This window comes from Nocardioides acrostichi (genome assembly GCF_015319165.1).
Taxonomy (GTDB): domain Bacteria; phylum Actinomycetota; class Actinomycetes; order Propionibacteriales; family Nocardioidaceae; genus Nocardioides; species Nocardioides acrostichi.
Map to the genome: position 1 here is coordinate 284,131 of NZ_JADIVZ010000001.1, position 114,064 is coordinate 398,194.

General features: G+C 71.7%; 107 protein-coding genes and 2 tRNA genes (2 of these 109 running past the window's edge). 71 read left to right on the forward strand and 38 right to left on the reverse strand.

From position 1 onward, the window contains the following. The 7 genes from ISG29_RS01345 to rodA all read left to right on the forward strand — a co-directional run. Positions 1-283 carry the 3' portion of a pyridoxamine 5'-phosphate oxidase family protein gene (locus ISG29_RS01345; protein WP_194501560.1) on the forward strand. It extends 446 nt beyond the left edge of the window, so only the last 283 of its 729 coding nucleotides appear in the window; its start codon lies beyond the left edge, outside the window; the stop codon is at positions 281-283. A 75-nt stretch (positions 284-358) separates the two neighbouring features. Further along, complete coding sequence (ndk, locus tag ISG29_RS01350; protein WP_194501561.1) at positions 359-775, forward strand: nucleoside-diphosphate kinase; 417 nt, start codon at positions 359-361, stop codon at positions 773-775. A 264-nt stretch (positions 776-1,039) separates the two neighbouring features. Then, positions 1,040-2,068 (forward strand): rod shape-determining protein, encoded by a 1,029-nt coding sequence (locus ISG29_RS01355; RefSeq protein ID WP_194501562.1) that lies wholly within the window; start codon positions 1,040-1,042, stop codon positions 2,066-2,068. After that, positions 2,068-3,117 (forward strand): rod shape-determining protein MreC, encoded by a 1,050-nt coding sequence (gene mreC / locus ISG29_RS01360; RefSeq protein ID WP_194501563.1) that lies wholly within the window; start codon positions 2,068-2,070, stop codon positions 3,115-3,117. The genes ISG29_RS01355 and mreC overlap by 1 nt, the downstream gene beginning before the upstream one ends. Then, entirely contained in the window at positions 3,114-3,623 is a 510-nt protein-coding gene (gene mreD, locus ISG29_RS01365) for a rod shape-determining protein MreD (RefSeq protein WP_194501564.1), read from the forward strand. Before mreC ends, mreD begins: the two co-directional genes overlap by 4 nt. A 4-nt stretch (positions 3,624-3,627) precedes the next feature. After that, positions 3,628-5,799, forward strand: coding sequence for a penicillin-binding protein 2 (gene mrdA / locus ISG29_RS01370; protein WP_194501565.1), 2,172 nt, complete (start codon positions 3,628-3,630; stop codon positions 5,797-5,799). Continuing rightward, positions 5,799-7,031 (forward strand): rod shape-determining protein RodA, encoded by a 1,233-nt coding sequence (gene rodA, locus ISG29_RS01375; RefSeq protein ID WP_194501566.1) that lies wholly within the window; start codon positions 5,799-5,801, stop codon positions 7,029-7,031. The genes mrdA and rodA overlap by 1 nt, the downstream gene beginning before the upstream one ends. Here the strand turns inward: rodA and ISG29_RS01380 are convergent. After that, positions 7,021-8,121, reverse strand: coding sequence for a calcium:proton antiporter (locus tag ISG29_RS01380; RefSeq protein ID WP_194501567.1), 1,101 nt, complete (start codon positions 8,119-8,121; stop codon positions 7,021-7,023). The two genes, rodA and ISG29_RS01380, sit on opposite strands and share 11 nt — an antisense overlap. Before the next feature lie 80 nt (positions 8,122-8,201). On the opposite strand from ISG29_RS01380, the gene ISG29_RS01385 reads away from it, so the two are divergent. The 3 genes from ISG29_RS01385 (at position 8,202) to ISG29_RS01395 (ending at position 12,455) form a co-directional block, all read left to right on the forward strand. Continuing rightward, complete coding sequence (locus ISG29_RS01385) at positions 8,202-9,860, forward strand: MDR family MFS transporter (protein WP_194501568.1); 1,659 nt, start codon at positions 8,202-8,204, stop codon at positions 9,858-9,860. Positions 9,861-10,005: 145 nt separating this feature from the next. After that, positions 10,006-11,979 carry a TIGR03960 family B12-binding radical SAM protein gene (locus ISG29_RS01390; RefSeq protein WP_194501569.1) on the forward strand — a complete coding sequence of 658 codons (1,974 nt, stop codon included), beginning with the start codon at positions 10,006-10,008 and terminating at the stop codon, positions 11,977-11,979. Further along, positions 11,976-12,455: a GNAT family N-acetyltransferase gene (locus ISG29_RS01395; protein ID WP_194501570.1), complete on the forward strand. Its 480-nt coding sequence runs from the start codon at positions 11,976-11,978 to the stop codon at positions 12,453-12,455. Before ISG29_RS01390 ends, ISG29_RS01395 begins: the two co-directional genes overlap by 4 nt. Positions 12,456-12,548: 93 nt before the next feature. Here the strand turns inward: ISG29_RS01395 and ISG29_RS01400 are convergent, their stop codons facing one another. Genes ISG29_RS01400 through ISG29_RS01410 form a run of 3 tightly spaced genes read right to left on the reverse strand, consistent with a single transcriptional unit; the run spans position 12,549 to position 15,223 of the window. Then, positions 12,549-13,169, reverse strand: a complete 621-nt coding sequence (locus ISG29_RS01400; protein ID WP_194501571.1) for a LysE family translocator — start codon at positions 13,167-13,169, stop codon at positions 12,549-12,551. A gap of 45 nt (positions 13,170-13,214) precedes the next feature. Then, positions 13,215-13,982 carry a hypothetical protein gene (locus ISG29_RS01405; RefSeq protein ID WP_194501572.1) on the reverse strand — a complete coding sequence of 256 codons (768 nt, stop codon included), beginning with the start codon at positions 13,980-13,982 and terminating at the stop codon, positions 13,215-13,217. After that, on the reverse strand, positions 13,979-15,223 hold the full coding sequence (locus ISG29_RS01410) for an MFS transporter (RefSeq protein ID WP_194501573.1): 1,245 nt from the start codon (positions 15,221-15,223) through the stop codon (positions 13,979-13,981). Before ISG29_RS01410 ends, ISG29_RS01405 begins: the two co-directional genes overlap by 4 nt. A gap of 76 nt (positions 15,224-15,299) precedes the next feature. On the opposite strand from ISG29_RS01410, the gene ISG29_RS01415 reads away from it, so the two are divergent. The 3 genes from ISG29_RS01415 to ISG29_RS01425 all read left to right on the forward strand — a co-directional run bounded on the left by ISG29_RS01415 (position 15,300) and on the right by ISG29_RS01425 (position 20,848). After that, positions 15,300-16,499: a winged helix DNA-binding domain-containing protein gene (locus ISG29_RS01415; RefSeq protein ID WP_194501574.1), complete on the forward strand. Its 1,200-nt coding sequence runs from the start codon at positions 15,300-15,302 to the stop codon at positions 16,497-16,499. Next, positions 16,492-17,199 carry a TIGR03936 family radical SAM-associated protein gene (locus ISG29_RS01420; RefSeq protein ID WP_194501575.1) on the forward strand — a complete coding sequence of 236 codons (708 nt, stop codon included), beginning with the start codon at positions 16,492-16,494 and terminating at the stop codon, positions 17,197-17,199. The genes ISG29_RS01415 and ISG29_RS01420 overlap by 8 nt, the downstream gene beginning before the upstream one ends. Before the next feature lie 400 nt (positions 17,200-17,599). Further along, positions 17,600-20,848, forward strand: a complete 3,249-nt coding sequence (locus ISG29_RS01425; RefSeq protein WP_194501576.1) for a ribonuclease E/G — start codon at positions 17,600-17,602, stop codon at positions 20,846-20,848. 11 nt (positions 20,849-20,859) lie between these two features. Here the strand turns inward: ISG29_RS01425 and ISG29_RS01430 are convergent, their stop codons facing one another. Then, on the reverse strand, positions 20,860-21,720 hold the full coding sequence (locus ISG29_RS01430) for a lysozyme (RefSeq protein ID WP_207792632.1): 861 nt from the start codon (positions 21,718-21,720) through the stop codon (positions 20,860-20,862). Positions 21,721-22,027: 307 nt separating this feature from the next. Between ISG29_RS01430 and rplU the strand changes: the two genes are divergently transcribed. The 4 genes from rplU to proB all read left to right on the forward strand — a co-directional run bounded on the left by rplU (position 22,028) and on the right by proB (position 25,449). Further along, positions 22,028-22,330, forward strand: coding sequence for a 50S ribosomal protein L21 (gene rplU, locus ISG29_RS01435; protein WP_194502209.1), 303 nt, complete (start codon positions 22,028-22,030; stop codon positions 22,328-22,330). Positions 22,331-22,399: 69 nt separating this feature from the next. Beyond that, positions 22,400-22,654, forward strand: a complete 255-nt coding sequence (gene rpmA, locus ISG29_RS01440; RefSeq protein WP_194501578.1) for a 50S ribosomal protein L27 — start codon at positions 22,400-22,402, stop codon at positions 22,652-22,654. A 99-nt stretch (positions 22,655-22,753) separates the two neighbouring features. Further along, entirely contained in the window at positions 22,754-24,331 is a 1,578-nt protein-coding gene (gene obgE / locus ISG29_RS01445) for a GTPase ObgE (RefSeq protein WP_194501579.1), read from the forward strand. Next, complete coding sequence (proB, locus tag ISG29_RS01450) at positions 24,328-25,449, forward strand: glutamate 5-kinase (RefSeq protein ID WP_194501580.1); 1,122 nt, start codon at positions 24,328-24,330, stop codon at positions 25,447-25,449. Before obgE ends, proB begins: the two co-directional genes overlap by 4 nt. Positions 25,450-25,896: 447 nt before the next feature. On the opposite strand, the gene ISG29_RS01455 is transcribed toward proB, so the two are convergent. Further along, positions 25,897-26,451 carry an iron chaperone gene (locus ISG29_RS01455; protein ID WP_194501581.1) on the reverse strand — a complete coding sequence of 185 codons (555 nt, stop codon included), beginning with the start codon at positions 26,449-26,451 and terminating at the stop codon, positions 25,897-25,899. A gap of 177 nt (positions 26,452-26,628) precedes the next feature. Between ISG29_RS01455 and ISG29_RS01460 the strand changes: the two genes are divergently transcribed. From ISG29_RS01460 to ISG29_RS01480, 5 genes are all read left to right on the forward strand, one after another. Further along, on the forward strand, positions 26,629-27,582 hold the full coding sequence (locus ISG29_RS01460) for an endonuclease/exonuclease/phosphatase family protein (RefSeq protein ID WP_194501582.1): 954 nt from the start codon (positions 26,629-26,631) through the stop codon (positions 27,580-27,582). A gap of 76 nt (positions 27,583-27,658) precedes the next feature. Then, positions 27,659-28,120 carry an SRPBCC family protein gene (locus tag ISG29_RS01465; protein ID WP_194501583.1) on the forward strand — a complete coding sequence of 154 codons (462 nt, stop codon included), beginning with the start codon at positions 27,659-27,661 and terminating at the stop codon, positions 28,118-28,120. Positions 28,121-28,205: 85 nt separating this feature from the next. Then, positions 28,206-29,396 carry a cysteine desulfurase family protein gene (locus tag ISG29_RS01470; RefSeq protein WP_194501584.1) on the forward strand — a complete coding sequence of 397 codons (1,191 nt, stop codon included), beginning with the start codon at positions 28,206-28,208 and terminating at the stop codon, positions 29,394-29,396. 60 nt (positions 29,397-29,456) lie between these two features. Further along, a complete protein-coding gene (gene mnmA, locus ISG29_RS01475) occupies positions 29,457-30,560 on the forward strand; it encodes a tRNA 2-thiouridine(34) synthase MnmA (protein WP_194501585.1) in 1,104 nt (367 codons plus the stop codon). After that, complete coding sequence (locus ISG29_RS01480) at positions 30,557-31,594, forward strand: uroporphyrinogen decarboxylase/cobalamine-independent methonine synthase family protein (protein WP_328827507.1); 1,038 nt, start codon at positions 30,557-30,559, stop codon at positions 31,592-31,594. The genes mnmA and ISG29_RS01480 overlap by 4 nt, the downstream gene beginning before the upstream one ends. A gap of 12 nt (positions 31,595-31,606) precedes the next feature. Here ISG29_RS01480 and ISG29_RS01485 read toward each other — a convergent pair whose 3' ends face one another. The 3 genes from ISG29_RS01485 to ISG29_RS01495 all read right to left on the reverse strand — a co-directional run bounded on the left by ISG29_RS01485 (position 31,607) and on the right by ISG29_RS01495 (position 34,557). Beyond that, positions 31,607-33,184 (reverse strand): MFS transporter, encoded by a 1,578-nt coding sequence (locus ISG29_RS01485; RefSeq protein ID WP_194501586.1) that lies wholly within the window; start codon positions 33,182-33,184, stop codon positions 31,607-31,609. Positions 33,185-33,213: 29 nt separating this feature from the next. Continuing rightward, positions 33,214-33,798, reverse strand: a complete 585-nt coding sequence (locus tag ISG29_RS01490) for a TetR/AcrR family transcriptional regulator (RefSeq protein ID WP_194501587.1) — start codon at positions 33,796-33,798, stop codon at positions 33,214-33,216. Between the two features lie 102 nt (positions 33,799-33,900). Further along, positions 33,901-34,557, reverse strand: a complete 657-nt coding sequence (locus ISG29_RS01495; protein WP_328827511.1) for an alpha/beta hydrolase — start codon at positions 34,555-34,557, stop codon at positions 33,901-33,903. A 96-nt stretch (positions 34,558-34,653) separates the two neighbouring features. Here ISG29_RS01495 and ligA point away from each other — a divergent pair, with 96 nt between their 5' ends. From ligA to ISG29_RS01545, 11 genes are all read left to right on the forward strand, one after another. Next, positions 34,654-36,807, forward strand: coding sequence for an NAD-dependent DNA ligase LigA (ligA, locus tag ISG29_RS01500; RefSeq protein WP_207792700.1), 2,154 nt, complete (start codon positions 34,654-34,656; stop codon positions 36,805-36,807). A gap of 63 nt (positions 36,808-36,870) precedes the next feature. After that, positions 36,871-37,809 (forward strand): hypothetical protein, encoded by a 939-nt coding sequence (locus ISG29_RS01505; protein ID WP_194501589.1) that lies wholly within the window; start codon positions 36,871-36,873, stop codon positions 37,807-37,809. A gap of 45 nt (positions 37,810-37,854) precedes the next feature. Beyond that, a complete protein-coding gene (locus ISG29_RS01510; RefSeq protein ID WP_194501590.1) occupies positions 37,855-38,115 on the forward strand; it encodes a hypothetical protein in 261 nt (86 codons plus the stop codon). A gap of 71 nt (positions 38,116-38,186) precedes the next feature. Continuing rightward, positions 38,187-38,498: an Asp-tRNA(Asn)/Glu-tRNA(Gln) amidotransferase subunit GatC gene (gene gatC, locus ISG29_RS01515; protein ID WP_194501591.1), complete on the forward strand. Its 312-nt coding sequence runs from the start codon at positions 38,187-38,189 to the stop codon at positions 38,496-38,498. Then, positions 38,495-40,030, forward strand: coding sequence for an Asp-tRNA(Asn)/Glu-tRNA(Gln) amidotransferase subunit GatA (gene gatA / locus ISG29_RS01520; RefSeq protein ID WP_194501592.1), 1,536 nt, complete (start codon positions 38,495-38,497; stop codon positions 40,028-40,030). Before gatC ends, gatA begins: the two co-directional genes overlap by 4 nt. Then, the gene (gene gatB / locus ISG29_RS01525; protein ID WP_194501593.1) at positions 40,027-41,529 is read left to right on the forward strand and encodes an Asp-tRNA(Asn)/Glu-tRNA(Gln) amidotransferase subunit GatB; all 1,503 of its coding nucleotides are present in this window, start codon (positions 40,027-40,029) and stop codon (positions 41,527-41,529) included. The genes gatA and gatB overlap by 4 nt, the downstream gene beginning before the upstream one ends. 350 nt (positions 41,530-41,879) lie before the next feature. Next, positions 41,880-42,983 (forward strand): terpene cyclase/mutase family protein, encoded by a 1,104-nt coding sequence (locus ISG29_RS01530; protein WP_194501594.1) that lies wholly within the window; start codon positions 41,880-41,882, stop codon positions 42,981-42,983. Position 42,984: 1 nt separating this feature from the next. Next, positions 42,985-43,950 (forward strand): hypothetical protein, encoded by a 966-nt coding sequence (locus tag ISG29_RS20615; RefSeq protein ID WP_235958411.1) that lies wholly within the window; start codon positions 42,985-42,987, stop codon positions 43,948-43,950. A gap of 4 nt (positions 43,951-43,954) precedes the next feature. Next, positions 43,955-45,100, forward strand: coding sequence for an energy-coupling factor transporter transmembrane component T (locus ISG29_RS01535; RefSeq protein WP_328827517.1), 1,146 nt, complete (start codon positions 43,955-43,957; stop codon positions 45,098-45,100). Beyond that, complete coding sequence (locus tag ISG29_RS01540) at positions 45,097-46,752, forward strand: ABC transporter ATP-binding protein (RefSeq protein WP_328827519.1); 1,656 nt, start codon at positions 45,097-45,099, stop codon at positions 46,750-46,752. The genes ISG29_RS01535 and ISG29_RS01540 overlap by 4 nt, the downstream gene beginning before the upstream one ends. After that, positions 46,749-47,591 (forward strand): ECF transporter S component, encoded by an 843-nt coding sequence (locus ISG29_RS01545; protein WP_328827521.1) that lies wholly within the window; start codon positions 46,749-46,751, stop codon positions 47,589-47,591. Before ISG29_RS01540 ends, ISG29_RS01545 begins: the two co-directional genes overlap by 4 nt. Positions 47,592-47,724: 133 nt before the next feature. Here the strand turns inward: ISG29_RS01545 and ISG29_RS01550 are convergent, their stop codons facing one another. From ISG29_RS01550 to ISG29_RS01565, 4 genes are all read right to left on the reverse strand, one after another. Continuing rightward, positions 47,725-47,898, reverse strand: a complete 174-nt coding sequence (locus tag ISG29_RS01550; protein WP_194501596.1) for a hypothetical protein — start codon at positions 47,896-47,898, stop codon at positions 47,725-47,727. Beyond that, the gene (locus tag ISG29_RS01555; RefSeq protein ID WP_194501597.1) at positions 47,895-48,809 is read right to left on the reverse strand and encodes an alpha/beta fold hydrolase; all 915 of its coding nucleotides are present in this window, start codon (positions 48,807-48,809) and stop codon (positions 47,895-47,897) included. Before ISG29_RS01555 ends, ISG29_RS01550 begins: the two co-directional genes overlap by 4 nt. Positions 48,810-48,849: 40 nt before the next feature. Further along, a complete protein-coding gene (locus ISG29_RS01560; protein ID WP_194501598.1) occupies positions 48,850-49,125 on the reverse strand; it encodes a hypothetical protein in 276 nt (91 codons plus the stop codon). A 143-nt stretch (positions 49,126-49,268) separates the two neighbouring features. Next, positions 49,269-50,153 (reverse strand): EamA family transporter, encoded by an 885-nt coding sequence (locus ISG29_RS01565; protein WP_328827525.1) that lies wholly within the window; start codon positions 50,151-50,153, stop codon positions 49,269-49,271. Positions 50,154-50,219: 66 nt separating this feature from the next. Between ISG29_RS01565 and ISG29_RS01570 the strand changes: the two genes are divergently transcribed. Then, complete coding sequence (locus ISG29_RS01570; protein WP_328827527.1) at positions 50,220-51,311, forward strand: WD40/YVTN/BNR-like repeat-containing protein; 1,092 nt, start codon at positions 50,220-50,222, stop codon at positions 51,309-51,311. A 37-nt stretch (positions 51,312-51,348) separates the two neighbouring features. Here the strand turns inward: ISG29_RS01570 and ISG29_RS01575 are convergent, their stop codons facing one another. Both ISG29_RS01575 and ISG29_RS01580 read right to left on the reverse strand, forming a co-directional pair. After that, positions 51,349-53,961, reverse strand: coding sequence for a glycoside hydrolase family 65 protein (locus tag ISG29_RS01575; RefSeq protein ID WP_194501600.1), 2,613 nt, complete (start codon positions 53,959-53,961; stop codon positions 51,349-51,351). Then, positions 53,958-54,743, reverse strand: coding sequence for an HAD family hydrolase (locus ISG29_RS01580; RefSeq protein ID WP_194501601.1), 786 nt, complete (start codon positions 54,741-54,743; stop codon positions 53,958-53,960). Before ISG29_RS01580 ends, ISG29_RS01575 begins: the two co-directional genes overlap by 4 nt. A gap of 93 nt (positions 54,744-54,836) precedes the next feature. Here ISG29_RS01580 and ilvD point away from each other — a divergent pair, with 93 nt between their 5' ends. Further along, positions 54,837-56,525 carry a dihydroxy-acid dehydratase gene (gene ilvD / locus ISG29_RS01585; RefSeq protein WP_194501602.1) on the forward strand — a complete coding sequence of 563 codons (1,689 nt, stop codon included), beginning with the start codon at positions 54,837-54,839 and terminating at the stop codon, positions 56,523-56,525. Between the two features lie 271 nt (positions 56,526-56,796). Here the strand turns inward: ilvD and ISG29_RS01590 are convergent, their stop codons facing one another. Both ISG29_RS01590 and ISG29_RS01595 read right to left on the reverse strand, forming a co-directional pair. Then, complete coding sequence (locus ISG29_RS01590; protein ID WP_194501603.1) at positions 56,797-57,261, reverse strand: hypothetical protein; 465 nt, start codon at positions 57,259-57,261, stop codon at positions 56,797-56,799. A gap of 105 nt (positions 57,262-57,366) precedes the next feature. Then, the gene (locus ISG29_RS01595; protein ID WP_194501604.1) at positions 57,367-57,933 is read right to left on the reverse strand and encodes a dihydrofolate reductase family protein; all 567 of its coding nucleotides are present in this window, start codon (positions 57,931-57,933) and stop codon (positions 57,367-57,369) included. Between the two features lie 108 nt (positions 57,934-58,041). Between ISG29_RS01595 and ISG29_RS01600 the strand changes: the two genes are divergently transcribed. The 7 genes from ISG29_RS01600 (at position 58,042) to ilvC (ending at position 65,639) form a co-directional block, all read left to right on the forward strand. Continuing rightward, complete coding sequence (locus ISG29_RS01600; RefSeq protein ID WP_194501605.1) at positions 58,042-59,262, forward strand: kynureninase; 1,221 nt, start codon at positions 58,042-58,044, stop codon at positions 59,260-59,262. Positions 59,263-59,267: 5 nt separating this feature from the next. Beyond that, positions 59,268-60,287 (forward strand): S66 family peptidase, encoded by a 1,020-nt coding sequence (locus tag ISG29_RS20425; protein ID WP_207792634.1) that lies wholly within the window; start codon positions 59,268-59,270, stop codon positions 60,285-60,287. Beyond that, positions 60,284-61,015: a GNAT family N-acetyltransferase gene (locus ISG29_RS20430; protein ID WP_328827532.1), complete on the forward strand. Its 732-nt coding sequence runs from the start codon at positions 60,284-60,286 to the stop codon at positions 61,013-61,015. The genes ISG29_RS20425 and ISG29_RS20430 overlap by 4 nt, the downstream gene beginning before the upstream one ends. A gap of 234 nt (positions 61,016-61,249) precedes the next feature. Further along, positions 61,250-61,987, forward strand: a complete 738-nt coding sequence (locus ISG29_RS01610) for a 4a-hydroxytetrahydrobiopterin dehydratase (RefSeq protein ID WP_235958412.1) — start codon at positions 61,250-61,252, stop codon at positions 61,985-61,987. Between the two features lie 260 nt (positions 61,988-62,247). Beyond that, a complete protein-coding gene (locus tag ISG29_RS01615) occupies positions 62,248-64,020 on the forward strand; it encodes an acetolactate synthase large subunit (RefSeq protein WP_194501606.1) in 1,773 nt (590 codons plus the stop codon). Beyond that, complete coding sequence (gene ilvN, locus ISG29_RS01620; protein ID WP_194501607.1) at positions 64,020-64,568, forward strand: acetolactate synthase small subunit; 549 nt, start codon at positions 64,020-64,022, stop codon at positions 64,566-64,568. Before ISG29_RS01615 ends, ilvN begins: the two co-directional genes overlap by 1 nt. Before the next feature lie 42 nt (positions 64,569-64,610). Further along, entirely contained in the window at positions 64,611-65,639 is a 1,029-nt protein-coding gene (gene ilvC / locus ISG29_RS01625) for a ketol-acid reductoisomerase (protein WP_328827536.1), read from the forward strand. Positions 65,640-65,705: 66 nt separating this feature from the next. Here ilvC and ISG29_RS01630 read toward each other — a convergent pair whose 3' ends face one another. The 3 genes from ISG29_RS01630 to ISG29_RS01640 are packed head-to-tail and all read right to left on the reverse strand — an operon-like array spanning position 65,706 to position 68,695. Continuing rightward, positions 65,706-66,905, reverse strand: coding sequence for a low temperature requirement protein A (locus ISG29_RS01630; RefSeq protein ID WP_328827538.1), 1,200 nt, complete (start codon positions 66,903-66,905; stop codon positions 65,706-65,708). Positions 66,906-66,938: 33 nt separating this feature from the next. Further along, positions 66,939-67,766, reverse strand: coding sequence for an ABC transporter permease (locus ISG29_RS01635; RefSeq protein WP_194501608.1), 828 nt, complete (start codon positions 67,764-67,766; stop codon positions 66,939-66,941). Then, the gene (locus ISG29_RS01640; RefSeq protein WP_194501609.1) at positions 67,763-68,695 is read right to left on the reverse strand and encodes an ABC transporter ATP-binding protein; all 933 of its coding nucleotides are present in this window, start codon (positions 68,693-68,695) and stop codon (positions 67,763-67,765) included. Before ISG29_RS01640 ends, ISG29_RS01635 begins: the two co-directional genes overlap by 4 nt. 163 nt (positions 68,696-68,858) lie before the next feature. Between ISG29_RS01640 and efeU the strand changes: the two genes are divergently transcribed. From efeU to efeB, 3 genes are read left to right on the forward strand one after another with little or no spacing between them, the layout of a single operon-like run. Further along, on the forward strand, positions 68,859-69,707 hold the full coding sequence (efeU, locus tag ISG29_RS01645) for an iron uptake transporter permease EfeU (RefSeq protein WP_194501610.1): 849 nt from the start codon (positions 68,859-68,861) through the stop codon (positions 69,705-69,707). Positions 69,708-69,737: 30 nt separating this feature from the next. Then, a complete protein-coding gene (efeO, locus tag ISG29_RS01650) occupies positions 69,738-70,928 on the forward strand; it encodes an iron uptake system protein EfeO (RefSeq protein WP_194501611.1) in 1,191 nt (396 codons plus the stop codon). Beyond that, positions 70,928-72,196 (forward strand): iron uptake transporter deferrochelatase/peroxidase subunit, encoded by a 1,269-nt coding sequence (efeB, locus tag ISG29_RS01655; protein ID WP_194501612.1) that lies wholly within the window; start codon positions 70,928-70,930, stop codon positions 72,194-72,196. The genes efeO and efeB overlap by 1 nt, the downstream gene beginning before the upstream one ends. Here efeB and ISG29_RS01660 read toward each other — a convergent pair whose 3' ends face one another. From ISG29_RS01660 to ISG29_RS01670, 3 genes are all read right to left on the reverse strand, one after another. Beyond that, entirely contained in the window at positions 72,197-72,622 is a 426-nt protein-coding gene (locus ISG29_RS01660) for a PPOX class F420-dependent oxidoreductase (RefSeq protein WP_194501613.1), read from the reverse strand. A 32-nt stretch (positions 72,623-72,654) separates the two neighbouring features. Next, positions 72,655-74,256 (reverse strand): ABC-F family ATP-binding cassette domain-containing protein, encoded by a 1,602-nt coding sequence (locus ISG29_RS01665; protein WP_194501614.1) that lies wholly within the window; start codon positions 74,254-74,256, stop codon positions 72,655-72,657. A 174-nt stretch (positions 74,257-74,430) separates the two neighbouring features. After that, the gene (locus ISG29_RS01670) at positions 74,431-75,000 is read right to left on the reverse strand and encodes an O-methyltransferase (RefSeq protein ID WP_194501615.1); all 570 of its coding nucleotides are present in this window, start codon (positions 74,998-75,000) and stop codon (positions 74,431-74,433) included. 489 nt (positions 75,001-75,489) lie between these two features. Here ISG29_RS01670 and ISG29_RS21220 point away from each other — a divergent pair, with 489 nt between their 5' ends. The 6 genes from ISG29_RS21220 (at position 75,490) to cimA (ending at position 82,940) form a co-directional block, all read left to right on the forward strand. Further along, positions 75,490-75,615 (forward strand): hypothetical protein, encoded by a 126-nt coding sequence (locus ISG29_RS21220; protein ID WP_268927544.1) that lies wholly within the window; start codon positions 75,490-75,492, stop codon positions 75,613-75,615. Positions 75,616-75,625: 10 nt separating this feature from the next. After that, the gene (locus ISG29_RS01675) at positions 75,626-76,717 is read left to right on the forward strand and encodes a 3-isopropylmalate dehydrogenase (RefSeq protein WP_194501616.1); all 1,092 of its coding nucleotides are present in this window, start codon (positions 75,626-75,628) and stop codon (positions 76,715-76,717) included. 153 nt (positions 76,718-76,870) lie between these two features. Next, positions 76,871-77,950: a branched-chain amino acid aminotransferase gene (locus tag ISG29_RS01680; protein WP_194501617.1), complete on the forward strand. Its 1,080-nt coding sequence runs from the start codon at positions 76,871-76,873 to the stop codon at positions 77,948-77,950. 111 nt (positions 77,951-78,061) lie between these two features. Further along, the gene (locus tag ISG29_RS01685) at positions 78,062-79,399 is read left to right on the forward strand and encodes a metallophosphoesterase (RefSeq protein WP_194501618.1); all 1,338 of its coding nucleotides are present in this window, start codon (positions 78,062-78,064) and stop codon (positions 79,397-79,399) included. A gap of 56 nt (positions 79,400-79,455) precedes the next feature. Continuing rightward, positions 79,456-81,150, forward strand: a complete 1,695-nt coding sequence (locus ISG29_RS21225; RefSeq protein WP_207792636.1) for a serine/threonine-protein kinase — start codon at positions 79,456-79,458, stop codon at positions 81,148-81,150. 182 nt (positions 81,151-81,332) lie between these two features. Continuing rightward, positions 81,333-82,940: a citramalate synthase gene (gene cimA / locus ISG29_RS01695; RefSeq protein WP_194501619.1), complete on the forward strand. Its 1,608-nt coding sequence runs from the start codon at positions 81,333-81,335 to the stop codon at positions 82,938-82,940. Between the two features lie 102 nt (positions 82,941-83,042). On the opposite strand, the gene ISG29_RS01700 is transcribed toward cimA, so the two are convergent. Next, the gene (locus tag ISG29_RS01700; protein WP_194501620.1) at positions 83,043-83,669 is read right to left on the reverse strand and encodes a TetR/AcrR family transcriptional regulator; all 627 of its coding nucleotides are present in this window, start codon (positions 83,667-83,669) and stop codon (positions 83,043-83,045) included. 100 nt (positions 83,670-83,769) lie between these two features. Here ISG29_RS01700 and ISG29_RS01705 point away from each other — a divergent pair, with 100 nt between their 5' ends. Genes ISG29_RS01705 through ISG29_RS01720 form a run of 4 tightly spaced genes read left to right on the forward strand, consistent with a single transcriptional unit; the run spans position 83,770 to position 87,100 of the window. Then, positions 83,770-84,327 (forward strand): NAD(P)H-dependent oxidoreductase, encoded by a 558-nt coding sequence (locus ISG29_RS01705; protein ID WP_194501621.1) that lies wholly within the window; start codon positions 83,770-83,772, stop codon positions 84,325-84,327. Between the two features lie 26 nt (positions 84,328-84,353). Beyond that, positions 84,354-84,722: a hypothetical protein gene (locus ISG29_RS01710; RefSeq protein WP_194501622.1), complete on the forward strand. Its 369-nt coding sequence runs from the start codon at positions 84,354-84,356 to the stop codon at positions 84,720-84,722. A gap of 16 nt (positions 84,723-84,738) precedes the next feature. Beyond that, positions 84,739-86,136, forward strand: coding sequence for an amidase (locus tag ISG29_RS01715; protein ID WP_194501623.1), 1,398 nt, complete (start codon positions 84,739-84,741; stop codon positions 86,134-86,136). Positions 86,137-86,170: 34 nt separating this feature from the next. Beyond that, positions 86,171-87,100 carry an SDR family NAD(P)-dependent oxidoreductase gene (locus ISG29_RS01720; protein WP_194501624.1) on the forward strand — a complete coding sequence of 310 codons (930 nt, stop codon included), beginning with the start codon at positions 86,171-86,173 and terminating at the stop codon, positions 87,098-87,100. 18 nt (positions 87,101-87,118) lie between these two features. Here the strand turns inward: ISG29_RS01720 and ISG29_RS01725 are convergent, their stop codons facing one another. The 4 genes from ISG29_RS01725 to ISG29_RS01740 all read right to left on the reverse strand — a co-directional run bounded on the left by ISG29_RS01725 (position 87,119) and on the right by ISG29_RS01740 (position 89,469). Next, complete coding sequence (locus tag ISG29_RS01725; protein ID WP_194501625.1) at positions 87,119-87,424, reverse strand: hypothetical protein; 306 nt, start codon at positions 87,422-87,424, stop codon at positions 87,119-87,121. 102 nt (positions 87,425-87,526) lie between these two features. Beyond that, the gene (locus ISG29_RS01730) at positions 87,527-88,156 is read right to left on the reverse strand and encodes an energy-coupling factor transporter transmembrane protein EcfT (RefSeq protein WP_194501626.1); all 630 of its coding nucleotides are present in this window, start codon (positions 88,154-88,156) and stop codon (positions 87,527-87,529) included. Positions 88,157-88,160: 4 nt separating this feature from the next. Further along, complete coding sequence (locus ISG29_RS01735; protein WP_235958413.1) at positions 88,161-88,868, reverse strand: energy-coupling factor ABC transporter ATP-binding protein; 708 nt, start codon at positions 88,866-88,868, stop codon at positions 88,161-88,163. Between the two features lie 4 nt (positions 88,869-88,872). Continuing rightward, entirely contained in the window at positions 88,873-89,469 is a 597-nt protein-coding gene (locus ISG29_RS01740; RefSeq protein ID WP_194501628.1) for a biotin transporter BioY, read from the reverse strand. A 73-nt stretch (positions 89,470-89,542) separates the two neighbouring features. Here ISG29_RS01740 and ISG29_RS01745 point away from each other — a divergent pair, with 73 nt between their 5' ends. Next, positions 89,543-90,115 (forward strand): TetR/AcrR family transcriptional regulator C-terminal domain-containing protein, encoded by a 573-nt coding sequence (locus ISG29_RS01745; RefSeq protein ID WP_194501629.1) that lies wholly within the window; start codon positions 89,543-89,545, stop codon positions 90,113-90,115. On the opposite strand, the gene ISG29_RS01750 is transcribed toward ISG29_RS01745, so the two are convergent. The 6 genes from ISG29_RS01750 to ISG29_RS01775 all read right to left on the reverse strand — a co-directional run bounded on the left by ISG29_RS01750 (position 90,096) and on the right by ISG29_RS01775 (position 97,311). Next, complete coding sequence (locus tag ISG29_RS01750; protein ID WP_194501630.1) at positions 90,096-92,390, reverse strand: GNAT family N-acetyltransferase; 2,295 nt, start codon at positions 92,388-92,390, stop codon at positions 90,096-90,098. The genes ISG29_RS01745 and ISG29_RS01750 overlap by 20 nt on opposite strands. Continuing rightward, complete coding sequence (locus ISG29_RS01755) at positions 92,387-93,703, reverse strand: lysine N(6)-hydroxylase/L-ornithine N(5)-oxygenase family protein (protein WP_194501631.1); 1,317 nt, start codon at positions 93,701-93,703, stop codon at positions 92,387-92,389. Before ISG29_RS01755 ends, ISG29_RS01750 begins: the two co-directional genes overlap by 4 nt. Beyond that, positions 93,700-95,193, reverse strand: a complete 1,494-nt coding sequence (locus ISG29_RS01760; protein ID WP_328827558.1) for a pyridoxal phosphate-dependent decarboxylase family protein — start codon at positions 95,191-95,193, stop codon at positions 93,700-93,702. The genes ISG29_RS01755 and ISG29_RS01760 overlap by 4 nt, the downstream gene beginning before the upstream one ends. A 93-nt stretch (positions 95,194-95,286) precedes the next feature. Further along, on the reverse strand, positions 95,287-95,889 hold the full coding sequence (locus ISG29_RS01765; RefSeq protein ID WP_194501632.1) for a pentapeptide repeat-containing protein: 603 nt from the start codon (positions 95,887-95,889) through the stop codon (positions 95,287-95,289). A gap of 177 nt (positions 95,890-96,066) precedes the next feature. After that, the gene (locus tag ISG29_RS01770; protein WP_194501633.1) at positions 96,067-96,441 is read right to left on the reverse strand and encodes a hypothetical protein; all 375 of its coding nucleotides are present in this window, start codon (positions 96,439-96,441) and stop codon (positions 96,067-96,069) included. A 48-nt stretch (positions 96,442-96,489) separates the two neighbouring features. Continuing rightward, positions 96,490-97,311, reverse strand: coding sequence for a 3-methyladenine DNA glycosylase (locus ISG29_RS01775; RefSeq protein ID WP_194501634.1), 822 nt, complete (start codon positions 97,309-97,311; stop codon positions 96,490-96,492). A gap of 65 nt (positions 97,312-97,376) precedes the next feature. Here ISG29_RS01775 and ISG29_RS01780 point away from each other — a divergent pair, with 65 nt between their 5' ends. The 7 genes from ISG29_RS01780 to ISG29_RS01810 all read left to right on the forward strand — a co-directional run bounded on the left by ISG29_RS01780 (position 97,377) and on the right by ISG29_RS01810 (position 102,151). Further along, on the forward strand, positions 97,377-97,988 hold the full coding sequence (locus ISG29_RS01780; RefSeq protein WP_328827563.1) for a MarC family protein: 612 nt from the start codon (positions 97,377-97,379) through the stop codon (positions 97,986-97,988). Between the two features lie 38 nt (positions 97,989-98,026). After that, on the forward strand, positions 98,027-98,836 hold the full coding sequence (locus tag ISG29_RS01785) for a fumarylacetoacetate hydrolase family protein (RefSeq protein ID WP_194501635.1): 810 nt from the start codon (positions 98,027-98,029) through the stop codon (positions 98,834-98,836). Positions 98,837-98,869: 33 nt separating this feature from the next. After that, entirely contained in the window at positions 98,870-100,330 is a 1,461-nt protein-coding gene (gene gltX / locus ISG29_RS01790; RefSeq protein ID WP_194501636.1) for a glutamate--tRNA ligase, read from the forward strand. 7 nt (positions 100,331-100,337) lie between these two features. Continuing rightward, a complete protein-coding gene (locus ISG29_RS21480; protein ID WP_194501637.1) occupies positions 100,338-101,315 on the forward strand; it encodes a CPBP family intramembrane glutamic endopeptidase in 978 nt (325 codons plus the stop codon). A 51-nt stretch (positions 101,316-101,366) separates the two neighbouring features. Next, a tRNA-Gln gene (locus tag ISG29_RS01800) sits at positions 101,367-101,441 on the forward strand. A 127-nt stretch (positions 101,442-101,568) separates the two neighbouring features. Then, positions 101,569-101,641: transfer RNA gene (locus tag ISG29_RS01805), tRNA-Glu, on the forward strand. A gap of 90 nt (positions 101,642-101,731) precedes the next feature. After that, positions 101,732-102,151 carry a hypothetical protein gene (locus ISG29_RS01810; RefSeq protein ID WP_194501638.1) on the forward strand — a complete coding sequence of 140 codons (420 nt, stop codon included), beginning with the start codon at positions 101,732-101,734 and terminating at the stop codon, positions 102,149-102,151. A gap of 302 nt (positions 102,152-102,453) precedes the next feature. Here ISG29_RS01810 and ISG29_RS01815 read toward each other — a convergent pair whose 3' ends face one another. After that, complete coding sequence (locus ISG29_RS01815) at positions 102,454-103,635, reverse strand: LCP family protein (protein ID WP_194501639.1); 1,182 nt, start codon at positions 103,633-103,635, stop codon at positions 102,454-102,456. A gap of 105 nt (positions 103,636-103,740) precedes the next feature. Here ISG29_RS01815 and ISG29_RS01820 point away from each other — a divergent pair, with 105 nt between their 5' ends. Continuing rightward, positions 103,741-105,282, forward strand: a complete 1,542-nt coding sequence (locus ISG29_RS01820; RefSeq protein ID WP_194501640.1) for an Ada metal-binding domain-containing protein — start codon at positions 103,741-103,743, stop codon at positions 105,280-105,282. Between the two features lie 3 nt (positions 105,283-105,285). Then, the gene (locus tag ISG29_RS01825; RefSeq protein WP_194501641.1) at positions 105,286-105,765 is read left to right on the forward strand and encodes a methylated-DNA--[protein]-cysteine S-methyltransferase; all 480 of its coding nucleotides are present in this window, start codon (positions 105,286-105,288) and stop codon (positions 105,763-105,765) included. Positions 105,766-105,919: 154 nt separating this feature from the next. Here ISG29_RS01825 and ISG29_RS01830 read toward each other — a convergent pair whose 3' ends face one another. Next, positions 105,920-106,669: an IclR family transcriptional regulator gene (locus tag ISG29_RS01830; RefSeq protein ID WP_194501642.1), complete on the reverse strand. Its 750-nt coding sequence runs from the start codon at positions 106,667-106,669 to the stop codon at positions 105,920-105,922. Positions 106,670-106,849: 180 nt separating this feature from the next. Here ISG29_RS01830 and leuC point away from each other — a divergent pair, with 180 nt between their 5' ends. From leuC to ISG29_RS01845, 3 genes are all read left to right on the forward strand, one after another. Beyond that, entirely contained in the window at positions 106,850-108,250 is a 1,401-nt protein-coding gene (gene leuC, locus ISG29_RS01835; RefSeq protein ID WP_194501643.1) for a 3-isopropylmalate dehydratase large subunit, read from the forward strand. Between the two features lie 26 nt (positions 108,251-108,276). Continuing rightward, positions 108,277-108,882, forward strand: coding sequence for a 3-isopropylmalate dehydratase small subunit (gene leuD, locus ISG29_RS01840; protein WP_194501644.1), 606 nt, complete (start codon positions 108,277-108,279; stop codon positions 108,880-108,882). Positions 108,883-109,019: 137 nt separating this feature from the next. Beyond that, on the forward strand, positions 109,020-109,754 hold the full coding sequence (locus ISG29_RS01845) for an HU family DNA-binding protein (RefSeq protein ID WP_194501645.1): 735 nt from the start codon (positions 109,020-109,022) through the stop codon (positions 109,752-109,754). Between the two features lie 78 nt (positions 109,755-109,832). On the opposite strand, the gene cofC is transcribed toward ISG29_RS01845, so the two are convergent. Continuing rightward, entirely contained in the window at positions 109,833-110,477 is a 645-nt protein-coding gene (gene cofC, locus ISG29_RS01850) for a 2-phospho-L-lactate guanylyltransferase (RefSeq protein WP_194501646.1), read from the reverse strand. 51 nt (positions 110,478-110,528) lie between these two features. Here cofC and ISG29_RS01855 point away from each other — a divergent pair, with 51 nt between their 5' ends. Together ISG29_RS01855 and ISG29_RS01860 are read left to right on the forward strand one after the other, a co-directional pair. Further along, the gene (locus tag ISG29_RS01855; protein ID WP_194501647.1) at positions 110,529-111,266 is read left to right on the forward strand and encodes a lysophospholipid acyltransferase family protein; all 738 of its coding nucleotides are present in this window, start codon (positions 110,529-110,531) and stop codon (positions 111,264-111,266) included. Between the two features lie 4 nt (positions 111,267-111,270). Further along, positions 111,271-112,293: an NAD(P)H-dependent glycerol-3-phosphate dehydrogenase gene (locus ISG29_RS01860; protein ID WP_328827570.1), complete on the forward strand. Its 1,023-nt coding sequence runs from the start codon at positions 111,271-111,273 to the stop codon at positions 112,291-112,293. Positions 112,294-112,303: 10 nt separating this feature from the next. On the opposite strand, the gene ISG29_RS01865 is transcribed toward ISG29_RS01860, so the two are convergent. Next, the gene (locus tag ISG29_RS01865) at positions 112,304-113,386 is read right to left on the reverse strand and encodes a trans-sulfuration enzyme family protein (protein ID WP_194501648.1); all 1,083 of its coding nucleotides are present in this window, start codon (positions 113,384-113,386) and stop codon (positions 112,304-112,306) included. Between the two features lie 23 nt (positions 113,387-113,409). Here ISG29_RS01865 and ISG29_RS01870 point away from each other — a divergent pair, with 23 nt between their 5' ends. Beyond that, positions 113,410-114,064 carry the 5' end (the start) of a UDP-N-acetylmuramoyl-tripeptide--D-alanyl-D-alanine ligase gene (locus ISG29_RS01870; protein WP_194501649.1) on the forward strand. The gene runs 722 nt beyond the window's last position, so only the first 655 of its 1,377 coding nucleotides appear in the window; its start codon is at positions 113,410-113,412; the stop codon falls past the right edge of the window.

Here is a 114,064-nt window from a genome sequence, read left to right on the forward strand (position 1 = left end):
ACTCGCCGCGGTGGTCGACCACATGGTGCCCGGCCGCTCCGCCACCCTGCGCCCGGTGAGCCGCAAGGAACTCGCGGCGACGCTGGTGCTCGCCGTCCCGCTCGCGGAGGCCTCGCTCAAGGTGCGCGCGGGAGGCCCGGTCGACGACGAGGCCGACGTCGCCTCCGGGGTGTGGGGAGGTCACGTGCCGATCCGGCTGGTCGCGGGTGAGGCGGTGCCGGCCGCCGACGCCGACGGCCCGGTACCCGATGACGTCGCCGCCCGGATCGCCGCGCTGCGCTGACCGGCCCACGCCGCGGTGCCCTCGGCCCGCCGACCGGCGAGCGGTCGATGCCCGGGCCTCGATAGGGTCGCCCCCATGACGCAGCAGAGCCTTGTCCTGGTGAAGCCCGATGGAGTGAAGCGGGGTCTGACCGGAGAGATCGTGCGCCGCATCGAGGCGAAGGGCTACACACTGGCCCGGCTCGAGCTGCGCACCGCCACTCGCGACCTGCTCGCGCAGCACTACGCCGAGCACGAGGGCAAGCCGTTCTACGAGCCGCTCGTGGAGTTCATGCTCTCGGGTCCGGTGGTGGCCATGGTCGTCGAGGGCCATCAGTGCATCCCCGGCTTCCGCTCGCTGGCCGGAGCCACCGACCCCACGGCTGCCGCCCCGGGCACCATCCGCGGCGACCTCGGCCGCGACTGGGGGCTCGCCGTGCAGCAGAACCTCGTGCACGGCTCGGACTCCGAGGAGTCCGCCGCCCGCGAGATCGGGATCTGGTTCCCCGCCTGATCCACCCTCGACGTCTCATCCGAGCCTCACGTTTGGTCGAGAACTGCACCCCAAAGCGCGTTTTTACCCTCGTTTGGGACCAAACGACGCCCCGGCCCTGCGCGACCGCGGCTCCGGGTGACTCCCTCGGCGTGCCTCCCGGCTCCGGGGGACGTCGCTCCCTACCCTGACCAGCAGGGTCGCTCGAGTGTGCGCGCGGGGTGACCCACCTTCCCCAAGGCCCCAAGGTCAGCCGCGCACAGAGACCCTGCGGAGCGACCCGGCATGGCGAACAGCATCTTCGGCCGCGACATGGCCGTCGACCTCGGCACCGCCAACACCCTCGTCTACGCCCGCGGCAAGGGCGTGCTGCTCGACGAGCCGAGCGTGGTGGCGTTGAACGCGACCACGGGCGAGATCCTCGCCGTCGGCCACGAGGCGAAGCGCATGATCGGCCGCACGCCCGAGGGCATCACCGCCATCCGCCCGTTGAAGGACGGCGTGATCGCCGACTTCGAGGCGACCGAGCAGATGCTGCGCTGGTTCATCACCCAGGTGCACCGTCGGCGCGCCTACGCCAAGCCGCGCATGGTGATCTGCGTGCCGAGCGGCATCACGGCCGTCGAGCAGCGAGCGGTCAAGGAGGCCGGCTACCAGGCCGGCGCTCGCCGCGTCTACATCGTCGAGGAGCCGATGGCCGCCGCGATCGGTGCCGGCCTGCCGGTGCACCAGGCCACCGGCAACATGGTCGTCGACGTCGGCGGCGGCACCACCGAGGTGGCCGTCATCAGCCTCGGGGGCATCGTCACCAGTCTCTCCATCCGTACCGCGGGCGACGACCTCGACGCCGCGATCATCGCGTGGATGAAGAAGGAGTACTCCCTCATGCTCGGCGAGCGCACCGCCGAGGAGGTCAAGATGACCCTCGGCTCGGCGTTCCCCCTGCCCGACGAGCCGGAGGCCGAGATCCGCGGCCGCGACATGATCTCGGGCCTGCCGCGCACCGTGCTGGTCTCGAGCGCCGAGGTGCGCCAGGCCCTCGAGGAACCACTGCACGCGATCGTCGACGCGGTGCGCAGCACCCTCGACCAGACTCCGCCCGAGCTCGCGGGCGACATCATGGACCGCGGCATCGTGCTCACCGGCGGCGGCGCCCTGCTGCGCGGCCTCGACGAGCGGCTGCGCCACGAGACCGGCATGCCGGTGCACGTCGCCGAGGATCCGCTCACCTCGGTGGCCCTCGGCGCCGGTAAGTGCGTCGAGGAGTTCGAGGCCCTCCAGCAGGTGCTCGTCACCGGCCCGCGGCGGTTCTGATGACCGACCTGCTCGAGCGTCCGTCGTCGGCCACCCCGCCCTCCCGCCCTCCGCGCGGATCGGGCCGAGGACGCCGCTCCCGTCTCGCGCGCGCCGAGCGTCGTGAGCGGCGCTGGCACCTGGGCGGTCTGGGATCCTCCGGTGAACGGCCGCAGCCCAGCCGTTCACTGCTGGTCGCGCTGGTCCTGGCCAGCGCGACGCTGGCCACGCTCGACCTCTCCACCGGTTCGCACAGTCCGCTGGAGCCGGTGCGTGGTGCGGTCGCCGACGTCGTCGGGCCGTTCGAGTCGGGCACCTCGACGATCGTCCGGCCGCTCGCGGGGGTGCCGGACTGGTTCCGCTCCCGCTCGACGCTGTCCGACCAGGTCGACGCGCTCACGCAGGAGAACCAGCAGCTGCGCTCCGAGCTCAACGCGGCGCCCTACGACGCCAACCGGCTTGCGGAGTACGACAAGCTCACCGCTGCGGCCTCCGACCTGGGCACCTCGTTGCTGCCGGCGCGCGTGATCGGCTACGGGCCGGCCCAGTCGTTCTCGAGCACCGTCACCCTCGACGCCGGTTCGGATGCCGGCCTGCGCCCCGACATGACCGTCGTCAACGGCGATGGCCTGGTCGGCCGGATCCTGCGCACGAGCCGCTCGACCAGCACGGTGCTGCTCATCACCGACCCCGACTCCACCGTGGGTGCCCGGGTCGGCGACACCCTCGCCATGGGCTTCCTGCGCGGTCGCGGGGTGCTCGGCGACGACGGTCGCCTCGACCTCGAGCTCGTCGACGACTCCGCGGTGCCTGCCCGCGCCGACACGGTCGTGACCTGGGGCAGCACCGGGGGAGCCCCCTATGTCGCCGGAGTGCCGATCGGCCGGGTCACGCACGTGTACTCCTCGGTGCGCGAGACCTCCCAGCGCATCGTGGTCGACCCGTACGTCGACTTCGGCGCCCTCGACGTCGTCGGGGTCGTCGTACCGACAGGCACCCAGAGTGATCGTGCGCTCATCGGTGCCGACGGCGAGCTCGGCGGCCAGTCCGCTGCTGGAGAGGCACGATGACGGCGCTGCGAGCCGCGGCGGCCGCGGGCGCCGTCGTCCTGGCGATGGTGCTCCAGGTCTCGCTCTTCCCGCACCTGGCCTGGCAGGGTGTGGTGCCCAACCTCGTGCTGCTGGTGGTCGTCGCGGTGGCGCTCACCCGCGACCCGCAGCTGGCGCTCGTCACGGGCTTCCTCGCCGGGGCGCTGCTCGACCTGGCCCCACCCGCCGATCACGTCGCCGGGCGCTGGGCGCTGGCGCTGACCGTGGTCGCCTACGTCGCCTGCCGCGTGCGCCCCGAGACCCGTGCCTCGGCGCTGACGGTCGTCTCGACGGTCGCTGCGTGCTCGTTCGTCGGCACGTCGCTCTACGCGCTCACCGGGCTGGTGCTCGGCGACGGTGTCGGCAGTGCCGGGGAACTGTTGCAGGTGGTCGCGCTGTCGCTGGTCTGGGACGTCGTGCTCACGCCGTTCGTGCTGCCGCCGCTGCTGGCGCTGTTCACGCGGCTCGAGCCCGCGCGGATGGGCTGAGCACATGGGCAACCCGCTCGCGCGCGACTCCGAGGCGGCCGCCAGTCGCACCTCGCGGCTGCGCATCGTCGTCATCCAGGCGCTCGTCTTCAGCCTGTTCGCCACGCTGCTGGTGCGGCTGTACTACCTCCAGGTCGTCTCCGGGGAGGCCTACCACGCCCAGGCGGCCTCGCAGTCGGTGCGCGACATCGTGGAGCAGCCGCAGCGCGGCCTCGTCGTCGACGACCAGGGAAGGCCGCTGGTCGCGAATCGGCTGGCGTGGGTGATCTCGGTCGACCGCACCCTGCTGGGCAAGCTGGGCGGTCGCGACCGCCGCGAGGTGCTCGACCGCGTCGCGGCACTCACCCACTCCACGCGCGCAGCGATCGAGAAGAAGCTCATCACGTGCGGCGAGTCCGGCGCGGTCACGGGCACCTGCTGGAACGGCTCGCCGTTCCAGCCCGTTCCGGTGGCCTCCGACGTCGCCCGCGGGGTCGCGCTCAAGGTGCTCGAGCAGCCCGAGCAGTACCCCTCGGTGCTCGCCGAGCAGCAGAGCGTGCGCGCCTATCCGCAGCCGTACGGCGTCAACCTGGCCCACGTGCTCGGCTACCTCAGCCCCATCACCGGCGACGAGCTGACCGCGGCGGAGAAGGACGGCGACGACTCGGTCAACGGAGCCAGCGTCGTGGGCCGCGCCGGTGTCGAGAAGGAGTACGACTCCTGGCTGCGCGGTGTGCCCGGATCCCGCTCGGTCACCGTCGACTCGATGGGCCGCGTGCTCGGTGACTCCGGTGAGATCGCCGCCCGCCCGGGAGACACCCTGGTCACCTCCATCGACGCCAAGGTGCAGTCGGTGGTCGAGAAGCAGCTGGCCGAGACCATCAAGACCGCCCGCGCCACGTACGACCCCGTCACGCACAAGAACTACGTGGCCGACTCCGGCGCCGCGGTGGTGCTCGAGGCGAAGACCGGCCGCGTCGTCGCGATGGCCAGCCAGCCCACCTACGACCCCTCGGTGTGGGTCGGCGGCATCACCGACAGCCAGCTCGCCCGCCTCTACTCCGAGGCCGCGGGGACGCCGCTGCTGGCCCGCGCCACCCAGGGGCAGTTCGCGCCCGGCTCGACCTGGAAGCCGTTCATGACCGCGGGGGCGCTGACCCACGGGTTCTCGGAGAACACCCTGCTGAACTGCTCGAACTCGTTTCGCGTGGGCAACCGGGACTTCAAGAACTATGAGTCCGAGGCGTTCGGCATGATCACGTTCGCCCGTGCCCTCGAGGTCTCGTGCAACACCTTCTTCTACCGGGTGGGCTACCACTTCTGGCAGCAGTCCGGTGGCAACGCCGACGACGTGAACGCCGAGGATCCACTGGTCGACGAGGCCAAGACCTTCGGGTTCGGCCAGCGCACCGGCATCGACCTGCCGGGCGAGGCCTCGGGCCGCATCGCCGACCGCAAGTGGAAGCTGGCCTACTACAAGTCGATGAAGAGCTACTACTGCGGCATCGCCCACAAGCCGCAGACCGACGACACCTCCGACTTCGTCTACCAGTTCGCCCGGGAGTTCTGCGTCGACGGCTACGCCTATCGCGCCGGTGACGCCGCCAACTTCGCCATCGGCCAGGGCGACACCCTCGTCACCCCGCTCCAGTTGGCGCGCGCGTACGCCGCATTGTCCAACGGCGGCACCCTGTATGCCCCGCGTGTCGGCAAGGCTATCGTCGGCTCCGACGGCAAGGTCATCGAGCGGATCCCACCCAAGAAGGTGGGCTCGGTCGACCTGCCCGCCGACACCCTCGCCTACATCGACAACGCCCTGCAGGGCGTGACCCGCGAGGGCACGATGTCCTGGCGCATGATCGGCTTCCCGCTCGACCAGGTGGCGATCCGCTCGAAGACCGGCTCGGCGGAGGTCTACGGCAAGCAGTCGACCTCGTGGGTCGCCTCGTACTCCAAGGACTACGTCGTGGTGATGATGGTCAGCCAGGGCGGTACCGGCTCGGGGACGTCGGGCCCCGCCGTCCGCAAGATCTGGGAGTCGCTCTACGGCATCGACGGCGAGAGCGTCGACCCGAAGCGCTCGGCGATCCCCGGAACGCTCGAGCCGGAACGGCTGCCCACCTTCGCCGCCGACGGGACGATCCTGCCGCCGTCCACCGAGCCGCGTGACCAGAGCACCCGGAAGGGCGACAACTGATGGCCGTGCTCGCACCCGAGACGCGCGCACGCACCGCAGGCGTGCGCCCGACATCGGCGCTGGGAACGCGCCCGCAGCTGCGCTGGGCCGCCCTCGACTGGTGGCTGATGGGCGCCGTGCTCGGTCTGCTCGTGCTCGGCACGCTGCTGGTGTGGTCGGCCACGGCGGGTCGCGCCGACCTCACCGGGGGTGACCCGCGCGCCTACCTGGGCAAGCAGTTGACCAACATCGCCATCGGCGGCGTGCTCATGCTGGGCGTGCTCGTGGCCGATCACCGCTGGGTGCGGATCGCGGCCCCGGTGGCCTACCTCGCCTCGATCGTCGGCTTGGTCCTGGTGCTGGTGGCGGGCTCGACCATCAACGGCTCGCGTTCGTGGCTGATGCTGGGCGGTCTGTCGATCCAGCCGGCCGAGTTCGCCAAGCTGGCGGTGGTCATCGGGATGGCGCTCGTGCTCGCGCAGCGGGCCGCGGGGCGCTGGCGCGCACGGGTGGGTCTGGTCGACGTCGTCCTCATGCTCGCGATCGCGGGCGTGCCGGCGCTGCTGATCCTGCTCCAGCCCGACCTCGGCACCATGTTGGTGCTCACCGCCACCGTGCTGGGCGTGCTGGCCGTCTCAGGAGCGCCGCGCCGCTGGCTCGCGCTGCTCGGCCTCGGCGGCATCACCGCGGCCGTCGTCGCCGTCGTCGGCGGGGTGCTCAAGCCCTACCAGATCGACCGGTTCATGGCGTTCACGAATCCCGACCTCGACCCACGCGGCGCCGGCTACAACGTCGAGCAGGCGCGTATCGCGGTCGGTAACGGGGGCCTCTTCGGCGAGGGGCTCTTCCACGGTTCCCAGACCAACTCCGGCTTCGTGCCCGAACAGCACACCGACTTCGTCTTCACCGTGGCCGGTGAGGAACTGGGTCTGGTGGGGGCCGGACTCCTCATCGCCTTGCTCGGGGTGGTGCTGTGGCGCGCCTTGCACATCGCCACGCACACCGACGACGTCTTCGGTCGTGTCGCGGCCGCCGGCATCGCCTGCTGGTTCGGCTTCCAGGCCTTCCAGAACATCGGCATGTGTCTGGGCATCATGCCGGTCACCGGCGTGCCACTGCCGTTCGTCTCCTACGGAGGCTCCTCGATGTTCGCCGGGCTGCTAGCGGTCGGGCTGCTCCAGAACATCCACCTCCGAGCGACGGCGGCCGTGCCGAACCGCTACCGCGCGCCGGCGGCGCGCGTCAGGGGCTGACGGAGAAGAACACGAACGTGGCCAGCAGCACCAGGTGCACCAGGCCCTGGAGCGCCTTAGCGCGACCCTGCACGACCGTCAGCGTGGAGACGACCACGGTGATGACCAGCAGCGTGATCTGCATCGGCTCCAGGCCCAGCACCAACGGGCCGTCGAGCCAGACCGTGGCCAGGGCGATGGTCGGGATGGTGAGGCCGATGGAGGCCATCGCCGAGCCGTAGGCCAGGTTGAGTGAGATCTGCACCCGGTCGCCCCGCGCGTTGCGCACCGCGGCGATCGACTCCGGGGCCAACACCAGCAGCGCGATCACGACACCCACGACGGCGTAGGGGAACCCCAAGGCGTCGACGCCGCTCTCGATGGTGGGGGAGAGCAGCTTGGCCAGCCCGACCACGGCCACGAGTGAGACGACCAGCAGGCCCAGGCTCGTCCAGGCCGCCGACGTGGACGGCGCGGGCGCGTGCACGCTCTCGTCGTCCGCCCCCGGCCCGACGGGCACGAAGAAGTCGCGGTGCTGCACGGTCTGGGTGAAGAGGAACGATCCGTAGAGCACGAGCGAGGCGATCGCGGCGAAGGCGAGCTGGGAGCCCGAGTACTCCAGGCCTGCGGCCGACACCGTGAAGCCCGGCAGCACCAGGCACACCGAGGCCAGGGCGACGACGGTGGAGAGGGCGGAGCCGGTGCCGGCGGCGTTGAAGCTCACCAGGTGGTGTCGCCAGGCGCCGATGAGCAGGGAGAGGCCCGCGATGCCGTTGAGGGTGATCATCAGGGCCGCGAACACCGTGTCGCGGGCGTAGGTCGAGGCGCCGTCGCCGCCTCCGGCCATGAGCATCACGATGAGGCCGACCTCGATGGCGGTCACCGCGACCGCGAGCACCAGCGAGCCGAAGGGCTCGCCGACCTTGTGAGCCACCACCTCCGCGTGGTGCACGGCCGCCAGCACCGAGCCGCCCACGCCGAGCGCGATCAGCACGAGCACGATCGGATGCTCGTGGTGTGCCCAGGTGGCGATCAGGAGAACCAGCGAAGCGAGGGGGACGAGCGTGGTCGGATGCTTGAGGAGGTCGACTCCGGAGGGTGCACTCGCCATGGTGCGCAGAGTAGGGGGGTGAGCATCATGACCCGGCAGGGGACTGCCCTTGGCGGCGCCAGCGCCTAGCATCGTTGCTGATGACAACCGCGAACCCCGCGCCAGCGACGTCTGGCGAGTACACCCACCGCCAGATCCTCACGATCTTGTCGGGCCTGATGCTCGGCATGTTCCTGGCTGCGCTCGACCAGACGATCGTCAGCACCTCGATCCGCACCATCGCCGACGACCTGCAAGGGCTCTCGATCCAGGCGTGGGTGACGACGGCCTACCTGATCACCTCGACGATCACGACGCCGATCTACGGCAAGCTGGGTGACAACTACGGTCGCAAGAAGCTCTTCATGTTCGCGATCTCGTTGTTCATCGTGGGCTCGGCGCTGTGCTCGTTCGCCGGCTCGATGTACCAGCTCGCAGCCTTCCGAGCCGTGCAGGGCCTGGGCGCCGGTGGCGTCATGTCGCTGGTGCTCGCGATCATCGGCGACATCGTCAGTCCGCGCGAGCGGGCCAAGTACACCGGCTACTTCATGGCGGTCTTCGGCACCTCCTCGGTGGTGGGGCCGGTCATCGGTGGCTTCCTGGCCGGCCGCGACACGCTGCTGTTCATGTCGGGGTGGCGCTGGGTGTTCCTGGTGAACGTGCCCATCGGCATAGCCGCCCTGGCTGTGGTGTTCAAGACCCTGCACGTCTCCTCAGAGCGCCGCAACCTGCGCGTGGACTGGTGGGGCGCGCTGACCCTCACCGTCGGCCTGGTGCCGTTGCTGCTGGTGGCCGAGCAGGGTCGCGATTGGGGCTGGCTCTCCGGGCGCTCACTGGCCTGCTACGTGATCGGCGCGGTCGGCATCGTGGCGTTCGTGTTCGCCGAGAGGGTGATGGGCGAGGCCGCTTTGATCCCGCTGCGCATCTTCCGCAGCAGGGCCGTCTCCGTCACGATCGCGGCCAGCGTGATCGTGGGCATGGCGATGTTCGGCGGCATCATGATCCTGCCGCTCTACATGCAGATCGTGCACGGGGCGACGCCCACCGAGTCCGGCTTCCTCATGTTGCCGATGGTCACCGGCATGATGCTCACCTCGATCGTCTCGGGGCGCATGATCTCCAGGACCGGCCACGTGCGCACGTTCCCGATCGTCGGCACGGCCATCGTGGCCGTCTCGCTCTTCGCGCTCTCGTTCTCGTCGGCCGACTCCGCGCTCTGGCTGGTCGGTCTCGGCATGTTCGTGTTGGGCATCGGGCTCGGCAACTGCATGCAGCCGCTCATGCTCGTGGTGCAGAGTGCGGTCGCGCCCACCGAGATCGGTGTGGCCACCAGTTCCGCCACCTTCTTCCGCCAGACCGGCGGCACCCTGGGCGTGGCGATCTTCCTCTCGATCCTGTTCTCCACGGTCGGCGGCAACATCTCCACCGAGGTGCAGCAGTCCAGTCAGGATCCCGCCTTCCAGCAGGCGGTGCAGCGCTCGGTCGGCACCGACCCCTCGGCCCTGGCCGGGCTCGGCGCCAAGGTCCAAGACGACTCCTCGGTGCTCACGACGCTGCCCGATGTCGTCGCGCACCCCTTCAAGGCGGGCTTCGCCGAGTCGATGGACGTCGTGTTCCTGACCGCCTCGCTCGTCGCGCTGCTCGGATTCCTCATCCTGCTGCTCCTCCCAGCCGTGGAACTGCGCTCCACCTCGGCCATGGCCGAACGCGCCGCCGCGGCCGGAACTGCCGCCACCCAGCCCGCCTCCGAACGACCCTGACCCGTCGCCAGTTTTCCGCTGACCCGTCGCCAGTTTTCGACTGACCTGCCACGAGTTTTCTCCGCCGAGGGTTCGGGGAGGAGGGAACGCGCCACGTAGGCTGGGCCGCTGACCTGCCTGCCCCCATCACCGTGAGGTACCCCGCATGCCTGCGTCCGCCGTCCGTGCTCGCGGCGAGTCCGTCTTCGAGCGGCTCGAGCCGCACCTGCCGTCCGTCTCCAAGCCGATCCAGTACGTCGGCGGCGAGCTGAACTCGACGGTCAAGGAGTGGCGCGCGGCTCCCGAGGGCCCCACGGTGCGCTGGGCGCTGATGTACCCCGACGCCTACGAGGTCGGCCTGCCCAACCAGGGCGTGCAGATCCTCTACGAGGTGCTCAACGAGCGCGACTGGATCGTCGCCGAGCGCACCTACGCCGTGTGGCCCGACATGGAGCAGGTGCTGCGCACCCACGGCATCCCGCAGTTCACCGTCGACGCGCACCGACCGGTCGGTGACTTCGACGTGTTCGGGCTCAGCTTCTCCACCGAGCTCGGCTACACGAACATGATCAACGCGATCGACCTCGCCGGCTTCCCGCTGCACGCGGTCGACCGCGACGAGTCGCATCCCGTCGTGCTCGCAGGCGGGCACGCGGCGTTCAATCCCGAGCCGATCTCCGACTTCATCGACGCCGCCGTGCTCGGCGACGGCGAGGAGGTCGTGCTCGCCATCTCCGAGGTCGTGCGCGAGTGGAAGGCCGAGGACCGCCCCGGCGGCCGCGACGAGCTGCTGCGTCGCCTCGCGGTGACCGGCAACGTCTACGTGCCGCGCTTCTACGACGTGACCTACGCCCACGACGGCCAGATCGAGGCCGTGGTGCCGAATCGCCCCGGCATCCCGTTCTCGGTGCGCAAGCACACGCTGATGGACCTCGACGCCTGGCCCTACCCGGCCAAGCCGCTGGTGCCGCTGGCCGAGACCGTGCACGAGCGGTTCAGCGTCGAGATCTTCCGCGGCTGCACCCGCGGCTGCCGGTTCTGCCAGGCCGGCATGATCACCCGCCCCGTGCGCGAGCGCTCGATCAACACCATCGGCGACATGGTCGAGAACGGCATCCGCAGGTCCGGCTTCGAGGAGGTCGGCCTGCTCTCGCTCTCCAGCGCCGACCACACCGAGATCGGCGACATCGCCACCGGCCTGGCCGACCGCTACGAGGGCTCCAACGTGTCGCTCTCGCTGCCCTCGACCCGCGTCGACGCCTTCAACATCACCCTGGCCAACGAGTTCTCCCGCAACGGACGCCGCTCCGGGCTCACCTTCGCCCCCGAGGGCGGCAGCGAGCGGATGCGCAAGGTCATCAACAAGATGGTGACCGAGGAGGACCTCATCCGCACCGTGGCCGCCGCCTACAGCCACGGCTGGCGCCAGGTGAAGCTCTACTTCATGTGCGGTCTGCCCACCGAGACCGACGACGACGTGCTGCAGATCGCCGACCTCGCCAAGAAGGTCATCGCCAAGGGCCGCGAGGTGTCGGGGCGCAACGACGTGCGCTGCACCGTCTCGATCGGCGGGTTCGTGCCCAAGCCGCACACGCCGTTCCAGTGGGCCGCCCAGCTCGACCCCGAGACCACCGACGCCCGACTCGCCAAGCTGCGCGACGCCGTCCGCTCGGACAAGAAGTACGGGCGTGCCATCGGTTTCCGGTACCACGACGGCCAGCCCGGCATGATCGAGGGACTCCTCTCCCGCGGCGACCGCCGCGTCGGGCGCGTCATCGAGCAGGTCTGGCGCGACGGCGGCCGCTTCGACGGCTGGAGCGAGCACTTCAGCTTCGAGCGCTGGGTCGCCGCCGCCGAGCAGGCGCTCGCCGGCACCGACGTCGATCTGGAGTGGTTCACCACCCGCGAGCGCGACTACGACGAGGTACTGCCCTGGGACCACCTCGACTCCGGCCTCGACAAGGACTGGCTGTGGGGTGACTGGGAGGACGCCCTCGCGGTCGCCGACGGCTCGGCCGACATCGAGATCGAGGACTGCCGTTGGACGCCGTGCTACGACTGCGGCGTGTGCCCCGAGATGGGCACCGAGATCCAGGTCGGCCCCACCGGGCAGAAGCTGCTGCCGCTCAGCGTGGTGTGAGCGGCAGCCAGGCCGTCCGTCGTGCCGGGCCCGGGGACGACGCCGCACTGGCCGCCCTGCGGCGAACCTGGGTGGAGGAGATCCGACACCAGCCGGTCGACGACCCCACCTTCCCCGAGCGGTTCGCCGCCTGGCTCGAGGCGGAGCGGCACCAGCGGCTGACCTGGGTCGTCGAGCATGCGGGCGAGGTGGTCGGCATGCTCAACGTGCTGGTGTTCACCCGGATGCCCAAGCCGGGAGCACCGACCAGCCGGTGGGGCTACCTGGCGAACTTCTACGTGCTCTCAGACCATCGCAACGGCGGACTGGGAGCGCTGATGCTCACCCAAGCGCTGGCGGAGTGCGACGCCGAGGGCTTCGTACGGGTCGTGCTCAGCCCGAGCTCCCGGTCGCGCTCGCTCTACACCCGCGCCGGGTTCGGCCCAGCCGACGGTCTGCTCGTGCGTCCCGGGGGCAAGACCGAGGAGTTGGCCTGACGGCACGCCTCTTCTAGACGGACGTAGTGAAGAGACGTCGTACGGCGCGGTGGCCCAGGTGGGTGGAGAGAAAGACTCGTTGGCTACGTTCGGTTACGAGACGTCGAGCGCCAAGGCGCCGGCGAAGCCGAGCATCACCACGCCGGTCACGCCGTCGACCCCTCGGCGGAAGCCGGACCGGTCGAACACCGCCGCCGCACGCCGGGCCAGCCACACGATCGCCAGCTGCACCACCGCGCCGATGGCGGTGAGGGTCAGCGCGTAGGCGAGCAGCGTGGGCACCCCGGCGTCGGAGCCGACGAACTGTGGCAGCACCGCGAGGTTGAACGCCAGCACCTTCGGGTTGGTGATGTTGCAGACGAAACCCTGCCGGAAGGCCCGCACGGCGCCGACGCGTGCGCCGGGTGTGCCGAGCGTCCACCCCTCGCCGCCGCGCCACGCACCGAGGAGCGCCGAGACACCGAGCCACGCCAGGTACGCCACGCCGATCCAGCGCACCACCGCGAACACGTGCTCGGACGACGCCAGCAGCGCTCCCAGACCCGTCGCGGCGAGCGTGCCCTGCACGGCACCGGCGACCGAGACCCCGAAGGTCGTGGCCAGCCCGCGCCGGTGCCCACCGACGACCGAGGCGCGCAGCACCAAGAACGTGTCCGGGCCGGGCGCCACCGCGAGCAGCGTGCAGAACGCCACGAACGAGAGGTAGGTCTCCACGGGCGCGAGGTTACTGCCGGTGCCGGGTCACGACGTACACGCCGGTCACACGCCGGTGGTCGGTCCGCTGGAGTCGCCGTCGCGCACCGAGCCGGTGCTCGGGTGTGCGGGGTCGCCCACGACGCAGAGGGCGGTGCGGTCCTCGAACCGGGTCCAGGAGTCGGCCGTGGGGGCGATGGTCCAGAGCATGTCCAGGGTCAGGCTGCGCGAGCTGTCGAGACGCCGCAAGTGCGGTACGCACTTGCGTGTCGCCATCCGCTGCACCCGGTTGGTGCCGGGGAAGTCCTTCGTGCCGATCCGCACCACCGCTGCCACCTCGAACTGGTGCAGGTCGGAGCAGGGCTTGGCGTCGACCTGCACGATCTGCGGTGATTCGGCGGCGAGTTCGGCGCTGTCGAAGCAGTCGTGCTCGCGCAGGTCGAGGGTGGAGAGCCGGCCCTCCGCCTCGATCTGGCCGTCGGATCCGCGACCGGGGCCGGCGCCGGTGGTGCTCAGGGCGTCGAGGAACGCCGCGGGTGGGGCGATGGCGAGCCAGGCGGTCACGCCGACGACCCAGACCAGGCAGACGCCGAGCGCCGTCCAGGCCAGGCCGACGCCGCGGCGATCCCTGGCGGAACTGCCGGCGAGCACGATCAGGGCCAGGACCACGGCGCCGACCCAGGTCAGCACCAGGAAACCGAGTACCGCGAGCACCAGCGCCGCGACGGCCAGACCACGAGCCGCGCCTCGCCCGGGCGGCGGTGCCCCGCGCCAATCCTCGCCCGGAGCTCGCGGAGCCGGCTGCGCCGGGTACGAAGGCAACGGGCTGCTCATGGGCCCACTGTGTCACTGGCTGCGTCTTCGGTTGCGTCACCCGCGGTCGCACACCGTGTGGCGACCTGCTCCTCGATCGTCGCCGGCCGCACGACGTACGGCACGAGCACGAGCAGGGGCACGCACAGAGCCAGGAGGAACACGAGCGGCAGGCTCCACCCGTCGGAGGCGCCGTGCAGCACGCCCACGACGAACGGGCCGGCTGCCGCTATGAGGTAGCCCGTCGACTGCACGAACGCCGAGAGGGAGGCCGTGCCCTCGGCCGTGTCGGCGCGCAGGCCGATGAGGGTGAGCACGAGCGGGAAGCTCGTGGTGCCGATGCCGGCCAGCACGGCCCACAGCACGGCCAGCGATGCCGGCGCCACCAGCAGACCCGTGAAGGCGAACGGGAAGCACAGACACACGGCGCCGAGCACCAGTCCTGGACGACGACTACGCGCCAGGACGCCCGGTAGCCAGGCCGAGAGCGGGATGCTGGTGCCGGTGACCACGCCGACCAGCACCCCGGCCGTCGCCGCGGAGAAGCCGCTGTCGCGCCACAGCGTCGCGAACCAGCCGAAGATGACGTAGGCCTGCACCGACTGGAGACCGAAGAACCCGGCGAGGCCCAGCGCAAGGGGCGTGCGCGCCACGTCGCCGAGAGGCAGCGAGCCCCGGGCGCGGACGGCGGGCCGGTCGTGACGGGCGAGCACGCCCCAGGCGGCGACTCCCATCAGGGCGGGTGCGGCCCAGAAGCCGAGGCCCCAGCGCCACCCCTCGTCCCCGGGGGAGAGGGCCGCCCCCAGCGGCACCGTGGACACGAGGGCGAGCGTGAGTCCGACGGCGAGCAGTGTCGAGTAGAGCGCGGTCATGGCGCCCACGCGGTCGGGGGCGTGCCGCTTCACCAGTGACGGCAGCAGCACGTTGGCCAATGCGGTGCCTGCGAGCGCGAGCCCGCTGAGCAGCAGGAACGAGGGGGCGGAGCCGACCAGGGCGCGGCCCGCCAGCCCGGCCGTGACGGCGACCAGGGCGAGCAGCATCGCTCGGTGGAGTCCGAGTCGGGCGGCCACCCACGACGCTGCGGCACCCACGCACGCGAAGCACAGCACCGGCAGCGAGGTCAGGAGTCCCGCCTCCGGCCCCGAGAGGCCGACGCCGCGCTGCACCTCGTCGAGCACCGGCCCGATGCTCACCACGCCGGGGCGCAGGTTGACAGCGGTCAGCACCAGACCGATCAGGAACCACCAGCCCGAGCGCCTCACGCGGGTGATGGTGGCACCGGTCGTCGAGAGGCCCCGAATCGTCGAAGCCGTCGGCGGGTTGTGGCAGGTTGACCTCATGCGCTCGGTGACCGACGACGAACGCCGCGCGCGCCTGGCCCGGCGGCACGCGGTCGCACCGGTCCACCGGGTCGCCGATGCCGTGGCCGCGACCCGCGCGATGACGGTCCTGCACGCCACCGAGCCGGCCACCGTGCACCTCTCGGTGCACGCACGGGTCGACGACTTCCTCCGCGAGGATCTCGACACCGCGCTGGAGACAGAGCGCTCCCTGGTGCGCCAGCTGGCGATGCGCCGCACCATGTTCGTGTTCCCGCGCGACCTGCTGCCCGCCACGTGGGCCAGCGCCGCCGCCCGCACCGGCTCCGCCGAGCGGGCTCGGCTCGCCAAAGACGTCGAGCGCGCCGGCGTGGCCGACGACGGCCTCGCCTGGCTCGCGGCGGCCGAGCGCGGCGTCCTCGAGGCTCTCAACGCCGCGCCCGAGGGCCTCACCATGGTCGAGCTGCGCGCCGCCGTACCGTTGATCGACGTACGCGTCACTCTGCCGTCGTCGCAGGTCCAGCCCGGCCGGGTGCTCACGGTGCTGGGCGCCGAGGGCACGGTGGTACGCGGTGCGAACACGCAGCACTGGCGGGTGTTCCGCCCCCGCTGGACCACGATGTCCTCCTGGTTGGGCGAGGCGCCCGCACGACCCGGCGCTGCCGAGGGCTACGCCGAGCTGGTGCGTCGCTGGTTGGCCACGTTCGGCCCGGGCACCGAGACCGACCTGGTGTGGTGGCTGGGGGCCACCAAGGGCGCCGTACGGGCGGCCCTGGCGCAGGTCGGCGCCGTGCAGGTGCGTCTCGACGGCGGCGAGGCCGGGTATGTGCTGCCCGGCGACCCGATCGTGGCCGATCCCGAGCCGGCTGGGGAACCGTGGGCGGCCCTGCTGCCCGTGCTCGACCCCACGGTCATGGGCTGGAAGGAGCGCGGCTTCTACCTCAGCGAGCACGCCGCTCGCCTCTTCGATCGCAACGGCAACGCGGGCACCACCGCCTGGTGGTGCGGCCGGGTCGTCGGCTGCTGGGTGCAGAGCGACGACGGCGCGGTCGAGGTGCGACTGCTCGACGATGTCGGTGCGGCGGCCCGTGCTGCCCTCTCGGTCGAGGCGGCTCGTCTGGAGCGCTGGCTCGCCGGGGAGCGGGTGGGCACCGTCTACCCCTCGTCGGCGATGAGGGACGCCCCCGGTGACCTCCCGTACCCTGCCGTGCGTGCCTGAGCAGCCCGAGCAGCAAGCCCCACCCGTGCAGCGGCTGCGCGTGCGCTACGCCAAGCGCGGCCGACTCCGGTTCACCAGCCACCGCGACTTCTCGCGCGCGTTCGAGCGGGCGCTGTTCCGGGCCCGGGTGCCGATGGCCTACTCCTCGGGCTTCAACCCGCACCCGCGCATCTCCTATGCGGGGGCGGCGCCCACCGGGTCGGCGAGCGAAGCCGAGTACCTCGAGATCGCGCTGGCGCAGGTGTGCGAGCCGACCGCCATCCACGCGCTTCTCGACGAGGCCCTGCCCCCCGGCCTCGACGTGATCGAGGTCGTCGAATCGCCCGGCGGCTCGCTGGCCGATCGGCTCGAGGTGAGCCGGTGGCGCCTCGACCTCGCCGTGAGCCGAGACGCCGCCGCGGCCGCCGTCGAGCGCTTCCTCGCCGAGGAGCAGGTGCTGGTGGAGCGGATGACCAAGAAGGGCCTGCGAGAGTTCGACTGCCGTGCCGCCGTCCTGACGCTCTGCGTCGACGCGAGTGAGCGGGGAGCGGCGCTCGACCTGCTCCTGCGCCACGGCACCCCCGCCGTGCGCCCCGACGACGTGCTCCGCGGACTCGCCGAGGTGTCCGATCTCGATGCCGGCCCCGCGCCCTTGCTGACACGGCTCGCCCAAGGTTCGCTCGACGGAATCTCCCAGGAGCTGACCGACCCGTTGCGGTGAGGTTCGCAGACGCGCTGAGCGTGATCGGACCGCTGTCGGAAGAGGTGTGCGATACTCGCCACGGTGCCGGCCCGCGGCTCGTCCGGGGGCAGGCACCCGACGAGGTTCTCGCCGGCTCGCATGGGTCGGCACGCCGAGGACAGCTCGTCACCAGACCGCGACGCGGCTACCGGCTTCGTGAGAGGAAGTCGAGCGGGCTCTGTGACAGAGAGCCTGCGGCTCAGTGAGAGTGAGCCGCCCGAGCCAAGCGACCGCGGTAGGTGACGCAGGTGGCCGAGGTGACGCAGCGGCGGAGGACATCGCCGCCATCCACCCACAGACTTGGCGCGGCCTCGGTTCGAGTGTCGCGGACGACAAGCCCGGAGTATCCGCATGGTGCCGCCCGGGCCAGGAGCATTACATGCCCGACCAGGACGACCAGCAGCCCACGCTCCCCGAGGTTCCCGTCGCCGACGCGACTGCGACGGCAGACCCCGAGACCGCGCCGGCCGAGCAGAGCGCTGCGAAGAAGGCGGCGGCCAAGAAGGCGCCGGCGAAGAAGACCGCTGCGAAGAAGACGGCGGCGAAGAAGACGGCGGCGAAGAAGACGGCGGCGAAGAAGGCGCCGGCGAAGAAGAGTGCCACCGAGCAGACCACCGAGCAGACCACCGAGCAGGCCACCGAGCAGGCCACCGAGCAGACCACCGAGCAGGCCACCGAGCAGACCACCGAGCAGACCACCGAGCAGACCACCGAGCAGGCCACCGAGCAGGCCACGGCGAAGAAGGCCACGGCGAAGAAGGCCACCGCCAAGAGGGCCACCGCGAAGAAGGCCACCGCCAAGAGGGCCACCGCGAAGAAGGCCACCGCGGAGACGCCGGTCGAGCCCGAGGCCACACCCGTGGCGGTGCCCGACGTCGCTCCGGAGACGGCCGAGCAGCCGCCGGTCGAGACGGCCAGCGAGGCCCCGGCGGCCGCGGTGCTCTTCCAGGCTCCGGACACCTCGAAGGCGACCAGGGCAGCCTCGACCGCGAAGAAGGCTGCGAAGAGGTCGACGGCCAAGAAGGCCACCCCGGCGGAGGACGCGGCCGCCCCGGCGCAGGACGCGGATACCGGGGCCGAGGACGTCACGACCGACCAGCAGTCCGACGAGCCGAACCGGGCGTCCCAGGACGCCGACGCGGCCGGGTCGGAGGGCCCGGAGGAGTCGTCTGCTCCGCGTCGTCGCCGTCGACGCGGGGGGCGTCGCCGTCGCAAGGGTGGCGGCTCTGGTCAGGACCAGAGCGACGACAACGGCTCCGACGAGGACTCCGACGACGACTCGTCGTCCCAGAACGACGCCGGAGGCCAGGACGAGTCGTCGCAGAAGGGCGACCAGAACGGCGACCAGAACGGCGAGAGCCAGTCCGGCGACCAGGGCAACGGCGACTCCGAGGGAGGCTCGCGCTCCTCGCGGCGTCGGCGTCGCCGGCGCCGTGCGGGCGAGGACGGCGGCGACAACTCCGACGACCCGGCCAACACCGTGACCCGGGTCCGGTCAGCGAAGTCGGCCGAGGACCAGATCACCGCCTTGTCGGGCTCGACTCGCCTGGAGGCCAAGAAGCAGCGCCGTCGCGAGGGGCGTGAGGCCGGACGCCGGCGCGCGCCGATCGTCTCGGAGGCCGAGTTCCTGGCCCGCCGTGAGGCCGTCGAGCGCACGATGGTGATCCGCGAGCGTGCGGACCTGACCCAGATCGCGGTGCTCGAGGACAAGGTGCTCGTGGAGCACTACGTGGCGCGGGAGTCCCAGACCTCCCTCATCGGCAACATCTACCTCGGCCGTGTGCAGAACGTGCTGCCGTCGATGGAGGCCGCCTTCATCGACATCGGCAAGGGCCGCAACGCGGTGCTCTACGCGGGCGAGGTCAACTGGTCGGCGCTGGGCCATAAGGAGGGAGCGCCGCGCAAGATCGAGTCGGTGCTCTCCTCGGGCCAGTCGGTGCTGGTGCAGGTGACCAAGGATCCCATCGGCCACAAGGGCGCCCGCCTGACCAGCCAGATCAGCCTGGCCGGCCGGTTCCTGGTCTACGTGCCCGACGGCAACAACTCCGGGATCTCTCGCAAGCTGCCCGACACCGAGCGCAGCCGCCTCAAGGCGCTGCTCAAGGAGATCGTGCCCGACACTGCCGGCGTCATCGTGCGCACGGCCGCGGAAGGTGCCAGCGAGGAGGAGCTGACCCGCGACGTCGAGCGGCTCAAGGCCCGCTGGGAGGACGTCGAGAAGAAGGCCAAGGGCAGCTCGCCGCAGCTGCTGTACGGCGAGCCCGACCTCACGCTCAAGGTGGTGCGCGACCTCTTCACCGAGGACTTCGCCAGCCTGGTCATCGAGGGCGACGACGCCTGGGACACCGTCAAGGGCTACGTCGACCACGTGGCGCCCGACCTGGTCGAGCGCGTGCAGCGCTTCGAGCCGGCCGAGGACGGCAAGAACGCCGGCAAGGACGTCTTCGGCGTCCACCGCATCGACGAGCAGATCGCCAAGGGCACCGACCGCAAGGTGTGGCTGCCCTCGGGCGGCTCGCTCGTCATCGACCGCACCGAGGCCATGACGGTCGTCGACGTCAACACCGGCAAGTTCACCGGCTCCGGCGGCAACCTCGAGGAGACCGTCACCAAGAACAACCTCGAGGCGGCCGAGGAGATCGTGCGCCAGCTGCGGCTGCGCGACATCGGCGGGATCATCGTCGTCGACTTCATCGACATGGTGCTCGAGAGCAACCGCGACCTCGTGCTGCGCCGTCTGGTCGAGTGCCTCGGGCGCGACCGCACCCGCCACCAGGTCGCCGAGGTCACCTCGCTCGGCCTCGTGCAGATGACCCGCAAGCGCATCGGCACCGGCCTGCTCGAGGCGTTCAGCGAGAACTGCGAGCACTGTCAGGGCCGCGGCGTCGTCGTGCACGACATGCCCGTCGAGCAGAAGAGCGACGACGAATCCAAGCGCGGACGCCGCTCGCGCGGCGGCCGGGGGCGCGGTGACTCCGAGGGCGGCAGCAACAACGGCGGAAACGGGGGCGGCAACGGGAGGCCGTCGAAGAAGGACGCCGAGAAGCAGTCCGGCGTGGCCAAGGACGAGCACCACCGACCCAGTCCGCAGGAGTTCGCGGCGATGGCGCGCAAGGACGCCGACGACGCCAAGCCGGCCGATCAGCCCGCAGCCGATCGGCCCCCGGTCGAGGCGCCCGCTGCCGAGGCCTCGGTCCTGGAGGCGCCGACGGTCGAGTCGCCGTCCAGTGTGGTGGAGCCCGAGCCGGCGCCTCAGACGGCCCGTCAGCCGGCGCCCGAACCTGCGCCCGAGCCGGAACCCACACCGGAACCCGCACCGGAGCCGGTGAGGCCGACCACCTCGGTCGTGTCGACCTCGCGTCGCCGCTCGTCGAGTCGCACCGGCACGGTGCGCACCGGCGAGGCCGCGGCCGTGGTGGTGTCGGCCCCCGCCGCGACGGAGGCCGTCCAGGCGCCGTCGACTCCGGCGCCCAAGGTGATGACCCGCACGCGTGGCCGCAGGGCCGCGACCCCGGCCGCCGAACTGCCCGAGGCGGGCGACGTGCCGCCGATGGGCGGGGTGGGCCAGCCGCCGTCCGACGGACTGGTCGAGCCTGGCACGGCCGACACCGAGCCGGGCTCGATCTGAACCAGCCGACGTCAGCCGGTGGCCAGGGCCTGGAGGCGGCTGTAGGAGCCGTTGAAGGAGTCCTGGTCCACCGGCGTGTCGGTGTACTGCCAGAACGTGCGGTAGCTCCAGCCCGCCGGCATGGTCCCCGGTGTGGAGGCCCAGCGGGCGATCCACAGCGGGTTGGTGGAGCCGAACGCGGTGCTGCTGCCCGTGCACTGGTTCCACCAGCTCGTGGTGGTGTAGATGACCGCGTCGCGGCCCGTCAGCGACTCGTACGTGGTGGTGAAGTCCCGGATCCACGCCACCATCGCCGCGGTCGAGAGGCCGTAGCAGGTGCCGCCCGAGTACGGGTTGTACTCGATGTCGAGCGCACCCGGCAGGGTCTTGCCGTCGCCTGACCAGCCGCCGCCGTGCTGCACGAAGTACTCCGCCTGGCTCGCGCCGCTGGAGTCGCTGGGGTTCGCGAAGTGGTAACTGCCCCGGATGAACCCGGTGTCGTAGGAGCCGTTGTACTGCGAGGCGAAGGTGTCGCTGGTGTAGTAGGTGCCCTCGGTCGCCTTCACGTAGGCGAACCGCTTGCCCTGGCCGTAGTAGCCGGCCCAGTCGACGCTCCCCTGGTAGTGGGACACGTCGAGGCCGTCGACACCGCCGTCCGGCGTGGCGTCGGACGTCGCGGTGCTGCGCGCGGACGTCGGAGCGGCGTCGTCCGGCCCGACGCCGGAGCGCCACCCCATCGTGCCGCCACCCCCACGGGTGACGCCGGCCTGGTGGGCGCGGGGGTTGATGTGCTCCGAGGACGGCACGCTGTGCGGACCCTCGCCCGGTGGGGCTGCAGTCGCGGCACCGGTGAGCGTCGCCGTGAGCGCCAAGGCTGCGAGAGCGCCGATCATCGGCAGGCGGGTAGGGGTACGAGGGCGTGTGAGAACCATGGGCGAGCCTTCCCGAGATGGAGGTTCCTGTCCGCTGACGACGCTAGACCCAGGGCGGGGCGGCGTCGACCTCTGTGGAGGAGAAGTTCACGCGTCCGTCGCGCGGGCCGCTGCAGTTTTGGCGGCTGCGTGGCCCGTGCGTACTATTGACCCTCGGCGTGTTCGGCACGCCCACTCTGCTGGCACCCCGGCCCCGGGGTCCCGGGACCGAGCGCGTGAGCGCTGGAGTGCCGCAGCAACGGACGTGACAATCATGGAGGAGACCGCGGTGTACGCGATCGTGCGCACTGGCGCCAAGCAGGAGAAGGTCGCCGTCGGCGACGTCATCGAGATCGACAAGGTGGCCACGCCTGTCGGTGAGACCCTCACGCTGCCGGTCCTCATGGCCGTCGACGGTGAGAGCGTCACCTCCAGCGGCCTGGACAAGGCCGCAGTGACCGTCGAGGTTCTCGGCGCCACCAAGGGCCCCAAGATCATCATCCAGAAGTACAAGAACAAGACCGGCTACAAGAAGCGCCAGGGTCACCGCCAGAAGTACACCCAGGTCAAGGTCACCGACATCTCGATCTGAGCCTCGGCCCCCGCGGGGCGCATCCGGCTCGACCAGCGACAACCAGCGACAGAACTCGAAGGATTCCTCATGGCACACAAGAAGGGCGCGGCGTCCACCAAGAACGGCCGCGACTCCAACGCTCAGCGCCTCGGTGTCAAGCGCTACGGCGGTCAGCTGGTCAACGCCGGCGAGATCATCGTGCGCCAGCGCGGCACCCACTTCCACCCCGGTAGCGGCGTCGGCCGCGGCGGCGACGACACCCTGTTCGCTCTCCAGGCCGGTGCGGTCGAGTTCGGTACCCGTCGTGGTCGCCGGGTCGTCAACATCGTCCCGTCGGAGTGACCTGACGCTTCGCGTTCCAGTACTTCTCAGGCGAAGGGCGTCCCGCTGACGGGGCGCCCTTCGTGCTGTTCCAGCCCGCACGCACCCCCAGGAGATCCCATGGCCGTCCCGAGCTTCGTCGACCGGGTCTCGCTACACGTCAGCGCCGGTCGCGGCGGGCACGGCGTGGCCTCGGTGCACCGCGAGAAGTTCAAGCCGCTGGGTGGGCCGGATGGCGGTAACGGCGGCCCCGGAGGGTCGGTGATCCTGCGGGTCGACTCCGACGTCACGACCCTCATCGACTACCACCACAGCCCCAAGCGCAGCGCCGAGAACGGCGGCCAGGGCGCGGGTGGTCTGCGCAGCGGCGCCCATGGCGCCGACCTGGTGCTTCCCGTGCCCGAGGGCACGGTCGTCACCGACATGGACGGCACGGTGTTGGCCGACCTCACCGGTGCAGGCACCGAGATGGTGTTGGCCGAGGGCGGCCGCGGCGGGCTCGGCAACGCCGCGCTGGCGTCGTCCAAGCGCAAGGCGCCGGGCTTTGCCCTGCTCGGTGAGCCGGGCGAGGAGATCCAGGTGCGCCTGGAACTCAAGATCGTCGCCGACATCGGGCTCGTGGGCTTCCCGAGTGCGGGCAAGTCCAGCCTGATCGCCGCGATCTCCCGGGCGCGGCCCAAGGTGGCCGACTACCCGTTCACGACCCTGGTGCCGAACCTCGGCGTGGTGACCGCGGGCGAGACCGTGTTCACGGTCGCCGACGTACCCGGGCTCATCGAGGGCGCCAGCGAGGGACGCGGACTGGGGCACGACTTCCTCCGGCACGTCGAGCGGTGCGCGGCCATCGTGCACGTCATCGACACCGCCACCCTCGAACCGGGGCGCAACCCGCTCGACGACCTCGACGTCATCGAGAACGAACTGGCCCGCTACGGCGGCCTCGAGGGGCGGCCGCGGTTGGTCGCGCTGAACAAGGTCGACGTGCCCGACGGCCGCGGCATCGCCGAGATCGTCCTCGACGACCTGCGCGAGCGCGGGCTGCGGGTCTTCACGGTCTCGGCCGCCTCGACCGAGGGGCTGCGCGAGCTCACGTTCGCCATGGCCGAGATCGTGCTGGCGGCGCGCGCCGAGAAGCCGGCGGCCGCCGCCGAACGCATCGTGCTGCGCCCGCCGAGTGCCGACGGGGCCGCAGACTTCACCATCAAGCAGACCAGGGATCCCGCCGGTGAGGTCGCCTGGCGGGTGCGGGGCACCAAGCCCGAGCGCTGGGTGCGCCAGACCGACTTCAGCAACGAGGAGGCCGTCGGCTTCCTCGCCGACCGCCTCAACCGCCTCGGCATCGAGGACCGTCTCGTGCAGCTGGGCGCGGTCGAGGGCGACGCCGTGCTCATCGGGCACCCCGACAACGCGGTGGTCTTCGACTTCCGGCCCAGCATCGAGGCCGGCGCCGAGATGCTCGGACGCCGCGGCGAGGACCAGCGCTTCGACGAACGGCGTCCGGCCCGCGACCGCCGTCGCGCCATCGACGCCGCCATGGGCGACCGTGGCGAGGGGGAGACCCGCGCCGATGTCGCCCGCCGGTTCGACGACGAGCGCCGAGGTGGCTCGCAGCAGCAGGGCCCCTCGGCGTACGAGATCGGTGGCGACGACGACCCCGACGCCGTTGCGGCGTCGTCCTGGCAGGACGACGACGAGTGAGCCTGCGCGCGGAGGTCACCGGCGCGCGACGCGTCGTCGTCAAAGTCGGCTCCTCCTCGCTGACCACCGCCGCGGGCGGCATCGATCCCGACCGCGTGCGGAACCTGGTCGACGCCGTCGCCATGCTGCGAGAGCGGGGTGCCGAGGTCGTGCTCGTGAGCTCGGGTGCCATCGCGGCCGGATTGGCGCCGTTGGGCCTGAAGCGTCGTCCGAGTGCCCTGGCCGCGCAACAGGCCGCCGCCTCGGTGGGCCAGGGACTCCTCGTGCACCGCTACACCGAGGAGCTCGCCCGGCACGGGCTCACGGCCGGCCAGGTGCTGCTCACCGTCGACGACGTGACCCGCCGCTCGCACTACCGCAACGCCTACCAGACCTTCGCCACGCTGCTCGAGCTCGGCGTGCTGCCCATCGTCAACGAGAACGACACGGTGGCGACCTCCGAGATCCGGTTCGGCGACAACGACCGGCTGGCCGCGCTGGTGGCACACCTGGTGCACGCCGACCTGCTGGTGCTGCTCTCCGACGTCGACGCGCTCTACGACGGACCGCCCGGCGCGCCCGGTGTGCGGCGGCTCGCGGACGTTCGCGGAGAAGCCGACCTCGCCGGCGTGCGGATCGGGTCGACCGGCGCCGCCGGCATCGGCACCGGCGGCATGGTCACCAAGGTGGAGGCCGCGCGCATCGCCACGGGCGCCGGCATCCCGGTCGTGCTCGCCGCGGCGCCGTCGGCCGCCGACGCTCTCGCCGGAGCGCCTCTCGGCACCCTCTTCCACGCCACGGGACGCCGCCGCTCCACCCGGCTGCTCTGGCTCGAACACGCCACCGAGCCGCTCGGCCACCTCGAGCTGGATGCCGGCGCCGTACGCGCGGTCGTCGAGCGCGGCGCCTCCCTGCTCGCGGCCGGCGTCACCGGGGTGCGCGGCAGCTTCCACGCCGGCGATCCGGTCGAGCTGGTCAGCCCCGACGGCGCGGTCGTCGCCCGCGGACTCGTCGGCTACGACGCCGACGAGCTGCCCGATCTGCTCGGCCGCTCCAGCGGCGAGCTCCAACGCGAGCTCGGTGCCGGCTACGGCCGCGAGGTCGTGCACCGAGACGCGATGGTCGTCCTCCCGCGCTGACCTGCCGCGAGTTTTCGGGTGACCTGCCGCGAGTTTTCGTGAGCCCCGATGCTGCATCAGGACCGCATGACGGGCGGACTCGGCCGGGCGGGCCTGATGGGCCGACGGGTGGTGCTCGGATCCTCGGGTGGGGAGCTCTGGTCGGCTGCGCGGCGCGCCAGGCAAGGCCATCGGCCCCAGACTCGCCGGGCGCTTCCGGCCGGCGCGCCGCGAGGGCCCGAGGCCGTCAGCCCAGCCGACTGAGACCCCCAGTGCGTCCGCCCGCTCGCGCAGCCGTCAAGGCCCAGGCGACCCGCCATCGACTGCGGGCCCCTTCCGGTCGGACCCGGGTGGCCTGCTGGATCTGCCCGCAGGGTTCTCCCGCACCGTGCTCGCCGTGTCCGGTGGTGCGGCCGCCCCACGTCGTCGGATCGTTCTCGACGACGGCGGGGAGTCCAGCCCGGCGTGTTACGACGAAGCAGCGTGCGCCGAGAAGCCGGACGGCGGGTACGTGCTGGCGACCAACCACGAGATGAATGACGCCGCGAGCGCTCCCGTGCCGCATCGCCCGTGGGTCGGCCGGCCACGGGTACGTGTTCGAGGCCGCACGCTCACGCTGAGCATGCCTGGGGTCGCCCTTCTGGGCGTGCTGGGCGGTGGCGCCGGCTCAGTCGGTTTCGGTGCCTCGGAAGGCGACGACCCGCTGGACGAGGTCGAGTGGGGAGGAGGTTCCGCGTGGGGGAGTTGCACCGACCCCCGACCTTGCTCGTACGACGCGACGTCAGCCGCGAAGGCCTTGCGGGCGACCGGCAGCGCGTAGAGCCCAGTGTGTGCGGCGAACCCGCCCACGTACACCAGCGGTCGGCCGTGCAGCTGGTACCCGACCATCTGGTAGGTGAACGACTCCACGGAGTCCGGCGCCAACCGGTGCACCACGTCGCGCACCGACTGCACCCGCTCGCGTGCGGTGTCGTCGAGGGCCGCCAGGCAGGCGGCCACCTCGGGTGACGTGGCGTCGTCCATGGTGGGGAGCGTAAGAACGTCCAGGGACATTGAAAATGGTGGCAGGTCACCTGAAAACTGGCGCCGGGTCACGTGAAAACTGGCGCCGGGTCACGTGAAAACTGGTGACGGGTCAGCGGTCAGTAGGCTCGGCGCGTGCAGCGGTGGGGTGGGGCGATCCGAGGGTTGCTGCTGGGCATGGCAACCGTGCTGACCCTGGTCGCGGGCACGCTGACCGCGGTGCGGATCGCGGGCTCCGAGGATGGGCCGTGGGTGCAGGCGGTGGCGCTGGTGCCGTGGGCGATCCCGGCCTGCGCGGCGGCGCTGGGGCTGCTGCTCCTCGCGATCGCCCTGCCCGGACGACGGCACGTGCGCTCGCTGTCCTTCTGGGCCGCCGCCGTGGTCGGCGTCCTCGCGCTGCACCTGGTCTGGTGGGGTCCGATGCTGGTCGACGACGCGCCCGAGGCCGACGGGTCCGGCCTGAGCGTCATGACCGTGAACCTCTTCCAGGGCGAGGGCGACAGTGTGCAGGCGTTCGCCGCGGCCCGCGCCCACGACGTCGACGTGCTGGTGCTGGAGGAGGTGACGGTCGGCGACGTCGTCCGGATGGATCTCGACGGACTCGCCGACACCTACCCCTACAGCATCGGCACCGCCCGACCGGACGGCCTCACCGACGGCACCGTCGTCTTCTCGCGCATCCCGCTCGGACCCGCCACCCGAGTGCCGACGATCATGCAGAGCTGGCTCGTCGACGTCGGCACCGGCGACGACGCCGTCACTCTGCTGGCCGTGCACCCGGCGGCGCCGGTCGACCCGCCCACGTGGCGGCGCGAGCACGCGCTGATCCGCGCCGTGGTGGCCGATCGGCACCCCGATCTCGTGGTCGGCGACTTCAACGCGACCCTGGACCACCTGCCGATGCGCCGCCTGCTCGCCCTCGGCTACGCCGACGCCACCGAGCAGTCGGGTGGCGGGTGGCAGCCCACCTGGCCCTCGAACGGCCTCGGGCCGGCGTCGTGGCTGCCGCCGTTCGCCCAGATCGACCACGTGCTCGTGGCGAGTTCGCTGGCTGCACGGCACACGCAGGCGGTCGAGATCACCGGCACCGACCACCGGGGTCTCGTCGCGTACCTGACGCACACGTCGTGAGCGCGCCGTCCACACCCGTCGGGGCATCACCCGAAAGGCCCCTGGAAAGCAGCGCGCGACGCGACACAGTGGGGGGATGAGCGATCAGAGCATCACTGTCAGCCGCACGATCGACGCCTCCACGCAGGCCATCTTCGACGTGTTGTCGAACCCCGAGAAGCACACTCAGCTCGATGGGTCCGGCTTCGTCGTCAGCGACGAGAAGACCGACCGCATCACCGGTACCGGCCAGGTGTTCCGGATGAACATGACCGGCGACCACATGGGTGGCGACTACCAGACCGACAACACAGTCACCGGCTTCGACCCCAACCACCTCATCTCGTGGCAGACCGCGCCAGCCGACACCGAGCCTCCGGGCTGGGAGTGGGTCTGGGAGCTCGCGGCCCAAGGCTCCGAATCCACCGAGGTGACCCTCACCTACGACTGGAGCAAGGTGACCGATCAGGATCTGCTCTCCAAGATCTCCTTCCCGCTCGTCGAGCAGCGTCAGCTCGAGGACAGCCTGGGCAACCTGGCGGCCGCGGTCTCGAGCTGAGGCCGACCCTGGCCGGCGCCGTTCGACCCCGCCCCGCGACGGGCATGGCCGGGTCGGTCGGACGGCGCCGTAGGCTGGGCGCGTCATGTCCGAGAAGCGCATCGTCTACCTCGACCACGCGGCCACGACCCCCATGGTCGACGCCGCGATCGAGGCCGTGACCGCGCACCTGCGCGACGGCGCCAACGCCTCCTCGCTGCACGCGTCCGGACGACGGGCCCGACGCGTCGTCGAGGAGTCGCGCGAGCGCGTGGCGCAGGCGTTGGACTGCCGCCCCGGTGAGGTGGTGTTCACCTCGGGTGGCACCGAGGCCGACAACCTCGCGATGAAGGGCATCTACTGCGCTCGGCACGCCGCCGACCCGCGTCGCGCCCGCATCCTCACCACCGCGGTCGAGCACCACGCCGTGCTCGACCCGCTCGAGTGTCTCGCCGAGAAGCACGGTGCGAACGTCGAACTGCTGCCGGTCGACGCCGACGGCCGGCTCGACCTCGCGGTCCTGCGGGCCTCGGTCGAGCGCGATCCGTCGTCGATAGCCCTGGTCAGCGTTATGTGGGCCAACAACGAGGTGGGTACGCTCCAGCCGGTCGACGAGGTGGTGGCCGTCGCGGCCGAGCACGGCATCCCCGTGCACAGCGATGCCGTGCAAGCGGTGGGCGCCGTGCCGGTGTCGTTCGCCCGCTCGGGAGTCGACGCCCTCACCGTCTCCGCGCACAAGGTCGGTGGCCCCCTCGGGGTGGGGGCGCTGGTGGTGCGCCGTGAAACCGATCTCCAGCCGCTCCTGCACGGCGGCGGCCAGGAGCGCGACCTGCGCAGCGGCACGCTCGACGTGCCCGGAGTGGCGGGCTTCGCCGCGGCCCTCGAGCTGGCCGTCAAGCAGCGCAGCGAGGCGGCCGAGCAGCGGGCCTCCCTGCGTCAGCGCCTCGTCGCCGGCGTGCAGGCGGCCGTGCCCGACGCCGTCCTCAACGGGCCGGGTCCGGACTCCTGGCACGAGCAGCGGCTGCCGGGCAACGTGCACCTCTCCTTCCCCGGCTGCGAGGGCGACTCGCTGCTCATGCTCCTCGACGCCCGGGGCATCGAGTGCTCCACGGGCTCGGCATGCTCCGCGGGCGTGCCTCAGGCCTCGCACGTGCTGCTGGCGATGGGCCGCGACGACGACGCCGCGCGCAGTTCGCTGCGGTTCACGCTCGGCCACACCAGCACCGAGGCCGACGTCGACGCGCTGTCGGCCGCGATCGCCGGCTGCGTGGAGCGAGCGCGGGCGGCCAAGCTGTGACCATCGTGTTCCTCGTTCTGGCGCTCCTCGGAGCCCTGCTCGCGCTGTGAGGATCCACTCATGAGAGTCCTGGCTGCCATGTCCGGCGGTGTCGACTCCGCGGTCGCCGCAGCGCGTGCCGTCGATGCCGGCCACGACGTCACCGGGGTGCACCTCGCGCTCTCGCGCAACCCGGCGTCCTACCGCTCCGGCGCGCGCGGCTGCTGCACGATCGAGGACAGCAACGACGCGCGGCGGGCGGCCGACGTGATCGGCATCCCGTTCTACGTGTGGGATCTCTCCGAGCGGTTCCACGAGGACGTCGTGGAGAACTTCCTCGACACCTACGCCGCCGGCCAGACGCCCAACCCGTGCCTGCGCTGCAACGAGAAGATCAAGTTCGCCGCGGTGCTCGAGCGCGGCCTCGCGCTGGGCTTCGACGCTGTGGCCACCGGGCACTACGCGGTGCTGCGTGAGGGCGCGGACGGCGTCGAGATGCACCGCTCGGTCGATGCCGCCAAGGACCAGTCCTACGTGCTCGGTGTGCTCGACCAGCACCAACTGCGGCACTCGCTGTTCCCCCTCGGCGGCTCGGAGAAGACAGACGTGCGGGCCGAGGCCGCCGAGCGCGGACTGCTCGTGGCCGACAAGCCGGACTCCCACGACATCTGCTTCATCGCCGACGGTGACACCGGCGGCTGGCTGCGCGAGAAGCTGGGGGAGCGGGCCACCCACGAGCGCGGCGAGATCGTCGACGACGCCACCGGCGAGGTGCTCGGTCAGCACGCGGGCAGCTACGGGTTCACGATCGGGCAGCGCAAGGGCCTGCGCCTCGGCACCCCCGCGCCCGACGGCAAGCCCCGCTTCGTGCTCGACATCGAGCCGGTCAGCGGCACGGTGCGCGTGGGCCCACGCGAGCGGCTCGCGGTGCAGCGGCTGACCGCTGACAAGCCGCGCTGGTGCGGTGCCGCGCCGTCCGGGCCGTTGGAGTGCACCGTGCAGTTGCGTGCGCATGGGGAGGAGCACCGGGCCGTCGTACGCGTCGAGGGCGAGCGGGTCGACGTCGAGCTTCTCGACCACGCCTCCGGCATCGCGCCGGGTCAGGCCGTCGTGGTCTACGACGCCACGCGCGTCGTCGGCTCCGCCACGATCACGGCTACCGAGCGCGTGGAGGCGAGCGCGTGAGCGTGCTCGCCACGGGCGTCGGGTCGATGCCCGGCGGAGGTGGCTCCCAGGCCGACGACGCCCGCGCCTTCCGCGAGGCCGTGCGTGTGGTGCTCGGTGAGCTCGGACCCTCCGACCGAGCCGGCCAGGGCCTCCCGTTCCTGCCCGAGCTGCCCGGGCGCGGTGCCACCGCCTCGATGACCGGCCGCTCGCTCGCCGTGCTCGAGGGCCTGGACGTCGACCTCCAGCCCGCCGGCTGGCGACTCACCGGCACCTCGGGCACCCCCGGGCTCGACCACCGTCGCACCCGGTCGCTGCTCGCCCAGGATCTCGACACCCTCGAGGAGCTCGCCGACGGCTACGAGGGTGCGTTCAAGATCCAGGTGGCCGGGCCGTGGACCCTGGCCGCCACGGTCGAGAAGCCGCGCGGGGAGAAGGTGCTCTCCGACCACGGTGCCCGTCGCGAGCTGGCCGAGTCGCTCGCGGAGGGGTTGGCCGACCATGTGGCCGACGTGCGCCGCCGGCTGCCGAACCTCGACCGGCTCGTGGTGCAGGTCGACGAGCCGGCGCTGGCCGCCGTGCTGGGCGGCGCGGTGCCGAACGCCAGCGGGTTCCACCGGCTGCGCTCGGTCGACCGGTCGGAGGCGTCGGCGCTGCTCGGGCAGGTGCTGGATGTCGTGAGCGGTGCCGGCGCGGAACCGTGGGTGCACGCCTGCGCCGCGGGTACGCCGTGGGCGCTGGTGCGTGGCGCCGGCGCACGTGGCCTCGTGGTCGACCTCGGAGTGCTCGGGGCTGCCGACCACGACGTGCTCGCCGAGGCCTTCGAGGCGGAGGAGACCGTGGTGCTCGGCGTCGTGCCGGGCACCGATCCGGGCGTCTTGCCGACCGAGGCCGGCGTCGTCGCGCGGGTCGAACGGTGGCTGGACATGCTCGGCCTCGACCCGGCGTCGGGTCACCTCGGCCTGGCGCCCGCCTGCGGCCTCGCGGGTGCGTCGGCCCACGACGCGCGCGAGGCGCTGACCCTGCTGCGGGCCAGCGCCTCCCGGTTGAGCTGAGCCTGCGGCCGGTCAGACGCCGGCGGTGACCGGCTCGGGTCCGTCGGTGGCGAGCTCGGAGTGCTTGACGCCGAGCAGAGCCCAGATGATCACCGAGACACCCCAGATCATGAAGGCGCCGGTGAGGAACGCGGTGGTCGCGCCGTGGGCGAACCCGAGGGCCGCCGCCTGCTGCGGGTCGGTGCCGCCCGCGACGAGCTCGCCGGCTCGCTGTGTCGCGTAGTGGGAGGCCACCGTCGAGAGGATGGCCAGACCCAGGGCGCCGCCGACCTGCTGCATGGTGGTCAGCACGCCGGACCCGATGCCGGCGTCCTGCGCCGGGATGCCGTGCACCGCGGTGAGCGTCATCGGGATGAAGGTCAGACCCATGCCCAACGACATCGTGACGATGAAAGGCATGACGTCGGTCCAGTAGTGGACGGAGCCGACCTCGAGCCGGCTGAACATGAAGAGGCTGAACCCGGAGAGGAGGGTGCCGCTGCCGGAGATGAAGCGCGGGTCGATCCGTGCGATGAGCTTCGAGGCCGAGGTGGCGCCGAAGATCATGCCGAACGCGAACGGCAGGAAGGCGAAGCCGGCGCGTAGCGGCGAGTAGCCCATCACGTTCTGGATGTAGAGCGAGAGGAAGTAGAACATCGCGAACATCGCCGCCGGGGTGAGGAGCATCGAGAAGAACGCCACCGAGCGGTAGCGGCTGGCGAAGATGCGCAGCGGCAGCAGCGGGTGCTGGACCCGTCGCTCGAGCAGCACGAAGCCGACCAGCAGCACGACGCCCACGATCATGGTGACGATCGCGACGGGGTCGCCCCAGCCGTACGGCGTGCCGGCCTGCGGGTTGCCCGCCGGCACCGTGGAGGGGTCGATGTTGCCGGTGCGGGTGATGCCGAAGACGACCGCGAGCAGGCCCACGGTGGCGAGGATCGCGCCGGGGACGTCGAGCCAGCCCTCGTGGTGGTCGGAGTCGGGCAGCAGGCGGGGGGCCAAGAACGCGGCGCCCAGGCCGATCGGCACGTTGATGAGGAAGGTCAGCCGCCAGCCCCACTCGGGGTCGAGGTCGGTGAGCCAGCCTCCGAGCACCAGGCCGATCGCGGCACCGATGCCGGCCATCGCGGCGAACACCGAGAAGGCACGGTTGCGCTGCGGTCCGGCCGGGAAGGTGGTGGTGATCAGGGCCAGGGCGGACGGCGAGGCCAACGCCGCCGCGAGACCCTGCACGCCGCGTGAGCCGAGCAGCATGCCCTCGTTCTGGGCGAGCCCGCCCACCGCGGAGGCGATCGCGAACAGCGCCACGCCGATCATGAAGATGCGCCGGCGACCGTAGAGGTCGCCCAGACGGCCGCCGAGCAGCAGCAGACCGCCGAAGGCGAGCGCGTAGCCGGTGACGATCCAGCTGAGGTTGGCGAAGGTGATGTCGAGGCTGGCCTGGATCTTCGGCAGCGCGATGTTGGCGATGGTGCTGTCGAGCACCACCATGAGCTGGGCGACGCAGATCAACACCAGCGCCCACGCGGCGTGGCGCGGGGGGCGGGTCGCTTCGTCGGCGGCGGGGACGACCGGCTCGTCGGCCGGCGCTTTCGTGAGGTCGGTCATGGCTGTCTCTCGGGTGCGAGCGGAGTGGGTCAGGCGCCGCGGGTCGCGGCGGGGAGGATGACGTGGTCGACGATGCGCGCGACGCATGCCTCGTCGGGTGGATCGCCGAGCACGAACGCGCGGTGCAGCACGATGCCGGGCAGGGCGGGGGCCAGGAGGTCGATGTCGAGGTCGTCGGCGACCTCGCCCCGGAGCCGGGCCCGCTCCCAGATCTCCCGCGTGCGCGCGACCCTGGGCGCGATGACCTCGGCGTGGAACCGCGCCGCGAACGTCGGGTTCGTGGCCACGGTGGTGAGGAGGGCGGCCAGCCGCTCGCGCTGCTCGGGCGCCTGGTGGCCACAGTGACTGGCGATGAGATCGCCGCGCAGCGAGCCGGTGTCGGGCACCTCGAACGGCCCCTTGGAATGAGCCAGCGCCGAGACGACGAGCTCCTCCTTGCCCTCCCACCGCCGGTAGAGCGTCGCCTTGGAGGCACGCGCCCTCATGGCGACGGCGTCCATCGTGAGTCGGTCGTAGCCGACCTCGACCAGCACTTCGAGGCACGCGTCGAGGATCTCGGTCTCGCGGTCGCCCTCGACCCGCGGACGGGACGGAGCGTCGTCGGTGAGGGTCACCCTGCCTCCGATGGAACGGAACGGTTTCGTTTCATCGAACGATAGCGCAGGGTCGCGGCGATCTATTCCATCGACGAGGAGAAGACCTGGATCACATGCGGGTCAGGCGCGGCGGGCGACATCGAGCACCGCGTCGGCAGCGAACGCGTTCCACGTGGCGATGCGACGCATCATGTAGTGACCCACGCGGCCCATGTCGGTGAACGACACGGACGCCGCGAGGGGCTCGGCGCGGCGCACGAACGCGCGGGTCATCTTCGCCGAGGTGATCTTGTCGGTGCGACCGTGCGCCGCGAGCAGGTGCCGGCCGGCGAGCGCCGTGACGGGGTCGTCGGGCTGCCACCACGGGGCCATCCCGACGACGCCCTGCACGCTGCGGTCATCGGCCACGTAGGCGGCGGTACGGGCGCCCATGGAGTGGCCGAGGAGCACCACCGGCACCTCACCGTGCGCCTCCCGCACCTGGTCGAGCGCCCAGCGGGCGTCGTCCTGCGCCGAGGTGCCGTCGCCGTTCCAGCCTCGCAGCCGATAGCGCAGCAGCCAGGTCGCCACACCGTGCTCGTGCAGATCGGGCGTGATCGCCCGCTGGACGGCGCTCATGCGGCGCCACGAAGCGCTGCGGCCATCGACGGCGTCGTGCGAGCGCTGAGTGCCCCCGTGCAGCATGAGCACCAGGGCGAGCGGGGCGGTCTCGGGCTCCAGGCGGGTCAGGGTGGGTTCGGGCGCAGACGTCGAGGCAGGGGTGGACAGGGAACTCACGCTCCGTTCTTCGGCGCCCCGAGTCTCGCGGATGGGTGGGCGGGCGCGGCGGTGGGTGCTGATGGGTGTCCGCGGGTGTCGGTGGGGCGCGGCAAGATGTGCGGCATGAGTGATGCCGGCCGGCCCGCCCCGCCCGAGGCGCGCGAGGAGCACCAGCGACTGGTCGAGGAGGTCACCGACGCACGCTGGCGCTACTACGTGCTCGACGACCCCACGCTCGACGACGCCGACTTCGACCGGCGTCTGCGGCGGCTCGAGGCGCTGGAGGAGGCCCACCCCGAGCTGCGCACCCCCGACAGCCCGACCCAGAAGGTCGGGGGCGCGGTGTCGACCGAGTTCACGGCGATCGACCACCTCCAGCGCATGGAGAGCCTCGACAATGCCTTCTCGGCCGAGGAGCTCGAAGCGTGGTATGCCCGGCTCGGGCGCGACGGTGTCGAGTCACCCGCGCTCTTGTGCGAGCTCAAGGTCGACGGGCTGGCCATCAACCTGCTCTACGAGGACGGCCGCCTCGTGCGGGCGCTCACGCGTGGCGACGGCACCACCGGCGAAGACGTCACCCCCAACGTCAAGACCCTCGGCTCCGTCCCACACCGGCTCGCCGGGACCGAGGAGTTCTCGGTGCCAGCGCTGGTCGAGGTGCGGGGCGAGGTGTTCTTGCCGGTCGAGGCCTTCGAGCGGCTGAACGAGCAGATGACCGACGCCGGCAAGCCGATGTTCGCCAACCCCCGTAACGCCGCGGCCGGCTCGCTGCGGCAGAAGGATCCCCGGGTCACCGCCACGCGCGCGCTCGGGATGGTCTGCCACGGCATCGGGGCGCGCGAGGGGTTCGAGCCGGCGTCGCAGTCGGAGGGCTACGCGGCACTCGAGGCCTGGGGCCTGCCCACCTCGTCGCGCGCGAAGGTGGTCGCGTCCCTGACCGAGGTCAGTGAGCTCATCGCGTTCTACGGCGAGCACCGGCACGAGGTCGAGCACGAGATCGACGGGCTCGTGATCAAGGTCGATGACGTCTCGCTGCAGCGTCGGCTCGGTTCGACCAGCCGGGCCCCACGCTGGGCGATCGCCTACAAGTACCCCCCCGAGGAGGTCAACGCGAAGCTGCTCGACATCGGCGTCGACGTCGGCCGCACCGGCCGGGTGACGCCGTTCGGCGTCATGGAGCCGACCCGTGTCGCGGGCTCCACGGTCGAGCGGGCCACCTTGCACAATGCGCACGAGGTGAAGCGCAAGGACGTCCGCCCCGGCGACACCGTGATCCTGCGCAAGGCGGGCGACGTCATCCCCGAGATCCTGGGGCCGGTGCTCGCCTTGCGTCCCGAAGACCTGGCCGAGTGGGTCATGCCCACGCACTGCCCCGCCTGCAGCACCGAGCTGGTGCAGCAGAAGGAGGGCGACAAGGACCTGCGCTGCCCCAACCACGAGCGGTGCCCCGCGCAGGTGCTCGACCGCGTCTTCCACGTCGCCGGCCGCGGCGTCTTCGACATCGAAGGGCTCGGCAGCGAGGCGGCGGCCGCGCTGCTCGACGCGGGCGTGATCGCCAACGAGGGCGACGTGTTCGGCCTCGACGCCGACGCGCTCATGAGCACCGAGCTGTTCACCCGGGCGGCCAAGAAGACCGAGGCCGACGACGCCGTCGACGGCCGCGTGCTCAACGCGAACGCGCTGCGCCTGCTCGACCACCTGGCCACCCGCAAGCAGGTGCCGCTGTGGCGGGTACTGGTCGGACTCTCCATCCGTCATGTCGGGCCCAAGGCCGGCCGCGCGCTCGCCCAGGAGTTCGGCTCCATGGAGTCCATCCGCGCCGCGAGCGAGGAGCAACTCGCGGCCGCCGAGGGCGTGGGCCCCACCATCGCGGAGGCCGTCATCGCCTGGTTCGAGGTGCCGTGGCACGTCGAGATCGTCGAGAAGTGGGCGGCGGCCGGCGTGACGATGGTCGAGGAGCGCGACGAGTCCACCCCGCGCACGCTCGAAGGCCTCACGATCGTCGTCACGGGGTCGCTGGAAGGCTTCTCGCGTGACTCCGCCAAGGAGGCGATCCTGCAGCGTGGCGGCAAGGCCTCGGGGTCGGTGTCGAAGAAGACGGACTTCGTCGTCGTCGGCGAGAACGCCGGCTCCAAGGCCGACAAGGCCGAGCAGCTGGGGGTTCCCGTGCTCGACGAGGCCGGCTTCGTGCGGCTGCTCGCCGACGGCCCGGGCGACGCCGACCCCGCCGACCCCGCCGACGACACTGACGGCTCCGACGGCTCCTGAGCACGCCCACGTCGCGCCGACGACACCTGTCGGTACCGCGCGAGGGTGGTCTAGATTGCTGCCGTGTCGTCGTCAGCACCCACCGGTCCACGTCTGCGCGTAGGCGCCGAGACCGGCCTCCTGCTGGCCAGCGGGGTGGCTGGTGCGTGGATGCTGTGTGCGTCCGTGCTCGGCCTTCCCTCGGCGGTGTCGGTCACGGCGGGGGTCGTGCTGGTGGTCGCAGTCCTGGCGTTCATCGCCCATCCCGTACGTCGGGTGGGCACGGTGATGCTGGGTGCGGGGCTGCTCTTCGCGGCCGCCGTCACGGTGGTCTCGCCGCGCGACGGTGCGGAGTCCGCGACGAGCCGGGAGGCGGCCACCGCCCACCGGTCCGGTACCGGCGAGCATCGCCGGACCGCCCGCTCGGGGATCGATCGCAGCCACGGCTCCTCGGTCACGCCGACGATGGTCGTGCACCGGGGCGAGCGGCTCACGCCGATCGTGCCGCCCGTGCCGGGAGGGGTCCCTGCCTCCGGTGGGTCCACCGGGGGGTCGCCCGTCGACGCCGCAGAGGGGCACGTGGGGGACTCCGGGCACCCGGCCTCCAGCCACCAGACCGGTCAGGCGGGTCATCAGCCCACTCATCAGCCCGGTCATCAGCCCGGTCATCAGCCCGGTCATCAGCCCGGTCATCAGGGACACGGTGCGGGGCAGGGCGAAGGTCAGCAGCTGCCGCCGGGTTCCGGTGCCGGGGGCCCGTCGACCGGCTCCGACTCGGGTCAGGGGGGTCAGGGCGGTCAGGGTGGTCAGGATCCCGCCACCGGGCCTAGCGGGCCAGGAAACGGCAACGGCCCCGGCAACGGTCCGGGCAACGGCCCCGGCAACGGTCCGGGCAACGGCCCCGGCAACGGTCCGGGCAACGGCCCCGGCAACGGCCCCGGCAACGGCCCGGGCAACGGCAGTGGTCCCGGCCATGGCCCGGGCCACGGCCACGGGGGCGGCAAGCCGCCGAAGAAGAAGTAGCGGCGCCGAAGCCACGACGCCGAGCAGTTCCACTGGCTGGCCGCAGTGCTGCGCCAGGCCCGACGCCGCGCCGTGCCGTGGGTGATCGGGCAGGGGCACACGCAGATCCTCGGGCCCCGGCGCACCCGGTTCGCCGCCGGCACCAAGCCGTGGTCGGCCACCGACGGCGCCGAACCGCACCGGGTGAGCTATCCGGAGCCGCCGCGCATCGTCGGCACCGATGTGCTCGCGCGGCGGGCGAAGCACCCGGAGAGCAATCGGGTGGTCTCGAAGTCCGGCATCTCGGCGAGGCCCTACCGACCGTGACGCGGGTGGGCGCGTGCTCGGACACACGACCCGAACCCCGCGCCGAATGGCGCGCTCCTAGGATGGCGGGCATGCCCGAGAAGTCCCCTGAGATCACGCGCGAGGAGCTGGCCCACCTGGCCACACTGGCGCGCATCGACCTCACCGATGCCGAGCTCGACCACCTCGCGCCGCAGCTGTCGGTGATCCTGGAGTCCGTGGCCTCGATCAGCGGTGTGGCCGGCGACGACGTGCCGCCCACCTCGCACCCGGTGCCGCTGACCAACGTGTTCCGCGACGACGTCGTCGAGCCCGGCCTCACCGCCGAGCAGGCGCTCGCCATGGCGCCGGACGCCGAGCAGCAGCGGTTCGCCGTGCCGAGGATCCTGGGGGACGAGCAGTGAGCGACCGCATCCACAGCACCGCAGCCGAGCTCGCCGAGGCACTCGCTGCCGGCAGCGTCACCTCGGTCGACCTGACCCAGGCCCACCTCGACCGCATCGCGGCCGTCGACGGCGACGTGCACGCCTACCTGCACGTCGACGCCGAGGGCGCGCTCGAGCAGGCCGTGGCCTCCGACGAGCGCCGCGCCGCCGGCACACCCCTGCACGCGCTCGACGGCGTGCCGATCGCGGTCAAGGACGTGCTGGCCACCGCCGGCCTACCCACCACCTGCGGCTCGAAGATCCTCGAGGGCTGGATCCCGCCGTACGACGCCACGGTCGTGGCGCGGCTCAAGGCGGCCGGTCTGCCGATCCTCGGCAAGACCAACATGGACGAGTTCGCGATGGGCTCCTCCACCGAGCACTCGGCCTACGGCCCTACCCGCAACCCGTGGGATCTCGACCGCATCCCCGGCGGCTCCGGAGGTGGCTCGGCCGCGGCCGTGGCGGCGCACATGGCGCCGCTCGCGCTCGGCACCGACACCGGCGGCTCGATCCGCCAGCCCGGTGCGGTCACCGGCACGGTCGGTGTGAAGCCGACCTACGGCGGCGTGTCGCGCTACGGCCTCGTGGCACTGGCCAACAGTCTCGACCAGGTGGGGCCGGTCACCCGCACCGTGCTCGACTCCGCCTTGCTGCACGAACTGATCGGCGGCCACGACCCGCGCGACTCCACCTCCATCGACCAGCCGCTGCCCGGCCTGGTGGCTGCCGCCCGCCAGGGCGCCGCGGGAGACCTCGCCGGCGTCCGCGTCGGCGTCATCACCGAACTGGCCGGCGACGGCTGGCAGCCCGGTGTCATGGCCCGCTTCGAGGAGTCGCTGGAGCTGCTGGTCAAGGCGGGCGCCGAGGTGGTCGAGGTGTCGTGCCCGCACTTCGTGCACGCGCTGGCCGCCTACTACCTGATCCTGCCGGCCGAGGCGTCGTCGAACCTCGCCAAGTTCGACGCCATGCGCTACGGCCTGCGGGTCATGCCGCAGGGCATCGACTCGCCGTCCGCCGAGGAGGTCATGCGCGCCACCCGCGAGGCCGGGTTCGGCGACGAGGTCAAGCGCCGCATCGTCCTGGGCACCTATGCGCTCTCCAGCGGCTACTACGACGCCTACTACGGTCAGGCGCAGAAGGTGCGCACGCTCATCGGGCGCGACTTCGCCGCGGCGTTCGAGCAGGTCGACGTGCTGGTCAGCCCCACCGCGCCGACCACGGCGTTCAAGCTGGGGGAGAAGCTCGACGACCCGATCGCGATGTATCTCAACGACCTCGCCACGATCCCGGCCAACCTCGCCGGCGTGCCCGGCGTCTCGGTGCCCAGCGGTCTGGCCGACGAGGACGCTCTGCCCGCCGGCTTCCAGGTGCTCGCACCCGCCTTGGCCGACGAGCGCGTCTACCGGGTCGGGGCCGCTCTCGAGACGGCGCTGACCGAGAAGTGGGGCGGTCCGCTGCTGGCCCAGGCCCCATCTCTTGAGTCCACCCAGAACGGAGCTCTCGCATGAGTGACACCCTGGTCGCCTTCGACGAGGTGCTGACCCGCTACGAGCCGGCGCTGGGTCTCGAGGTGCATGTCGAGCTGAACACGAACACCAAGATGTTCTGCGGCTGCCCGACCGCCTTCGGGGCCGAGCCGAACACGCAGGTCTGCCCGACCTGCCTGGGCCTGCCCGGCGCGATGCCGGTGGTCAACCAGGTGGGCGTGGAGTCCGCGATCCGCATCGGGCTGGCGCTGAACTGCTCGATCGCCGAGTGGTGCCGGTTCGCGCGCAAGAACTACTTCTACCCCGACATGCCGAAGAACTTCCAGACCTCCCAGTACGACGAGCCCATCGCGTTCGACGGCTGGATGGACGTCGAGATCACCGGCGACGACGGCCCCGAGACGTTCCGCGTCGAGATCGAGCGCGCGCACATGGAGGAGGACACCGGCAAGTCGACCCACATCGGCTCGTCCGGCCGCATCCACGGCGCCGACTACTCACTCGTCGACTACAACCGCGCCGGCATCCCGCTCATCGAGATCGTCACCAAGCCGATCACGGGCGCGGGGGAGAAGGCGCCGCTCGTGGCCCGCGCCTACGTGCAGCAGCTGCGCGAGCTCATCGTGGCGCTCGGTGTCTCCGAGGCCCGCATGGATCAGGGCAACCTGCGCGCCGACGTGAACCTCTCGCTCGCGGCGTCCGGCTCCGGCGTCCTGGGCACGCGCACCGAGACCAAGAACGTCAACTCCTTCCGTTCCGTGGAGCGGGCCGTGCGTTTCGAGATGCAGCGGCACGCGGGCGTGCTCGACGCCGGCGGGTCGATCCTCCAGGAGACCCGGCACTGGCACGAGGACACCGGCATCACCACCAGCGGCCGGGAGAAGTCCGACGCCGAGGACTACCGCTACTTCCCCGAGCCCGACCTCGTGCCCGTCGCGGCCTCGCGGGAGTGGGTCGAGGAGCTGCGCGGCACCCTGCCCGAGAACCCGACCGCCCGGCGGGCCAGGCTCCAAGCCGACTGGGGCTTCACCGAGCCCGAGATGCGCGACACCGTCAACGCCGGGGCACTCGACCTCGTCGAGCAGACCATCGGCGCGGGCGTCTCGGCGTCCGCGGCGAAGAAGTGGTGGCTGGGCGAGCTGGCGCGCAGCGCCAAGGAGTCCGACGTCGAGCTGAGCGACCTGCCCGTCACCCCGGCGCTGGTCGCCGAGGTGCAGGGGCTGGTCGACGCCGGCACCCTCAACGACAAGCTGGCCCGCCAGGTGTTCGAGGGTCTGCTGGCCGGCGAGGGCACACCCGCCGAGATCGTCGAGGCCCGCGGCCTGGCCATGGTCTCCGACGACGGCGCCCTCTCGGCCGCCGTCGACGAGGCCATCGCCGCCAACCCCGAGGTGGCCGAGAAGATCCGCGACGGCAAGGTGCAGGCAGCCGGCGCCCTCATCGGCTCGGTGATGAAGGCCATGCGAGGTCAGGCCGACGCCGCCCGGGTGCGCGAGCTGATCCTCGAGAAGCTCACCTGACCGCGAGGGGTCGCGGATCGTCCCGCGAGGGGTCGCGAATCGTCCTGCGAGGGGTCGCGAATCGTCCTGCGAGGGGTCGTTGGTGGACACCCACAGTGGCCCCTCGAGCAGTCGGTTGTGACTCCTCGTGGCCGCGGGGATACGCTGCGGCCACACATCCAACACGCGCGACGTGGGGAAAGCCGGTCCGAGTCCGGCGCTGACCCGCAACCGTAGGCCGCTCCCGCGAGGGGTGGCGAGCCGGAACGCCCACGGCGTCGCGTCCCTATGAACGCTGTCGAGGAACGCAGCGGTAGGCCCCCGGAACGTCCGGTCACGACCTCGCCGCCGAGCAGCGGAGAGGACCAGCCGTGAAGCAGCCCTTCACCCGCACCGTGCGGCGTCTCGCCATCGCCACCACCGCCGTCACCGCCGCCACCGGCATGGCGCTTGCCCTGGCCGCACCGGCCCAGGCGGCCCGGCCGACGGCGGCGGAGAAGCAGTCCGTGCGCTGGCTCGGCGGCCAGCTCACCGACGGCGTCATGCACAACGACCAGTACGACTTCGACGACATCGGCCTGACCCTCGACGCCGGGCTGGCCCTGGCGGCGCTCGACAAGCGCCCGGCCGATGTCGAGGCCATCCAATCCGCCCTGGGCGACGACATCGAGGGCTACACCACCTACAACGGGGACGTGTATGCCGGGTCCGTGGCCAAGGCGCTGGCCTTCACCACCGTCTCGGGCGGCGACTACACCGATGTCGGTGGCGTGAACCTGCGCCACCGCCTGCACCAGCTCGTGATCCGCGAGGGTTCCTCGACCGGCCGCATCGCCGACCACAGCGACGGCACGGACTACGCCAACACGATCGGGCAGGCCTTCGCGGTGCAGGGTCTCTCGCTGAGCGACTCCGGCCAGGCCAAGAAGGTCATCCGGTTCCTGCTCAAGCAGCAGTGCGACACCGGCTACTTCCGCCTCCAGTTCAACGACGACAAGGACGCCAAGAACCAGGGCTGCGGGGGTCCGGGAACCAACACGCCCAGCGTCGATGTCACCGCACTGGCCGTGATCGCGCTCCAAGACACCCACCAGATGGGCAAGCAGGTGCGCTCCGCCCAGCAGCACGCCGTGGCGTGGCTGCTCAGCCAGCAGGGCAGCGACGGCAGCTTCGCCGGTGCCCCGCCGACCGACTCCGCCAACACCAACAGCACCGGGCTCGCCTCGTGGGCGCTCGGCAGCTCCGGCGTGTGCCGCCCGGCCCGCCAGGCGGCGGTCTGGGTGCGCGGCCTCGAGGTGCCTCCGAACGACGACAGCGCGCTCGCCGACGAGACCGGCGCGATCGCCTACGACGCGGCCGCCTACCAGGCCGGCGAGAGCGACGGCATCACGACCGCGACCCGCGACCAGTGGCGTCGTGCGTCGGCCCAGGCCGCCCCGGCGCTGCGCTACCTGCGCCGCTCCAACTGCGCCTGACGTGCCCGCACGTCTGGCTCGTCTCGGTGCCGCTCTCGCCCTCACGGCGGGGGCGGCACCGGTGCTGGTGCTCGCGGCGACGCCCCCGGCCTCGGCGGCGACCTGCTCGTCGTCCGGTGGGGTCAGCGTCGTGGTGAACTTCTGGGATCTGCCCGGTCAGGACGTCGCGTCGTGCGCGTCCGGCGCCGGTGGTGAGTCCGCCTCCGACATCTTCGCCGCTGCTGGCGTCGACCTCGCCCGCGCCCAGCGTGAGCCGGGGTTCGTGTGCCGGGTCGAGGGCGTGCCCGAGTCCGACCCCTGTCAGAACGCCTCGCCGGCCGACGCCTACTGGGGCCTGTGGGTCTCCGACGGCACGGGCGGGTCGTGGACCTACTCCAGCCTCGGCGTGGACTCCCTCACGGTGCCTGACGGCGGGTCGGTCGCGTTCAGCTGGGACGACGTCAACGGCAACCGCAGGCCGTCGACCGCGCCCCCGGTGACGCAGGGGGCCTCGGCCTCGCCGTCTCCCTCGGGCGGATCCTCCGGTGGCTCGTCGAGTGGCTCCTCGGGTGGCTCGACCGGTGGCTCGACGGGTGGTTCTGCCGGCGGGTCCACCAGCAGTTCGACCACGGGTGCCTCGGGCAGCACGGCGTCGCCGAGTGGGGGAGCCACGGCCTCGGGATCGCCCTCGAGCGGATCCAGTGCCTCCGGTGCCGCGAAGCGCAGGAGGTCCGGCGCGCAGGGCGAGGGCGATGGGCGCCATGCCCGCAAGGCCCGGCACGAGCGCCGCCACTCCTCGGGAGCCTCGGACTCGGCGTCGTCCACGGTGCAGGCCTCGGAGGGGGCCACCGACGACACCGCGGCACAGCCGACGTCCGCCCAGAGCTCGGACGACGCGGGCGGGCTCCCCGTCTGGGTGGGTCCGATCGCCGTCGTGCTGGTGCTGGCCGCGGCGGGTGTCACGGCCTTCTGGCGACGGCGGGCCTAGCGACGTGATCGGTGGCGCCGCCCGGCTCCCTCGCGACCTGCACCCCGTGGCCTGGTGGGTGTGGGCGCTGGGGCTCGCCGCGGCGGCGTCGTCGACCACCAACCCCTTCTCGTTGCTGGTGCTCGCCGGCGTGGCCGTGCAGGTCGCCCTCACCCGGCGCTCCGACCAGCCGTGGGGCGCCTCGTTGCGGCTCTATCTGTGGCTCGGGGTCTTCATCGTCATGATGCGGGTCGTCTCGCGGGTGCTGCTCGGCGGCGCGTTCCCGGGAGGCCGGGTGCTCGTGGGTCTGCCCGAGATCCCGCTGCCGGACATCGCGGCCGGCATCGTGCTGCTCGGCCCGGTCACCTCCGACGCCGTGCTGGCCGGCCTCTACGACGGCCTGCGGCTCGCGACGATCGTCGTGTGCGTGGGAGCCGCGAACAGCCTGGCGAACCCCAAGCGGCTGCTGCGCTCGGTGCCGCCGGCGCTCTACGAGGTCGGCACGGCCCTGGTCGTGGCGGTCACCGTGCTGCCCCAGTTGGCCGACTCCGTACGCCGGGTGCATGCGGCTCAGGGGCTGCGGGCCGGCGCACGCGGACGCACCGGGCGGCTGCGGCGGCTGCTCGTGCCGGTGCTCGAGGACGCCCTGGACCGGTCGCTATCGATGGCCGCGGGCATGGACGCCCGCGGCTATGGCCGCGCCGGTGCCCAGACGCCCGCCCAACGGCGGCGCACCGGAGCGCTCATGCTGGCCGGGCTCTGCGGCCTGGTCGTCGGCACCTACGCCGTGCTCGACACCACCGCACCCCGGCTGCTGGCCCTGCCCATGCTGGCCGTGGGCACGCTGCTCGCGGCGGTGGCGCTGCGCTCGGCCGGACGCCGCGTCGAGCGCAGCCGCTACCGGCCCGACCGGTGGCGCTGGCCCGAGCTCGCGGTGGCGGGGTCCGGACTGGTCGTCGCTTTCTGCGGCTGGTGGGTCAACCAGCACGACCTGGTGCGCGCCTACCCCGCGCTCGACATCGTGCCGGCCATCGACCTCTGGATGCTCGTGGGCGGCGTGGTGGCCTGGGTCGGTGGGCTCTGCGCACCAGACCAGCGACGCCGCGTGCGTCGTCGAAGCGTCGTGGCCGGCCCGGTGCCGGCCGGGCGAGAGTGGGAGGTGGCGTCGTGACGGAGGCGCTGCTGGAGCTGCGCGGCATCGGCTTCGCCCACGAGGGCCACGCCCCGGTGCTGCGCGACGTCACCCTCGAGGTGCTCGAGAGCGAGCTGGTGCTGGTGAGCGGGCCGACGGGGGTGGGCAAGTCGACGCTCCTGGGCGTGGTGGGCGGCCAGGTGCCGAGGTTCTCGGGCGGAGTGCTGAGCGGCAGCGTGCTGGTGGACGGTCGAGACGTCACGCTGCGGCCGCCGCGCGAGCGCGCAGCCGACATCGGCTACGTAGGGCAGGATCCCGCGCGCGGCTTCGTGACCGACACGGTCGAGGAGGAGCTCGCCTACGGCATGGAGCAGCTCGGGCTCGACCCCACCACGATGCGCCGTCGGGTCGAGGAGACGCTCGATCTGCTCGGCATCGCCGATCTGCGCGACCGCGACCTGCGCACCCTCTCCGGCGGGCAGCAGCAGCGCGCCGCGATCGGGGCTGTGCTCACGATGCATCCGCGACTCCTCGTCCTCGACGAACCCACCTCCGCCCTCGACCCCACCGCCGCAGAGGAGGTGCTCGCCACGCTCACGCGGCTCGTCGCCGACGTCGGCACCTCCGTGCTGGTCGCCGAGCACCGGCTCGAGCGGGTCGTGCCCTTCGCCGACGCGATGTGGCTGCTGCCCGGCGGCGGCACCGTGCTGGCCGGGTCGCCTCGCGACCTGCTCGCGACCTCACCCGTCGTCCCGCCGTTGGTCGCGCTCGGCCGAGAACTCGGCTGGACGCCGCTCCCGCTCAGCGTGCGCGAGGCCCGCCGGCATGCCCGGGAGGTGGCGCTCGGACCGGCGGCGCAGCCGCTGCCCGCGTCGCCCTCCGAGCCGGTGCTGAGCGCCCGTGGCGTGACGGTCGTGCACGATGACCAGGTGGCGGTGCGCGAGGTCGACCTGACCCTGCCTGCGGGCACGGTCACGGCATTGATGGGCCGCAACGGCTCCGGCAAGTCCTCGTTGCTGTGGGCGCTCCAGGGCAGTGGGGGGAGGGCGTCGGGCTCGGTCTCGGTCGGTGGCGCGGACCCGGTCTCGGCCAGTGCCGCCGTCCGGCGCGGCTTGGTGGCGCTGCTGCCGCAGGAGGCCGACGACCTGCTCTACCTCGAGACCGTGGCCGAGGAGCTCGACGCCGCCGACGAGGGGCGTGGCACGGGCCGGCCGATGCTCGACCGGCTGGTGCCCGGGGTGCCGGACGACGCGCACCCGCGCGATCTCTCCGAGGGGCAGCGTCTCGGCGTCGCGCTGGCCGTCGTGCTCGCCGGCGACCCGCCTGCGGTACTGCTCGACGAGCCCACCCGTGGCCTCGACTACGGGGCCAAGGCCGCGCTCGCGACCGTGCTGCGTGAGCTCGCGGACGACGGTCGTGCGGTCCTGGTCTCGACCCACGATGTCGAGTTCGTGGTGCAGGTCGCCGACCGGCCCGGTGACACCGTGGCGGTGCTGGCCGAGGGCGAGCTCATCGCGCACGGGCCGGTGGCCGACGTCGTCGCGCAGTCGCCTGCCTTCGCCCCCCAGGTGCACAAGGTGCTCGGCGCGCCGTGGCTGCGCGTCGGCGACGTCGTGCGCGCCGTCGAGGTGGCGGGCGCGGCCGGGTCGGCCGGGTCGGCCGGGTCGGCCGGGTCGGGGAGTGGCGTGTGAGCACGGTGACGGCTTCCCGGCGAGGGGCGATCCCGGTCTCGCGCCGCTCGGCGCTGGTCCTGACGCTGGCCTCGGTGGTCGGGCTGCTGATGCTGATGTGGCCGCTGGTGCTCCAGGTCGAGCCGGGTCAGACCCGCGTCGACCCGCCGTTCCTCTTCCTCGGCCTGCTGCCGGTCGTGATCGCCGTCGTGCTGGCCGAGCTGAGCGAGGGCGGTCTGGATGCCCGCGTGCTCGCGGTGCTCGGTGTGCTCTCGGCCCTCGTGGCGCTCTCGCGGGCCCTGTCTCCGGGGTTGGCCGGCATCGAGCTGGTCTTCTTCCTGCTCATCCTGGGCGGGCGCGTCTTCGGCCCCGGGTTCGGCTTCGCGCTGGGGTGCACCGGACTGTTCGCCTCGGCACTGATGACCGCCGGGGTGGGCCCCTGGTTGCCGTTCCAGATGATCTGCTCGGCCTGGGTCGGCATGGGCGCCGGGCTGCTGCCCCGGACCCTGCGCGGGCGCGCCGAGATCGGCGTCCTGGTGGTCTACGGGATCGTGGCCAGCTACGCCTACGGGCTCTTGATGAACCTCTCGGGCTGGCCGTTCCTGCTCGGGGTGGGGCTGCCGGGCCGCGACACCTCCGGCCTGACCTATCTGCCGGGTGCCCCGGTGTGGGAGAACCTGCACCGGTTCGCGGTGTACACGCTGCTGACCTCGACCGGTGGCTGGGACACCCTGCGTGCTCTCACCACCGGCGTCGCCCTCGTCGCGCTGGGCCCCACCGTGCTCGCCGTCCTGCGACGCGCCGCCCGTCGCGCGACCGTCACCGGCTCCCACGCCGACCCGTCGCCAGTTTCCACCTGACCCGTCGCCAGTTTTCAACCCACCTGCCGCGAGTTTTCACATACAGGAAAGTTGCGGCAGGTCACCTGCACAAACGTGGCAGGTCACGTGAAAACTAGCGACGGGTCACCCGAAAACTGGTGGCAGGTCAGCGTCAGGGAGAGGGAGTGGCGCTGGGGGAGTCGGTCGTGTCGACGATGGTGACGGTGCTGGAGTTGCCCTCACGCAGGCAGCCGCCCAGGCCGACCACCAGGCCGACCCCCAGGACGCCGGCGAGCACGACCGCGACCGCGCGCGGCGTCGTCCGGCCCCGGGAGTGAGGGGTCACTCGACCCGCCCCAGGAACTCCAGCAGCAGCTCGTGCACGAGCTCGGGCTGCTCGAGGCTGAGGAAGTGACTGCCGGGGAGCTCGGTGTAGCAGGAGCCAGGGATGCGCTCGGCCGCACTGGCCATGTCACGCGCGCCGGCGAGGACGTCCCAGGTGCCGGCGACGAAAGCCACCGGGACACGCAGTGTGCTGAGGGAGACGCGGCCGTGCTCGGAGCTCTTGAGAGCGAGGTGGAAGTACCAGTCCATCGGGGTGGTGAGGAACTCGCCTACCGCGCGCGCGGTGATGTCGAGATCGGCGACGGGCAGCATGAACCCGGAGTGGGAGAGCACCTCGACGAAGCGGCGACCCACGGACAGTCGGCTGGTGATCGGCGTGATCGCCTTGCCGGTCAGCTTGCCGAGGCGGGCGACGTTGACCGTGAGGGTGCGGGCCAGGACGTGTGGTAGGTGCAGCGGGCCGAGCATCGTGGCGAACGTGTCGCCCGGTACGCCGGCGACCGCGAAGACGCCGCGCACCCGCTCGGGGTTGCGGGCGGCGAGCTCGAAGGCGGTGTTGACCCCCATCGACCAACCCATGAGCACGGTCCGATCGACACCGAAGTGGTCCATCACCGAGAGGGCGTCCTCGACGAACTCCGCGATGCCGCACCGCTCGGGGTCGGCCGGTCGCTGCGAGCCGCCGGTGCCCCGGTGGTTCCACGAGAGGACCCGCACCCCGCTGGCGGGGTCGAGCAGTGCGGGCCAGGCCCACGGATTGGTGCCGAGCCCGTTGCACAGCAAGACGGTCGGGCCGGTGCGCGTGCCGTCGGGATCGTTGGTCCAGGCGCGCAGCACGGTGCCGTCGTCGGAGAGCACCTCGTGGAAGGCGAGGACCGGCGCGCCGGTGGCGGGAGCGGCGGAGGTCGGCATGGGTCCAGTGTGCCCCAGAACCGAGTGCCGCCGCTGTGGCTCAGGCCTCCCTGGTCCGGGCGGCCGTGCCCGTCGTACGGCGCTCGGGTCGGGAGTGGGGGGTCTCGTCGTCGGCGGTGTGGTGGCGCAGGAAGTCCTCGACGTCCTCGCGCTCCGCACGTCGCTCGGCGAGACGGGTGGAGGCTGCCATCGCGTTGCGACGGGCACCGAGCTGGGACTGGACCGACCAGTCGTGGACGCGTCGCGCCACGGCCTGCCAGGCGGCGCCCGGCATCGAGCGCGAGGGCGGGACGAGAGCGAGGTTCGGCCGAGACATGTCGTGACTCCAGGAGGTGCCGGTTCGTGGCTGGTGGGAGTGGTGCCAGTGGTGGGGGAACCATCGGCGTGGAGCGCACTCCCAGACTAGAACGACCTCACCGACGGTCAAGGCCGCCGGGCGTGTCGCCTCACACGTGCCGGCTACGCGGCCGCCAGGGCCGACGCCGGCGGACGCCGGCTGCGCGTCGCGCCGATGCTGGCGACGACGACGCAGGCGATGGCGACGTACTGGGCGGGGCCGAGGAACTCACCGACCACGACGAGTCCTGCCAGCGCGGCGGCCGCGGGCTCCAGGCTCATCAAGATCCCGAAGACGGATGGCGCCAGCCGGCGCAACGCGACCAGCTCGCAGCTGTAGGGCACGACCGAGGAGAGCACCCCGACCAGGGCACCCAGGAGCAGCACGTGGGGAGTGAGCAGGTCGCCGCCGCCCGTGACGAGAGCCGCCGGCGCGAGCAGGGCCGTGGCGATGGCGCTGGCCACGGCGAGGCCGTCGAGGCCGGCCCAGGTGCGCCCGGTGCGCGCGCTGAGCAGGATGTACCCCGCCCAGGCGACGCCGGCCAGCAGCGCGAAGGCGACGCCGGCGAGCGTCATCCCGCCGCCGTCGAGACCCAGCAGGGCCACGCCGAGACCTGCGAGACCCACCCAGGCGAGGTCGAGCAGCCGGCGCGACCCCGCGACCGCGAGCGTCAGGGGGCCGATGAACTCGATGGTGACCGCCAGGCCGATCGGGATGCGGGCGAAGGACTGGTAGATCGACCAGTTCATCAGCGCCAGGCTGAGGCCGAACCCGATCACCACGAGCCAGTCCGAGCGGCTGCGGCCGCGTAGGCGGGGTCTCAGCGCCAGCATCAACACCAACGCGCTCGTGACCAGTCGCAGCCACACGATCGTGGTGGGAGCGACGTCGTCGAACAGCGTCTTGGCGACGCCGGCGCCGAACTGCACCGACACGATGCCTACGAGCACCAGCCACACCGGTGACACGCCGTGCGCGAGGCGCGACGATGAGTTCTCGGCGGTCACCGGGTCCACCCTAGAGACCGCCCCAGAGCGTCCGCCGGTCGGTGGCCGCCGGATGAGGAGACGCTTGTGAGCGCACGCACCGTGTTGATGGTCGGAACCCGCAAAGGGCTGTGGATCGGGACATCGGACGAGTTCCGTCGTGAGTGGGACTTCACGGGGCCCCATCACGACATGGAGGAGGTCTACTCCTGTCTGATCGACACGCGGGGCGAGCGGCCGCGTCTGCTCGCCGGGGCCAGCTCGCCGTGGTTGGGAGCCCTGGTGCGGCGCAGCGACGATCTGGGGGAGACGTGGGTGGAGTCCTCGTCAGGTCCGGTCGCGTTCCCCGACGACGTCGACGCCTCGGTCGAGCGCATCTGGCAGCTCGCGGCGGGCACCGAGGCGGGTGTCGTGCACGCCGGCACCGAGCCGGGCGCGATCTTCACCTCCACCGACGGCGGCGAGACCTTCGGCCTGGAGCGGGCGCTGTGGGACCACCCGCACCGCACGCAATGGAACGCCGGCTTCGGCGGCCAGGCGTTCCACACGATCCTGCCGCACCCCACCGACTCCACCTCACTGACCGCGGCGATCTCGACCGGTGGCGTCTACCAGACCACCGACCAGGGCTGTTCGTGGTCACCGGCCAACCAGGGGTTGCGCGCCGTGTTCTTGCCCGAGGGGCAGCAGTTCCCCGAGTTCGGGCAGTGCGTGCACAAGGTGGCCCGACACCCCGCCCGCCCGGAGCGCATGTACCTCCAGAACCATGGCGGCGTCTACCGCACCGATGACGAGGGTGTCTCGTGGACGTCGATCGCCGACGGCCTGCCCTCGGACTTCGGCTTCCCGATGGTGGTGCACCCGCACGACCCCGACACGATCTTCTGCTTCCCCCTCAGCGGCGGTGAAGGCCGCTACCCGGTCGACGCGGAGGCGCGGGTGTGGCGTTCGCGCGACGCCGGCGACACCTGGGAGGCGCTGGGCGCCGGCGACCTACCCGACTCCTTCCACGTCGCCGTGATGCGAGACGCGATGGACGCCGACTCCCACGACGTGCCCGGTCTCTACTTCGGCGCCCGCAACGGCGCCGTCTGGGGCTCGGCCGACACCGGAGAGACCTGGTCGTGCCTCGTGCGCGACCTGCCCGACGTCATGTGCGTGCGCGCCGCGGCGATCTGAGCCGCCCGCCGGGGTGCCCCACGACCGCCGGCGGGTCCTAGGACTGCGGCACGTGCGGGCCGAGCGCGACGCCGTCGGCACCGAAGCCGGTCTCCTGGAGCGAGATCGGTTCGGGTACGCCGGCGGTGATCTTGGAGCCGTCGCCGCGGGTGCCGCCGAGCTGCGGGCGCTCGGTGATGGCGCCGGCGAGACGGCGTCCGCGGGCGTCGAGCTCGACGACGACCGGGGCGTCGATCTCGACCACGTGCTCCTCGCCGCGCACCGTGACCGGCACCCCGCCCGGGCCCTCGGCGATGGTGAGGGAGAGTCGCTTCGGCGTGAGCTCGACCTTGAGCTGCGAGCCGCGCCACCGCACCGAGCACATCAGCCGCGGGAACGCGTCGGGGAGCCGAGGGTCGAACGACAGCCGGCCGCCCCGATCGCGCATGCCGGCGAACCCGAACACCAGCGCCGTCCACACGCCGCCGGTCGAGGCGATGTGCATGCCGTCGACGGTGTTGCCGTGCAGGTTGGCGAGATCGACGTAGAGGCCCTGCCGGAAGTACTGCCACGCCACGTCCGCGTATCCGACCTCGGCGGCGATGACCGACTGGACGACGGCCGAGAGCGTGGAGTCACCGGTGGTGATCGGGTCGTAGTACTCGAAGTCCTTGCGCTTCTGCTCGTCGGTGAAGCGATCACCCTGGAGGAAGAGCGCGAGCACGACGTCGGCCTGCTTGAGCACCTGGAACCGGTAGATCACGAGCGGGTGGTAGTGCAGCAGCAGCGGCCGTAGCTCGTCGGGGGTCTGGGAGAGATCCCACACCTCGCGGTCGAGGAAGAAGTCGTCCTGCGGGTGGATGCCGAGGCCGTCGTCGAACGGGATGTGCATGCCGGCGGCGCAGCGTGCCCACTCCTCGACCTCGTCGTCGGTGACGCCGAGGCGTGCCACCACGCGGGCGTGCTCCTCGGAGAACTCGGTGCGCAGCAGCTCCATGGCGGCCACGGCCTGCTCGAGGTTGAAGCGCGCCATGACGTTGGTGAACAGGTTGTTGTTCACGACCGTCGTGTACTCGTCGGGCCCGGTGACGCCGTGGATGTGGAAGCTGGGCTCGCCGTTGGTGCGCCAGAACCCGAGGTCGGCGTACATGCGTGAGGTCTCGACCAGGATGTCGATGCCGTCACGGATGAGGAAGCCGACGTCGCCGCTGGCGGCGACGTACTGCATGAGCGCGTAGACGACATCGGCGTCGATGTGCACCTGCGCGGTGCCGGCGGCGTAGTAGGCCGAGGCCTCTTCGCCGTTGATGGTGCGCCACGGGAACAGCGCACCGTGCTGGGCCATCTCCTTCGCGCGATGGCGTGCTGAGTCGAGCATCCGGCGGCGGAAGTGCATGAGGTTCCGCGCCAGGTAGGGCTGGGTGTAGGTGAGGAACGGGGCGACGTAGACCTCGGAGTCCCAGAAGTAGTGGCCCTCGTAGCCCGACCCGGTCACGCCCTTGGCCGGCACGCCCCACTGGTCGGCGCGGGCGCTGGCCTGGGCCAGGCTGAACAGGTTGAACCTGATCGCCTGCTGGAGCGCCACCAGTTCGGCGCCCTCCGGTGTGCCCGGATCGGTCTGCGCGTCGGTGACGGCGACGTCGGCGGATCCCCAGAAGTCGTCGAACCAGCCACGCTGCTGGGCGACGTAGAAGCTGGTGGGGTGGTGCGCGGCGCGGTCGAGCGTGCGGTCGCAGCGGTCGGCCAGTTCGCGCACCGGCACGCCGCGCGAGGAGTGGTAGGCCACGACCTTCTCCAGGCGCACGGGCTTGCCCCGGGTGGCCTCGACGCGGAACACGGCCTTGGCGAGGTCGTCGTCGTGCCGGACGACGACCTCGGGGCCCTCGTCGTCGGTGGTCGCCGGGTCGAGCAGGACGCCGCCCACGGTGAGCCGGTGGTCGGCGGCGACCGCGAGGGTCATGCCGGAGTTGGCGCACTGGTAGCCGAGCATCATCCGCTCGGGCGTGGCTGTGCTGAGACGCGGCACCAGCACCCGCTCGTCGAACCTCGCCGCCTTGCGCGGGTCGACGCCCTCGCCCATCGCGGCGCTGGGGTCGTGGTACTCGTCCTTGCCGTCTTGGCGGTTGAGCAGCTGCGAGGAGATCACCAGCGGCGCGTCGCCGTCGAGCATCGTGACCTCGAGGCTCAGCAGCGCGAGGTGTCGCTGGGTCATCGAGACCATGCGCGTCGATTCCACGCGCACCCGCTTGCCCGAGGGGGTGCGCCAGACCAGGGAGCGTCGCAGCACGCCGTCGCGCAGGTCGAGCACCCGCTCGTAGTGCTCGAGGTCGGCGGTGCCCAAGATGAGCGGCTCGTCGTCGACGTAGAGCTTCATCAGCTTCGCGTCGGGAACGTTGACGATCGTCTGGCCGGTGCGAGCGAACCCGAACGCGCTCTCGGCGTGCCGGATCTCCCAGGTCTCGTGGAAGCCGTTGAGGAACGTGCCGTGCGCGTAGGCGTCGCGGCCCTCCTCGGGGTTGCCGCGCAGGCCGAGGTAGCCGTTGGCGACGCTGAACAGCGTCTCGGTGACACCCAGGTCGCTGCTGTCGTAGGCACGCTCGATCAGCCGCCACGGGTCGGCGGGGAACCGGCTGCGGTCCAGCGGCTGGTCGTCGAGCTCGAGGCGGGTCATGCGGGGGATCCGTCCGAGCCTGCCGCGGGCACCAGGTCGGCCAGGTCTGGCACGACCACGTGCGCCCCGGCGTCGGTGAGCACGTCGTGGCCGGCGCCACGGTCGACGCCCACGACCAGCCCGAAGCCGCCCGCAGCCCCGGCGCGGACGCCGCTCACGGCGTCCTCGACCACGACGGCCCGCCCGGGGCTCGCCCCGCAGATCTCGCCGGCGCGCAGGAACGTGTCGGGGGCCGGCTTGCCGGGGAGCCCTTGCTCGCTGGCGACGCGGCCGTCGACGACGGTCTCGAACCGGTCGGCGAGCCCGGCCGCCTCGAGCACGGCCGGCGCGTTGGCGGACGACGACACGACGGCCAGGCGGGTGCCGAGGCCGCGCAGGTGGTCGAGGAGTGCCACCGAGCCGGGGAAGGGCGCGACGCCGTCGCGCTCGAGCACGGCGTTGAAGGCGTCGTTCTTGCGGTTGCCGAGACCGCACACGGTGTCGGCCTCGGGGGCGTCGTCGGGGGAGCCCTCGGGCAGGTCGATGCCGCGGGAGGCCAGGAAGTCGCGCACGCCGTCGTAGCGGGGCTTGCCGTCGACGTGATCGAAGTAGTCGCGCTCGGTGTAGGCCGAGGTGTCGCCACCCCCGTGACCGGAGAGGAAGTCGTCGAACATGTCGGCCCAGGCGCGCATGTGCACCTCGGCCGTAGGCGTGAGCACGCCGTCGAGGTCGAAGAGCACGGCGTCGTAGGCGGCCCAGTCGACCCGATCGGGCGCGTGCGCAGCGTCAGGGGAGGAGTTCACCCGAAAAGGCTAAGGGCAGCCGGCGACTTCCGTGCACCGGCCGGGGTGAGACACCTCCCACGTGCGTCGGCAGCCGGTCGTAGTCTTGCCCGCATGAGTGACGCTCCCGACCTCAAGCCCCGCTCCCGCGATGTGACCGACGGTCTCGAGCGGGCGGCGTCTCGCGGCATGCTGCGCGCGGTCGGCATGGGCGACGACGACTGGGAGAAGCCCCAGATCGGGGTGGCCTCGAGCTGGAACGAGATCACCCCGTGCAACCTCAGCCTCGACCGACTGGCCAAGGCCGTGAAGAACGGCGTGCACGCCGCCCAGGGCTACCCGCTGGAGTTCGGCACGATCTCGGTCTCCGACGGCATCTCGATGGGCCACGAGGGCATGCACTTCTCACTCGTCAGCCGCGAGGTGATCGCCGACTCGGTCGAGGTCGTGATGAACGCCGAGCGGCTCGACGGCTCGGTGCTGCTGGCCGGCTGCGACAAGTCGCTGCCGGGCATGTTGATGGCCGCAGCGCGACTCGACCTCGCCTCGGTGTTCCTCTACGCCGGTTCCATCATGCCCGGGCAGGTCGACGGCAAGGACGTCACCATCATCGACGCCTTCGAGGCCGTCGGCGCCTGCTTGGCCGGCAAGATCGACCGCTCCGAGGTCGACCGCATCGAGCGTGCCATCTGCCCGGGCGAGGGTGCCTGCGGCGGCATGTACACCGCCAACACCATGGCCGCGGTGGGCGAGGCGCTGGGCATGTCGCTGCCCGGCTCGGCCGCGCCACCGGCCGTCGACCGGCGCCGCGACGGGTTCGCGCACCGCTCCGGCGAGGCCGTGGTCAACCTCATCGCCCAAGGCATCACCGCGCGGCAGATCATGACGATGGAGGCGTTCGAGAACGCCATCACCGTGGTCATGGCGCTGGGTGGCTCCACCAACGCCGTGCTGCACCTGCTGGCCATCGCCCGCGAGGCCGAGGTGCCGCTCACCATCGACGACTTCAACCGCGTCGGCGACAAGGTCCCGCACCTCGGCGACCTCAAGCCGTTCGGCCGGTACGTCATGAACGACGTCGACAAGATCGGCGGCATCCCGGTCGTGATGAAGGCCCTGCTCGACGCCGGCCTCATGCACGGCGACGCCCTCACCGTCACCGGCAAGACGCTGGCCGAGAACCTCGCCGACCTGAACCCCCCGGCCCTCGACGACGACGTCATCCGCTCGATGTCGCGGCCCATCCACGCCACCGGCGGCCTGACCATCCTCAAGGGCTCGCTGGCACCCGACGGTGCCGTCGTGAAGTCGGCCGGCTTCGACGAGACCGTCTTCACCGCCCGGGCCCGGGTGTTCGACGGCGAGCGGGCAGCCATGGACGCGCTCGCGCGCGGCGAGATCGTCGCCGGCGACGCGGTCGTCATCCGCTACGAGGGCCCGAAGGGTGGCCCCGGGATGCGCGAGATGCTGGCTATCACCGGCGCCATCAAGGGCGCCGGCCTCGGCAAGGACGTCCTGCTGCTCACCGACGGCCGCTTCTCCGGCGGCACCACCGGCCTGTGCGTCGGGCACGTCGCCCCCGAGGCGGTCGACGGCGGACCCATCGCGTTCGTGCGCGACGGCGACACCATCACCCTCGACGTGCTCAACCGCTCCCTCGAGGTCGAGCAGGGAGACGACACCCCCGACTGGGAGTCGCGCAAGGAGGGCTGGGAGCCCAACCCGCCGAAGTACACCAAGGGCGTGCTCGGCAAGTACGCCCGCACCGTCTCCTCCGCCGCCCACGGGGCCGTCACCGGCTAGAGGCGCTGCGTCCCGGGGGGCGAATTCGCCGGACGTCCGGTGAATTCGCCCCTGGGACGGTGAAATACGGCCGTCCCAGGGGCAAAAACGCCGTCCCACCCCGCCACTCGACGCGCTCGGCCCTGGGGGACGGGCGCACCGCCACGGCTGTGCGCCCCGCCCACAGCGGGCGGCTTGCGCTCTCGCTCGCGAGGCCGGCTGCCCGCTCCGACGCCTCTCCTCCGACCCGTCGAACGACGCTCGCGAGGCGAGGTGCCGTTTGGCGCCAGCGTCAGAGACCGGTGCGGTCCAGCGACATCAGCCCGCCGAGGGCCGCGATGCCCGAGGAGACGACCATGGCGACGGTCTCGGTGCCCGTGTCGGCGGTGAGTCCGTAGACGAGTCCCAGCGCGGCGGCGCCCAGGGCGAGCAGGCTGACCGCCCACGAGGCACGGCACACCGCGATCACCATGCCGAGTGCGACGAAGGCCAAGGAGAAGAGTCCGGCGATGACGTCGGGCCAGTGTGCCGCGGCCGTCTGGGGGAAGGCCCAGCTCTGCGAGACGAGCAGGAACACCCCGCCGGCGACGACGAGGGCGCCGCCGGGCTGCCCGAGATCCGTGCGGACGGCGGGGGGCGTGGCCCGCGCTTCGAGGGTGCGGCGCTGCTCGTCGGCGGCACGTGAGAACTCATGCGCCCGGCGAGCCGCCTCGGCGGAGGGGAGGTCGGAGTCCTGGACGAGGTGATGCGAGGTCATGGTGCCTCCGGTGGCAGTGGTTTCCTCCACTTCAGCACGCGATCCTGAGGTTCGGTCACACCCCTTTTCAGGTCGCTCTTCGGGTGGGTGGCAGGCCGGCCCGTCTCACCGCACGACGTCGAGCACCAGCTTCTGTACGCCGTTGGCATAGGTCTCGCTCTCGAGGACGCTCAGCCCGGTGATGCCGCCGGTCGGGGTATCGGTGGAGAACAGCCGCTTGCCGGTGCCGAGGAGCAGCGGGAAGACGAGCAGGTGGTAGCGGTCGACCAGCCCGGCGGTGGCGAGCCCCTGGGCGAGGGTGGCCGAGCCGTGCACGATGATCGACCCCGGCTCGTCGGAGTCCTTGAGCGCGGCGACGTCGTCTAGCGAGCGCAGCACGTGGGTGTTGTTCCACTCCGAGCCCTCGAGCGTCGAGGAGACGACGTACTTGGGCATGGCGTTGTACTGCTCGAACTCCGGCATCGTCGGCCACACCGGGGCGAACTCGTCGTGGCTGACCCGCCCCAGGAGCATGCTGCCCGCCTCCTCCTGCTCGCGGCCCTTGATCTCGTAGGCGGCCTCCTCGAACGGCACCTCCTTGAAGGTCCACCCCGCGCGCGGGTGCTCTCCGCCGCCGGGGGAGTCCATGACTCCGTCGAGGCTGAGCATGGTCGTGACGACGATGGGGCGCATGACTTCCTCCTGGGCGACGTGCGGGATTGGCTGAGCCGACCACGGCGCGCCGACAGACTCATCGGTGGATCGTCGGTGGAGTCATCGGCTGCTGCTAGACATGCCGACGTGACCCCTGCCGAACGGCGCGACTCTCGAGACTCTGCCGACCCGCTGGCCCCGCACCGAGCACGCTTCGTCGGCAGCGAGTCGCCACTGGTCTACCTCGACGGCAACTCCCTGGGCCGTCCGCTGCGCGTGACGGCTCAGCGTCTGCACGCATTCGTGGAGGGCCCGTGGGGTGAGCGCCTGATCCGCGGCTGGGACGACGCGTGGATGGATCTGCCCCTGCACGTCGGCGACCGCATCGCTGCCGCCTGCCTCGGTGCCGCGCCCGGGCAGACGACGGTCGGCGACTCCACCACGGTGCTGCTCTACAAGGCGCTCCGCGCGACGGTGGGCATGCGCCCCGACCGTACCGAGATCGTCGCCTACGCCGACGACTTCCCGACCGACCGCTACGTGGCGGCGTCGGTGGCCGACGAGTGCGGACTCGCCCTGCGCTGGCTCGAGGCCGACCCGACCGGCGGGGTCACGCCCGAGCAGGTCGCCGCGGTGACGAGCGAGCGGACGGCGGTGGTGCTGCTCAGCCATGTCGGCTACCGCTCCGCGTGGCTCGCCGACATGGCCGCGATCACCCGGGTAGCTCACGGCGCCGGGGCGCTGGCGCTCTGGGATCTCTCGCACTCGGTCGGCTCGGTGCCGCTGGCTCTCGACGCCTGCGAGGTCGACCTGGCCGTCGGCTGCACCTACAAGTACCTCAACGGCGGGCCCGGCAGCCCGGCCTTCGTCTACGCCGCCACCCGCCACCACGAGCACCTCGTCCAGCCGATCACCGGCTGGATGGGCCACGCCGATCCGTTCACCATGGGGCCGGACTGGCGCCCCGACCCCGGCATCCGCCGCATGATCTCGGGCACGCCGCCCATCGTCGGCATGCTCGCGATGCAGGACATGCTCGACCTCCTCGACGACGTCGGCATGGCGGCGGTGCGCGCGAAGTCCGTGGCGCTCACCGAGCACGCCATCGAGGTGGCCGATGAGGTGCTCGCGCCCCTCGGCGTCGAGGTCGCCTCGCCGCGCGACCCCGAGCGTCGCGGCGGCCACGTCACGCTCCAGCATCCGGCGATGCGCGAGGTCGTCGCTGCGCTGTGGCAGCGCGACGTGCTGCCCGACTACCGCGATCCCGGCGGTCTGCGCCTCGGCCTCTCCCCGCTGTCGACCTCCTTCGCCGAGGTCTCCCGCGGACTCGAAACCGCTCGCGACCTGCTGGCCGACCTGACAGCCTGACGACCATGGCGATCCGATACCCCCGCCCACTGCGGCCAGGCGACACCATCGGCGTCACCGCGCCGTCGTCCGGCGTCGGCGCGAGCATGCAGGGCCGTTTCGAGAGGGCCGTTGACGTCGTCCGCCGCGCCGGCTTCGAGGTGCGGCTCGGTGCGTGCCTGGGTGCCGAGCGGGTCGTCTCGGCGCCGAGGAGGGAGCGGGCCGAGGAACTGATGGGCATGCTGCTCGACCCGGCCGTCGCCGCCATCGTGCCGCCGTGGGGAGGGGAACTGGCCATCGACCTGCTCGATCTCCTCGACTTCGACGCGCTGGCGGCCGCGAAGCCCACCTGGGTCGTCGGCTTCTCCGATCTGACCACCGTGATGCTGCCGCTCACCACCCGGCTCGGCTGGGCGACCCTGCACGGGCACAACCTGATGGACACCCCGTACGAGACACCCGAGGGTCTGACGGGATGGATCGAGGCGCTGACGCGCGATCCGGCCGAGCCGCTCGTGCAGCACAGTCCCGGCCGGTACCGCTCCGGCGGCTGGGACGACTACGAGGGCGACCCCGGCGTCTGCGACATGACGCTGGACGCCGAGGGCACCTGGACGGTGCTCGGCGGTGGCGATCCCGCCTTCTCCGGGCGGCTGATCGGCGGGTGCATCGAGGTGCTCTCGCCGTTGGCCGGCACCCCCTTCGCAGACGTGCCGGCCTTCCGTCGCGAGTACGCGCCCGAGGGCACGATCGTGTTCTTGGAGGCCGCCGAGCACGGCGCCTACGACGTGTGCCGCGCCCTGCACGGTTTGCGGCTCGCCGGCTGGTTCGAGGGCGCCAACGGGGTGCTGATCGGCCGCACTCCCGGCCCGGATGCGCCGAAGCTCTCCCAGCACGAGGCTGTCGCCGACGCCCTGGGCGGGCTGGGCCTGCCGATCGTGCTCGACGTCGAGTTCGGGCACGTCCAGCCCTTCGCGGCCTTCGTCGCTGGCGCCGTCGCCGAGGTCGACGCGGCCTCCCGCACGATCACCCAGCGGCTCGCGTGAGCGGCCCGCCCAGCGACCGGCCCGGCGACCGGCCCAGCGACCGGCCCAGCGACCGGCCCGGCGACCGGCCCGTGGGGGCGCCGGTCGAGGGGTGGGCGCCGCGCCCGCGACCGGCCCACGTCGTCCACGAAGGGCGATGGGTGCGCCTGGAGCCCGTCGGTGCCGGCCACGTGGACGACCTCTTCGCCGCGACCTGCGCGGAGTCCGACGACGACCTCTGGACCTACCGCCCCGTGCCGCGACCCTCCACGCGTGACGACCTCGCCGCGATGGTCGAGCAGATGACCAGTGACGAGCTCACCGTCACCTTCGCCCTGGTTGTGGACGGCGCTGCGCGCGGCGTCGCGACCCTGATGCGGGTCGAGCCCGCGCACGGGGTGATCGAGGTCGGGGGAGTGCTCTTCGGGCGCACGCTGCAACGCACGACTGCCGCGACCGAGGCGATGCACCTGCTGATGCGCCACTGCCTCGACGACCTCGGCTATCGCCGATTCGAGTGGAAGTGCGACAGCCTCAACGAACCCTCCCGCCGGGCCGCCGCACGGCTGGGGTTCACCTACGAGGGGCGGTTCCGCCAGCACCTGGTGGTCAAGGGGCGCAACCGCGACACCGACTGGTTCGCGATCACCGACGCCGACTGGCCCGCGATCCGCACCGCCCACGAACGCTGGCTGGACCCCACCAACTTCGACGATCGCGGCCAGCAACGCACCCCCCTCTCCCGCTGACCTGCCACGAGTTTTCACGTGACCTGCCACGAGTTTTCACGTGACCTGCCACGAGTTTTCACGTGACCTGCCACGAGTTTCACGTGACCTGCCACGAGTTTCACGGCCGTGAAAACTCGTGGCAGGTGGATCGAAAACTGGCGACGGGTCAGCTGAAAACTGGCGACGGGTCAGCGCCGAACCCCACCCCCGCGGGTGCAGTGAGTGTGGGTCGAGGGGAGTAGAACTCACGGCATGGCCATGGCGGAGGAAGACAAGGTCGCGCTGAAGATCCACGACGTGGCGGGAGCGTTGCTCGACGACTGGCGAATGCTGTTCGACCAGCTCGTCGCGCGGTTCAAGACCGGCGACTTCGACACCGGCGCGCGCTTGGTGGCGGAGATCGCGAAGGCGGCCGACAAGGAGAACCACCACCCCGACGTCGACCTGCGCTACGGCTACGTCGAGGTGCGGTTGAGCAGCCATGACGTCGGGGCGGTCACCCAGCGCGACGTCCGCCTGGCCCGCACGATCACCGACCTGGCCGGCAGCCTGGGGGCCAAGCCCGACACGCTGTCGGTGCAGACGGTCGAGTGGGCGCTCGACACCTGGGATGCGTCCGAGATCAAGCCGTTCTGGGCGGCGGTGCTCGGCCTGGAGCCGGACGACGACGACACCCCCGGCCACGAAGCGACGGACGCCGGGGGCCGCTGGCCGTCGGTGTGGTTCCAGGAGTCCGAGCGCAACCAGGCCGGACCGCAGCGTTGGCATGCCGACGTCCGGGTGCCGCCCGACGTCGCCCAGGCCCGCGTGCGCAGGGCCGTCGATGCGGGCGGCACGCTGGTCAACGACGGCTACGCACCGCGTTTCTGGGTGCTCGCCGACGCTCAGGGCAACCGAGCCTGCATCACCACGGGTCTGGGTCGCGACCAGCCGGACGACCCCCACGCGGAGTACCCCGAGACCGACGGTCAGGACGACCACGACGCGTGACCACGATTCGATACCAACGTCCCACATATTGGGACGGCCTGCCCTGGAAAGTGACGCTCTCGCACCCGGGGGTTACGGTGATGACATGCGCCTGACCCTTCTCGTACGCACGCGACGCGTGAGCTGAGTCCACCAGCGACCTCGCCAGCCACGCGTCATCCCTCCGCTGCCATGATGGCCGGGGGGTTTTTCTATGGGGTCGACCCCGTCGCGGGTCACGAGCGGCGGGCACGGGAAAGTCGAAGAGGAATGAGCAGCAGATGAGCCAGACCACGAGCGGAGCCGCCGGCGAGATCACCGGGGCCCAGAGCCTGGTCACCTCGCTGGAGGCGGCCGGCGCGACCGAGATCTTCGGCATCCCCGGCGGGGCCATCCTCCCGGCCTACGACCCGCTCATGGACTCCTCGGTGCGGCACATCCTGGTGCGCCACGAGCAGGGTGCGGGCCACGCGGCCCAGGGCTTCGCGGCGGCGACCGGGCGGGTCGGCGTCTGCATGGCCACCTCCGGTCCCGGCGCCACCAACCTCGTCACCCCGCTGGCCGACGCCTACATGGACTCCGTGCCCATGGTCGCCGTCACCGGCCAGGTCGGTGCCTCGCTCATCGGCACCGACGCCTTCCAGGAGGCCGACATCCGCGGCATCACGATGCCGATCACCAAGCACAACTTCCTGGTCACCGACCCCGCCGACATCCCGCGCACGGTCGCGGAGGCCTTCTACATCGCCTCGACCGGCCGTCCGGGTCCGGTGCTCGTCGACGTCGCGAAGTCGGCCCTCCAGGCCACGACGCGCTTCGACTGGCCGACCGAGATCTCCCTGCCGGGCTACCGGCCCATCACCAAGCCGCACGCGAAGCAGATCCGCGAGGCCGCACGGATGATCCTCGAGGCGCGCAAGCCGGTGCTCTACGTGGGCGGCGGCACGATCCGCGCCAACGCGGCCGCCGAGCTCACGGTGCTCGCCGAGCTCACCGGCATGCCGGTCGTCACGACGCTCATGGCCCTGGGCGCGTTCCCCGATTCCCACCCGCAACACCTCGGCATGCCCGGCATGCACGGCACGGTGGCGGCGGTGGCCGGACTCCAAAAGAGCGATCTCATCATCAGCCTGGGCGCCCGCTTCGACGACCGTGTCACCGGCAACCTCGACTCCTTCGCCCCGCACGCGAAGGTCATCCACGCCGACATCGACCCGGCCGAGATCGGCAAGAACCGGCACGTCGACGTCCCGATCGTGGGCGACTGCCGCGAGGTCATCTCCGACCTAGTCGTCGCCCTCAAGGCCGAGGCGGACGCCGGCCACACCGGGGACTACGAGGGCTGGGTCTCGTTCCTCGCGGGCATCAAGCAGCGCTACCCGTTGGGCTACGACAAACCCGCCGAGGGTCTGGCGCCGCAGTACGTCATCGAGCGCCTCGGAGCGATCGCCGGCCCGGAGGCGATCTATGCCTCCGGTGTGGGCCAGCACCAGATGTGGGCGGCGCACTTCGTGAAGTACGAGAACCCGCGCACCTGGATCAACTCCGGAGGCCTCGGCACCATGGGCTACTCGGTTCCGGCAGCCATGGGCGCCAAGGTCGGCCGGCCCGACGCGACCGTGTGGTCGATCGACGGCGATGGCTGCTTCCAGATGACCAACCAGGAGCTCGCCACCTGCGCGATCGAGAACATCCCGATCAAGGTCGCCGTGGTCAACAACGAGTCGCTGGGCATGGTGCGGCAGTGGCAGACGCTCTTCTACAACGAGCGCTACTCGAACACGAACCTCCAGCGTCACGGCGGCCCGGTGCGCATCCCCGACTTCGTGAAGCTCGCCGACGCGTACGGCTGCGTGGGCCTCTCGTGCGAGACGCCCGACCAGGTCGACGCCACCATCGAGAAGGCGATGGCGATCGACGACGTGCCGGTCGTGGTCGACTTCCGGGTGCACCGTGACGCGATGGTGTGGCCCATGGTGGCCGCCGGCACCAGCAACGACGAGATCAAGTACGCACGCGACCTGGCCCCCGAGTTCGACGAGGACGACCTCTGATGACCAAGCACACTCTCTCGGTCCTCGTCGAGGACAAGCCCGGCGTCCTGACCCGCATCGCGGGCCTCTTCAGCCGGCGTGGCTACAACATCGAGAGCCTCGCAGTCGGCCCGACCGAGCACGCCGAGATCTCGCGCATGACCATCGTCGTGAACGTCGAGGACTCACCCCTCGAGCAGGTCACCAAGCAACTCAACAAGCTGGTCGAGGTCATCAAGATCGTCGAGCTCGACCCGACCCACGCCGTGCAGCGGGAGCTGGTGCTCGTGAAGGTCGCCGCCACCACCGAGACCCGCGGGCAGGTGCTCGACACCGTGCAGCTGTTCCGCGCCAAGGTCATCGACGTCGCCCCCGATGCCGTGACCGTGCAGATCACCGGGAACGCCGGCAAGATCGCCGACTTCCTCCAGGTGCTCGAGCCCTTCGGCATCCGCGAGCTCGTGCAGTCCGGCATGGTCGCGATCGGTCGCGGCTCCCGCTCCATCTCCGAGCGCACGTTGCGCCCGGTCACCGTGCCGGTGCCGCCGGCGTCCCACGTCGCCAGCTGACCCCCACACGTCCCACACCCACCACCCAAAGGAGAAGCCCCCGTGGCTGAGATGTTCTACGACGACGACGCCGATCTGTCCCTGATCCAGGGCAAGTCGGTCGCCGTGATCGGCTACGGCAGCCAGGGCCACGCCCACTCGCTGTCGCTGCGTGACTCCGGCGTCGACGTCCGCATCGGCCTCCAGCCGGGCTCGAAGTCGCGCCCGAAGGCCGAGGCCGAGGGCCTGACCGTGATGACGCCGGCCGAGGCCGCTGCCTGGGCCGACGTGGTCGTGATCCTGGCCCCCGACCAGCACCAGAAGAAGCTCTTCGCCGACGAGATCGCGCCCCAGCTGGAGCCGGGCAACTCGCTCGTCTTCGGCCACGGCTTCAACATCCGCTTCGGCTTCATCACCCCGCCCGCCGGCGTCGACGTGTTCATGGTCGCGCCCAAGGGCCCCGGCCACCTGGTGCGCCGCGAGTACGTCGACGGTCGCGGCGTGCCCGTGCTCGTCGCGGTCGAGAAGGACGAGTCGGGCAGCGCCTGGGATCTCGCCCTCTCCTACGCCAAGGGCATCGGCGGCCTGCGTGCGGGTGGCATCAAGACCACCTTCACCGAGGAGACCGAGACCGACCTGTTCGGCGAGCAGGCGGTCCTCTGCGGCGGCGCCTCGCAGCTGGTGCAGTACGGCTTCGAGGTGCTCACCGAGGCCGGCTACCAGCCCGAGGTCGCCTACTTCGAGTGCCTGCACGAGCTCAAGCTCATCGTCGACCTCATGTACGAGGGCGGCATCGCCAAGCAGCGCTGGTCGGTCTCCGACACCGCCGAGTTCGGCGACTACGTGTCCGGCCCGCGGGTGATCACCCCTGAGGTGAAGCAGAACATGGTGGCCGTGCTCGACGACGTCAAGAACGGCACCTTCGCCGACCGCTTCATGACCGACATGGAGAACGGCTCGCCCGAGTTCACCGCGTTCCGTGAGAAGCACGAGCAGCACCCGATCGAGAAGACCGGCCGCGAGCTGCGCAAGCTCATGGCGTGGGTGAAGAGCCACGACTCCGACTACGTCGAGGGCTCCTCGGCTCGCTGAGTCACCCGGCTGAGCCGCACGAGCGGTGAGCGGGCAACCGAATCCACCCCGGAAACGGTTGCTGGCTCACCGCTCGCGCGCGTTGCGGGGCGCCGCGGGTGAGCGCACCACCAGCACGACCACCATCGCCACGAGCACCACGGCGGTGACGACCGCAGGCCCCGGCACGAAGGCCTCGGCCAGCACGAGCACCGCTCCCAGGGGCAGGGCGAGGTTCACGACGGCGTCGCCGCGCTCGCGGATGGCGAGCCACCAGGTCATCAGCACGAACATCGCCACCGGGACGGCGAGCGTCAGGCCGGCGGCCACGTCACCGAGCTCGGTGTGGTGGGTGGCGGCGTCGATCTGCACCTCGATGCCGGCCGACACGGCTCCGGCCGCCGCGAACACCAGGTAGTGGGTGTAGCCGTAGCGCAGCGACTGTCGCAGTCCGCCGATCGCCTCGTGGTGTGGCGGCCAGAAGTAGATCCACCACAGGGCGGCGGTCACCACGACGGCCAGCGCGCCGATGCTCACGAGTGGCGCCACGGCTTCGTCGTCGTGCAGCGCCTCGATGATCGCGTTGCCCGAGGCCAGCAGGCTCTCACCGAGCAGGATGATCGTGAACAGCCCGTACCGCTCGGTGATGTGGTGGGCGTGCCACGGCGTCATGCCCCTCCCGGCCTGGACACCGCGCGTCTCGGCCACCACCGGCACGGCGATCTCGGCGAGGACGAGCACCACGAGGGCCGGCGCGACCAGCGACTCCGGTGCGGCCAGCCACGCGAGCCAGAGCACCTGCACGACGGCGATGCCCGCGGCGTAGAGGCCCGCCGTCCGGCCGTACCCGGGCACGCGGGCGGCGCGCAGCCACTGGGCCACCATCGCCACGCGCATCACCACGTAGCCCGCGACCAGGAGGCGGAAGTCGTCGTGCTCGAAGGCGGGGTCGATGCCCGCGGCCAGCACGAGCACCCCCGACATCTGGAGGATCGTGAGCACCCGGTAGAGCCAGTCGTCGGTGTCGAACGACGTGGCGAACCAGGTGAAGTTCATCCAGGCCCACCAGATGCCGAAGAACACGATCGCGTACGACACCAGCCCGTGCCCGATGTGGTCGTCGGTGAGGGCGTGGTGCAGGTCGACGGCCGCGGTCGCGACCGCGACGACGAACACCAGGTCGAAGAACAGCTCCAACGGCGTCGCCGCACGATGGGGCTCGTGCGGGTCGCGCGCCGTCATGGGGGAGAGGCGGAGGGGGGCGGGCGGGCGGGTGTCCGTCGTCACCCGCTTCAGCCTAGGAGCGAGGTGCGCGTGCGGCTACTTCACCTCGGCCCGGCCGACACGCACCAGGCCGAACGCCAACGGCAGCACCAGCCAGATCAGCCCCGACACACCGAGCTGGGCCCACGCCTCGCCGGTGTCGGGGAAGCCCGTGAAGAGATTGCCTTGCGTGAGGTTGAAGTCGATCCAGGGTTCGAGGTCGGCGAACCAGGTCTGAGCCGCGGCCAGCGCGAAGGTCACCCCGGCCAGCACGTAGGCATAGACGAGGTAGGTGACCAGCGCGCCGGCGGAGTTGCGCAGCAGTACCCCGATGGTGAAGCCGACCAGGACGCCCAGCACGTTGCCGACGATGATCGAGGCGAACTGGTCGAGGCCGACGTCCCAGGTCGGAGTCACGCCATGGGCGGCTCCGGCGAGCACGGTGCCGAGCGCACCGATCGCGAACGCCACGAGCATGCCGAGCACTCCGACGGCCACGACATCGACCAGCTTCGCGGCGATCACGCGGCCACGGTGCGGCACCAGGGTGAAGGTGGCGAGCCCGGTGCGCTGGCTCCACTCGCTGGTCACCGACAAGATGGCGATCACGGGCAGGATCACCGCCATCGGGATGCCGACGGCCTGCCCGAAGTCGCTGTAGTGCACTCCGGCGTCGGAGCCCCACAGCATCACCGCGCCGCTCGCCAGCACCGAGAGGATCACGACGGCCGCCATCAGCCACCAGCCCGAACGGGTGTCGAACATCTTGCGTAGCTCGACACCCACCACGCGATCGAAACCGATGGTGGACGGCGCGGGCCGGTCGGAGTAGACGTCGCCGACCCCGGGACGGGCCGAGGCGGGGGAGATCGTGGACGTGGTCATGCTGCGGCTCCTTCGCCGGACGTGGGGTGAGTGGTCTCGCGCTGGGTGTCGGCCGTGAGCCGGAGGAACATCTCCTCCAGGCCCGCGCCGTCGGCGCGGCGCAGCTCGACGAGGGGAAGCCGGGCCCGGTGGGCGACCTGCCCCGTAGTGGCGAGGTCGGCGTCGGTGCACAGGCCGTCGGCGACCGGCTCTGTGGAGTGACCGTCGGCGAGCAGGGCGGCGGCCAGCGCGACGCTGTCGGTGGCGCGCACGAACGTGCGCTCGTCGGCGAGCAGCTCCTCCTTCGTGCCGCCGGCCACGATGCGGCCCTGGCCGATCACGACGATGTCGTCGGCCACGACCTCGATCTCGTGCAGCAGGTGCGAGGAGAGCAGCACCGTGCCGCCGCGTCGGGCGTAGTCGCGCAGCAGGTCGCGCATCCAGCGGATGCCGGCCGGGTCGAGTCCGTTGGCGGGTTCGTCGAGCACCAGTACCGCCGGGTCGCCGAGCAGCGCGGCGGCGAGACCGAGGCGCTGGCGCATGCCGAGGGAGTAGTCGCGCACGCGCCGCGCGGACTCTGCCTCGGTGAGGCCGACCAGGTCGAGCATCTCCTGCACGCGGCCACCGGGGAGGCGCATGGTCTGGGCGGCGACCCGCAGGATCTCGCGGCCGGTGCGGCCGACGTGCTGGGCCGAGGCGTCGAGCAGGACGCCGACCTCGCGTCCGGGGTTGGGCAGGTCGCGGTAGCGCCGGCCGAGGATGGTGGCAGTGCCGCTGGTGGGTGGGGTGAGTCCGGTGAGGATGCGCAGCGAGGTGGACTTGCCGGCCCCGTTGGGTCCGAGGAAGCCGGTGACCCGGCCGGGACGCGCGGTGAACGAGACGTGGTCGACGGCCAGGTGACCTCGGGAGTCACGTCCGTAGCGCTTGGTGAGCTCGGTGAGTTCGATCATGGCCCCACCGCATCGCGAGATCGGGTGCGCGCGCATCGGGGGGCACCCCCGGCCCGACCCCGGCCCGACCCCGGCCCGACCCCGGTCCGACCCGCGGTAGGGGTGAGTCAGGTAACCCTAAGTTTGGGTAGCCTCACCTGGGGAAAACCTCTACGCTCGGCCCATGCTCGGCAACTACCTCATCGGCTTGCGCGAGGGTCTCGAGGCCTCGTTGGTCGTCAGCATCCTGGTGGCCTACCTGGTCAGCAGCGGGCGACGCCACCTGTTGCCGCGGCTGTGGCTCGGCGTCGCGCTGGTCATCGCGGTCTGCGTCGCGATCACGGTCGGCCTCGGCCTCCAGGCCCGCCAACTGACGTTCCAGACCCAGGAGCTGGTCGGCGGCACGCTCTCGATCGTGGCGGCGGCATTCGTGACCTGGATGGTCTTCTGGATGGCCGGCGCCGCGCGCGGCATGGGCGCCAAGCTGCGTGCCGACGTCGACGCCGCCGACGGGAGTGCCTGGGGGCTGGTGCTCGTGGCCGTGCTCTCGGTCGGCCGCGAAGGACTCGAGACCACGCTCATCCTCTGGACCAACACCCAGCAGGCCACCGGGGGCGCCGGTCAACCGACGAGCGTGCCGATCATCGGCGCGCTGCTGGGCATCGCCACCGCTGTCGTCATCGGCTACGCGCTGTATCGCGGGGCGATCACGATCAACCTCACGCGCTTCTTCACCTGGACCGGTGCCCTGCTGGTCATCGTCGCCGCGGGTGTGCTCGCCTACGGCTTCCACGACCTCCAAGAGGCCGGCCTGCTGCCGGGACTCAACGCCATCGCCTTCGACGTCTCGCACGTCATCAGCCTCGGCAGCTGGTACGGCACCCTGCTCAAGGGCGTCTTCAACTTCTCACCGCGCACCACCTGGCTCGAGGCGGGCGTGTGGCTCGCCTACGTCGTGCCGGTGCTGGCGCTGTTCCTGCTCAAGGTGCGGCGTCCGTCGTCCTCGGGCACCCCGGCCCCCGCCGGTGTCTGACCGCTACCACTCCTCACCAGGAAGTCCCTCATGCGCCCTCTCCTCCTCGCCCCTGCCCTGCTCCTCGCCGCGCCTCTGCTCGCGGCGTGCACCGAGAGCACCGCGCCGAGCTCGGACGCCGCCGCCGGCGACGACGTCGTCACGGTCAGCTCCACCGATGACGCGTGCGAGGTGTCCTCGACCGAGGTTCCGTCCGGCAAGGTCACCTTCGAGGTGACCAACGACGGCTCCCAGGTCACCGAGTTCTATCTGCTCGCCGGCGACGGGCAGGCGATCAAGGGCGAGGTCGAGAACGTGGGCCCGGAGGCGACCCGCCAGCTGGTGCTCGCCGTCCCGCCCGGCGACTACGTCACCGCCTGCAAGCCCGGCATGAGCGGCGAGGGGATCCGCGCCGACTTCACCGTCACCGACTCCGGCGCCGACCTGACCCCGACCGGCGACGACGCCGAGCTCGTCGACCAGGCGGTCACCCAGTACCAGGCCTACGTCCAGGACCAGTCCGACCAGTTGCTCGCGGGCACGAAGGCCTTCGTCAAGGCCTACGAGAACGGGGACGACGACCAGGCGCGCGCGCTCTACCCGGTGGCTCGCACGCACTGGGAGCGCATCGAGACCGTGGCGGAATCGTTCGGCGACCTCGACCCGAAGATGGACGCGCGCGAAGCCGACCTCGAGGCCGGCCAGCGGTGGACCGGCTGGCACCTCATGGAGAAGGACCTGTGGCCGGCGCGCGCCGACGACTACACGGCGCTGACGCCGAAGCAGCGTCGCGTCTACGGCGACGACCTGCTCGCCAACACCGACGATCTCGTCGGCCGCATCGCGAAGCTCGAGCTCACCGTCGACCAGATCGCCAACGGGTCGCGCGGCCTGCTCGAGGAGGTCGCCACCGGCAAGGTCACGGGTGAGGAGGAGTACTGGTCCCGCACGGACCTCTACGACTTCCAGGCCAACGTCGACGGCGCGCGGGTCGCCTTCGAGGGAGTCCGGCCGCTGCTCGAGCGCAACGACCCCGACCTCGCCGACCAGCTCGACGAGCGGTTCACCGCCCTCCAAAAGCTCCTCGACCAGCACCGCGACGCCGCCGCGCCGAAGGTGGACGGGCAGTCCGGCTTCGTGGGCTACGACCAGCTCTCCACCAGCGAGGTCAAGCAGCTCGCCGACGCCGTGAACGCGCTCGCCGAGCCGCTCTCGCGGCTGACCGCCGCAGTGCTCGCCTGATGCCACGGCCCGCCTCGATCTCGCGCCGTGGTCTGCTCGGCGGGGGTGCAGCCGCCGTGGGTCTCGGCGGCGCGTTCGCCGTGGGGCGCGCCAGCGAGGCGGCCGGCAGCTCTGCCGGCTCCGGATCGGTCGAGTCCGAGCGCTACGCGCTGCGCGGCCAGCACCAGCCCGGCATCGTCACGCCCGCGCAGGACCGGCTGCACTTCGCGGCGTTCGACGTCCTCACCGAAGACCGTGACGAGCTGATCGACCTGCTGCGCTCCTGGACCGACGCGGCCGAGGAGATGATGGCCGGCCGCGCCGTCGGGTCCGGCGCCATCGGTTCGTTCGACCTGCCGCCCGACGACACCGGCGAGGCGCTCGGACTGCCCGCGAGCGGGCTCACGATCACCTTCGGCTTCGGGCCGGGTCTCTTCGCCACCACCGAGGGCGAGGACCGCTTCGGCCTCGCGGACCGTCGTCCGGCCGGGCTGGAGGATCTGCCCCACTTCCCAGGCGACGCGCTCATCGAGGCCCGCTCCGGTGGCGACCTCTGCGTGCAGGCGTGTGCGCAGGATCCGCAGGTGGCGGTGCACGCGATCCGCAACCTCGCGCGCATCGGCTTCGGCACCGTCTCCGTGCGGTGGAGTCAGCTCGGCTTCGGCCGCACCTCGACCACATCGACTCAGCAGGAGACGCCGCGCAATCTCTTCGGCTTCAAGGACGGCACCGACAACGTGAAGGCCGAGGAGGTCGACGCGCTCGACGAGCACGTGTGGATCGGTGCGGACGACGATCCCGACGCCGCCTGGTTGGCCGGCGGATCCTTCCTGGTGGCCCGCCGCATCGCCATGGACATCGAGGTCTGGGACCGCCAGCCCCTCGGCGACCAGGAGGACTTCGTGGGTCGCGCCAAGGGCACCGGCGCGCCGCTCTCGGGAGGCGAGGAGCACACGGCGCCCGACTTCTCCTTGGCCGGCAGCGACGGACCGATCATCCCGACCACCTCTCACGTGGCCGTCGTGCACCCCGACCACCACGACGGCGTGCGGATGCTGCGCCGCGGCTACAACTTCGTCGACGGCACCACCGACCTCGGCGCCCTCGACGCGGGCTTGTTCTTCCTCGCCTACGTGCGCGACCCGCGCACCCACTTCACCCCGGTGCAGCAGGCGATGTCGCGCCACGACGCGCTCATGGAGTACCTCACCGTCACCGGCTCGGCCGTGTTCGCCGTCCCGCCCGGGGCCGGCGAGGGCGAGTACGTCGGCGAGCCGCTCTTCGGCTGACTACTCGGCTGCCGGTGTCTGGTCCGGCGGGTCGAGGCGCACGAGCACGACGGTGTCGGCGTAGCCGAGTCTGCGCTGCGGGCCCACCTTGGCCAGCATCTTCGTGACGCCGACCATCACGCCGTACTTCGCCCGCACCTTGGCGTGCACCTCGTCGAAGTGTGCGCCGGAGCGCACCACCTGTGCGGTGCCGGCCAGCGGGGAGCTCGCCTCCTCGAGCCGCCCTCGAGCATCGCAGGGCTGGACGTTCACGGCGGCGGTGTGCGCCAGCCGCTTGGTCTTGCCGCTGCCGTCGGCCGTCCAGAACCCGACCCGCCCGTCGGAGACCGGCACCACCCACACCGGGGTCGTGACCTCCTCGCCGCTGTGCCGGTAGGTCGTGAACGCCATGTACCTGCCGGCGGCCAGTTCCTCGCGCGTGGTCATGGGCGCCACTCTCCCAGCCCCGGTCGTGACCGTCACCCGTCGAGATCGACGGCGCGGTCGACGCCGATCGCGTCGAGGAACGCCTGGTCGTGGCTGACGACCACCAGGGCGCCGCGATAGGCGCCGAGCGCACCGACCAGCGCATCGAAGGCTGCGACGTCGAGGTTGTTGGTGGGCTCGTCGAGCATGAGCAGTCGAGGTGCGGGGTCGGCGAGCAGCAGTGCCGCCAACGTCGCCCGGAACCGCTCGCCGCCCGAGAGCGTGGCCACCTGCTTCTCCGCAGCCGTGCCGCGGAACCCGAAGCGGGCGAGCCGGGTGCGTACCAGGGTCGGGTCGGCGTCCGGGCTGCGGGCGAGCACGGACTCGGCCACGGTCAGCTCGCCGGGCAGCACGTCGATGCGCTGGGGGAGCAGTGCCCACGGTAGGTGTGCCCGCACGCTTCCAGCACCGGGTGGCACGTCGCCGGCCACGGTGTGCAGCAGCGTCGACTTGCCGGCACCGTTGCGGCCCACGACCGCCACGCGTTCCGGTCCGACGAGGGTGAGCTCGACCTGCCGGCCGGTACGCAGCACGAGACCGTCACTGTCGAGCACCCGTTGGCCGCGGTGCACCGTGGTCTCCGGGAGGTCGACGATGATCTGAGCATCGTCGCGCAGTGCGTCCTCGGCGAGGTCAGCGCGCTCGCGGGCGGCGTCTAGCCGCTCGGCGTGCACCGCGCGCATGCCGGCGGCGGACTTCTCGGCCCGGTGGGTGAGGAAGTCTCGTTCGGCCTTGGTGACGTTGCCGGCGTTCCGCTTGGCGACCCGACGTCGCTGGGCGAGCCGTTCCTCGGCGTCGGCCACGCTGCGGCGCTGCCGACGCAGGGCGCCGCGGGCGGCGTCCACGGCATGCTCCGCGGCCGCCTGCTCTGCGGCGACCTGCTCGGCGTGGGCCGACCAGCCCCCGCCGTACCACCGCACCTCGATCGGCCGGGTGCGGTGGGGGCGCAGCTCGCCGACGCGCTCGACGTGCTCCAGCAGTTCTCGGTCGTGGCTGACGACGACGAGGCTGCGGGGCCAGGTGGCCACGAGATCGTGCACCCGCAACCGGGCGGCGCGGTCGAGGTTGTTGGTGGGCTCGTCGAGCAGCAGCACGTCGGGTCGCTCGAGCAGCAGGGCGGCCAGCGAGAGGCGCACGGCCTCGCCGCCGGACACCTCGCCGAGACGCCGATCGAGCAGGTCGTCGCCGGCGAGTCCGAGGCGCTCGAGCTCCGCGACCGCGCGCTGCTCGACGTCCCACCGGTCACCGACGAGGTCGAAGTGGTGCTGGTCGACCGAGCCGCCCTCGATCGCGCGCAGCGCCCGGCGCACCGTGCCGATGCCGAGCACGGCGTCGACGCGCTGGTCGACGTCGAGAGTCAGATCCTGCGGCAGGTAGCCGACGCGACCCGAGACGCGCACGGATCCGGCGGCGGGCGTCAGGTCGCCGGCCGCCAGGCGGAGCAGTGTGGACTTGCCGCTGCCGTTGGCGCCCACGAGGCCGGTGCGGCCAGGTGGCACGAGCAGGTCGAGGTCGTCGAAGGTGCGGCTGCCGTCGGGCCGGATCAGGGTGACGGCGGAGAAGGCGAGCGCCGAGGCGCGGTGGGACGTGGGCACGGGTGCTCCGGGTGAGGACGGCGAGGCACACCCACAGCCGGTCTGGGCGGCGCGGGTGCGGTGGTCGGCGTACTCACAGGTTCAACGGCTGCTCTGTCTCGTGGGGCACTGGTGCGGCGTCCACGCTAGGTGCTCGGGGGAGCGGAGCGCACCCGATTTGATCGGCACGCACCGCTAGCGCTTGGTGGCGACCAGCACGGCGGTGTCGGGTGCGACCATCACCTCGACGGCGGCGAACCGGTCGTCGGAGAGCCACAGCTCGCGCCGTACGTCGACCCGGCCGTAGCTCATCGGCGGCCACGTCTCGCACGGGGCGATCTCGTCGAGCACCACGACGCCACCTGGCTCGACGACCTCGTTGAGCGCGTCGAGGGAGAGCGAGGACGACTCCTCGGCGTCGAGGAACAGCAACGAGAAGGGTCCGCGATCGAGGAGCGTCGACCAGTCGGCGCTGAGCACCTCGACCTGGGGGTCGTCGGCGAAGATCTCCCGGGCACCGCCGGCCAGCCTCCCGTCGAGCTCGGCGGAGAGGATGTGCGCCTTCTCCCCGCGCACGCCCGATCGCAGCCACGCGGTGCCGACTCCGCAGCCGGTGCCGAACTCGGCCATGGTGCCGTCGCGCGTCGCCGCGAGGGTCGCCAGCAGGCGGCCGGTCTCGTTGCGGCAGAACGACACGTAGCCCGCGCGTCGAGACACGTCGAACGCGCGCCGCACGATGGCCGGGACGTCGGGAGGCGCGCTCATGCCTCTCATTCTTCCACGCACTGAGACCTGTGTCTCATGGCTCGAGACGGCCCGGCCGAGACGACGACCGTCTCGCCATCCAAGACACGCGCTCGCACTGCTCAGACGCGCGCCCTCGCAGGGGCTACAGTCTCCCCATCATGCGCAGCGTCTTCGTACTTATTGAGCGCCGCGGCGAGGCCCACTGAGTGAGGCCACCTCGCCGCGGAGTTCGTCGTTGACGCGGCACCTGGTCTCACGCATCGCCCTCTGATCCTGATCGAAGGATCCGGCACCGGGACGTCTGTCCCCGTAGGTCGTACCCGGCGATGTCCTCGCGGCGGACCTGCCAGCGCACGCGCGATCCGCAGCCAGAACGGGTAGCTCCACCCGCGTGAGATCCACGCACCGGACTCCACCGTGAGGTCATCACCGGCCACGACCGGCCGGCCCGGTACCGCCACTCCAGGCGGCGTCGGACCACCACCCTCACCACCAAGGAGCGACCCGATGTACGACATGTACCCCGACTGGGGTCCCGCCGCCCACAGCCCCGAGAACCCCCGCAGCCGCGAGGCGCTCCAGCGCGCGCTCGACCTGCGGGACGGTGCCGGCGAGCGCCCCGACGACAACTAGGCTCGGACACATGACCACGCCCGCTCCCAGCACCGGTTCCCTGAAGCTCGCCGTCATCCCCGGCGACGGCATCGGACAGGAGGTGACGCCCGAGGCACTCAAGGTTCTCGAGGTCGCCGCTCCCGCGGGCGTGAAGTTCGAGCAGACCGGCTACGACCTCGGCGCCGAGCGCTACCTCGCCACCGGCGAGGTGCTGCCCGACGCGGTGCTCGGCGAGATCCGCGAGCACGACGCGATCCTCCTCGGCGCCGTCGGTGGCAAGCCCAACGACCCCAACCTGCCTCCCGGCATCCTCGAGCGCGGCCTGCTGCTGCGGCTGCGCTTCGAGCTCGACCACTACGTCAACCTGCGCCCCTCGCGCATCTACCCCGGCGTCGCCTCCCCACTCTCCGAGGCCGTGCTCCAGGGTCAAGAGGTCGACTTCGTCGTCGTCCGCGAGGGCACCGAGGGCCCCTACACGGGCAACGGTGGTGCGCTGCGCGTGGGCACGCCGGCCGAGGTGGCCACCGAGGTGTCGGTCAACACCGCCTTCGGGGTGGAGCGCGTGCTGCGCGATGCCTTCGCGCGAGCGGAGCTGCGGCCCGCCAAGAAGCTGACGCTGGTCCACAAGACCAACGTGCTCGTCAACGCCGGCTCGGTGTGGTGGCGGCTGACCCAGGAGGTCGCCGCCGAGCACCCGGACATCACCGTCGACTACATGCACATCGACGCGGCGATGATCCACATGACCACCAACCCGCAGCGCTTCGACGTGATCGTCACCGACAACCTCTTCGGCGACATCATCACCGACCTCGCCGCCGCCATCACCGGCGGCATCGGACTCGCGGCGTCCGGCAACGTCAACCCGGACCGCACCGCGCCGTCGATGTTCGAGCCCGTGCACGGCTCCGCTCCCGACATCGCCGGGCAGCAGAAGGCCGACCCCACCGCGGCGATCCTCTCCGCGGGCCTGCTCCTCGACCACCTCGGGCACCCCGAGGCCGCGGCGAGCATCGAGCGTGCCGTCCTGGCCGACCTCACCGACCGTGCGGCCGGCCAGGGCGCGGCGCGGCGCACCGCCGAGATCGGCGACGCGATCGCCGCACGAGTATCGGGCTGAGCCTCTGCCCGCGCCGGCGCCCACCCCGGTGGCCCCAGTGCGCCGACCCGACCCGTGCTGAAGGCGCCCCGCCTCGACGTCCGGTGGATCCCGCGCCCGGCCAGGCAGCCCGCACCATCGCCCCTGCCACCACGAAGGACTAACTTGATGTCCATGGAGATCAGCACCACCCGCTCGACCACCGCCGTCAGCGACGAGAGGCTCGCCGAGATCTTGGCGAACCCCGGCTTCGGCAACCACTTCACCGACCACATGCTCACCGTCGAGTGGACCCCGGACGCCGGCTGGCACGCCGCCCGCATCGAGCCCTACGGCCCGCTGTCGATGGACCCCGCCGCGGCGGTGCTGCACTACGCCCAAGAGATCTTCGAGGGCATGAAGGCCTACCGGCACCCCGATGGCTCGGTGTGGTCGTTCCGCCCCGAGGAGAACGCCCGGCGCATGGTGAGCTCGAGTCACCGCCTCGCGCTGCCCGAGCTGCCGGTCGAGGACTTCGTGGCCTGCGTCGACGCGCTGGTCGAGGTCGACCAGCGGTGGGTGCCGAGTGCCGAGGGCGGCGAGAAGGCGCTCTACATCCGACCGTTCATGTTCGCCTCCGAGACCTTCTTGGGCGTGCGGCCCGCCCAACACGTGACGTTCATGGTGATCCTCAGCCCCGCCGGCGCCTACTTCAAGGGCGGCATCAAGCCGGTCACGCTGTGGTTGAGCGAGGAGTACACCCGCGCCGGGCGCGGCGGCATGGGTGCGGCGAAGACGGGCGGCAACTACGCGTCGTCCCTGGTCGCCCAGCAGGAGGCCATCGGCCAGGGCTGCGACCAGGTGGTGTTCCTCGACGCCCAGGAGGGCCGCTACGTCGAGGAGCTCGGCGGCATGAACCTCTACTTCGTGCACGCCGACGGCCGCATCGTGACCCCCGAGACGGGCACCATCCTCGAGGGCATCACCCGCGACTCGGTGATCGAGCTGGCCGGCAAGGCCGGCTACCAGGTCGAGGAGCGCAGGTTCTCGATCGAGGAGTGGAAGCACGGTGTGACCTCCGGCGAGATCACCGAGATCTTCGCCTGCGGCACCGCGGCCGTCATCACGCCCGTCGGGGAGCTGAAGTGGGACGGCGGCTCCACGCCCGCTCCGGCCGGCGGCGATGGTCTGTGGGAGAGACTGCGGGCCCAGCTGGTCGACATCCAGTTCGGCCGTGCCGACGACACCCATGGGTGGATGCACCGCATCGTGTGACGTCTGAGACCATGACCTTTGCGTAGCGGCCTCGTTGCCAGATGCGTGAGGGAGACAACGAAGTCAGCCGACCGGTTGATGGTCGACGAACGAGTCGGGGAGACAGCACACGTGTGGTCGCGTCGCGGCGTCCTGGCGGGGGCGGGTCTGGCGGTGGCCGCAGGAACGACCGCGCGGGCACTGGCCGGAGGCAGTGTGAGCGCGCTCTCGAACCCAGACTTCACGTTCGTGTCGATGCCCGACTTCCTCAACGCCGATGTCGCCGACGTCTCCAAGCTGCCCGGCTTCGACGGCGGTATGAACTCCTACAACCAGTGGTGGCAGCTGGCCATCGACACCTGCCTGCGCGCCGTCTCGGCGCACCAGCCGGACGCCGTGTTCATCGCCGGCGACCAGGTGGAGGGCCGCTGGAACGTCGACTCCGACGGCCGAGCCGTGTTCGGTCCGGTCAGCCAGGGCACCGACGAGGCCAGCCTGGCACTGTGCCGCTCGGCGATCTCCAAGGCCGGGGCCGCCTACTACGGCAACTACACGAAGCTCTTCGCCGACCGTGGTCTGAAGATCTATCCGGCGGTGGGTGACCACGAACTGCTCGACGACCGGTCCGGACCGCTCAACAAGCGCTGGCCCTCCTCCGGGGTCATGCACGGCCAGCCCGACAACAGGTGGCACCTCGTGCCGCACTGCAAGGAGGTGTGGGCCGACCACTTCACCCGCACCGCGAAGGGCGCACCCAAGCACCGCCGGCGCCCGAAGGGCACGCCGTACGAGTTCACCGCCTACAGCGAGTCGTTCAACGACACTCTCACGTTGGTCACGGTCGACACGTTCGATCGCACCTCACGCGGCGTGCAGCTCGGGGTGCTCGGCGAGCAGCTTGCCTGGGCGAGGCGGGAGATCAAGCGGGCCCGCAGGCGTGGGCACACCGTCATCGTGCAGGGGCACGTACCGGCCGTCGGCCCCTACCGCACCTTCGCCACCGGCAACCTGCACATGCAGGGGCCACGCTCGGTGAAGTTCTGGAATGCGCTCAAGCAGACCGGCGCCGACTTCTACTTCTGCGGCGAGGTGCACGACACCACCGTCGTGCAGCCCCAGAGCAAGCAGCCGGTGCAGATCAGCCACGGCTGCACCTACCGCTACGGCTTCAGCTACCTGGTGGGTCGGGTCTGGAAGGACCGCCACGTGCAGCTCGAGTACGTCGAGATGCCGCAGATCGCGCAGAGCAGTGAGCTCGGCCTGTGGTGCTCTGACCGTGCCAAGCGGGCGCCGAGCCGGATCTCCTACACCGTGCCCGCCATCCGAGGGCGCCTGGAGTGGGCCGACGGAGTCGTCACCAGCGCCACCGACAAGCTCGGCGCCTACGACCCGCAGAACGACACCGCCGGCTGGCAGAAGCCCGTCGCGGTGCCGCTCGCCAAGCTGCGGGGCAAGCCCACCGTCTCCTGAGGCGCGCCACCGCCCGCTTCACACCGCTACGACCCGGCTGCCCGTACTCTCGACGGGTGACCACGGCCCCCGGTGCGGACGCCGACCTGCGCGTCGGCGACTACCAGCTGTTGGCGCGCCTCGGCGAGGGCGGCATGGGCGTCGTGCACCTCGCCCGCTCGCCGCGCGGCGAGCGGCTCGCGTTGAAGGTGCTCCGCCCGCAGGTCGTGGGCGATGAGGAGGGCCGGCTGCGGTTGCAGCGGGAGGTCGACTCGCTCGAGCGGGTGCAGAGCCGGTGGGTCGCCGAGGTCATCGACGCCGACCCCTGGGCGCCGGTGCCCTACATCGCCACCCGCTACGTGCCCGGTCTCTGCCTGCTCGACCACGTCGACGAGGAGGGCGTGACCGGTGGTGACGACCTCCTCTGGCTGGCCGGTTGCCTGGCCGAGGGCCTCGACGCGGTCCATGCGGTGGGCGTGCTGCATCGCGACGTCAAGCCCTCGAACGTCTTGATGGAGGGCCGCACCCCGATCCTCATCGACTTCGGGCTCGCCCGCGTTGCCGACGACCCTCGACTGACGCAGACCGGCTGGCTGATCGGCACCCCTGGCTACCTGGCTCCCGAGATCCTCTACGGCGATGACGCCACCGAGGCCGCCGACGTGTTCTCGTGGGCCGCCACGGTGGCCTACGCCGCGACGGGCCGTGGACCCTTCGGGCGCGGCCCGTCGGCGGCCGTGATGGACCGGGTGCGCCGCGGCGAGTTCGACCTCGCTCGCCTCGACGGCTCGCTCTGGTACGACGCCCCCGACGTGGAGAACCTGGCCCCCGACGTCGCCCAGGATCTCGAGCAGGACATCTGCGATCTGATGGCGGTGGTCGCGGCCTGCCTCGACCCCGAGCCTGCGCGGCGACCGTCGCTGCCGCAGATCCTCGCCTGGCTGCGGCCCCTCACCACGGCCCCGTCGCGGTTCGTGCCGCCGCCGCCGGTCGTGCTCGACGAGCGCCCGGGCTCGACGAAGCTGCTCCAGACCGAGCCCGTGCACGGCGATCGCGCGTGGGGTGCGCGTCCCGCCGCGACCCTGATCGACCCGAACCGGGCCGACCGGGCCGACGGGGCCGACGGGGCCGACCGGGCCGGCTGGGCCGACGGGGCCGACGAGGTGAGCGCCGAGGGGGAGGAGTGGAGCGACTGGCAGGAGGTGGTGGCCCCACCACGGGTGCCGGTGCTCGAGAGGGCGCGCCGCCTGGTGCTCAAGACGACGCTCGCGGCCGCCGCGACCGCCGCCGTGGTCGCCGTGCCGGTGCTCGCCGCGAGCACGTTGCTCGTGCTGACCTGGCTGCTGCGCAGCTGCTCGATCGCGGCCTCCGCGGTGGAGGCGAAGCGGGGCGTGCGCGGGCACAAGTGGTACGACGGGCCGCGGCTACTGTTCGGGGCCCCGTTCGACCTGGTGCGCGCCCTGCCCTCGACCCTGCTGCTCCACCTCTGGTCCGCGCTGGCCGCGGCGGCGGGTGGACTCGTCTGCTACGCGGTCGCGGCGGGGGAGACCACCACGCTGGCGGTGGCCGGCGGGATCTTCGTGGTGTCGCTGTGGTGCGGCCCGGGTGGGTCGCGGGTGCGCTCACCGCTGGGTCGGGTCGTGCGGCCGGTGGCCTCGAGTGCGTCGTCGTGGCTCGTGGCGCTGCTGGTGCTCGGCAGCCTCGGCGGGTGGGCGTTGCTCGCCCTGGCCGACGGTCCGCTCTGGCTGCCGCTGACGTCGTCCCCGTTCTGAGACGGACCCGCCTCGGCCGCGGCGTGTGGCACACTGGCCGGGATGCACACCGACCTGATCATCATTAGCTAGCGCGCCAGCGACACCGCCGGCGCGCCACCTCTCGTTCGCGGGAGGTTTTTTTGTGCCCGCATCACCCCACTGACCCACCCCACCCACCCGACCGGAGCTGAGCGAGACCCATGTCGACCCTCGACCTGCACGGCGCCTTCCACGTCTACGACACGACCCTGCGCGACGGCGCGCAGCAGGAGGGCCTCAACCTCTCGGTGACCGACAAGCTGTCGATCGCCCGGCACCTCGACGGACTGGGCGTGGGCTACATCGAGGGCGGCTGGCCCGGCGCCAACCCCAAGGACACCGAGTTCTTCCGCCGCGCCCGCGAGGAGCTCGATCTGCGACACGCCGAGCTCGCGGCATTCGGGGCGACCCGCCGTGCCGGCGTCGCGGCAGCAGACGACCCGCTCGTCGCCGCGCTGCGCGACTCCGGCGCCTCGGTGGTCACGCTGGTGGCGAAGTCGCACGACCGGCACGTCGAGCTGGCCCTGCGCACCACGCTGGAGGAGAACCTCGCGATGGTGCGCGACACCGTGACGCACCTGCGCGCGGAGGGGCAGACGGTCTTCCTCGACGCCGAGCACTTCTTCGACGGCTACCGCGCCAACCGCGACTACGCCCTCGAGGTTCTTCGCGCCGCCTTCGAGGCGGGCGCCGAGGTGGCGGCGCTGTGCGACACCAACGGCGGCATGCTGCCCAGCTGGGTCGGCGACGTCGTGCTCGACGTGGTCGAGAGCACCGGCGGGCGCGTGGGCATCCACTGCCACAACGACACCGGCTGCGCCGTCGCCAACACGCTCTCGGCGGTCGACGCCGGCGCGACCCACGTGCAGGGCACGGTCAATGGGTACGGCGAGCGCACCGGCAACGCCGATCTCATCTCGGTGGTCGCCAACCTCGAGCTCAAGCTCGACCGGCAGGTGCTGCCTCAGGGGCTGCTCGCCGAGGCCACGCGCATCGCGCACGCGGTCGCCGAGGTCACCAACGTGGCGCCCTCCTCGCGGCAGCCCTACGTCGGCACCTCGGCGTTCGCGCACAAGGCCGGCCTGCACGCCAGCGCGATCAAGGTCGACCCGAACCTCTACCAGCACATGGACCCCCTCGGCGTCGGCAACGACATGCGGCTGCTGGTCTCCGACATGGCCGGCCGCGCGTCGATCGAGCTCAAGGGACGCGAGCTGGGCTTCGACCTCTCCGGCGACCGTGACCTGGTCACCCGCATCACCGAGCGGGTCAAGGTGTTGGAGAACCGCGGCTACACCTTCGAGGCCGCCGACGCCTCGTTCGAGCTGTTGCTCGTCGAGGAGGTCGAGGGGCACCGGCCCACCTACTTCGAGGTCGAGTCGTGGCGTGTCATCACCGAGACGGGCCCGGCCTCCTCGTTGCTGCCGGCCGGCGAGGCCGTCTCGGAGGCCACCGTGAAGCTCCGCGCCGGGGAGGTGCGCTACGTCGTCACGGGCGAGGGCAACGGCCCCGTCAACGCTCTCGACCAGGCGCTGCGGCAGGCCATCGGCCAGGCCTACCCGGAGGTCGCCAAGTTCGAGCTCACCGACTACAAGGTGCGCATCCTCGACCAGGGCCACGGCACCGACGCCATCACCCGAGTGCTCATCGAGACCTCCGACGGTGCGGGCTCCTGGGTGACCGTGGGTGTGGGTCACAACGTCGTCGAGGCCTCGTGGCAGGCCCTCACCGACGCCATCACCTTCGGACTCCGCCGCCATCACCGCTGACCTGCCGCCAGTTTTCCGCTGACCTGCCGCCAGTTTTCCGCTGACCCGTCGCTAGTTTTCACCTGACCTGCCGCCAGTTTTCACAGCTGCAAGGGCGGCAGGTCAGCTGTAAGTTGGCGACGGGTCACCTGGAAATGGGCGCCGGGTGATGCGGCGGGCGAGGTCGACCCAGCCGTCGGCGACCCGGGGGATGTCGCGATCGTGGTGCACGAGGGCGTCGAGCACGGGGATCTCCAGTGGCGCGAGGAGCGCGGTGGTGAGGAAGAGCAGGTCGCCCTCGACCTCGAGCTCGCGCAGCAGATGCTGCACGTGCATGGCCGTGAACGAGTACGCCGCCAGTGAGCGCGCGCCCGAGCGCCCGGCGGCGCGGAGCAGATCCGCGTGCAGGAGGCGCTTCGCGACGAGGGTGCGGCCGAGAGCCTCGAGTCGCTCCCACGGCGGCGCACCCGGGCCGAGCGGGGGAGGCCCGCCGAGCACCTCGCCCTGCCATGCGGCCTCGGAGGTGTCGAGCAGGGCGGCCATCAGGCCCTCGCGGGAGCCGAAGCGCCGGAAGACCGTGCCCTTGCCCACGCCGGCCGCCTCGGCGACGGCCTCGGTGGTGACATCTGCCGCGCCTCGCTCCGCCACCAACCGCCGGGCGGCGCACAGCAGGGCGTCGCGGTTGCGGGCCGCGTCCGCCCGCTCGCGCGGTGGCTCGCCCGCCAGTGGGAGGAGGGGCCGGTCGGACACGGGCACAGCCTAGAGAACAAGTCCGGTACGCGGATGGGAATACAAACGGACCCTGGTCCGGTTGTGCCGGCGAAGCGACCCCACGTCCTCAGGAGGATCCATGAGCACCGTCCACGTGCCCGTCCACGTCGCCGTCCTCGTCGGCAGTCTGCGTGCCGACTCCCTCAACCGCCGTCTCGCCGAGACGCTGCGCGAGGCCGCCCCCGCCGGCGTCCAGCTCGACATCGTCGACGAGTTGGGGGAGATCCCCTTCTACAACGAGGATCTCGACACGCCCGCCTCGATACCGGCTGCTGCCGAGCGGCTGCGTGCGGCCATCGCATCGGCCGACCGCGTGCTCGCCGTGACGCCCGAGTACAACGGCAGCGTGCCGGCCGTGCTCAGCAACGCGCTTGACTGGCTCTCGCGCCCCTACGGCGCCGGCGCGATCGCGGGCAAGCCGTTCGGTGTCGTCGGTGCGACCCCCACGCCGTACGGCGGCCAGTGGGCGCACGGCGCCGCGGCCCGTTCGGCGGGTATCGCGGGCGCCAAGGTCGTCGAGGAGGTCACGGTGTCGCAGTCGGCCGTCGGGGTCGACGTGCTCACCGACGACGGGGTCCGCGACCGGCTCTTGGCCGCGCTGGCCCTCCTCGTGCGCACCGAGCCGACAGCGGCCTGAGCTCACCCGCGCCTATCCTGGCGCGGGTGACGACCATCCCATCGGGGCCTCCCGCACCGGCCCGGCCCGCCCGCGGCGCCGACATCGCCGTCACCGTCGTGTTCATCGTGCTGCTCGCCGGGCTGGGTCTGGTGGCGACGTTCATGTCGCTCTTCTTGGGCATGGCATCCGACGGGTGCTTCCCCGACGACCCCTGCGACACGGGCCGGATGGGTGTCGGCATCGCCGTGGCCTTCCTCGCCCCCGGTGTCGCCTGGCTCGCCACGTCGATCTGGGCGATCGTGCGGATGGTGCGCGGTCGCCTGGCCTTCTGGGTACCCCTGCTCGCGCTACCGCTGTGGGCGGCGATCGCCGGTACCGGCGGTTGGCTGGTGTTCTCGAGCGTGCCCTCGTGAGCAGTAGCCTCGGCCCATGGCCGAGCTGCACGACCTGACCGCGCTCGAGCAGGGGGCGCTGATCGCCCGAGGTGAGGTGTCGAGCGCCGAGCTCGTCGATCACTACCTCGACCGGGTCGCCCGACTCGACGACGTCGGCGCGTTCGTCACCGTGACCGCGGACGCCGCGCGCGCGATCGCGCACGAGGCGCGTCGTCCAGACGACGCGGGGCCGCTGTGGGGTGTGCCGAGCGCGATCAAGGATCTCAACGCCACCGCGGGGGTGCGCACGACGTTCGGTTCGGCGGCCTACGACGACTTCGTGCCGGAGACGTCCGACGGGGTCGTGACCTCTTTGGAGTCGGCCGGACTGGTCAGCCTGGGCAAGACCGCGACGCCGGAGTTCGGGTCGCCCTGCTACACCGAGCCCGAGGGCCGCCCGCCCGCCGTGACCCCGTGGGACCGCACCCGGATGGCCGGTGGCTCCTCGGGCGGCGCCGGCGCCGCGGTGTCGGCCGGCCTGGTGCCGCTGGCCCAGGGGTCGGACGGAGGTGGGTCGATCCGCATCCCGGCCTCGTGCTGTGGCCTGGTCGGGTTCAAACCCTCGCGAGGACGCATCAGTGGTTGGCCGATGTACGGCGACCCCGTGGGGCTCGCCACGGCGGGGCCGATCGCCCGCACGGTGCGCGACGCCGCCGCGCTGCTCGACGTGCTGGCGGTGCGGCGTCCGGGGGATCCGTTCTTCGCCCCGCCCGAGTCCGACGGCTTCCTGGCCGCCTGCGACCGCGAGCCGGGACGGCTGCGCATCGCGCGGTTCGCCGAGCCGGTCATCACCGACGCGCCGGTCGACGCCGAGGTGCTCGCCGCCTACGAGTCGGCCTCTGGGCTGTTGGAGTCGCTGGGGCACGAGGTCGTCGACGTCCCCGTGCCCATGCGGCGCGAGGCGGTGCCCACGTTCGAGACCTGCTGGGCCGTGCTGACGGCGCTCTCGCCGGTGCCCGAGGGGCGCGAGGGGCTCGTCCGTCCGTTGACGGCGTGGCTCTCCGAGCGGGGGCGGGCGGTGACCGGCCCCGAGCTCGGTCTCGCCATCGGTGCGATGCGCCGCTTCGCGGCCGAGGCCATGACCACCCTGGCGGCGTACGACGCCGTGTTGACGCCGACGCTCGCGACGCCGCCGCTCCCGGTCGGGGCGATCCGCGACGACGCCGACCCAGCCCGCGACTTCGAGAACCAGAAGCGGTTCACGCCCTACACCTCGGCCTGGAACGTCACCGGCATGCCGGCGGTCTCGCTGCCGTTGCACTGGACGCCCGACGGGCTCCCCCTCGGCGTCATGCTCGCGGGTCGCCCGGCCGCGGACGCCGCGCTGCTCGCCCTCGCCGCGCAGGTCGAGGCGGCAAAGCCGTGGCACGACCGTCGGCCACCGGGCTGGTGACGAGACGGCCCCGACGGCACTAGCGTCGTCTCGCATGAGCTGGAGCACCGCCGACATCCCGGACCTCACCGGCCGCACTGCCGTCGTGACCGGAGCCAACGGGGGCCTGGGGCTGGCCTCGACCCGGGCGTTGGCCGCCGCAGGAGCGCACGTCGTGATGGCCGCCCGCAACCCGCAGAAGGCGGCGGACGCCGAGAGCGACGTCCGGCTCAGCGTGCCGGCGGCGTCCCTCGAGGTGGTGCCGCTCGACCTCTCCGACCTCTCGTCGGTCGAGTCGGCGGCCGCGAGGATCCTCCAGACCTGTGAGCGCATCGACGTCCTCATGCTGAACGCAGGCGTCATGGCCAGTCCGCAGGAGACGACGGTCGACGGCTTCGATCGTCAGCTCGGCACCAACGTGCTCGGCCACTGGGCCCTGCTCGCGCGGTTGCTGCCGCTCGTGGTCGGCACGGCCGGTGCTCGGGTCGTGACGTTGAGCAGCATCGCCCAGCACCAGGGCCGTCCGCTCGACGTGGCCGACCCGCACCAGCGCGACGGCTACGACGCCTGGGCGATGTACGGCAACACCAAGCTGGCGATGCGACACCTCGGGGTGGGTCTCGACGCGCGGTTCCGCGAGGCGGGTCTCGACGCGCGCGCCGTGGTGGCGCACCCGGGCCTGACGAACTCCGAGCTCCAGGCGACCACGGCCGAGCTGGGCGGTGGCGGCTGGCGTGGCCCGTTCTTCCAGCAGGTGACCGAGCGGGTGGGCATGAGCGTGCCTCGTGGAGCGCTGAGTCAGCTGCGCGCCGCGACGGACCCGTCGGTGCGCGGCGGCACCATGGTGGGGCCGCGGTTCGGCATGGCGGGTTCACCCGTGGTGCACGCGCTGGTGCGTCGCGGGTCGGACGGCGCGGTGGCGCGGCTGTGGGAGGTCTGCGAGCGCGAGACGGGGCTCGCGGTGGAGGTGCGGCCGGCGTCCTGACCAGGATCGGGTGCTGGGTCAGGGTGCGAGGTGCCAGGCGGCCCGGAACTCGGCCGGCTCCATGGCGGCGAGGTCGTCGCGCAGCGATTCCAGGGTGAGTGCGGCCGCCTCGGCCGTCGGGACGTCCAGCCGCAGCACCTCCAGGCCGCTGACGCGCTCGCGCACCACGACACTGCCGACCCGCGTGAGCTCCATCAGGCCGCCGCTGGCCGCGCACCAGAGGTCGAGCGCCGTCACGAGTACCCGGGTCAGGCCGGTGCGCCGGCGCGGTACCAGGGCGACGTCGTACACCTCGTCGGCGTCGGGATCGAGGGTGGCCAGCACGGGTCCATGCTGTCACTGCCCGCTCGCCGGCGGGAGTGGTGAGTCGCCAATCGAAGGACGAACTCGGAGCATTGCTGGCTCATGGCCCTTCGCCAGGGTGAGTCAGTCGATGTCGGCCAGGCCCCGGGCGGCGAGCGCATCGCCGGTCTCGTGGGCGCGGGCGACCACGCGGATCACGAGCGGGGTGAGGAAGGCGCGCGGGTGGCGGCCGAGTCCGCGGGCGCGGGCCGCGTCGCGGGTCTCCAGCGCCAGGGCGAGTGTCCCGGGCAGGGCTGCGATGGCGAGCGAGAACGTGAGTGCGACGCGTTCGGGACGTACTCCGACGGCGCGCAGTGGGCGCAGCCACCGCACGAAGGCGTCGAGCATGGCGTTGACGGCCGTCGTCGCGCTGACGACGGTCGCGGCCAGGGCGAGAGCGAGCAGGTCCAGGGCGGTCTCGGCGGCCGCCGACGGGCCGTAGAAGACCCACTGGAGCGTGCCGAGCGCGACCACCATCACCAGCAGTGGGCGCAGCGCGCGCAGCGATGCTCGCAGGCCGAGCCCACCCACCAGGCAGGCGACGACCGCCAGAGCCAGCATGGCCCCGCCGACCGCGAGCCCGAGCGTGGCGCCTCGCACCACGACGACCACGAGGCTGAACGCGACGAGCCCGCCCACCTTGACGCCGACCCGCGCGTGGTGCAGCACGGAGTCGCCGGGTCGGTAGACGGCGAGGAACGACGGCTGGCTCATGCGCTCACCCGGTCGCCACCGAGGCCACGTAGTGCTCGACGGCATCGTCGGCGGACCCGTCGAAGGCGATGGCGCCGTCCGCCACGACGAGCCCGCGCTCGCAGCGGCGGGCCAGGTCGAGGTCGTGCGTGAGCAGCACGAGCTGTTGGGAGAGGCCCATGAGGACGTCGCCGACCCGGCGTGAGTTGGCGAGGTCGAGCAGGGTGGTGGGCTCGTCGGCGACCAGGACCGACGGGTCGGTGGCGAGCACGCCCGCCAGTGCGACGAGCTGGCGTTGCCCACCCGAGAGCGTGTGCACGGAGTCGTCGGCGTGGCCGGCGAGACCGAAGGAGTCGAGCACCTCCATGGCGCGCCGGTGCCGTGCGCGAGCGTCGCGCACGGAGCGGCGCAGCGACAGCTCGACGTCCTCGACGCAGGTGGCCATCACGAGCTGTGCGGCAGGGTCGGTGAAGCAGAAGCCGACCTGACGGCGCACGCGCGAGGTGTGGCGGGCGACGTCGAGGCCGTCGACGACGACCCGGCCCGTCGTCGGGGTGACGAGCCCGTTGAGCAGTCGAGCGAGGGTCGACTTGCCGGACCCGTTCGCCCCGATCACGGCGACTCGCCGCTCGGTGAGGGTCAGCGTCGTCGGGCGCAGGATGGTGCGGGAGGAGCCGCGGGCGTCACCGTGCTCGACGGTGACGCCCGCGGCGTCCAGCTCGATGGTCGGCAAGCGCTCAGCGGCGCGAGAGCAGCCGCGGGAACGCGCGGTGCACCTCGGCGGCCACGATCGCGACCAGCAGATCCTTGGCGACATCGACGAACCAGAAGGGCGCGTCGTAGGCGGCCGCGGTGGCCCAGCCGACGCCGAAGTACAGCTTCATGCCGACGATGCCGCAGGCGTGGTTGAGCACCATGCCCGCGACAGCGGCGAGGAACACGGCCCAGGCGCGCGTGCGTCGGGCGCCGACCGCGGCGACCACGAGACCGGTGAGGGCGGCCGCGAACGGGAAGCTGATCAGGTAGCCCGCCGAGGAGCTGGTGAACGGGGCCAGGCCGCCGGAGTGACCCGCGAAGACGGGCAGGCCCACGGCACCGATGCCGAGGTAGAGCGCCCCGGCGAGGAACCCGCGGGTGGGGCCGAGCACCGCGCCGGTGAGCAGCACGCCGAAGGTCTGGAGCGTGATGTCGACGGCCCCGCCGCCCACCGGTATGCCGCCGACCACCGAGCACGCGGCGATGAGTGCCGCGAAGGCGGCGACGAGGGCGAGGTCGGTGGGCGAGAACCCGGGGCGCGAGGAGGGTGCGGTCTCGCTGGGCGCGGTCATGGTCATCAGTCGTCCTTCTCGAAGCGCAGTCACCTGAACGGTGTTCAGGATAGAGCCATCCCCGGCTAGGGTGACCACCGTGTCCCACACTCGAGACGATGTCGTGCGCATGGCGCTGCGCGTACTCGACGAGTACGGCCTGGCCGACCTCTCGATGCGTCGCCTCGCGGCCGAGCTCGACGTGCGGCCCAGCGCGCTCTACCACCACGTCGCCAACAAACAGACGCTCCTGGCCCTCGTGGCCGACGAGCTGCTGCGCCGCACCTTCCGCCCCGCGCTGCCGGCGGACGCCGACTGGCGCGCCACGCTCGTGAGCACGGCCCGCGCCTTACGAGAGTCGATGCTGGCCTACCGCGACGGCGCCGAGCTCGTCTCGACGGTCGTGGCCTTCGGGCTCGGCGCTGCGGCGCCCCATGACGCCCTGGTCGAGGCGCTCGGCGACGCCGCGCTGCCGGCCTCGCTGGTGCGCACGGCGGCCGGCACGGTGCTGCACTACGTGCTCGGCCACACGCTCGCCGAGCAGACGCACCTCCAGGCCGACGCTGCCGGCGCTCTCGGCGACGCCCCGCCGGCGCGTCCCTCCGACTTCGCCGAGGGCCTCGCGCTCATCGTCGACGGCATCGGCGTCCGGCTCAGCGGGCGAGCGGGTTGACCAGCTCCCCGGCGTAGAGCAGCGACGACGCCTGGTCGGCGATGTCGACCATCTGCCGGGCATCGCGCAGTTGTAGCCGGTTCAGGCAGGAGTGCCGGAACGTCGGCCGTTGCAGGTCGATGGTGCGTACGGCGTCGGCGAGCTCGGGGTGGTCGAGGGCGTGCTGCTCCAGGCAGGCGGCCGCCTCGGCCCAGAACTGCTCGACCGGGAGGAGCCCCTCGGTCTCCCAGAGGGCGGCGAGGTGGCGCAGCACGCCGTCGACGACATCGGTGAGCACCGCGAGGCAACGGTCGTCGGGGTCGACCTCCGCCCGCGCCCGCTCGGCCGATTCCGGCAACGGCCGGCTCGGCGACAGCACGCCGACCTCCTCGCCGAGATCCTTCATGACGCACCGTTGCGGTGCCTGCCCGCGCAGCACGAGCAGTACGTTCTCGCCGTGCGGCATGAAGGCGAGGTCGTGGGCGAGCAGGCAGTGCGCGACGGGGCGTAGGTAGGCGTCGAGCAGCCGCCGCAACCAGGCCCGCGGCGTGAGACCCGACGCACGCACCAGGGCGGCGCAGTAGGAGGCGCCGGTCGGGTCGCGGTGCAGCAGGGCCGCCAAGGTGATGATGCGCTCGTCCTCCCCCTCGCCACCCCGCAGCGCCGTCGCCGGGCTCTCACGCCAGAGCGCGGCGAGCATCTTGCGCTGCGGGGCGCCCGGAGCCGCGCGGTGGTAGATGTCACCGGTGTAGCCGACGGCGGCGACCTCGCGCAGCACCTCGAAGCCTCGGCCGTGCAGCTCGGGGTCGCCCTCGACGATCGAGGCGACCCAGTCGCTGATCGCGGGGGTCTCGCGCATGTAGGCGGGGGAGAGGCCGCGCACGAAGCCCATGTTCTGGATCGCCAGGGCGGTCTTGACCTGCGGACGACGGGGGTCGTCGAGGTCGGCGAAGGTGCGGATCGACTGCATCGCCTGGTAGCGGGTGGTGCCCTCGCCGAGCACCACCAGATCCTGGCGCGCGACATCGGGGGCGAAGGTGACCGCCACCTTGGCGTCCCACTGCCAGGGGTGCACGGGCAGCAGCAGGTAGTCGTCGGGGTGCAGGCCGCGCTCGCGCAGCCGGTCGTGCAGCAGCTCGCGCTCGGGGCCCTCGCCGAGCACCGGCAGGTCGGTCTCGGCCCAGCCCTCGCCCAGCGAGAGATGGGTGGCGTGCCGGCGCGCCGCCAGCCAGACCAGCCGCACGGGGCGGGCGGCGTCGGGGGAGAAGGCCTCGTGGTCGGCCAACGAGAAGCCGATGCGACCTCGATTGGCCACGAAGCCGGGGTGGCCTTCGGTGACGGCAGCCTCGACCTCGGCGTGGGAGGCCTCGAGCAGCGCCTCGACGCTGGGGCCGGGATGGGCCAGCTGCCAGCAGGTCCAGGCCAGGGTGGCCGCGAGCTCCTCGAGGTAGACCCCGGTCAGCTCCTCGCGCAGCCCGAGGGCCTCGGCGTGCTCGAGCACCAGCTCCTGGACGTCGAGGGGGGCGGGCTCGCCGTCGACCTCACGGGTCAGGGAGTCCGGGTCGATGTGCCAGTGCTCGAGCGGCAGCCGGCGTGCCGCGAACCGGTAGCGGCTGCCCGTCGGTGCCTGGAGCACCCATCGGTCGGGGCCGTCGGGGCGGGGGTCGAGCAGTCGCTCGTGGCACAGCTCGCCGAGCGCCTTGACGACCAGGCGGCGTTGCGCCCGCTCCAGCAGGTCCGGGCTCAGGTGGGGTGCGGGGGGTTGGTGACGGGCGCGTTCCCAGTCGGCACGGGTGAGGAACGAGAGCGCGGCGGTCTTGTCGTCGAGTTCGATGGTGCGGCTCACGGTGAAGCCGGCCTCCTTGTTGAGTCGGGCGATGGCCTCGTTGCGCACGTCGGGCTCGACGACCACGCGTTGTACGCCGGTGCCTGCGAAGCAGTGCTCGAGCACCGCGGCGAAGACGGCTCGGGTGAGCCCCGGGCGGCGTCCGGCGTCGGGGGCGGGCGGTGCGACCAGCACGTGCATCCCCAGGTCGCCGGCGCCTAGCTCCGGCAGATCCTTGAGGGGAGAGTCGGCCGGGTCGTAGGTCTCGGCCAGGAACAGGGGCTCGCCGTCGACTCGCCCCAGCCAGGCGTCGTGGGTGGGTCGCGCGTCGATCTCGGCGTACTCTCGGCGCACGTCGTCGGGTGTCGCCTCGCCGAGCTGCCAGTACACCGAGCGCGGGTGCGTCACCCAGGCGTGCAGCAGTGCGACGGTCGCGTCGTCGACCACCAGTGGCTCCAGCGTGCACCTCATGCCGGCTCCCGGCGCAGGTGCTCGGGCACGCCGAAGGTCTGGGTGGCGACCCGCTTCTCGACGGCGTACACGGTGCGGCCGGTCAGCGCATTGACCAGTGTGGCGCTGCGGTGTGCCCCCATCCCGAGATCCGGGGCGACGAAGCCGTGCGTGTGCTCCTCACCGTTCTGCACGAAGATCTCGCGCCCGGTGACGTCGACGGCGAAGGTCGAGTCGGCGAGCAGCCGACCCGTGTCGTCGAGGTGCAGCCGGTCGCGCACCCCCTCGAGGAACGCGGGCAGCTCGGCGCGGTAGCCGGTGCCGAGCACCAGGCCGTCGGTGCGCAGGCCGAAGGACTCGCCGGTCTCGTCGTGGTGCAGGTCGAGCTCGTAGGCCGAGCCGTCCCAGCGTGCGTCGACCAGCGAGGTGTTCGACACCAAAGTGGTGCGTGGTCCGTGCCCTTGCACCCGCAACCGGTAGTGCAGGTCGGAGATCGCGTCGACCAGCTCGCCGCTGATGCCCTTGTAGAGACTGCGCTGCTCGCGCAGCAGCTGCTCGCGGGTGGGGGCCGGCAGCGACTGGAAATAGGCGGAGTACTCCGGCGAGGTCAGCTCCAAGGTGAGCTTGGAGTACTCCATGGAGAAGAATCGCGGACTCCGGGTGAGCCAGACCAGGTCGTAGTCGTGGTCGGGGGACGCCGCCAGCAGGTCGAAGTAGACCTCGGCGGCGCTCTGGCCGCTGCCGACGACGGTGATGGTGCGCGAGCGCTGGAGCTCCTCGCGCGCCGGGAGATATCCGGCGGTGTGGACGGCGGGACCGCCGGCGTCGCGTACGCACGGCGGCAGGACCGGTCGGGTGCCGGTGCCCAGCACGATCCGTCGGGCCCGCCACTGCTGCCCGGTCGCCGCGGTGGCGAGGTACACACCCTCGTCGGTGCGCTCGAGGTTCACCACGCGTTGGCCCAGCCGCACCGAGGGCAGCCGTTCGGCCACCCAGGTCAGGTAGTCGTCGTACTCGCTGCGCAGCGGGTTGAACGACTCGCGCACGTAGAAGGGGTAGAGCCGGTCGGTGGCCTTGAGGAAGGCGAGGAAGGACCAGCGGGAGGTGGGGTCGGCCATCGTGACGAGGTCGGCCAGGAACGGCACCTGCAGGGTCGCGTCGGGCAGCAGCATGCCAGGGTGCCACCGCACGTCCTCGCGGGCCTCGAGGAACACCGCGTCGAGGTCGTCGACGGGGTCGGCGAGGGCGGCCAGACCGAGGTTGAAGGGGCCGAGCCCGATGCCCAGGACGTCGTGCAGGCGCTGATCCTGCGTCTGCGTGTGGAAGGCGCTCATGCCGCCTCCGTCCGCGCCAGTGCGGCCGCCGTCTCCGCGATGCCCTCGATCACGGAGGCGATGTCGTCGACCTCCGCCATCGGGTTGAGCAGGGTGAGCTTGAGCCAGCGGCGTCCGTCGACGACCGTGGCGGCGACCACATGGGCACCGGCGCTCCACAGCGCGGCGCGTATCCGTGGCACGAGTCGGTCGACGTCGTCGGCGTCGAGGCCGGGGCACCGCGGACGCAGCAGCAGCGTGCTCAGCTCCGGTGCGGCGTGCAGCTCGATCCGGTCGTCGACGGCATAGCGGGCGTGCACCGCCGCGGCGAGATCGACGATGGCGTCGACCAGGTCGCCGATCGCCTCGGCGCCCATGACCCGCAGCGTGAGCCACAGCTTGAGGGCGTCGAAGCGGCGCGTGGTCTGCAGACTCTTGTCGACCTGGTTGGGGGCGCTCACCGCGGCGCCACCACCGTCACGCGGATTGAGGTAGTCGGCGTGGGCGGCGACGTGGCGCAGGTGCCGCCGCTCGCGGACGATGACTGCGCTGCACGAGACCGGCTGGAACCAGGTCTTGTGGAAGTCGACGGTGACAGAGTCGGCTTGCTCGATGCCGGCGAGCAGGTGCCGCCGGGTGCGGGAGACCAAGAGCCCGCCACCGTAGGCGGCGTCGACGTGCAGCCAGGCGTCGTGCGCCCGAGCGAGCCCCGCCAGCGCGGGGAGGGGGTCGATGCTGCCGTGGTCGGTGGTGCCGGCGGTGGCGACGACCGCCATGACGCTGTCGCCGGCCGAGACGACCTCGCTGAGGGCGGCACTGAGCCGGTCGGGGAGCATGCGCCGGCGCTCGTCGACCGGAACACTGAGGACGGCGTCCTCGGAGAGTCCGAGCAGACGCGCGGAACGCTGCACCGAGTAGTGCGCGTCGGCGGAGGCCAGGATGCGCAGTCGAGCCGGCCACACCCCTGGCCGCTCGAGGGCGCGATCGCGCGCGAGGTGCAGGGCCTGGAGGTTGGACTGGGTGCCGCCGGAGGTGAACACGCCGTCGGCCCGTTCGCTGGAGAACCCGATGCGCTCTGCCACCCATTGCACGAGGCGGCGCTCGATGAAGGTGCCACCCACGCTCTGGTCGAAGGTGTCGAGGCTCGGGTTCACGCCGCTCACGAGCACCTCGGCGACGAGAGCGGGTATCAGGACGGGGCAGTTGAGGTGGGCGGCGTAGCCGGGTTCGTGGAACCAGACGGTGTCGTCGAGCCAGACCCGGTCGAGCTCGGCCAGGGCCTGGGTGGTGCAGCCGAGGGGGAGGTCGAGGTCGACGGCGTCGACGCTCGCGGCGGCTCGGGCAGGTGAGGATCCCGTGACGGGGCCGCGGACGCGACTGAGCGTGCTGGCGAGGTGCGTGACAGCCAGGCGCGTGGCGGTCTCGTACTCACCCGCGTGATCGGGGTGCAGGAGGTGCCGCAGGCGTGGGTCGTCTGCGTGCGCGCGGGGGGAGGCGGTGGGGTGCGACACGAGGATCCTTCCGAGAAGATGAGGTAAGGCTTACCTAACTCCATTGTGCCTGGCGGCACAACCCGACGTGTCTGTGGCCGACGCCACGTCGCCTCAGGCCCCCGTGACGTCGACCACGGCACCCTTCGACTCGGCCAACAAGACGGCGCCGGTGAGGTCGAGCGTGGTCCGACGCAGCTGGGCGGCACCCAGGTCGACACCGTCGAGCGCGGCACCACGCAGGTCGGCCTTCGCGAGCTGGGTCTGGTGCAGCTCGGCGCCTGAGAGGCGGGCGCCACGCAGGGTGGCGGCGGTGAGATCGGCCAGCGAGAGGTCGGCCTCGCGCAGGTCGAGATCGCTGAGGTCGAGGCCGGCGAGGTGCGCGCCCCGCAGCCCGACGCCTCGCCACTGACCGCCGAGCACCCGTAGAGGGCGCATCGTGCAACGGGTGAAGGTCGATCCGGTCAGCTTGCATGCCTCGAAGGTCGCGTCGAAGAGGTTGCACCGGGTGAACTCGCAGGTCACGAATGCGGACGAGACGTGGGTCGAGGCGTTGAACCGGCAGGCCTCGAAGACGCAGTCGGTGAACACGGCGCTGCGCGTGCTGGCCTCGGTCAGGTCGACGTCGACGAAGCGGCACGCCGTCCACCGGCCGTCGGCGAGGTCGTCGCCGTACCAGTCCTCGCCGCTGAACGTCTGCCCCGCGATCTCGGTCATGCTCGCAAGGTAACGGCGCTCGCCGACATGTGGGTTGGCAGCCGGGGGTCATGGTCGTCGACTCGCCCCTCGAGCACCCCGCCGCTTTCGTGGAATCAGCCCCGATGCCCCCGTGCCCGGGCGACGGCCTCGGTGCTCCGGCCGGCCACGCCCCGGCGAGGAGTGCGCGGCCCGGGCTCAGCGCACCGCGAGGTAGACCAGCACGCCGCCCACTGCGGCCAGCACGACCAGGACGTTGACCCAACGCAGACGCAGCCAGAGTCGAGCGCGCTCCTCATCGACCCGCTGCTCCTGCTCGGGCTTGTCGCGTCGCGACGTCAGCGAGTCGTTGCGCCGCCACTCACGAGCACCGGCCAGCGCGGCGACCACGCCGAGGGCGACCATGAACCACGGCAGGTAGGGCCGGTAGGTGAGGTCGTCCATCACGTGGAGCAAGCCGAGGGTGAGGCCGACGGCCACCAGGACCATCGCCATGGCGAAGTAACCCCACGCGGGGTAGTCGCGCCTCTGACTGCTCAGTGGCGAGTCGCCGACATCGGACACGCCGGTCACGATCGCAGGAACCGCGGTCGGCGGCCTCATCCCCTCGGATTCACCGCGTCATCCCTCAGCGATCCGCTCGCACTCGACCCTGAGCGCCTCGCGCAGCGGTGCACCGCGTGCGGCGAACGAGGCTTGGGCGGCGGCGTAGGCGCGCTTCCCTTCAGGGGTCTCGATGCGCACCGGGCTCCACGGCTCGCCGGTGGGATCCAGTCGTAAGCCGGTGAGGTCGTACGGGGCCGCGCGCATGTCCAGGATCCTGATGTCCCACGCCAGCTCGAAGCAGTCGGCGACGAGGTCGGCGGGCACGAGCGGCGCGAGCCGGAAGGCGTGCTTGTAGAGGTCCATGCCGGCGTGCAGGCAACCGGGCTGCTCGAAGTCGGCGCGGTCGTCGACACCGGGAGAGAGCGTGTTCAGTGGCCGCGCGTCGGGGGTGAAGAACCGGAAGGCGTCGAAGTGCGAGCACCCGATGCGGTGCGACTCGACCACCTCGTCGGTGCCGTCGTGACCCAGCCGTAGGGGAGCGGGATGTCGGGTGCGGCCGGACGCCGTGCGGTAGACCATCGCCCACTCGTGTAGGCCGAAACACCCCAAGGTCGCTGCCCGAGAGGCGGTCGCCCTCAGCAGCCGCGTCGTGACGCCCGCGAGGGCCCGCTGCTGGTCGGTCACCGGCAGCGACGGGTCGCCCGCCAGGCCCGGCCCCCACGCCGTCAGCTGCGCCGGACGGAACGAGTAGTACTGGAAGAGGAAGTCGTGCACCGGGTGCTTCTCGCGACGCTTGCGACGAGCCAGGTGCGGCTCGACGTACGGCGCGAGCCGCGCGCTGTGAGCCTCCTGCCGCTCGGCCGCGTGAGCGAGGTCGAGGGCGTCGAGCACGGGCATGACGACCAGCCTAGGAGAGGGGCCTCGCATCGCGCGCATGCCCGCGACTCGGCAAGATCGTCTGCGTGGACCTGATCACCGTCGGCGTCGCCGCCTTCGCCGCTCTCATCCCCATCACCAATCCGATCGGTGGCCTGGCCGCCTTCGCGGCGCTCACCGAGGGCCGCGAGAAGAAGGACGTCGACCACCAGGCGTGGCAGACCGGCCTCTACGTCGGCGCGATCCTGGTCGTGTCCGCGGTGGCCGGCGACCTCGTGCTCAGAGCGCTCGGTATCAGCCTGCCCTCGCTGCAGATCGCGGGCGGTCTCGTGGTGGCCCACTCCGGCTTCGGCATGATCGCGCCCAAGCCCGGCATCTCGCGCCGTGAGGCCGACCACGCCGTCACCAAGGAGTCCGTGGCGTTCTCGCCGATGGCGCTGCCCCTGGTGGCGGGTCCGGGCGCGATCGGCGTCGTCATCGCCCTCGCGGCCCGGCACACCGGCATCGAGAGCCGCCTCGGACTGGTGGTCGGCTGCGTGGCGCTGGCCGCCGGCGTGGGTGGAGTGCTGCGCTTCGGCACGCCGCTCATCGAACGGCTGGGTGCCTCCGGCATCGGCGCGCTGACCCGGGTGATGGGCTTCCTCATCCTGGCCATCGGCGTCGAGCTGGTCTCCCACGGCGTCCTCGCCCTCACCTGACCCCCGGTCTCGCGCGCAGAGGTCGTTAGGCTCGCGACGTGCGTATCGCGAGATTCACCACCGGTGAGGAGCCCCAGTACGGCGTCGTGACGGGCGAGCTCGACGAGCTCGGCCAACCGGCGGACGACGCGATGGTCGTGGCGCTCGCCGGCGACCCGCTCTACGTCGGGGTCAAGCTGCTCGACCAGGAGTACCGCCTCGACGACGTGCGCCTCCTGGCGCCCGTGCTGCCGCGCAGCAAGGTCGTCGGCATCGGCCGCAACTACGCCGCCCACGCCGCCGAGCTGGGCCACGACCTGCCGGAGGAGCCGTTGATGTTCCTCAAGCCCAACACCAGTGTGGTGGGCCCCGGCGATCCGATCTTCTACCCGCGCCAGACCCAGAACCTGCACTACGAGGGGGAGCTGGCCGTGGTGATCGGCCGGATCTGCCGCGACGTGCCCGCCGAGCAGGCCACCGACGTCATCCACGGCTACACCATCGCCAACGACGTCACCGCCCGCGACCTGCAGAAGTCCGACGTCCAGTTCACCCGCGCCAAGGGCTTCGACTCCTTCTGCCCGCTCGGCCCCTGGATCGAGACCGACCTCGACCCCCAGACCTTCGTCGACGGCGTGCGCGTGCAGACCTTCCTCAACGGCGACGTCGTGCAGGACGGTTCCACCGCCGACATGATCTTCGACATCCCGACCCTCATCGCCCACGTCAGCAGCGTGATGACCCTGCTGCCCGGCGACGTGATCCTCACCGGCACCCCCGAGGGCGTCGGCCCGATGAACGTGGACGACGAGATCGAGGTCGCCATCGACGGCCTCGGCTCGCTCGCCAACAACGTCGCCGCCCGTTGACCCACAGCACCCGCACCCACAGAACTGAGTGAGATGACCGTTCGCGTCCGCTTCTGCCCCTCGCCCACCGGCTCCCCGCACGTCGGGTTCGCCCGCACCGCGCTCTACAACTGGGTGTTCGCGCGCCAGCACCGGGGCACGTTCGTGTTCCGCATCGAGGACACCGACAAGGCGCGCTCGACCGAGGAGTCGTACGAGGCGATGGTCGGCGCGATGCGCTGGCTCGGCCTGGACTGGGACGAAGGCCCCGAGGTCGGCGGCGCGCACGGCCCGTACCGGCAGTCCGAGCGCACCGAGCTCTACCTCGACGTGCTCGCCCAGCTACGCGAGTCCTCCTTCACCTACGACTGCTTCTGCACCACCGAGGAGGTCGACGCCCGCCGCAAGGCGTCGGGCTCGAAGGTGCAGGGGTACGACGGCTTCTGCCGCGAGCTGAGCGCCGAGCAGCGGGCCGCCTTCGAGGCCGAGGAGCGCCGTCCGATCGTCCGGTTCCGGATGCCCGACGGCTCGCTGACCTGGCAGGATCTGGTGCGCGGCGAGGTCACCTTCGAGACCCGGTTCGTGCCCGACTTCGCGCTCTGCCGCGCCAATGGCGACCCGCTCTACACGCTGGTCAACCCCGTCGACGACGCGCTGATGGGCATCACCCACGTGCTGCGTGGTGAGGATCTGCTCTCCTCGACCCCGCGTCAGATCCCGCTGCACCAGGCGCTGGTCGAGCTCGGCATCTCCGCCCGGGTGCCGGAGTTCGGCCACCTGCCGCTGATCATGGGCGAGGGCAACAAGAAGCTCTCCAAGCGCGACCCCCAGGCGCACCTGTTCATGTATCGCGACTCCGGCTTCCTGCCCGAGGGACTGCTCAACTACCTGGCGCTGCTCGGGTGGGCGATCGCCGCCGACCGCGACGTGTTCACGCTGGCCGAGATGGTGGAGGCGTTCGACATCAAGGACGTCAACCCCAACCCGGCCCGCTTCGACCTGAAGAAGGCCGAGGCCATCAACGCCGACCACCTGCGCATGCTCGGTCTCGACGAGCTCACCCACCGCCTCGTCCCGGTGCTCCAGGGCGCCGGGGTGCTCGGCGACCCCGTGCACGACGCCGACGCGCAGCTGCTCGAGCAGGCGATGCCGCTGGTGGCCGAGCGCATGAACAAGCTCACCGAGGCACCGGCCATGCTCGACTTCCTCTTCGTCGAGGAGGCCGACTTCGCCCTCGACGAGGCCGACGCCGCCAAGCTGCTCGACGATGCCGGTCGCGATGTCGTCAGTGCCGCGCGGGAGGCGGTGGAGGCCCTGGAGTCGTGGTCGACCGACGCGATCCAGGCGGCGCTCCAGACGAAGCTCGTCGAGGAGATGGGCATCAAGCCCCGCCTGGCCTACGGTCCGGTGCGCGTGGCCATCACCGGCCGTCGCATCAGCCCGCCGCTGTTCGAGTCCATGGAGCTGCTCGGCCGCGAACGCTCGCTCGGACGGCTCGCGGCGGCGTCCTCGTGAGCCGGCTGTGACCCAGGTTCCGCCGGAGACCACGGCGAAGGCGCGGCCCTACCACCAGCAGTTCGCGTTCGGCCGCCAGCCGGACTGGGCCTGGGTGCTGTTGGGCGTGGTCGCGCTGCTGGTGAGCGTCTTCGTGCTCCAGGTCGCGGTGAGCATCCCCGTGGCCGCGGTGCTCCTCGCGCTCGGCACCCCGCTCTCCGGACTCGCCGACAAGCTCGGCGGCGACCCGGTGACCCCGTCGTTCCTGGCCCTGGTGAACCTCGGGTGGGCGGTGATGATCCCTGCGGTCATCGGGGTCGGCCGGCTGGTGAACGGCATGCGCGCGGGCTGGCTGGTCTCGGTCACCGGGCGCTTCCGCGTGCGGTGGTTCCTCACCTGCCTGGGCCTCGCGCTCGTCGCCCTGGTCGCGACGCTCGTGGTCGGCGCGCTGGTGCCCGAGCAGGGCGACGGCGTGGCGATGAGCGGTGCGGTCAACTCCTTCACCTCCACCACCCGCGACTTCCTGCTGGTGGTCGTGCTGCTCACGCCGCTGCAGGCCGCGGGGGAGGAGTTCGTGTTCCGCGGCTACCTCACCCAGGGCATCGGCTCGGCGTTCGCCCGCTGGCCGCGCGTCTCCGCGGTGGTCGCCGTCGTCGTGCCCGCGTTCGTCTTCGCCCTCGCCCACGGCATCGGCCAGGATCTCCCCGTCTTCGTCGACCGGTTCGCATTCGGACTGGTCGCGGGCACGCTGGTGCTCGCCACGGGTGGGCTCGAGGCGGGCATCGCCATGCACGTGCTCAACAACTTCGTCGCCTTCGGGCTCGCGCTCACCTTCGGTGACATGACCTCGGCGCTCAACCCGACCGGCGGCTCGTGGTGGAGTCTGCCGACGACGCTGACCCAGAGCCTGGTCTACCTGCTCCTCGCCATCGCGATCGGACGCCGACGGGGGCTCGCGCGGGCGGGTGCGCCGTCCGTTTTGGCCGGGTGCGCGGGCCGCGTGTAAGGTTCCCAACCGGTCCCGGGGCCGCTCGACAGAGCGCTCCAGGAACCCCCTTGGGGTATGGTGTAATTGGCAACACGGCTGATTCTGGTTCAGTTGTTCTAGGTTCGAGTCCTGGTACCCCAGCCAGTGACCATCAGGTCGAGGATCCGCCTCACGGCGGCCCCGATTTGAGGCGGAACGAGGCTCCCCGCTACGATTCCGCAGGTTGCTCGGAGAGGCCGCGAGGCCCCTCCCGTCACAACTGCATCACCTTGCTCCGTTCGTCTAGTGGCCTAGGACGCTGGCCTCTCACGCCGGAAACACGGGTTCGAATCCCGTACGGAGTACGCACTGCGAAGGCCCCGCTCGGCACCCGCCGAGCGGGGCCTTCGGCGTTCTCGAGCCGACGTACGGATCGTCGGAGGTACCCTGCCGACATGCGCAGAGTCGCCGCTGCCTCGCTGGCGCTCGCCGTCGCCTGGACGGTGCTCCTGATCGTCGCCGCGGCGCGGCTGCCGGTCTATGCCGGACTCACCTCGACGAGGTCCGTCGACGGACGGGAGCGCACTCAGACCACCTCGGCGACACTGCTCGAGACGCATGGTCTCGTGGTGCTCGCCGTTCTCGCCGCGGTCTCGGCGGCCGTGATGCTGACGGTCGTACTCGTGCTCCTCAGTCGCCACCATGTCTGGGCGACGTGGGCGGGCTGGGTGCCGGTCGGTGCGGTCGGCCTGCTCTCCCTGGCCGGACTGTTGACGATCGGGGTGTTCCTGCTGCCGCTGATCGCCCTGCTGGGCGTGGCCGTGCTGGCCGCGATGCTCGACCGCCACCTGGCGTCCGCGGGCACGGCGCCCTAGGTGTGAGCTCCCGAGGCTGGTCGTCGTCCGACTGGTCCAGGCTGCTCGCGCCGGCGACGGTCGCGAGCGTCCGGGACGTGAACAATCGGACTCCTTGGAGAGGCGCAGCCTGCCGCTGATGCCGTGTCCCGAGAACGGGACGTCGGCGTCGTCCTGCTCGGAGACGCCGCCGCGGATCGTCCGCCCCTCGGCCGGGCCGCGCCGCGCGCCTGAGCCTCCTCCCGCGCCGGAGGCCGTACCGGAGGTCGGTCGCCCGTGCTGCTCGTGGGCTGGGTCCGGCTGGCGACCCGGTGCCTTCGAGGTCAGGCACACAACCCGTCTTCGAGGGCCTTCTGCCGCAGCCGCTCCTGGTTCTGAGCCTTCTTGGTGCCGGCGGACTCCGAGGCCGACGGGTTCTCGGAAGGCGAGGCGGAGGCGTCGGCGCTGGTGGAGCCGACGGGGTCGGCGGCGTTGATCGACTGGCGCTGGAGCTTCTTGGTGAGCGGTCGGTCGTTCTTGATGCGGCGCCACAGCTTGTCGGCCTTGGGCGACCAGATGAGTCGGTTGGGGTCGGGCTCGTAGGTCTCGAACGGCACCGTCACGAAGTCGATGTCGGCGAGGTTGGTGGACTTGAACTGACGAGCCAGGTCGACCAGGTGGGAGATGCTGTCGAGCTGGGGGTCGACCGTGAGCGACTGGGTCGCGGCCGAGAGGAAGTTGTAGACGCGGTCGGGGCGGGTCAGCGTGCCGGCCGAGAACACCTTGTGGATCATCGAGGCGATGAACGCCTGCTGGCGGCGCATCCGGCCGATGTCGGAGTTCACCGAGAGCACGTAGCGCTCGCGCACGTAATTGAGTGCCTGGCGCCCCTCGAGGGTCTGGGTGCCGGCGTCGAAGTGGATGCCGTGCGCCTGGTCGTCGACCTCGCGTGGGATGCACACCTGGACCCCGCCCACGGCGTCGACCATGCCGACGAAACTGCCGAAGTTGACGCTGACGTAGTGGTCGATGCGGACGCCGGTGAGCTGCTCGACGGTCTGGATGGTGCAGGCGACGCCGCCGACGGCGTAGGCGGTGTTGAACATCTGGAGCTTGCCGCCGGGGATGGTCTGCCCGTTGGACCCCTTGCAATCGGGTCGCGTGACGAGTGCGTCGCGCGGCAACGAGACTCCGTAGGCGTCTTGCCGGTCGGCCGACACGTGGATGAGCAGAGTCACGTCGGAGCCCTGCGAGCCCTCTTGATTGTCGATGTCGCAGCCCTCGCACTGCCGCGAGTCATCGCCCACGACGAGGATGTTGAGCGGCTCCTTGGGGCCCTCGACCTTCTTCTTCTCGGGGCGGTTCGACAGCATGGTGCTGACGTCCTCACCGGAGATGTTGCCGTTGAGGTGACGGTAGGCGAGCGTGACTCCGGTCGCCGTGACGAGCGCGAGCACGAGGTGGGTCACGACGATGACGCGGATCGCCGTGTAGCGGTGCCCTGCACGCAGGGAGGAGTCGGCCACGCGTCGATCATGACCGATGGCGCCACACCCGTGTGGGAACTCACAGTGGACGGCCGTGTCCGATTCCCGCTAGTCCCGCGCAGCCGCGTCGGTCAGGATGGCTAGGTGACCAGCACTCCCGCACTCGACGAGGCCGCGTGCTACGCGGCCGCGAGCTCGCGTGACCGACGCTTCGACGGAGTCTTCTACGTGGCGGTGCGCACGACCGGCATCTACTGCCGGCCCAGCTGCCCGGCGCGCACGCCGGCCCGGCACAATGTCACGTTCCACCGCACCGCCGCGTCGGCGCAGGGCGCCGGGTACCGCGCGTGCAAGCGCTGTCTGCCCGACGCGACGCCGGGCAGCCCGGAGTGGGACGTCGCCGCTGACGTCGCCGGCCGAGCCATGCGACTCGTCGCCGACGGTGTCGTCGACCGCGAGGGCGTCGACGGGCTGGCCAGACGGATCGGCTACACCCCTCGCCACCTCACCCGGCTGCTGGTGCGCGAGCTCGGCGCCGGCCCGCTCGCGCTGGCCCGCGCCCGCCGTGCCCAGACCGCGCGCACGCTCGTGGAGACCACGGAGCTCGGGTTCACCGACGTCGCCTTCGCGGCCGGCTTCTCCAGCGTCCGCCAGTTCAACGACACGCTGCGCGAGGTCTACCGCGCGTCGCCGACCGAGCTGCGCGCCCGCCGGGCCGCCGGACGCGGGCCGGCGTCGTCCACGACGGCGGGTGAGCTGTGCCTGCGGCTGGCCGTGCGCACCCCCTACGCCGCGGGCGCGCTGGTCGACTTCCTCGGCTACCACGTGGTGCCGGGGCTCGAGGCCGCCGGCCCGGGTTGGTACGCCCGTACCCTCGACCTGCCGCACGGGCCGGGCACGGTGCGCGTCGAGCCGCCGTCCTCCTTGGAGCGTGAGCAGGCGGGGCGGACGGCGTTCGTCATCGCACGCTTCCGGCTGGCGAGCCTGCTCGACACCTCCGCCGCGGTCGAGCGCACCCGGCGGCTCCTGGATGCCGACGCCGACCCCGGTCCGGTCGATGCTCTCCTCGGGCGCGATGCACTGCTCGCCCCCCTGGTCGCCGCACGCCCTGGGCTGCGGGTGCCGGGCCAGGTCGACGGCGACGAGACCGCCATCCGCACCGTGATCGGCCAGCAGGTCTCCGTGGCCGGGGCCCGCACCGTGACGGCCCGCATCGTCGCCGCCCACGGTCGTGCGGTCCGGCTCGCCGAGCCCGGCTTGACCCATCTGTTCCCGCGCGCTTGCGTACTCGCCGAGGTGGACCCCGCGACGCTGCCGATGCCGCGTGCCCGAGGCCGGGCCCTGGTGGGGTTGGCGGCGGCCCTGGCCGGCGACGACCTCTGGCTCGATCGAGGAGCCGACCGCGCCGAGGTTCGTGCACGCCTGCTGGCACTGCCGGGCATCGGCCCCTGGACCGCCGACTACGTGGCGATGCGCGCTCTCGCCGACCCCGACGTGTTCTTGCCCACCGACGTCGGTGTGCGCACCGCGGCGCGCAACCTCGGCCGTGACCTCGAGGCGGTCCTCGCCCGCACTCCCGCGTGGAGCCCGTGGCGCTCCACCGCACTGCTGCACCTCTGGCAGACGCTCATACCGCCGCTTGCACCGGCTCCCGACCTCTCACCCGACGCCCAGACGAAGGACTGACCCATGTGGACCCAGATCGACAGCCCGGTGGGGCCGCTACGGCTCGTCGAGCACCGCGACACGCTCACGGCCGTGGAGTTCGCACCCTTCGGTGCCGGTGACGGGCGCCCTCGGGGCGGCCGGGACGACGACCAGCCGGTGCTCGTCGAGGCGGCCCGGCAGTTGTACGCCTACTTCGACCGCGAGCTGACCGTCTTCGACCTGCCGCTCGCTCCGCAGGGCACCGACTTCCAGCAGCGGGTCTGGGAGCAACTGCGCGGCATCGCCTTCGGTGAGACCGCCAGTTACGGAGAGATCGCGCGGCGCCTCGGCATGACCAACGCGGCCTCGCGCGCGGTCGGTCTGGCCAACGGGCGCAACCCCATCCCGATCATCATCCCGTGCCACCGGGTCATCGGTGCCGATGGCACGCTCACCGGCTACGCGGGCGGGCTGGAGCGCAAGCAGCTGCTGCTCTCGCTCGAGACCGACGCACTGTTCTGATCTCGGCCGAGGTCGCAGGGTTCTCGGCGGTCGAACCATGGGGAAGGCCGGTGACGGGCGCGTCCGAGCCGGCACGTCCTGGTCGACCCCGGCACCGAGCAGCGCACCTGACCCACCACGCCGGTGGGCCGCCGAACCGCCGGCCGGGTGCTATTCAGGCCCGGGCGACCGCGGCGGCGGGTGCGCCCTCGGCAGCAGCACGGCGCAGCGACTCCGAGAGCCGCTCGGCGGCGGCCATGACGGCGGGGGCGTGCATGCGCCCGGGCTGGCGGGAGAGCCGCTCGAGCGGACCCGAGACCGAGACGGCGGCGATGATCTTGCCGCTGGGGGAGCGCACGGGTGCCGAGACCGAGGCCACGCCCTGCTCGCGCTCGCCGATCGACTGCGCCCAGCCGCGTCGGCGGATGCCGGAGAGGGCGGCGGCGGAGAAGGCGGCGTTCTGGAGACCGCGGTGTACGCGTTCGGCATCCTCCCAGGCGAGCAGCACCTGGGCCGCGGAGCCGGCGCTCATGGTGAGCTGGGCGCCGACCGGGATCGTGTCGCGCAGACCCGAAGGGCGTTCGGCGGCGGCCACGCAGACGCGGTGGTCGCCCTGGCGACGCCACAGCTGGGCCGACTCCCCGGTGATGTCGCGGAGTCGAGCGAGCACGGGGCCGGCCGTCGCGAGGAGCCGGTCCTCGCCTGCCGCGGCCGACAGCTCGGAGAGGCGAGGGCCGAGCACGAAGCGGCCCTGCATGTCGCGGGCCACCAGCCGGTGGTGCTCGAGCGCGACGGCGAGCCGGTGCGCCGTGGGGCGCGCCAGGCCGGTCGTCGTGACCAGGCTCGCCAGGGTCATCGGTCCGGATTCGAGGGCCGTGAGAACCTGGGCGGCCTTGTCGAGCACGCCCACTCCGCTGGTGTCCATATCCCAATACTCATGTCTCGCATCATGGGATTGCAACCCTTGTGACGCGTGCCTCACCGTCGACCCGACCTGTCCGTCATTCGAGACTGCTGTCTCATTCAATGGGATTCCAGACGTACGCTGGGTCAGGTCGAACAGCGCGGGAGATCCCCGGCGCACCACGCGACGAAGGAGTCAGTCATGGGTAGGACCTTGTCGGAGAAGGTGTGGGACGACCACGTCGTCCGGGCGAACGCGGGAGAACCCGACCTGCTCTTCGTCGACCTCCATCTCATCCACGAGGTGACTTCTCCGCAGGCCTTCGACGGCTTGCGGCTCGCGGGCCGGCAGGTGCGTCGTCCCGATCTGACGCTGGCCACCGAGGACCACAACGTGCCCACGCTCGATTGGGACAAGCCGATCGCCGACCCCGTCTCGCGCACCCAGGTCGAGACCCTGCGCAAGAACGCCGAGGAATTCGGGGTGCGGCTGCATCCGCTCGGCGACCTCGACCAGGGCATCGTGCACGTGGTCGGCCCGCAGCTGGGGCTGACCCAGCCCGGCATGACCATCGTGTGCGGCGACAGCCACACCTCGACCCACGGCGCCTTCGGTGCGATCGCGTTCGGCATCGGCACCTCCGAGGTCGAGCACGTGCTGGCCACCCAGACACTGCCCCAGGCGAAGCCCAAGACCATGGCCGTCACCGTCAACGGCTCGCTGCCCGACGGCGTCACCGCCAAGGATCTCGTGCTCAACCTCATCGCCCACACCGGCACCGGCGGCGGGCAGGGTTACATCGTGGAGTACCGCGGCGCGGCCATCGAGGAACTCTCGATGGAGGGCCGCATGACCATCTGCAACATGTCGATCGAGTGGGGCGCCAAGGCCGGCCTCATCGCACCCGACCAGACGACCTTCGACTACATCGAGGGCCGCCCCGAGGCCCCGAAGGGCGCCGACTGGGACGCCGCCGTCGCGTACTGGAGCAGCCTGCGCACCGACGACGACGCCGAGTTCGACCGCGAGATCGTGCTCGACGCCAGCGAGATGACGCCGTTCGTCACCTGGGGCACGAACCCGGGTCAGGGAGTGCCGCTGGGTGCCTCGGTGCCCTCCCCCCAGGACTTCGAGGAGGAGTCCGACAAGGTCGCCTGCGAGAAGGCCCTGGCCTACATGGGCCTCGAGGCCGGGACGCCGATGCGTGAGGTCGCCGTCGACACCGTCTTCGTGGGCTCCTGCACCAACGGACGCATCGAGGATCTGCGGCTCGCCGCCGAGGTGATCCGTGGCCGCCAGGTCGCCGAGAGCACCCGGCTGCTCGTGGTGCCCGGCTCGGTGCGAGTGCGCCTCCAGGCCGAGGAGGAGGGCCTCGATGTCATCTTCAAGGAGGCCGGCGCGGAATGGCGTGGCGCGGGTTGTTCGATGTGTCTGGGCATGAACCCCGACACGCTCAGCCCCGGGGAGCGCAGCGCCTCGACGTCGAACCGCAACTTCGAGGGCCGACAGGGCAAGGGCGGTCGCACCCACCTGGTGTCGATCCCCGTGGCCGCCGCGACCGCCGTGCGCGGCACGCTCTCCTCGCCCGCAGATCTCGACTGACCCGCCGACATCCCAGGAGCTTCGTGATGGACAAGTTCACCACCCACACCGGCGTCGGCGTGCCGCTGCGCCGCAGCAACGTCGACACCGACCAGATCATCCCCGCCGTCTACCTCAAGCGGGTCACGCGCACCGGTTTCGAGGACGGTCTCTTCGCCGCGTGGCGCGACGACCCCGACTTCATCCTCAACAACCCGGTCTACGCGCCCGGATCGGTGCTCGTGGCGGGCCCCGACTTCGGCACCGGCTCCTCACGCGAACACGCCGTGTGGGCCTTGCAGAACTATGGCTTCAAGGCCGTGATCTCGCCCCGGTTCGGCGACATCTTCCGCGGCAACTGCGGCAAGGCCGGCCTGGTCGCCGCGCAGGTCGACGAGAAGGTCGTGCAGCGGCTCTGGACCGTGCTGGAGGACCAGCCCGGTGCAAGCGTCACCGTCGACCTCGAGTCGCGCTCCGTGCGCGCGGGGGAGGGGGAGAACGCCGTCGAGGACTCCTTCGACATCGACGACTACACCCGTTGGCGGTTGCTCGAGGGCCTCGACGACATCGGCGTGACGCTGGGTCACGAGAGCGACATCGCGGCGTACGAGGGTCGGCGTCCCAGCTTCAAGCCGGTCACCCAGCACGCCTGATCGGCACTGCCACGAAGCGATCATCGGCGCGCCGCGGCACGCCGATGATTGTGGTGCCGCACAGGAATGCCTAGCGTGCCTTGCACGTGCCGTGCGATCGCGCGGTCTGACGAGGAAGTGCGAAAGGGACATCCATCGTGAACAAGACGCAGCTCATCGACACGCTCGCCGCGCGTTTCGAGGGCAATCGCAAGGCAGCGGCACACGCGCTCGAGTCGGTCGTCGACACCATCACCCGCGAGGTGGCCAAGGGCGAGAAGGTCGCCATCACCGGCTTCGGATCCTTCGAGAAGAAGGTGCGCGACGCGCGGCTGGTACGCAACCCCCGCACCGGTGAGCGCAAGCAGGCCGCCGCCAAGGCTGTCCCGAAGTTCACCCCCGGCGCCGACCTCAAGGCCGTGATCTCCGGAGCCAAGGAACTGCCCGCGCTCACGCTGGCCGCCGCTTCGGACGCCACCGAGGCGGTCCGCAAGGCGATGCCGGGCGCCAAGAAGGCGGCCAAGAAGGCACCGACCCCCAAGGCGCCGGTTGCGAAGGCACCGGCGACGAAGACGGCTCCCGCGAAGAAGGCGACGGCCACGAAGACGGCTCCCGCGAAGAAGGCGACGGCCACGAAGACGGCCGCGAAGAAGGCGCCGGCCACGAAGACGGCCGCGAAGAAGGCGCCGACGACGAAGGCGGCTCCGGCCACGAAGAGCGCTGCGAAGACGGCGCCGGCAGCGAAGAAGGCGCCCGCCAAGAAGGCGTCCGCCAAGAAGGCGCCGGCAGCGAAGAAGGCGCCCGCGAAGAAGGCGCCCGCCAAGAAGGCGCCCGCCAAGAAGGTTCCGGCGAAGAAGGTGGCCCCCTCGGAGCCGACCAGCTCCGAGAGCTGAGGCACCCGTGCGTAGCGCCCCGTCGCCCCAGTCGGCGGGGCGCTGCTGCTGGTGGGCCGCGGAACGCCGGTCGATCCCTCAGAACAGTCGCAGGTCGTCGAGCACGGCGCGCGTGTGCGCGCCCACGCCTAGGGCCACGGCGGCCTGGAGATCGACGAGGTCGTCGACGTCGCGGCTGACAGACGTCGGCGCGGGGAGCTCTCGGCACCCGGCCTCGAGGTGACGCGCCCGTGAGCCGGGGCCGTAGCCAGGTGAGAAGCTCCGTGGCGGCGCCCCGTAGAGCGTCGTACCCGCGCGCTCCACGTCACTGACGAACCAGGCGACGTCGGCGGAGGCACGCTCGAGCACGTCATCGATGTCGTCGGGCCGCAGCGCAGGCAGGTCGGCGCACACGGCCACCGGCGGAGAGTGGGGCCAGAGCCGGCCGGCCTCGTTCTTGGTCTGCACCAGCGTGCCGTTGAGGTCGCCCGCCGAGCCGTCGGGAATGCACACGGCGCCCAACTCGTGCATCTGGGCGGCGAAGGCTGCGTCGTCTGTGGCGACGATCACCGCGTGCACCAGGCTCGCCGCCCTCAGCGCCGACACCGTGTCGAGCGCGAACGACGCGGCCAGTCGGGCTCGGGCCGCGTCGTCGATGCCGACCAGCCGACTCTTGCCCACCATGGGCGGCTTGACCGGCACGAGGGCGGTGAAGGGCCGGGCGGAGGGGACGGAGGACGACATGGTGCGCGCATCCTCTCAGGGGCGGGGCGACTATTGAGTAGCCTGCCCTGCGTGACCGTCCGCTCGCTGAGCCAACCCCGTGGTTGGGCCTGGAACCTCGCGGTCCCGATCGTCAAGCCCACGCTGCTCGCCACCACCACGCACGACTGGCGACACGGGGAGCGGATCCCGGCTGACGGCGGCTGTCTGCTGGTGATGAACCACATCTCGCACGCGGACCCCTTCACGGCCGCCCACATCGTCTACGACCACGGACGGTTGCCCCGGTACCTTGCGAAGTCCGAGCTGTTCGCGAACCGCTGGCTGAACTTCTTCATGACTGCCGCGGGCCAGATCCCGGTCGATCGCCGCCGCGGCGGCACCGGCGCCTATGCCGCCGCGTGCGCCGCCGTCCGGGCGGGTGAGTGCGTGGTGATCTACCCCGAAGGCACGCTGACCCGAGACCCTGACGGCTGGCCGATGACCGGCAAGTCGGGTGCCGCGCGCATCGCCCTCGAGACCGGATGCCCGGTACTGCCGGTGGGTCAGTGGGGAGCGCAGGATCTGTTGCCGCCGTACACGAAGCGACCGCGTGTCGTGCCGCGCAAGCACATCACGATGTCGGTGGGCGAGCCGGTCGACCTCAGCGACCTGACCGCCCAGGAGCACACCGTCGCCGTGGTGAAGCAGGCAACCGACCGCATCCTCGACGCCATCACGGCGCAACTGGCACAGATCCGGGGCGAGGCGCCGCCCGAGCAGCGCTACGACATGAAAGTCTCGGGCGACCGGTACAAGAAGGGACGCTGACGACGTGAGTGCGGTGCACCCTGAGTGGGGCAAGGTGGCGGTGTTCGGCGCGGGGTCGTGGGGCACCGCGTTCTCGATCGTGCTGGCCGACGCGGGCAACGACGTGACCATCTGGGCACGGCGTGAGGAGGTGGCGCGCGCGATCAACGAGAAGCGCGAGAACACCGACTACCTGCACGGCATCGAGTTGCCACCGAACGTGTCCGCGACGAGTGACGTGCAGGAGGCCTTCGACCAGGCCGACGTCGTGGTGTGGGCGACCCCGTCGCAGACCTTCCGCGAGAACCTGGTGGCCTGGGCACCGCACCTGCCCGCCGACGCCGTGATGGTCTCGCTCATGAAGGGTGTCGAGCTGTCGACACTGAACCGGATGAGCCAGGTGATGGAGCAGGTCACCGGGGCCGGCCCGGAACGGATCGCCGTCATCAGCGGCCCCAACCTGGCGAAGGAGATCGCACGCCGGGAGCCGGCTGCGGCCGTGGTGGCGTGCGCCGACGAGCAGGTCGCGGTGCGTCTGCAGCGGCGGGTGCACAGCCCGGCGTTCCGCCCCTACACCTCGGTCGACGTGCTCGGCTGCGAGCTCGGCGGTGCCTACAAGAACGTGGTCGGCCTGGCCGTCGGCATGGCGGTGGGGCTCGGGTTCGGCGACAACACGACCGCCTCGATCATCACCCGTGGGCTCGCCGAGACCGCGCGCCTGGGCATGAAGCTCGGCGCCAACCCGCTCACGCTCATGGGGCTCGCGGGTCTCGGCGACCTGGTCGCCACGTGCTCCTCGCCCCTCTCACGCAACCGCACCTTCGGCGAGCGGCTGGGACGTGGACAGACCGCCGAGGAGATCTACGCCTCGACCCGCCAGGTCGCGGAGGGGGCCAAGTCCTGCGCCTCCTTGCGCGCGCTCGCTGAGCAGTCGGGGTGTGACGCCCCCATCGCGATGTACGTCGACGACGTCGTGGCCGGCCGCATGACCGCGAACGAGATGATGGACGCCGTCCTCGCCCGTGACACCAAGGCCGAGACCGACTGACCCGCGAGGGTCAGGTGAGGTCGTCGAGGGCCGAGGACACGTCGGCCCAGAGATCCTCGACGTCCTCGATGCCGACCGAGAGCCGCACGAGGGACTCGTCGACGGTGGGTGACTCCGCCTTCCAGCGACGACGACGCTCCATGCTCGACTCGACGCCACCCAGGCTCGTGGCGTGCACCCACAGTCGGGTCTTGCGGGGGAGCAGGTCGGCGGCGAGGGCTCCGGCGGCGAGCTCGATCGACACCATGCCCCCGAAGCCGGGGTAGCGCACGAGCGAGACCGCCGGGTGCCCTTCTAGTCGGCGGGCGAGCTCGGCCGCGTTGGCCTGGGACCGCTCCACCCGCAGGTGCAGGGTGCGTAGGCCGCGCAGGGCGAGCCAGGTCTCCATCGGCCCCGGGATGGCGCCCAGCAGGTCGCGGCGCTGTTTGAGGATCGTGAACAGCTCGTCGTCGCGGGTCACCAGTGCGCCCATCACGACGTCGGAGTGTCCGGCGAGGTACTTCGTGGCTGAGTGCAAGACGACGTCGGCGCCCTGCGCGAGCGGCGTCTGCAGCAGGGGAGTGGCGAAGGTGTTGTCGACCACGACGTAGGCGCCGGCCTCGTGGGCGGCCTCCACGATGGGGTCGAGGTCGGCGACGTCGAGATTCGGGTTGGAGGGCGTCTCGATCCACACCAGCGCGGCGTCGTCGCAGGCGGCCACGGCCGCCTCCGTGTCGTGCATCTCGACCAGCTTCGTGCGCACGCGACCGCGCATCTCCAGGTCGGCGAGCTGGCCCAGCGTGCCCTGGTAGGCGGTGCTGGGCGCAACGACCAGCGCCTCGTGACCGACGAGGTCGAGCAGCACCGAGACGGCGGCGAGGCCCGACGCGAAGGCCAGGCACCGGCCACCCTCGAGCTCACCCAGCGCCGTCTCGAACGCCGTCCAGGTGGGGTTGGCGTAGCGGCCGTACTCGAGGTCGCCGCCCGCGACGTAGGTCGAGGCGAAGGTGACCGGCTCGTTGAACGGCTGGTCGACCTCGCGTGGCGGGCGACCGGCGTGCACGGCGACGGTCGACGGCTTCAGAGCGGGAGCAGTCTGGTCTGGGTCAGCCATGCGCCCACACTAGGGTGACGCGCATGATCGCCCTGAGCCTGGCCCGGATCGCCGAGATCGTCGGAGGCGAGGTGGTCGGGCCGCCCGGCTCGGACGACGTCGTGGTCGACGCGCCCGCCGTGATCGACGGGCGCAAGGCCGACCCGGGTGGACTCTTCGTGGCCTTCGTCGGCGAGCACACCGATGGCCACGACTTCGCCGCGCAGGCGGGTGAGGCCGGCGCCGTGGCGGTGCTCGGGAGCCGGCCCACCGAGTTGCCCACGGTCGTGGTCGACGACGCGCGCGAGGCCTTGCAGACCCTCGCCTCGTTCGTCGTGGCCCGGGTGCGCGAGGCCGGCGGCCTGACCGTCTTCGGCATCACCGGCTCCTCGGGCAAGACCTCGACCAAGGATCTGCTCGGTGCCGTGCTCGCCCACGCGGCGCCGACGGTCGCGACGCACGGCTCGTTCAACAACGAGCTCGGCATGCCGCTCACCGCGCTGCGGGTCGAGCAGGCGACCCGCTACCTCGTGCTCGAGTTGGGTGCACGGGGGATCGGCCACATCGCCGAGCTGACCGACATCGTGCGCCCCGACGTGTCGCTGGTGCTCAACGTCGGCCAGGCGCACCTGGGCGAGTTTGGTTCACGCGAGGCGATCGCGCAGGCCAAGGGCGAGCTCGTCGAGGCGCTGCCCGAGG

Bases quoted from the DNA above. Each gene is read 5' to 3' on its own strand.
- ISG29_RS21220 (WP_268927544.1), top strand. From the start codon at position 75,490: ATGTACGACATGTACCCCGACTGGGGTCCCGCCGCCCACAGCCCCGAG.
- gatC (WP_194501591.1), top strand. From the start codon at position 38,187: ATGCCCGAGAAGTCCCCTGAGATCACGCGCGAGGAGCTGGCCCACCTG.
- mreD (WP_194501564.1), top strand. From the start codon at position 3,114: ATGACGGCGCTGCGAGCCGCGGCGGCCGCGGGCGCCGTCGTCCTGGCG.
- ISG29_RS01455 (WP_194501581.1), bottom strand. From the start codon at position 26,451: ATGGACGACGCCACGTCACCCGAGGTGGCCGCCTGCCTGGCGGCCCTC.
- ISG29_RS01560 (WP_194501598.1), bottom strand. From the start codon at position 49,125: ATGTCTCGGCCGAACCTCGCTCTCGTCCCGCCCTCGCGCTCGATGCCG.
- ISG29_RS01575 (WP_194501600.1), bottom strand. From the start codon at position 53,961: ATGACCCGCCTCGAGCTCGACGACCAGCCGCTGGACCGCAGCCGGTTC.
- ISG29_RS01680 (WP_194501617.1), top strand. From the start codon at position 76,871: ATGGAGATCAGCACCACCCGCTCGACCACCGCCGTCAGCGACGAGAGG.
- ISG29_RS01610 (WP_235958412.1), top strand. From the start codon at position 61,250: ATGGCCATGGCGGAGGAAGACAAGGTCGCGCTGAAGATCCACGACGTG.
- ISG29_RS01635 (WP_194501608.1), bottom strand. From the start codon at position 67,766: ATGACCACGTCCACGATCTCCCCCGCCTCGGCCCGTCCCGGGGTCGGC.
- mnmA (WP_194501585.1), top strand. From the start codon at position 29,457: ATGAGAGTCCTGGCTGCCATGTCCGGCGGTGTCGACTCCGCGGTCGCC.
- ISG29_RS01775 (WP_194501634.1), bottom strand. From the start codon at position 97,311: ATGCCCGTGCTCGACGCCCTCGACCTCGCTCACGCGGCCGAGCGGCAG.
- ISG29_RS01425 (WP_194501576.1), top strand. From the start codon at position 17,600: ATGCCCGACCAGGACGACCAGCAGCCCACGCTCCCCGAGGTTCCCGTC.
- leuD (WP_194501644.1), top strand. From the start codon at position 108,277: ATGGACAAGTTCACCACCCACACCGGCGTCGGCGTGCCGCTGCGCCGC.
- ISG29_RS01485 (WP_194501586.1), bottom strand. From the start codon at position 33,184: ATGACCGACCTCACGAAAGCGCCGGCCGACGAGCCGGTCGTCCCCGCC.
- gltX (WP_194501636.1), top strand. From the start codon at position 98,870: ATGACCGTTCGCGTCCGCTTCTGCCCCTCGCCCACCGGCTCCCCGCAC.
- ISG29_RS01825 (WP_194501641.1), top strand. From the start codon at position 105,286: ATGTGGACCCAGATCGACAGCCCGGTGGGGCCGCTACGGCTCGTCGAG.
- ISG29_RS01380 (WP_194501567.1), bottom strand. From the start codon at position 8,121: ATGGCGAGTGCACCCTCCGGAGTCGACCTCCTCAAGCATCCGACCACG.
- ISG29_RS01675 (WP_194501616.1), top strand. From the start codon at position 75,626: ATGACCACGCCCGCTCCCAGCACCGGTTCCCTGAAGCTCGCCGTCATC.
- ISG29_RS01430 (WP_207792632.1), bottom strand. From the start codon at position 21,720: ATGATCGGCGCTCTCGCAGCCTTGGCGCTCACGGCGACGCTCACCGGT.
- rpmA (WP_194501578.1), top strand. From the start codon at position 22,400: ATGGCACACAAGAAGGGCGCGGCGTCCACCAAGAACGGCCGCGACTCC.
- ISG29_RS01755 (WP_194501631.1), bottom strand. From the start codon at position 93,703: ATGAGCGCCTTCCACACGCAGACGCAGGATCAGCGCCTGCACGACGTC.
- rodA (WP_194501566.1), top strand. From the start codon at position 5,799: ATGGCCGTGCTCGCACCCGAGACGCGCGCACGCACCGCAGGCGTGCGC.
- ISG29_RS01615 (WP_194501606.1), top strand. From the start codon at position 62,248: ATGAGCCAGACCACGAGCGGAGCCGCCGGCGAGATCACCGGGGCCCAG.
- ISG29_RS01555 (WP_194501597.1), bottom strand. From the start codon at position 48,809: ATGCCGACCTCCGCCGCTCCCGCCACCGGCGCGCCGGTCCTCGCCTTC.
- ISG29_RS01865 (WP_194501648.1), bottom strand. From the start codon at position 113,386: ATGGCTGACCCAGACCAGACTGCTCCCGCTCTGAAGCCGTCGACCGTC.
- mrdA (WP_194501565.1), top strand. From the start codon at position 3,628: ATGGGCAACCCGCTCGCGCGCGACTCCGAGGCGGCCGCCAGTCGCACC.
- ISG29_RS01385 (WP_194501568.1), top strand. From the start codon at position 8,202: ATGACAACCGCGAACCCCGCGCCAGCGACGTCTGGCGAGTACACCCAC.
- ISG29_RS01740 (WP_194501628.1), bottom strand. From the start codon at position 89,469: ATGACCATGACCGCGCCCAGCGAGACCGCACCCTCCTCGCGCCCCGGG.
- ilvD (WP_194501602.1), top strand. From the start codon at position 54,837: ATGAGTGACGCTCCCGACCTCAAGCCCCGCTCCCGCGATGTGACCGAC.
- cofC (WP_194501646.1), bottom strand. From the start codon at position 110,477: ATGTCGTCCTCCGTCCCCTCCGCCCGGCCCTTCACCGCCCTCGTGCCG.
- efeU (WP_194501610.1), top strand. From the start codon at position 68,859: ATGCTCGGCAACTACCTCATCGGCTTGCGCGAGGGTCTCGAGGCCTCG.
- efeB (WP_194501612.1), top strand. From the start codon at position 70,928: ATGCCACGGCCCGCCTCGATCTCGCGCCGTGGTCTGCTCGGCGGGGGT.
- ISG29_RS01405 (WP_194501572.1), bottom strand. From the start codon at position 13,982: ATGAGCAGCCCGTTGCCTTCGTACCCGGCGCAGCCGGCTCCGCGAGCT.
- ISG29_RS01720 (WP_194501624.1), top strand. From the start codon at position 86,171: ATGAGCTGGAGCACCGCCGACATCCCGGACCTCACCGGCCGCACTGCC.
- ISG29_RS01465 (WP_194501583.1), top strand. From the start codon at position 27,659: ATGAGCGATCAGAGCATCACTGTCAGCCGCACGATCGACGCCTCCACG.
- ISG29_RS01750 (WP_194501630.1), bottom strand. From the start codon at position 92,390: ATGAGGTGCACGCTGGAGCCACTGGTGGTCGACGACGCGACCGTCGCA.
- efeO (WP_194501611.1), top strand. From the start codon at position 69,738: ATGCGCCCTCTCCTCCTCGCCCCTGCCCTGCTCCTCGCCGCGCCTCTG.
- obgE (WP_194501579.1), top strand. From the start codon at position 22,754: ATGGCCGTCCCGAGCTTCGTCGACCGGGTCTCGCTACACGTCAGCGCC.
- ISG29_RS01715 (WP_194501623.1), top strand. From the start codon at position 84,739: ATGGCCGAGCTGCACGACCTGACCGCGCTCGAGCAGGGGGCGCTGATC.
- ISG29_RS01355 (WP_194501562.1), top strand. From the start codon at position 1,040: ATGGCGAACAGCATCTTCGGCCGCGACATGGCCGTCGACCTCGGCACC.
- gatB (WP_194501593.1), top strand. From the start codon at position 40,027: ATGAGTGACACCCTGGTCGCCTTCGACGAGGTGCTGACCCGCTACGAG.
- ISG29_RS01390 (WP_194501569.1), top strand. From the start codon at position 10,006: ATGCCTGCGTCCGCCGTCCGTGCTCGCGGCGAGTCCGTCTTCGAGCGG.
- ISG29_RS01460 (WP_194501582.1), top strand. From the start codon at position 26,629: ATGGCAACCGTGCTGACCCTGGTCGCGGGCACGCTGACCGCGGTGCGG.
- ISG29_RS01660 (WP_194501613.1), bottom strand. From the start codon at position 72,622: ATGACCACGCGCGAGGAACTGGCCGCCGGCAGGTACATGGCGTTCACG.
- ISG29_RS01830 (WP_194501642.1), bottom strand. From the start codon at position 106,669: ATGGACACCAGCGGAGTGGGCGTGCTCGACAAGGCCGCCCAGGTTCTC.
- leuC (WP_194501643.1), top strand. From the start codon at position 106,850: ATGGGTAGGACCTTGTCGGAGAAGGTGTGGGACGACCACGTCGTCCGG.
- ilvN (WP_194501607.1), top strand. From the start codon at position 64,020: ATGACCAAGCACACTCTCTCGGTCCTCGTCGAGGACAAGCCCGGCGTC.
- mreC (WP_194501563.1), top strand. From the start codon at position 2,068: ATGACCGACCTGCTCGAGCGTCCGTCGTCGGCCACCCCGCCCTCCCGC.
- ligA (WP_207792700.1), top strand. From the start codon at position 34,654: ATGTGCGGCATGAGTGATGCCGGCCGGCCCGCCCCGCCCGAGGCGCGC.
- ISG29_RS01810 (WP_194501638.1), top strand. From the start codon at position 101,732: ATGCGCAGAGTCGCCGCTGCCTCGCTGGCGCTCGCCGTCGCCTGGACG.
- ISG29_RS01730 (WP_194501626.1), bottom strand. From the start codon at position 88,156: ATGAGCCAGCCGTCGTTCCTCGCCGTCTACCGACCCGGCGACTCCGTG.
- ISG29_RS01705 (WP_194501621.1), top strand. From the start codon at position 83,770: ATGAGCACCGTCCACGTGCCCGTCCACGTCGCCGTCCTCGTCGGCAGT.
- ISG29_RS01590 (WP_194501603.1), bottom strand. From the start codon at position 57,261: ATGACCTCGCATCACCTCGTCCAGGACTCCGACCTCCCCTCCGCCGAG.
- ISG29_RS01595 (WP_194501604.1), bottom strand. From the start codon at position 57,933: ATGCGCCCCATCGTCGTCACGACCATGCTCAGCCTCGACGGAGTCATG.
- ISG29_RS01470 (WP_194501584.1), top strand. From the start codon at position 28,206: ATGTCCGAGAAGCGCATCGTCTACCTCGACCACGCGGCCACGACCCCC.
- ISG29_RS01765 (WP_194501632.1), bottom strand. From the start codon at position 95,889: ATGACCGAGATCGCGGGGCAGACGTTCAGCGGCGAGGACTGGTACGGC.
- ISG29_RS01640 (WP_194501609.1), bottom strand. From the start codon at position 68,695: ATGATCGAACTCACCGAGCTCACCAAGCGCTACGGACGTGACTCCCGA.
- ndk (WP_194501561.1), top strand. From the start codon at position 359: ATGACGCAGCAGAGCCTTGTCCTGGTGAAGCCCGATGGAGTGAAGCGG.
- ISG29_RS01670 (WP_194501615.1), bottom strand. From the start codon at position 75,000: ATGAGCGCGCCTCCCGACGTCCCGGCCATCGTGCGGCGCGCGTTCGAC.
- ISG29_RS20425 (WP_207792634.1), top strand. From the start codon at position 59,268: ATGGCGATCCGATACCCCCGCCCACTGCGGCCAGGCGACACCATCGGC.
- cimA (WP_194501619.1), top strand. From the start codon at position 81,333: ATGTCGACCCTCGACCTGCACGGCGCCTTCCACGTCTACGACACGACC.
- ISG29_RS01415 (WP_194501574.1), top strand. From the start codon at position 15,300: ATGCGCTCGGTGACCGACGACGAACGCCGCGCGCGCCTGGCCCGGCGG.